98 protein-coding genes and 1 tRNA gene are annotated in these 115,343 nt (G+C 60.7%); 49 read left to right on the top strand and 50 right to left on the bottom strand.

Features of this window, described 5'->3' with window-relative positions; translation table 11 throughout:
- Positions 1-30 precede the first annotated feature (30 nt).
- Positions 31-453 carry an OsmC family protein gene (locus tag AAEZ10_RS22090; protein ID WP_016772921.1) on the bottom strand — a complete coding sequence of 141 codons (423 nt, stop codon included), beginning with the start codon at positions 451-453 and terminating at the stop codon, positions 31-33.
- Between the two features lie 235 nt (positions 454-688).
- Between AAEZ10_RS22090 and crp the strand changes: the two genes are divergently transcribed.
- The gene (gene crp / locus AAEZ10_RS22085) at positions 689-1,333 is read left to right on the top strand and encodes a cAMP-activated global transcriptional regulator CRP (protein WP_016772920.1); all 645 of its coding nucleotides are present in this window, start codon (positions 689-691) and stop codon (positions 1,331-1,333) included.
- On the opposite strand, the gene AAEZ10_RS22080 is transcribed toward crp, so the two are convergent.
- The 4 genes from AAEZ10_RS22080 to AAEZ10_RS22065 all read right to left on the bottom strand — a co-directional run bounded on the left by AAEZ10_RS22080 (position 1,330) and on the right by AAEZ10_RS22065 (position 4,644).
- Positions 1,330-2,028, bottom strand: a complete 699-nt coding sequence (locus AAEZ10_RS22080; RefSeq protein ID WP_350571000.1) for a lipoate--protein ligase family protein — start codon at positions 2,026-2,028, stop codon at positions 1,330-1,332. The genes crp and AAEZ10_RS22080 overlap by 4 nt on opposite strands.
- A 127-nt stretch (positions 2,029-2,155) precedes the next feature.
- The gene (trpC, locus tag AAEZ10_RS22075) at positions 2,156-2,995 is read right to left on the bottom strand and encodes an indole-3-glycerol phosphate synthase TrpC (protein WP_073476588.1); all 840 of its coding nucleotides are present in this window, start codon (positions 2,993-2,995) and stop codon (positions 2,156-2,158) included.
- On the bottom strand, positions 2,992-4,041 hold the full coding sequence (gene trpD, locus AAEZ10_RS22070; RefSeq protein ID WP_041476682.1) for an anthranilate phosphoribosyltransferase: 1,050 nt from the start codon (positions 4,039-4,041) through the stop codon (positions 2,992-2,994). Before trpD ends, trpC begins: the two co-directional genes overlap by 4 nt.
- Positions 4,042-4,050: 9 nt before the next feature.
- Positions 4,051-4,644, bottom strand: coding sequence for an aminodeoxychorismate/anthranilate synthase component II (locus AAEZ10_RS22065; protein ID WP_042610431.1), 594 nt, complete (start codon positions 4,642-4,644; stop codon positions 4,051-4,053).
- A gap of 407 nt (positions 4,645-5,051) precedes the next feature.
- Here AAEZ10_RS22065 and estP point away from each other — a divergent pair, with 407 nt between their 5' ends.
- Positions 5,052-6,959 carry an esterase EstP gene (gene estP / locus AAEZ10_RS22060; protein ID WP_350570997.1) on the top strand — a complete coding sequence of 636 codons (1,908 nt, stop codon included), beginning with the start codon at positions 5,052-5,054 and terminating at the stop codon, positions 6,957-6,959.
- 174 nt (positions 6,960-7,133) lie between these two features.
- On the opposite strand, the gene trpE is transcribed toward estP, so the two are convergent.
- From trpE to AAEZ10_RS22010, 10 genes are all read right to left on the bottom strand, one after another.
- A complete protein-coding gene (gene trpE, locus AAEZ10_RS22055) occupies positions 7,134-8,615 on the bottom strand; it encodes an anthranilate synthase component I (RefSeq protein WP_110646330.1) in 1,482 nt (493 codons plus the stop codon).
- 70 nt (positions 8,616-8,685) lie between these two features.
- Positions 8,686-9,504 carry a phosphoglycolate phosphatase gene (locus tag AAEZ10_RS22050; RefSeq protein WP_110646329.1) on the bottom strand — a complete coding sequence of 273 codons (819 nt, stop codon included), beginning with the start codon at positions 9,502-9,504 and terminating at the stop codon, positions 8,686-8,688.
- A complete protein-coding gene (rpe, locus tag AAEZ10_RS22045; protein ID WP_007918813.1) occupies positions 9,501-10,175 on the bottom strand; it encodes a ribulose-phosphate 3-epimerase in 675 nt (224 codons plus the stop codon). The genes AAEZ10_RS22050 and rpe overlap by 4 nt, the downstream gene beginning before the upstream one ends.
- Before the next feature lie 114 nt (positions 10,176-10,289).
- The gene (locus AAEZ10_RS22040) at positions 10,290-11,438 is read right to left on the bottom strand and encodes an iron-containing alcohol dehydrogenase (protein ID WP_016772910.1); all 1,149 of its coding nucleotides are present in this window, start codon (positions 11,436-11,438) and stop codon (positions 10,290-10,292) included.
- Positions 11,439-11,725: 287 nt separating this feature from the next.
- Complete coding sequence (locus AAEZ10_RS22035) at positions 11,726-12,550, bottom strand: ABC transporter permease (protein ID WP_122748123.1); 825 nt, start codon at positions 12,548-12,550, stop codon at positions 11,726-11,728.
- 11 nt (positions 12,551-12,561) lie between these two features.
- Positions 12,562-13,809, bottom strand: coding sequence for an ABC transporter permease (locus AAEZ10_RS22030; RefSeq protein ID WP_016772908.1), 1,248 nt, complete (start codon positions 13,807-13,809; stop codon positions 12,562-12,564).
- Between the two features lie 199 nt (positions 13,810-14,008).
- On the bottom strand, positions 14,009-15,052 hold the full coding sequence (locus AAEZ10_RS22025) for an ABC transporter substrate-binding protein (protein ID WP_016772907.1): 1,044 nt from the start codon (positions 15,050-15,052) through the stop codon (positions 14,009-14,011).
- 48 nt (positions 15,053-15,100) lie between these two features.
- Positions 15,101-16,225 (bottom strand): ABC transporter ATP-binding protein, encoded by a 1,125-nt coding sequence (locus AAEZ10_RS22020; RefSeq protein ID WP_024014536.1) that lies wholly within the window; start codon positions 16,223-16,225, stop codon positions 15,101-15,103.
- 335 nt (positions 16,226-16,560) lie between these two features.
- Positions 16,561-17,190: a response regulator gene (locus tag AAEZ10_RS22015; protein ID WP_003228820.1), complete on the bottom strand. Its 630-nt coding sequence runs from the start codon at positions 17,188-17,190 to the stop codon at positions 16,561-16,563.
- A gap of 84 nt (positions 17,191-17,274) precedes the next feature.
- The gene (locus tag AAEZ10_RS22010; protein WP_350570991.1) at positions 17,275-19,671 is read right to left on the bottom strand and encodes a PAS domain-containing sensor histidine kinase; all 2,397 of its coding nucleotides are present in this window, start codon (positions 19,669-19,671) and stop codon (positions 17,275-17,277) included.
- Positions 19,672-19,745: 74 nt separating this feature from the next.
- On the opposite strand from AAEZ10_RS22010, the gene AAEZ10_RS22005 reads away from it, so the two are divergent.
- Positions 19,746-20,732, top strand: a complete 987-nt coding sequence (locus tag AAEZ10_RS22005; RefSeq protein WP_350570989.1) for an alpha/beta hydrolase family protein — start codon at positions 19,746-19,748, stop codon at positions 20,730-20,732.
- 97 nt (positions 20,733-20,829) lie between these two features.
- On the opposite strand, the gene AAEZ10_RS22000 is transcribed toward AAEZ10_RS22005, so the two are convergent.
- The 3 genes from AAEZ10_RS22000 to AAEZ10_RS21990 are packed head-to-tail and all read right to left on the bottom strand — an operon-like array spanning position 20,830 to position 23,286.
- On the bottom strand, positions 20,830-21,597 hold the full coding sequence (locus AAEZ10_RS22000) for a TerB family tellurite resistance protein (RefSeq protein WP_016772902.1): 768 nt from the start codon (positions 21,595-21,597) through the stop codon (positions 20,830-20,832).
- Position 21,598: 1 nt separating this feature from the next.
- Positions 21,599-22,270 (bottom strand): N-acetylmuramate alpha-1-phosphate uridylyltransferase MurU, encoded by a 672-nt coding sequence (gene murU, locus AAEZ10_RS21995; protein WP_130928612.1) that lies wholly within the window; start codon positions 22,268-22,270, stop codon positions 21,599-21,601.
- Complete coding sequence (locus tag AAEZ10_RS21990) at positions 22,267-23,286, bottom strand: aminoglycoside phosphotransferase family protein (RefSeq protein ID WP_095181413.1); 1,020 nt, start codon at positions 23,284-23,286, stop codon at positions 22,267-22,269. The genes murU and AAEZ10_RS21990 overlap by 4 nt, the downstream gene beginning before the upstream one ends.
- 130 nt (positions 23,287-23,416) lie before the next feature.
- Here AAEZ10_RS21990 and AAEZ10_RS21985 point away from each other — a divergent pair, with 130 nt between their 5' ends.
- From AAEZ10_RS21985 to AAEZ10_RS21935, 11 genes are all read left to right on the top strand, one after another.
- A complete protein-coding gene (locus tag AAEZ10_RS21985) occupies positions 23,417-26,215 on the top strand; it encodes an LPS-assembly protein LptD (protein ID WP_350570986.1) in 2,799 nt (932 codons plus the stop codon).
- On the top strand, positions 26,190-27,512 hold the full coding sequence (surA, locus tag AAEZ10_RS21980; RefSeq protein ID WP_177433953.1) for a peptidylprolyl isomerase SurA: 1,323 nt from the start codon (positions 26,190-26,192) through the stop codon (positions 27,510-27,512). Before AAEZ10_RS21985 ends, surA begins: the two co-directional genes overlap by 26 nt.
- On the top strand, positions 27,509-28,498 hold the full coding sequence (pdxA, locus tag AAEZ10_RS21975; RefSeq protein WP_350570984.1) for a 4-hydroxythreonine-4-phosphate dehydrogenase PdxA: 990 nt from the start codon (positions 27,509-27,511) through the stop codon (positions 28,496-28,498). The genes surA and pdxA overlap by 4 nt, the downstream gene beginning before the upstream one ends.
- On the top strand, positions 28,495-29,313 hold the full coding sequence (gene rsmA / locus AAEZ10_RS21970; RefSeq protein WP_041476699.1) for a 16S rRNA (adenine(1518)-N(6)/adenine(1519)-N(6))-dimethyltransferase RsmA: 819 nt from the start codon (positions 28,495-28,497) through the stop codon (positions 29,311-29,313). The genes pdxA and rsmA overlap by 4 nt, the downstream gene beginning before the upstream one ends.
- A 113-nt stretch (positions 29,314-29,426) precedes the next feature.
- Complete coding sequence (gene apaG, locus AAEZ10_RS21965; RefSeq protein WP_073476562.1) at positions 29,427-29,807, top strand: Co2+/Mg2+ efflux facilitator ApaG/CorD; 381 nt, start codon at positions 29,427-29,429, stop codon at positions 29,805-29,807.
- The gene (locus tag AAEZ10_RS21960) at positions 29,807-30,688 is read left to right on the top strand and encodes a symmetrical bis(5'-nucleosyl)-tetraphosphatase (protein ID WP_350570981.1); all 882 of its coding nucleotides are present in this window, start codon (positions 29,807-29,809) and stop codon (positions 30,686-30,688) included. The genes apaG and AAEZ10_RS21960 overlap by 1 nt, the downstream gene beginning before the upstream one ends.
- Before the next feature lie 34 nt (positions 30,689-30,722).
- Positions 30,723-31,052 (top strand): thiosulfate sulfurtransferase GlpE, encoded by a 330-nt coding sequence (gene glpE / locus AAEZ10_RS21955; protein WP_056786663.1) that lies wholly within the window; start codon positions 30,723-30,725, stop codon positions 31,050-31,052.
- Positions 31,053-31,348: 296 nt separating this feature from the next.
- On the top strand, positions 31,349-33,271 hold the full coding sequence (locus AAEZ10_RS21950) for a PrkA family serine protein kinase (RefSeq protein WP_016772892.1): 1,923 nt from the start codon (positions 31,349-31,351) through the stop codon (positions 33,269-33,271).
- 119 nt (positions 33,272-33,390) lie between these two features.
- Entirely contained in the window at positions 33,391-34,662 is a 1,272-nt protein-coding gene (locus AAEZ10_RS21945; RefSeq protein WP_039757709.1) for a YeaH/YhbH family protein, read from the top strand.
- On the top strand, positions 34,659-36,221 hold the full coding sequence (locus AAEZ10_RS21940) for a SpoVR family protein (RefSeq protein ID WP_073476558.1): 1,563 nt from the start codon (positions 34,659-34,661) through the stop codon (positions 36,219-36,221). The genes AAEZ10_RS21945 and AAEZ10_RS21940 overlap by 4 nt, the downstream gene beginning before the upstream one ends.
- 63 nt (positions 36,222-36,284) lie before the next feature.
- Positions 36,285-37,514, top strand: coding sequence for a multifunctional CCA addition/repair protein (locus AAEZ10_RS21935; protein WP_073476556.1), 1,230 nt, complete (start codon positions 36,285-36,287; stop codon positions 37,512-37,514).
- An 85-nt stretch (positions 37,515-37,599) separates the two neighbouring features.
- Here the strand turns inward: AAEZ10_RS21935 and folK are convergent, their stop codons facing one another.
- Positions 37,600-38,118, bottom strand: a complete 519-nt coding sequence (gene folK, locus AAEZ10_RS21930; protein ID WP_110646318.1) for a 2-amino-4-hydroxy-6-hydroxymethyldihydropteridine diphosphokinase — start codon at positions 38,116-38,118, stop codon at positions 37,600-37,602.
- Positions 38,109-38,465 carry a dihydroneopterin aldolase gene (gene folB / locus AAEZ10_RS21925; protein ID WP_016772885.1) on the bottom strand — a complete coding sequence of 119 codons (357 nt, stop codon included), beginning with the start codon at positions 38,463-38,465 and terminating at the stop codon, positions 38,109-38,111. Before folB ends, folK begins: the two co-directional genes overlap by 10 nt.
- Before the next feature lie 74 nt (positions 38,466-38,539).
- Between folB and plsY the strand changes: the two genes are divergently transcribed.
- Positions 38,540-39,109 (top strand): glycerol-3-phosphate 1-O-acyltransferase PlsY, encoded by a 570-nt coding sequence (gene plsY / locus AAEZ10_RS21920; RefSeq protein WP_024014548.1) that lies wholly within the window; start codon positions 38,540-38,542, stop codon positions 39,107-39,109.
- A 23-nt stretch (positions 39,110-39,132) separates the two neighbouring features.
- Here plsY and tsaD read toward each other — a convergent pair whose 3' ends face one another.
- Positions 39,133-40,158: a tRNA (adenosine(37)-N6)-threonylcarbamoyltransferase complex transferase subunit TsaD gene (gene tsaD / locus AAEZ10_RS21915; RefSeq protein WP_016772883.1), complete on the bottom strand. Its 1,026-nt coding sequence runs from the start codon at positions 40,156-40,158 to the stop codon at positions 39,133-39,135.
- A gap of 199 nt (positions 40,159-40,357) precedes the next feature.
- On the opposite strand from tsaD, the gene rpsU reads away from it, so the two are divergent.
- From rpsU to AAEZ10_RS21835, 16 genes are all read left to right on the top strand, one after another.
- A complete protein-coding gene (gene rpsU / locus AAEZ10_RS21910) occupies positions 40,358-40,573 on the top strand; it encodes a 30S ribosomal protein S21 (RefSeq protein ID WP_002551877.1) in 216 nt (71 codons plus the stop codon).
- Positions 40,574-41,059: 486 nt separating this feature from the next.
- Entirely contained in the window at positions 41,060-43,030 is a 1,971-nt protein-coding gene (gene dnaG / locus AAEZ10_RS21905) for a DNA primase (protein WP_071173777.1), read from the top strand.
- 67 nt (positions 43,031-43,097) lie between these two features.
- A complete protein-coding gene (gene rpoD, locus AAEZ10_RS21900; protein WP_024014550.1) occupies positions 43,098-44,945 on the top strand; it encodes an RNA polymerase sigma factor RpoD in 1,848 nt (615 codons plus the stop codon).
- A gap of 125 nt (positions 44,946-45,070) precedes the next feature.
- Entirely contained in the window at positions 45,071-48,817 is a 3,747-nt protein-coding gene (locus tag AAEZ10_RS21895) for a bifunctional diguanylate cyclase/phosphodiesterase (RefSeq protein ID WP_350570975.1), read from the top strand.
- A 15-nt stretch (positions 48,818-48,832) separates the two neighbouring features.
- Positions 48,833-48,909 (top strand) — tRNA-Ile (locus AAEZ10_RS21890).
- A gap of 237 nt (positions 48,910-49,146) precedes the next feature.
- The gene (locus AAEZ10_RS21885) at positions 49,147-49,629 is read left to right on the top strand and encodes a YjaZ family protein (protein WP_231507545.1); all 483 of its coding nucleotides are present in this window, start codon (positions 49,147-49,149) and stop codon (positions 49,627-49,629) included.
- Positions 49,630-49,935: 306 nt separating this feature from the next.
- Complete coding sequence (locus tag AAEZ10_RS21880; protein WP_016772879.1) at positions 49,936-50,397, top strand: Lrp/AsnC family transcriptional regulator; 462 nt, start codon at positions 49,936-49,938, stop codon at positions 50,395-50,397.
- Between the two features lie 215 nt (positions 50,398-50,612).
- Positions 50,613-52,295, top strand: coding sequence for a flavin monoamine oxidase family protein (locus AAEZ10_RS21875; RefSeq protein WP_024014552.1), 1,683 nt, complete (start codon positions 50,613-50,615; stop codon positions 52,293-52,295).
- Positions 52,296-52,307: 12 nt separating this feature from the next.
- Positions 52,308-53,102 carry a carbon-nitrogen hydrolase family protein gene (locus tag AAEZ10_RS21870; RefSeq protein ID WP_348970243.1) on the top strand — a complete coding sequence of 265 codons (795 nt, stop codon included), beginning with the start codon at positions 52,308-52,310 and terminating at the stop codon, positions 53,100-53,102.
- Between the two features lie 38 nt (positions 53,103-53,140).
- Complete coding sequence (gene pqqF / locus AAEZ10_RS21865; protein ID WP_350570972.1) at positions 53,141-55,552, top strand: pyrroloquinoline quinone biosynthesis protein PqqF; 2,412 nt, start codon at positions 53,141-53,143, stop codon at positions 55,550-55,552.
- Positions 55,553-55,708: 156 nt separating this feature from the next.
- On the top strand, positions 55,709-55,783 hold the full coding sequence (gene pqqA, locus AAEZ10_RS21860) for a pyrroloquinoline quinone precursor peptide PqqA (protein WP_003444522.1): 75 nt from the start codon (positions 55,709-55,711) through the stop codon (positions 55,781-55,783).
- Positions 55,784-55,864: 81 nt separating this feature from the next.
- Positions 55,865-56,776, top strand: a complete 912-nt coding sequence (pqqB, locus tag AAEZ10_RS21855; RefSeq protein WP_073476540.1) for a pyrroloquinoline quinone biosynthesis protein PqqB — start codon at positions 55,865-55,867, stop codon at positions 56,774-56,776.
- Between the two features lie 139 nt (positions 56,777-56,915).
- The gene (pqqC, locus tag AAEZ10_RS21850) at positions 56,916-57,668 is read left to right on the top strand and encodes a pyrroloquinoline-quinone synthase PqqC (protein WP_003228879.1); all 753 of its coding nucleotides are present in this window, start codon (positions 56,916-56,918) and stop codon (positions 57,666-57,668) included.
- Entirely contained in the window at positions 57,665-57,940 is a 276-nt protein-coding gene (pqqD, locus tag AAEZ10_RS21845; RefSeq protein ID WP_071173824.1) for a pyrroloquinoline quinone biosynthesis peptide chaperone PqqD, read from the top strand. Before pqqC ends, pqqD begins: the two co-directional genes overlap by 4 nt.
- Positions 57,912-59,072: a pyrroloquinoline quinone biosynthesis protein PqqE gene (gene pqqE / locus AAEZ10_RS21840; protein WP_071173825.1), complete on the top strand. Its 1,161-nt coding sequence runs from the start codon at positions 57,912-57,914 to the stop codon at positions 59,070-59,072. The genes pqqD and pqqE overlap by 29 nt, the downstream gene beginning before the upstream one ends.
- Entirely contained in the window at positions 59,038-60,837 is a 1,800-nt protein-coding gene (locus tag AAEZ10_RS21835; RefSeq protein ID WP_350570969.1) for a S9 family peptidase, read from the top strand. The genes pqqE and AAEZ10_RS21835 overlap by 35 nt, the downstream gene beginning before the upstream one ends.
- Before the next feature lie 116 nt (positions 60,838-60,953).
- Here the strand turns inward: AAEZ10_RS21835 and AAEZ10_RS21830 are convergent, their stop codons facing one another.
- The 4 genes from AAEZ10_RS21830 to AAEZ10_RS21815 form a co-directional block, all read right to left on the bottom strand.
- Positions 60,954-61,112, bottom strand: coding sequence for a YqaE/Pmp3 family membrane protein (locus AAEZ10_RS21830; protein WP_003228885.1), 159 nt, complete (start codon positions 61,110-61,112; stop codon positions 60,954-60,956).
- A gap of 95 nt (positions 61,113-61,207) precedes the next feature.
- Entirely contained in the window at positions 61,208-61,528 is a 321-nt protein-coding gene (locus tag AAEZ10_RS21825; protein ID WP_039757682.1) for a helix-turn-helix domain-containing protein, read from the bottom strand.
- The gene (locus tag AAEZ10_RS21820; protein WP_039757680.1) at positions 61,521-61,877 is read right to left on the bottom strand and encodes a type II toxin-antitoxin system RelE/ParE family toxin; all 357 of its coding nucleotides are present in this window, start codon (positions 61,875-61,877) and stop codon (positions 61,521-61,523) included. The genes AAEZ10_RS21825 and AAEZ10_RS21820 overlap by 8 nt, the downstream gene beginning before the upstream one ends.
- Positions 61,878-62,128: 251 nt before the next feature.
- On the bottom strand, positions 62,129-63,355 hold the full coding sequence (locus AAEZ10_RS21815; protein WP_350570967.1) for an aspartate aminotransferase family protein: 1,227 nt from the start codon (positions 63,353-63,355) through the stop codon (positions 62,129-62,131).
- A 169-nt stretch (positions 63,356-63,524) separates the two neighbouring features.
- Here AAEZ10_RS21815 and AAEZ10_RS21810 point away from each other — a divergent pair, with 169 nt between their 5' ends.
- On the top strand, positions 63,525-64,439 hold the full coding sequence (locus AAEZ10_RS21810; protein ID WP_024014561.1) for a LysR family transcriptional regulator: 915 nt from the start codon (positions 63,525-63,527) through the stop codon (positions 64,437-64,439).
- A gap of 228 nt (positions 64,440-64,667) precedes the next feature.
- Here AAEZ10_RS21810 and AAEZ10_RS21805 read toward each other — a convergent pair whose 3' ends face one another.
- From AAEZ10_RS21805 to bioB, 10 genes are all read right to left on the bottom strand, one after another.
- Complete coding sequence (locus tag AAEZ10_RS21805) at positions 64,668-66,446, bottom strand: acyl-CoA dehydrogenase C-terminal domain-containing protein (protein WP_016772869.1); 1,779 nt, start codon at positions 66,444-66,446, stop codon at positions 64,668-64,670.
- A gap of 158 nt (positions 66,447-66,604) precedes the next feature.
- Complete coding sequence (locus AAEZ10_RS21800) at positions 66,605-68,401, bottom strand: acyl-CoA dehydrogenase C-terminal domain-containing protein (RefSeq protein WP_350570964.1); 1,797 nt, start codon at positions 68,399-68,401, stop codon at positions 66,605-66,607.
- A 90-nt stretch (positions 68,402-68,491) separates the two neighbouring features.
- Entirely contained in the window at positions 68,492-69,781 is a 1,290-nt protein-coding gene (locus AAEZ10_RS21795) for a GGDEF domain-containing protein (RefSeq protein WP_039757672.1), read from the bottom strand.
- Between the two features lie 191 nt (positions 69,782-69,972).
- Positions 69,973-71,778, bottom strand: coding sequence for a phenylacyl-CoA dehydrogenase (locus AAEZ10_RS21790; RefSeq protein WP_024014564.1), 1,806 nt, complete (start codon positions 71,776-71,778; stop codon positions 69,973-69,975).
- A 274-nt stretch (positions 71,779-72,052) separates the two neighbouring features.
- Positions 72,053-72,349 carry a hypothetical protein gene (locus AAEZ10_RS21785; protein WP_016772865.1) on the bottom strand — a complete coding sequence of 99 codons (297 nt, stop codon included), beginning with the start codon at positions 72,347-72,349 and terminating at the stop codon, positions 72,053-72,055.
- Between the two features lie 108 nt (positions 72,350-72,457).
- Positions 72,458-73,138, bottom strand: coding sequence for a dethiobiotin synthase (bioD, locus tag AAEZ10_RS21780; RefSeq protein WP_350570961.1), 681 nt, complete (start codon positions 73,136-73,138; stop codon positions 72,458-72,460).
- On the bottom strand, positions 73,135-73,944 hold the full coding sequence (gene bioC / locus AAEZ10_RS21775) for a malonyl-ACP O-methyltransferase BioC (protein ID WP_243242392.1): 810 nt from the start codon (positions 73,942-73,944) through the stop codon (positions 73,135-73,137). The genes bioD and bioC overlap by 4 nt, the downstream gene beginning before the upstream one ends.
- A complete protein-coding gene (locus AAEZ10_RS21770; RefSeq protein ID WP_122748142.1) occupies positions 73,937-74,668 on the bottom strand; it encodes an alpha/beta fold hydrolase in 732 nt (243 codons plus the stop codon). The genes bioC and AAEZ10_RS21770 overlap by 8 nt, the downstream gene beginning before the upstream one ends.
- On the bottom strand, positions 74,661-75,839 hold the full coding sequence (bioF, locus tag AAEZ10_RS21765) for an 8-amino-7-oxononanoate synthase (RefSeq protein ID WP_350570958.1): 1,179 nt from the start codon (positions 75,837-75,839) through the stop codon (positions 74,661-74,663). The genes AAEZ10_RS21770 and bioF overlap by 8 nt, the downstream gene beginning before the upstream one ends.
- Before the next feature lie 160 nt (positions 75,840-75,999).
- Positions 76,000-77,055 (bottom strand): biotin synthase BioB, encoded by a 1,056-nt coding sequence (gene bioB, locus AAEZ10_RS21760; RefSeq protein WP_016772860.1) that lies wholly within the window; start codon positions 77,053-77,055, stop codon positions 76,000-76,002.
- 91 nt (positions 77,056-77,146) lie between these two features.
- On the opposite strand from bioB, the gene AAEZ10_RS21755 reads away from it, so the two are divergent.
- From AAEZ10_RS21755 to rarD, 5 genes are all read left to right on the top strand, one after another.
- Positions 77,147-77,881, top strand: coding sequence for a ComFC family protein (locus tag AAEZ10_RS21755; RefSeq protein WP_350570956.1), 735 nt, complete (start codon positions 77,147-77,149; stop codon positions 77,879-77,881).
- Between the two features lie 186 nt (positions 77,882-78,067).
- A complete protein-coding gene (locus AAEZ10_RS21750) occupies positions 78,068-78,832 on the top strand; it encodes a TOBE domain-containing protein (RefSeq protein ID WP_350570954.1) in 765 nt (254 codons plus the stop codon).
- Positions 78,833-78,901: 69 nt separating this feature from the next.
- Positions 78,902-80,803 carry a PhoX family protein gene (locus AAEZ10_RS21745; RefSeq protein ID WP_350570952.1) on the top strand — a complete coding sequence of 634 codons (1,902 nt, stop codon included), beginning with the start codon at positions 78,902-78,904 and terminating at the stop codon, positions 80,801-80,803.
- Positions 80,804-80,966: 163 nt separating this feature from the next.
- Positions 80,967-81,941, top strand: a complete 975-nt coding sequence (locus tag AAEZ10_RS21740) for a serine/threonine protein kinase (RefSeq protein WP_073476508.1) — start codon at positions 80,967-80,969, stop codon at positions 81,939-81,941.
- Between the two features lie 194 nt (positions 81,942-82,135).
- Positions 82,136-83,023: an EamA family transporter RarD gene (rarD, locus tag AAEZ10_RS21735; RefSeq protein ID WP_122751572.1), complete on the top strand. Its 888-nt coding sequence runs from the start codon at positions 82,136-82,138 to the stop codon at positions 83,021-83,023.
- 223 nt (positions 83,024-83,246) lie between these two features.
- On the opposite strand, the gene AAEZ10_RS21730 is transcribed toward rarD, so the two are convergent.
- Complete coding sequence (locus AAEZ10_RS21730; protein WP_016772854.1) at positions 83,247-83,765, bottom strand: glycine cleavage system transcriptional repressor; 519 nt, start codon at positions 83,763-83,765, stop codon at positions 83,247-83,249.
- Between the two features lie 623 nt (positions 83,766-84,388).
- Here AAEZ10_RS21730 and AAEZ10_RS21725 point away from each other — a divergent pair.
- Complete coding sequence (locus AAEZ10_RS21725) at positions 84,389-86,566, top strand: malate synthase G (RefSeq protein ID WP_350570948.1); 2,178 nt, start codon at positions 84,389-84,391, stop codon at positions 86,564-86,566.
- Between the two features lie 204 nt (positions 86,567-86,770).
- Here the strand turns inward: AAEZ10_RS21725 and AAEZ10_RS21720 are convergent, their stop codons facing one another.
- A complete protein-coding gene (locus tag AAEZ10_RS21720; protein ID WP_016772851.1) occupies positions 86,771-87,217 on the bottom strand; it encodes a response regulator in 447 nt (148 codons plus the stop codon).
- A 255-nt stretch (positions 87,218-87,472) separates the two neighbouring features.
- Here AAEZ10_RS21720 and AAEZ10_RS21715 point away from each other — a divergent pair, with 255 nt between their 5' ends.
- The 8 genes from AAEZ10_RS21715 to AAEZ10_RS21680 all read left to right on the top strand — a co-directional run bounded on the left by AAEZ10_RS21715 (position 87,473) and on the right by AAEZ10_RS21680 (position 96,764).
- The gene (locus tag AAEZ10_RS21715) at positions 87,473-89,407 is read left to right on the top strand and encodes a putative nucleotidyltransferase substrate binding domain-containing protein (RefSeq protein ID WP_350570946.1); all 1,935 of its coding nucleotides are present in this window, start codon (positions 87,473-87,475) and stop codon (positions 89,405-89,407) included.
- Positions 89,404-90,111 carry a 3'-5' exonuclease gene (locus AAEZ10_RS21710; protein ID WP_350570944.1) on the top strand — a complete coding sequence of 236 codons (708 nt, stop codon included), beginning with the start codon at positions 89,404-89,406 and terminating at the stop codon, positions 90,109-90,111. The genes AAEZ10_RS21715 and AAEZ10_RS21710 overlap by 4 nt, the downstream gene beginning before the upstream one ends.
- A 346-nt stretch (positions 90,112-90,457) precedes the next feature.
- A complete protein-coding gene (locus tag AAEZ10_RS21705) occupies positions 90,458-90,934 on the top strand; it encodes an RNA polymerase sigma factor (RefSeq protein ID WP_241664653.1) in 477 nt (158 codons plus the stop codon).
- Positions 90,931-91,905 carry a FecR domain-containing protein gene (locus AAEZ10_RS21700; protein ID WP_350570943.1) on the top strand — a complete coding sequence of 325 codons (975 nt, stop codon included), beginning with the start codon at positions 90,931-90,933 and terminating at the stop codon, positions 91,903-91,905. Before AAEZ10_RS21705 ends, AAEZ10_RS21700 begins: the two co-directional genes overlap by 4 nt.
- 258 nt (positions 91,906-92,163) lie before the next feature.
- Positions 92,164-94,590, top strand: coding sequence for a TonB-dependent siderophore receptor (locus AAEZ10_RS21695; protein WP_350570941.1), 2,427 nt, complete (start codon positions 92,164-92,166; stop codon positions 94,588-94,590).
- Positions 94,591-94,664: 74 nt separating this feature from the next.
- Positions 94,665-95,795 (top strand): PepSY-associated TM helix domain-containing protein, encoded by a 1,131-nt coding sequence (locus AAEZ10_RS21690; RefSeq protein ID WP_313870752.1) that lies wholly within the window; start codon positions 94,665-94,667, stop codon positions 95,793-95,795.
- On the top strand, positions 95,792-95,971 hold the full coding sequence (locus tag AAEZ10_RS21685) for a hypothetical protein (RefSeq protein WP_110646298.1): 180 nt from the start codon (positions 95,792-95,794) through the stop codon (positions 95,969-95,971). Before AAEZ10_RS21690 ends, AAEZ10_RS21685 begins: the two co-directional genes overlap by 4 nt.
- A gap of 163 nt (positions 95,972-96,134) precedes the next feature.
- Positions 96,135-96,764 (top strand): glutathione S-transferase, encoded by a 630-nt coding sequence (locus tag AAEZ10_RS21680; protein WP_350570938.1) that lies wholly within the window; start codon positions 96,135-96,137, stop codon positions 96,762-96,764.
- 181 nt (positions 96,765-96,945) lie between these two features.
- Here AAEZ10_RS21680 and creD read toward each other — a convergent pair whose 3' ends face one another.
- The 4 genes from creD to rloA2 form a co-directional block, all read right to left on the bottom strand.
- Positions 96,946-98,313 carry a cell envelope integrity protein CreD gene (creD, locus tag AAEZ10_RS21675; RefSeq protein ID WP_350570936.1) on the bottom strand — a complete coding sequence of 456 codons (1,368 nt, stop codon included), beginning with the start codon at positions 98,311-98,313 and terminating at the stop codon, positions 96,946-96,948.
- 132 nt (positions 98,314-98,445) lie between these two features.
- Entirely contained in the window at positions 98,446-99,864 is a 1,419-nt protein-coding gene (gene creC, locus AAEZ10_RS21670) for a two-component system sensor histidine kinase CreC (protein ID WP_350570934.1), read from the bottom strand.
- Complete coding sequence (gene creB / locus AAEZ10_RS21665) at positions 99,864-100,544, bottom strand: two-component system response regulator CreB (RefSeq protein ID WP_024014583.1); 681 nt, start codon at positions 100,542-100,544, stop codon at positions 99,864-99,866. The genes creC and creB overlap by 1 nt, the downstream gene beginning before the upstream one ends.
- A gap of 69 nt (positions 100,545-100,613) precedes the next feature.
- Positions 100,614-101,120: a retropepsin-like aspartic peptidase RloA2 gene (gene rloA2, locus AAEZ10_RS21660; RefSeq protein WP_016772839.1), complete on the bottom strand. Its 507-nt coding sequence runs from the start codon at positions 101,118-101,120 to the stop codon at positions 100,614-100,616.
- Between the two features lie 258 nt (positions 101,121-101,378).
- On the opposite strand from rloA2, the gene yihG reads away from it, so the two are divergent.
- Positions 101,379-102,266: a 1-acylglycerol-3-phosphate O-acyltransferase, YihG family gene (gene yihG / locus AAEZ10_RS21655; RefSeq protein ID WP_071173847.1), complete on the top strand. Its 888-nt coding sequence runs from the start codon at positions 101,379-101,381 to the stop codon at positions 102,264-102,266.
- 1 nt (position 102,267) lies between these two features.
- On the opposite strand, the gene AAEZ10_RS21650 is transcribed toward yihG, so the two are convergent.
- A complete protein-coding gene (locus AAEZ10_RS21650) occupies positions 102,268-102,825 on the bottom strand; it encodes a DUF2780 domain-containing protein (RefSeq protein WP_041476745.1) in 558 nt (185 codons plus the stop codon).
- 279 nt (positions 102,826-103,104) lie between these two features.
- Between AAEZ10_RS21650 and AAEZ10_RS21645 the strand changes: the two genes are divergently transcribed.
- Complete coding sequence (locus tag AAEZ10_RS21645; protein WP_273528256.1) at positions 103,105-103,416, top strand: hypothetical protein; 312 nt, start codon at positions 103,105-103,107, stop codon at positions 103,414-103,416.
- A 62-nt stretch (positions 103,417-103,478) separates the two neighbouring features.
- On the opposite strand, the gene fdhA is transcribed toward AAEZ10_RS21645, so the two are convergent.
- The 8 genes from fdhA to AAEZ10_RS21605 all read right to left on the bottom strand — a co-directional run bounded on the left by fdhA (position 103,479) and on the right by AAEZ10_RS21605 (position 113,544).
- On the bottom strand, positions 103,479-104,678 hold the full coding sequence (gene fdhA, locus AAEZ10_RS21640) for a formaldehyde dehydrogenase, glutathione-independent (RefSeq protein WP_016772834.1): 1,200 nt from the start codon (positions 104,676-104,678) through the stop codon (positions 103,479-103,481).
- Between the two features lie 175 nt (positions 104,679-104,853).
- On the bottom strand, positions 104,854-105,711 hold the full coding sequence (gene purU / locus AAEZ10_RS21635) for a formyltetrahydrofolate deformylase (protein WP_016772833.1): 858 nt from the start codon (positions 105,709-105,711) through the stop codon (positions 104,854-104,856).
- Between the two features lie 189 nt (positions 105,712-105,900).
- Entirely contained in the window at positions 105,901-106,533 is a 633-nt protein-coding gene (locus tag AAEZ10_RS21630; RefSeq protein ID WP_016772832.1) for a sarcosine oxidase subunit gamma, read from the bottom strand.
- A 129-nt stretch (positions 106,534-106,662) separates the two neighbouring features.
- Positions 106,663-109,680, bottom strand: coding sequence for a sarcosine oxidase subunit alpha (locus tag AAEZ10_RS21625; RefSeq protein ID WP_310403544.1), 3,018 nt, complete (start codon positions 109,678-109,680; stop codon positions 106,663-106,665).
- On the bottom strand, positions 109,677-110,006 hold the full coding sequence (locus AAEZ10_RS21620; protein ID WP_016772830.1) for a sarcosine oxidase subunit delta: 330 nt from the start codon (positions 110,004-110,006) through the stop codon (positions 109,677-109,679). The genes AAEZ10_RS21625 and AAEZ10_RS21620 overlap by 4 nt, the downstream gene beginning before the upstream one ends.
- A gap of 14 nt (positions 110,007-110,020) precedes the next feature.
- Positions 110,021-111,271, bottom strand: coding sequence for a sarcosine oxidase subunit beta (locus AAEZ10_RS21615; protein ID WP_016772829.1), 1,251 nt, complete (start codon positions 111,269-111,271; stop codon positions 110,021-110,023).
- Positions 111,272-111,292: 21 nt separating this feature from the next.
- Positions 111,293-112,546, bottom strand: a complete 1,254-nt coding sequence (gene glyA / locus AAEZ10_RS21610) for a serine hydroxymethyltransferase (RefSeq protein ID WP_024014589.1) — start codon at positions 112,544-112,546, stop codon at positions 111,293-111,295.
- A 287-nt stretch (positions 112,547-112,833) separates the two neighbouring features.
- On the bottom strand, positions 112,834-113,544 hold the full coding sequence (locus AAEZ10_RS21605; RefSeq protein ID WP_350570928.1) for a TraX family protein: 711 nt from the start codon (positions 113,542-113,544) through the stop codon (positions 112,834-112,836).
- Between the two features lie 126 nt (positions 113,545-113,670).
- On the opposite strand from AAEZ10_RS21605, the gene AAEZ10_RS21600 reads away from it, so the two are divergent.
- Positions 113,671-114,711 (top strand): threonine aldolase family protein, encoded by a 1,041-nt coding sequence (locus AAEZ10_RS21600; RefSeq protein WP_016772826.1) that lies wholly within the window; start codon positions 113,671-113,673, stop codon positions 114,709-114,711.
- Positions 114,712-115,343: the final 632 nt, after the last annotated feature.

Below are 115,343 nucleotides of genomic sequence, written 5' to 3'. Positions count from 1 at the left end.
GCACTGCTTTTATGATAGTTGAATGTCGGTTCAGCCGAGTTCAACGATTTCATAATCGTGGGTGATTGCCACGCCAGCCGCGCCGAGCATGATCGACGCCGAGCAATATTTCTCGGCCGACAGTTCGATGGCGCGCTTGACCTGAGCTTCTTTCAAGCCCCGGCCCTTGACCACGAAGTGCATGTGGATCTTGGTAAACACCTTCGGATCTTCAGTCGCACGCTCGGCGTCGAGAAAGGCTTCGCAGCTTTCAACGGCCTGGCGCGACTTCTTCAGGATGCTGACCACGTCGAAGTTGCTGCAACCGCCGACACCCAGCAAGAGCATTTCCATCGGGCGAACCCCGAGGTTACGGCCACCGGCATCTGGCGGGCCGTCCATCACCACGACATGACCGCTGCCGGATTCGCCGAGGAACATGGCTTCGCCAGCCCATTGGATGCGTGCCTTCATCGCCCAGACTCCACTGTAAAAAAAGGGTCGCCAGCTTAGCACAGCGCTTTGTCCCGACAGGAACGACGTCCTAGGACGGATGCTTTTTGACTGTAGGTAATTTCTCGAATTCTCGACGAAGTGTCTGGTAAGCTGGCGCCAATTCGCTGGCGCCAATTCGTCAGCCCTGTAGCGACCGCCTTCAGCGCCTCATAAAAACTCAAACATCACCGTGCAGTCTTTTCGGGATACAACCATGGTTGCTATTACCCCCACACCCAAAATCAAGAACATCGACAAGCTGTTGATGCATTGCCAGCGCCGGCGTCATGCGGCCAAGAGCAATATAATCTGCGCCGGGGATCGCTCGGACACGCTGTACTTCATCATCAAGGGTTCGGTCACCATCCTCATCGAAGATGACGATGGCCGCGAGATGATCATCGCCTACCTCAACGCCGGGGATTTCTTCGGCGAACTGGGTCTGTTCGAGCAGGCAGGTCAGGAGCAGGAACGCAGCGCCTGGGTGCGGGCCAAGGTCGAATGCGAAACTGCGGAAATCAGTTACGCCAAGTTCCGCGAGTTATCGCAGCAGGATCCAGACATTCTTTACGCCCTCAGCGGACAAATCGCACAACGCCTGCGCAACACCACGCGCAAAGTCGGCGACCTGGCATTTTTTGACGTCACCGGCCGCGTCGCCCGCTGCCTGCTGGAGCTGTGCAAACAGCCGGACGCCATGACCCACCCGGACGGCATGCAGATCAAAGTCACCCGTCAGGAAATCGGTCGGATTGTCGGTTGTTCGCGAGAAATGGTCGGCCGCGTGCTCAAGGATCTGGAAGAACGCAATCTGGTCGACGTGAAGGGCAAGACCATGGTGGTCTTCGGCACGCGCTAGACGTAAATCTGCGCCAGCATCAAACGAAACAATTCATCGAGACGCGCCAACGCCTGTGGCGCGTTGAATTTCTCATGCAGGGCGATGTGGCTTTGCGCCCTCACCCGCTGCTCCAGGCCGCAGGCTTCATTGAAGCGATTGACCGCAGCAACCATCGCTTCGCGCTCGTCATCCATCAGCATCGCACCGTGCACCAAGCCCACCGGACGCTGGCCGCCCTGGCTCTGGCGCCAGCGCTGGGCGGTGCCGACCATCTTGCGACCGTCGAGATTGACGTTGAAACGTCCATCACAGAATGCGCCGTCGATTTCCCCGACCGACGAGGTGCCACCCAATTCATCCAGCAACTGACAGATCGGATCGCACAGGCGGCGGTAGCCGGTTTCGATGCGGTTCAGATCGCCTTCGCTGCGAGGCGGGGCATACACCAAGGCAATGTTGATGGTCGCAGCGGATTGCGGGACGGGCTCACCACCGGTTTCACGCAACAGCACCGGCCAGCCAGCGGCAGCGGAGACTTCGCAGGCGTGGTCGAATTGCGGGAGACGGTTGAGGCGGCGCGGCATGACTAGCGCGCGGTCGCTGGGTTGCCAGAACAGCAGGCCAAATTCGGCGTCGCCAGAGCAGACCGAGGCCAGCAAGTCCTGTTCGGCTTGCAGGCCGGATTCGATGGTCAGCGGGGTTGGCAGCGACATGGTGAGCTCCGGCAAGTTGAGTCTCTTTAGCGGATTCGAAGGCCCCTTCGCGAGCAGGCTCGCTCCCACAGGGGGAAATGCATTCCAAATGTGGGAGCGAGCCTGCTCGCGAATCAGGTCGACTCGGTCAGTCGAGGGTAGAACCGCTCACTACTGGACCACCACGCTCCGGAAAGAACAGGCGCTGCAATTCAATCCCCGGATTTTCCGCGCGCATGAACGCTTCGCCGACCAGGAACGAGTACACATCGCTGATTTCCATCAGCTCGACGTCGGCCCGATTGAGGATGCCGCTCTCGGTGATCACCAGGCGATCGCGCGGGATGCGCGGCAGCAGGTCGAGGGTGGTTTCCAGACTGACGTCGAATGTGTGCAGGTTGCGGTTGTTGACCCCGACCAGCGGCGTGTCGAGCGTCTTCAGCGCGCGCTCCAGCTCGTCACCGTCGTGCACTTCCACCAACACGTCGAGACCGACGCCTTTGGCCACGGCGGCCAGCTCGGCCATTTTAACGTCGTCCAGTGCGGAGACGATGAGCAGCACGCAATCGGCGCCCAGCGCGCGGGCTTCAACGATCTGGTACGGATCGATCATGAAGTCCTTGCGGATCACCGGCAGCTTGCAGGCGGCGCGCGCCTGTTGCAGATAGGCATCGGCGCCCTGGAAGTAGTCGATATCGGTCAGCACCGACAGACAGGTGGCCCCACCCTTTTCGTAGCTCTTGGCGATGTCGGCCGGCACGAAGTCTTCGCGGATCACGCCTTTGCTTGGTGAAGCCTTCTTGATTTCGGCAATCACGGCCGGTTGTTTCTTCTTCGCTTGCGCCAGCAACGCCTGGGCAAAACCACGGGGTGCATCGGCCGCCTTGGCCAGACTTTCCAGCTCGCTCAGGCTGACCCGGGCGCTGCGCTCGGCGACTTCCTCAACCTTGCGCGCCAGAATGTTTTCCAGAACCGTCGGTACACTCATCCTTCATTCTCCACTTTGAATACCGCGGTAAAGGCACCCAGCTCCTCGAGCTTTTCCCGAGCGAGGCCGGTGTGCAGCGCGTCGTGCGCCAGCTCCACACCTTGTTTCAGACTGCTTGCCAGGTCGGCGGCGTACAGCGCCGCACCGGCATTGAGCACAATCATCTCGGCAGCTTTCTGGCCGTTTTCGGTTTTGCGCTTGCCGAGGGCATCGCGGATCAGCGCCAGCGACGCTTCCGGGCCTTCAACCGAAAGACCGTGCAGGCTCTGGCTCTTCATGCCGAGGTCTTCCGGTTCGACCCAATACTCAGTGATTTCGTTGTTTTTCAATTCAGCGACAAAGGTCGGCGCGGCGAGGCTGAATTCATCCAGACCGTCCTTCGAATGCACGACCAGCACGTGTTTGCTGCCCAGTCGCTGCAAGACCTCGGCCAATGGCCGGCACAGCGCCTGAGTGAACACGCCGACCACCTGATGCTTCACACCGGCCGGATTCGTAAGCGGGCCGAGCATGTTGAACAGCGTGCGCAGGCCGAGTTCGCGGCGCGGGCCGGCGGCGTACTTCATCGCTTTGTGGTGAGTCTGGGCGAACATGAAACCGATGCCGACGTTGTCGATGCAGCGCGCGACCTGCACCGGGGTCAGGTTCAGATAAATGCCGGCAGCTTCCAGCAGATCGGCACTGCCGCTCTTGCCGGACACCGCGCGGTTGCCGTGCTTGGCGACGGTGCAACCGGCGGCTGCGACAACAAAGGAAGACGCGGTCGATACGTTGAAGATATTCGCACCGTCACCGCCGGTGCCTACCACATCGACGACGCCGTCGAGGGTTTTCAGCTCGACCTGATCGGCCAGCTCGCGCATCACCGACACCGCGCCGACGATTTCGTCGATGCTCTCGCTCTTCATGCGCATGGCCATCATGAACGCGCCGATCTGCGCTTCGGTGCACTGGCCGGTCATGATCTCGCGCATCACATCGCGCATTTCATCGGTGCTGAGGTCGAGGTGTTCGACGATACGGCTGAGGGCTGTCTTGATATTCATGGGAAGTCCTTAGCGCGTGCCGCCGGTTTGTTTGAGGAAATTGGCAAACAGTTCATGACCCTGCTCGGTGAGGATCGACTCGGGGTGGAACTGTACACCCTCGATGTTCAGGGTCTTGTGACGCAAGCCCATGATCTCGTCGACCGAGCCGTCGTCGTGCTGGGTCCATGCGGTCAGCTCGAGGCAATCGGGCAGGCTTTCGTGCTTGACGATCAGCGAGTGGTAACGGGTAACGGTGAGCGGATGATTGAGGCCGGCGAACACGCCCTTGTCCTCGTGGAATACCGGGCTAGTCTTACCGTGCATGACTTGGCGGGCACGCACCACATCACCGCCGAAGGCCTGGCCGATGGACTGGTGGCCGAGGCAGACGCCGAGGATCGGCAGTTTGCCGGCGAAGTGCTTGATCGCGTCGATGGAAACGCCCGCCTCGGTAGGCGTGCACGGCCCGGGGGAAACCACGATGCGCTCGGGATTCAGCGCTTCGATTTCGGCGATGGTCAGTTCGTCGTTGCGCACCACTTTGACCTCGGCACCCAGCTCGCCGAGGTATTGCACAACGTTGTAGGTAAAGGAGTCGTAGTTGTCGATCATCAGCAACATGGCGTTTCGAACCTCTTGAATTCTGACTTGATGACAGCCTTCAGATGACTTGCCCGCGGGTGGCTGCGCGATGTCGGACGCGCACAGGGCGCCAGCACAGCGGCATTTCAAACAGACAAGGAAGGCAAAGCGATACAGATCCGGCGGAGCCGGCAGAGAAGATTCAGGCGCGCCAACGCCAGCGGGCGTGTGCCTTGATGACTTGATCCAGAAGTTTGCTGGTGATCAACACGGGGAAGGTCTCGTTCATACGTTCCGGCACAGTAACTTAGCTGGGCGGAGCACGCAATATGGCGGGGCCTGCGGGTTATAAAACGGCAGAGGGATTCACGACCGATGGCAAAACGCCGAACGTTTTTGGTACTGTCGTTTCGTTCACCTACAACAATAAATAAACGGACTTGCTCATGATCAGACAGACGTTGTTTGTACCGCTGGCCAGCTGCTTGCTCGCACTCGCTTGCGCTCAGGCCAATGCAGCGCCCAATCCTTATTCCAGTTTCATTGTGTTCGGCGACAGCCTCAACGATGCCGGCACCTTCGCCGACACCGGCGGCCCGGCGGGCTCCACCGAGCGTTACACCAACCGCACCGGGCCGGTGTATCAGGATGGCAGCGGCGAAGTTTTTTCATTGAATTCCACCCAGTTGCTCGGCGGCCGCCTGGGCTTTTCGCCCGACCAGACAGCCTCTTCCAGCTCCGCAGTGCGCGCGGAAAACGGCCAGCCTGACGGCAACAACTGGGCGGTCGGTGGCTATCGCACCGACCAGATTCTCGACTCGATCACCACCCAATCGGCCACCGGTGAACGCACCCGCGCCGGATACCTGCCGTCGAACGGCTTCCGCGCCGACCCGAACGCACTGTATTACATTTCCGGTGGCGGCAACGACTTCCTCCAGGGCCGCATTCTCAGCCTGCCCCAGGCCAACGCCGCAGCCGATCGACTGGCCGACAGCGTGCAGACCCTGCAGACCGCTGGCGCCAAATACGTGATGGTCTGGCTGCTGCCCGACGTGGGCCTGACACCTGCTCTGAACGGCACGCCGCTGCAAGCGTTCAGCAGCACCCTCGCCAACCAGTTCAACAGTCAGTTGGTGACGCGCCTGCAAGGCATCGACGCCGAAGTGATTCCTTTGAACATTCCGGTGCTGCTCTCGGAAGTCTTCGCCGACCCGGGGCGCTTTGGCCTGGCTACCGACCAGAACCTCACCGCCACCTGCTTCAGTGGCAATAACTGCACGGAAAACGCCCGCTACGGGATCAACAGCGCCACGCCGGATCCGACCAAACTGATCTACAACGATGGCGTACACCCGACCGAATCCGGGCAAAAACTGATCGCCGATTACGCCTATTCGCTGTTGGCTGCACCGTGGGAATTGAGCCTGCTACCTGAAATGGCCCACGGCACCGTGCGTGCGCATCAGGATGAATTGCGCAACCAATGGCAGGCAGACTGGGAGAACTGGCAAGCGGTCGGCCAATGGCGCGCGATTGTCTCGACCGGCGGACAGCATCTGGATGTCGACAGCCAAAGCAGCGGCGCCAGTGCCGATGGCAGCGGTTACAACCTCAACGTCGGCGGCAGCTATCGCTTGAACGAGGCTTGGCGCGTGGGCGTGGCGGCCGGTTTGTACCGACAGAATCTCGAGGCTGGGCACAATGATTCCGACTACAAACTCAACAGCTACATGGCCACCGCGTTCGCCCAGTTCCAGCAGAACCGCTGGTGGGCCGACGCGGCGCTGACCGGCGGCAAACTCGACTACGACAACCTCAAGCGCAAGTTCGACCTCGGCGCCAGCGAGGGTGCGGAGAAAGGCGATACCGACGGCAGCCTGTGGGCGTTCAGCACGCGCCTGGGCTATGACATTGCGCAACCGGGCAGCCAATGGCATCTGTCGCCGTTTGTCAGCGCCGATTACGCCAGTGTCGATGTCGACGGTTACTCGGAAAAGAGCAACCGCGCCACCGCGCTGACCTTCGATGACCAGAGCCGCGATTCGAAACGCTTGGGCCTCGGCATCCAGGGCAAGTACAACTTCACCGCGCAAACCCAGGTGTATGGCGAATACGCTCACGAGCGTGAGTACGAAGATGACGTGCAGAAGGTCAACATCGCCCTCAATACCCTGCCGGCCAATGACTTCACCCTTGAAGGCTACACACCGGCAAGTCACCTGAACCGCTTGAGCCTGGGTGTCAGTCACAAGCTGACGGCGGATCTGGCGCTGCGTGGGGGGTATACGTTCCGCAAGGATGATGACTTCAAGCAGCAGGGCCTGAATGTCGGGGTTGTGCTGGATTTCTGAGTCGTAGATGCAAAAAAGCGGCGCCTGTCAGGGCGCCGCTTTTTTTTATGCCTCAACACAAAACCCAATGTGGGAGCGAGCCTGCTCGCGAAGGCGCTGGGTCAGTCAACATCAACGGTGACTGACACACCCTCTTCGCGAGCAGGCTCGCTCCCACATGGGAAATTGCGTGTCTCAGGCGTCCGGGGTCTGCTCGGCCAACGCCACGGCGCGGAACATCGCGCGGCGTTTGTTCAGGGTTTCTTCCCATTCCAGCGCCGGCACCGAGTCGGCGACGATGCCGCCGCCGGCCTGCACGTGCAGCTCGCCGTTCTTGATCACCGCCGTGCGAATGGCAATGGCGGTGTCCATGTTGCCGTTCCAGGCGAAGTAACCGACCGCACCGCCGTACACGCCACGCTTGACCGGCTCCAGCTCGTCGATGATTTCCATCGCGCGAATCTTCGGCGCGCCGGACAAAGTACCCGCCGGCAGAATTGCCCGCAGTGCGTCCATCGCGGTCAGGCCGGACTTCAACTGGCCGGTGACGTTGGAGACGATGTGCATAACATTGGAATAACGCTCGATGACCATTTTCTCGGTGAGCTTCACCGAGCCGATTTCCGAGACTCGCCCGGTATCGTTGCGGCCCAGATCGATCAGCATCAAGTGCTCGGCGATCTCCTTGTCATCCGAGAGCAGGTCCTGTTCCAGCGCCACATCGGCTTCTTCCGTGGCGCCGCGTGGGCGCGTGCCGGCGATCGGGCGCACGGTGATCAGGTTGTCTTCGACGCGCACCAGCACTTCCGGCGAGCTGCCGACGACGTGGAAATCGCCGAAGTTGAAGAAGTACATATACGGCGTCGGGTTGAAGCAACGCAGCGCGCGGTACAGATCGATCGGCGCAGCCTTGAAGTCGATCGACATGCGCTGCGACGGCACCACCTGCATGCAGTCGCCGGCGAGGATATATTCCTTGATGGTGTCGACGGCTTTTTCGTAATCGTCCTGGGTGAAACTGGAACGAAACACCGGATCGGCCGATTGCTGTTTGCTGAAATCCAGGCCACGACGCGGGGTGATCGGCTGACGCAGTTGCTCGAGCAGTTCCTGCAACCGCGCCTGGCCTTGCTCGAAAGCATCGGTCTGCGCAGGGTTGGCGAGGACGATCGCATGCATCTTGCCGGCCAGGTTGTCGAACACCACAACGGCGTCGGAAACCATCAGCAGAATGTCCGGCACGCCCAGCGGATCCGGGTTCGGGCATTTGCCCAGACGCTTCTCGACATAGCGCACACAGTCGTAACCGAAGTAACCGACCAGTCCACCGTTGAAGCGCGGCAGGCCGGCGATGGTCGGCACGTTGTAGCGCGCCTTGAAGGTTTCGACGAACGCCAGCGGGTCTTCAACCTCGTGGCTTTCGGTCTCGACGCCATCCACGGTGATGCTGACGTGATGGTCATGAACCCGCAGCACGGTGCGGCACGGCAGGCCGATGATCGAATAACGGCCCCATTTCTCGCCGCCCTGCACCGATTCGAGCAGGTAGGAGTTGGGCTGGTCGGCCAGTTTCAGGTAGATCGACAGCGGCGTGTCGAAGTCGGCCAGGGTTTCGCAGGCCAACGGGATGCGGTTATAGCCATCAGCGGCCAGACGCAGGAATTCTTCGCGATTCATAAGGTGCCTCGTGGTGTGAGGTGCAATCAGTCAGGTATGCAAACGCGCCGGCAGGGCCGGCCAGAATCAGTCAGGCGCGCCAACGCCAACGGGCCAGGGCCTTGATGACTTTCATCCAGAGTTTGCGGGTGACCACCACGATGGCGTTTCCAGAAGGGGGTTGAACAGCGTCGGGCAACGTTATCCCACCGGCCAGATCCAGGCAACCGGGAATTAGTTTGCGCAAATCGTCGATCACCAGAGCCGGCGATTCCTCGGCAATCGGCCGGCCATGGTTGTAGCCGTAACTCAGCGCCACACACTTGACCCCCGCTGCTTTCGCGGCCTGCACATCACTGCGCGAGTCGCCGACGAACAACGATTGCGAGGCCGGAATGTTGGCCATTTTCATTACGAAAAACAGCGCCGCCGGGTCAGGCTTCTTCTGGGGCAGGGTATCGCCGCCGATGATCCACTTGAAGTAGCGCCCGATCTTCATCTGATCGAGCAGAGGCGCGACGAAGCGCTCCGGCTTGTTGGTGATCAACGCCATGGCCACGCCTTGCTTGTGCAGCCACTTGAGCGTGTCGCGCACACCGGGATAGACCACAGTCAGTTCATGGCTGGCGCCGTACGCCTCCATGAAAATCTCCAGTGCGCGCTCGGCTTCAGCGTCGTCCACTGCCGCGTGATCGATGCCACCCGCCAAGGCCCGACGCACCAGCACCGGCGCGCCATTGCCGACCCATTCGCGCACCGCTTCGATACCCGCCGGCGGACGGCCGAGGGAGAGCAGCATGGTGTCCACCGCCGCTGCCAGGTCGGGAACCGAATCGATCAGCGTGCCATCCAGATCGAACATCACCAACCGTGGCAGTTGCCCCGGGAACAACTGCTCAAAACCGCTCATGGGCGTGCCAGTGCCAGTTCGGAACGCATCTTGTCGATGACTTCCTGATAGTTCGGCGCGTTGAAAATGGCCGAGCCGGCGACGAAGGTGTCAGCACCAGCAGCGGCAATTTCGCGGATGTTGTTGACGTTGACGCCGCCGTCGATTTCCAGGCGGATGTCGCGACCGGAAGCGTCGATGATCGCCCGCGCTTCACGCAATTTGTCGAGGGTGCCGGGAATGAACTTCTGCCCGCCGAAGCCCGGGTTGACGCTCATCAGCAGAACCATGTCGACCTTGTCGATCACGTACTTGAGCACGTCCAGCGGAGTCGCCGGATTGAACACCAGACCGGACTTGCAGCCGCCTTCTCGGATCAGCTGCAGCGAGCGATCGACGTGCAAAGTGGCTTCCGGGTGGAAGGTGATGTATGTCGCGCCGGCTTCAATGAAGTCGCCGACGATGCGGTCCACCGGGCTGACCATCAGGTGCGCGTCGATCGGCGCGGTGACGCCGTACTTGCGCAGCGCCGCGCAGACCATCGGACCGATCGTCAGGTTCGGTACGTAGTGGTTGTCCATGACATCGAAGTGGACGAAATCGGCGCCGGCGGCGAGAACGTTGTCCACTTCCTCGCCGAGGCGGGCGAAGTCGGCGGAGAGGATCGACGGAGCAATTACGAAGGGCTGCATGACGCACCTGTGCTGAGCTAAATCACGATGGCGCGCATTGTATACCTCAAGTTTCCACGCGCGCACCGGGACCGCGATGATTGGGTTGTGCCATGAGCCTTCAGCGATCGCGCCTCAGTAAGCCGCGCGGTAGATCTTCTCGATATCGCCGGCGCTGAGTTTGCGCGGGTTGTTGCGCATCAAGCGCTCGATGCCGGCGGCCTCCACCGCCATCGCCGGAATAGCTTCCTCAGGTACGCCGAAACTGCGCAGCCCGGCAGGGATTTCCACCGCCGCGCACAGGTCAGTCATGGCCTGCACGGCTTTGTCCGCAGCTTCGCTGGCGCTCAGATGAGCGGTCTTCACGCCCATGGCTTCGGCAATATCCTGCATGCGTTCGACGCAGGCCATTTTGTTCCAGGTCATCACATAGGGCAGCAGCAAGGCGTTGCTGACGCCGTGGGCAATGTTGAAGCGCCCGCCCAGCGGATACGCCAACGCATGCACCGCACCGACCCCGGCGTTACCGAACGCCATACCGGCCATGAGGCTGGCGGTGGCCATGTCTTCGCGCGCTTGCAGATTGGCGCCGTTGGCGTAGGCCTTGGGCAGAGCGCTGGCGATCAACTTGATTGCGCCTATGGCGAGGGAGTCGGTGATCGGCGAGGCATTCACCGACAGGTAGGATTCGATGGCGTGCACCAGTGCATCGACACCACTGGCGGCGGTGACGCTGCGCGGACAGGTCAGGGTCATTTGCGGACTGACCAGCGCCACGTCCGGCAGCAGATAGTCGCTGACGATGCCTTTCTTCAACTGCGCGACCTTGTCCGAGAGGATTGCCACGTTGGTGACTTCAGAACCAGTGCCGGCGGTGGTCGGAATGGCGATCAGCGGCGGGCCCTTGCGCGGCACCTGATCGACGCCGAACAGATCTTCCAGTGCGCCGTGATATCCGGCGTAGGCGGCGACACTTTTGGCAATATCGATGGCGCTGCCGCCCCCGAGGCCGATCAAACCGTCATGCCCGCCTTCGCGATAGGCGCGCATGCAGTCTTCGACGATGGCGATTTCCGGATCGGGCAGCACACGGTCGAAAATCTCGTACTCGCGCCCGCCGAGTTGCACCAGCGCCAGCTCGACGGTGCCGGATTTGACCAGCGCGGCGTCGGTGACGATCAACGGGTTGTCGATGTCGAGGCGGGTGAGTTCGGCGGCCAGTTGTTCGATGGCTGCGGCGCCGGTGATCAGTTTGTGAGCGATTTTGAACTGGGACAGACTCATGGTGCGCAGCCTCTTATAGATGTGGGAGCTGGGCACAAGATTAGCTGGGGATTTGGGGTTGTCTGCTATTCAGGGTGTGAATGGTTGATCGGATAGGAAGATCAAGAGCCCCTCACCCTAACCCTCTCCCGGAGGGAGAGGGGACTGACCGGGTTGTACTCTCGAAATACATCGACCTGAATTACCGAGTCGAACTTCGGCCGCGAAAGCCACGAAGATCTGCTCCCTTCCCCCTCGCCCCCTCGGGGAGAGGGCTGGGGTGAGGGGGTAAGCTTTTGATCTTGATTTTAGATCTGGGCAGTACGCAGCTTCTCGCTGCGCCCCCGCAACCATTCCAGCGTCAGCAGCAGGATGACGGAGAAGGCAATCAGCAACGTCGCCGCAGCCGCAATCGTCGGACTGAGGTTTTCGCGAATGCCGCTGAACATCTGCCGAGGCAATGTAGCCTGCTCAGGCCCGGCAAGGAACAGCGTCACCACCACTTCATCGAAAGAAGTGGCAAAGGCAAACAGCGCCCCGGAAATCACTCCCGGCGCAATCAGCGGCAAGGTGACCCGGCGGAATGCAGTCAGCGGCGATGCACCGAGACTCGCAGCAGCACGCACCAGGTTGTGATTAAAACCCTGCAATGTCGCCGACACGGTGATGATCACAAACGGCACACCCAATACCGCATGCACGACGATCAGCGAGAAGAAGCTGTTGCCCAGCCCCAGCGGCGCGAAGAACAGATAACTCGCCACGCCGATGATCACCACCGGCACCACCATCGGCGAAATCACCAGCGCCATCACCAGTGACTTGCCAGGGAAGTCGCCACGGGTCAGTCCGATCGCCGCCAGCGTGCCGAAGATCATCGCCAGCACCGTTGCCGCCGGGGCGACGATGATGCTGTTCTTCAGCGCGCGCATCCATTCCGCCGAGGCGAAGAAGTCGTGGTACCACTGCAGCGAGAAACCCTGCAGTGGATAGACCAGGAAACTCCCCGAGTTGAACGACAGCGGAATGATCACCAGTACCGGCAGGATCAGGAACAACAGGATCAAGCCGCAGAGGATCCGCAGGCTGTAGAACCACACCCGTTCGATGGGCGACATGTAAGGACTCAGCATCGCAATTCCCCTTAGCTCAGGCGCAGGCGACTGGCGCCGACCAGCCAGCTGTAGATCAGATAAAGCACCACGGTCGCCAGCAACAGCAGCCCGCCGAGCGCGGTGGCCATGCCCCAGTTGATGCTGGTGTTGGTGTAGAAGGCGACGAAGTAGCTGACCATTTGGTCGTTCGGGCTGCCGAGCAGCGCCGGGGTGATGTAGTAGCCGATGGCGAGGATGAACACCAACAGGCAGCCGGCGCCGACACCCGCGTAGGTCTGCGGGAAGTACACCCGCCAAAAGCTGGCGAACGGATGGCAACCGAGGGAAATTGCGGCACGCATGTAGGTTGGCGAGATGCCTTTCATCACGCTGTAGATCGGCAGAATCATGAACGGCAGCAGGATGTGCACCATCGAGATGTACACGCCGGTGCGGTTGAACACCAGTTCCAGCGGTTTATCGATGATGCCCATGGCCAACAGCGCACTGTTGATCAGACCGCCGGATTGCAGCAGCACGATCCAGGCGGCGACCCGCACCAGAATCGAGGTCCAGAACGGTAGCAACACCAGAATCATCAGCAGGTTGCTCTGCCGCGATGGCAGATTGGCCAGCAGGTAGGCCAGTGGATAGGCGAGCAGCAAGCAGATCACGGTGATGACCAGGCCCATCCAGAACGTGCGAGCGAAGATGTCGAGGTAGATCGCCTGATCCGGGGTGGCTGGAGCCAGTTCGCCGAGGTCATCGATGCGGTGATCGACCGCCGCCAGCAGGTAATACGGAGTGATGCTGCTGGTGTTGCGTTTCACCGCTTGCCAATAAGCCGGATCGCCCCAGCGTTCGTCGAGCGCTTCCAGCGCTTCTTTATAAGAGGCCGGTTCGCTGGCGAACGGCAGCGCGCGGGCGGTTTTGGTCAGCAGGCTGCGGTAGCCGGCCAACTCCATGTTCAAGCGCTTGGACAGATCGCCCAGCGTCTGGTTTTTGCGGGCTTCGGCGAGGTCTTCACTGGCAGCCTTGTACACCGGCTCGGCCGGCAGACCACGACCGTCCCAACTGGCGATGGCGGTGACAGTGCGCGGCATGCCGCCAACCACTTCCGGGTTGCCGACGCTTTTATAGAGAAGCGCCACGATCGGCACCAGAAACACCAGCAGCAGAAACAGCACCAGCGGCGCAATCAGTGCCTGGGCCTTCCAGCGGTTGACCCGCTCGGCGTGCTTGAGCTTCTGCTTCAAGGTGGGGCTGGCGCCCTCGTTCAGGGGAACGGCGATGGCCATGACGTACTCCGCAAATCTTTGATCGTTACAGAGGTGGCGAACCACCTCGAACTTTTGCCAGTGATCGTTCCCACGCTCTGCGTGGGAATGAATTCCAGTGACGCTCTGCGTCACACAGGGACGCGGAGCGTCCCGGGCGGCATTCCCACGCAGAGCGTGGGAACGATCATCCGGAAAGCCATCGGTCCGCATGCTTGGCTTATTTGGCAGCCCAAGAGTTGAAACGCTGTTCCAGTTGCTCGCCGTTGTCAGCCCAGAAGCTGACGTCGATCTGCACCTGGTTGGCGATGTTTTCCGGGGTGGTCGGCATGTCTTTCAGGACATCCTTGGCCAGCAGCGGTACGGCTTGGGTGTTGGCCGGGCCATAGGCGATGTTTTCCGAGTAGGTCTTCTGCTGCTGCGGCTGCACCGAGAAGGCAATGAACTTCTTCGCCGCTTCGGCGCGCTTGGCGTCCAGACCTTTCGGGATGGCCCAGGCGTCGAAGTCGTAGATGCCGCCGTTCCACACCACTTTCAGGTTGGATTCTTTTTGCACGGCAGCGATGCGACCGTTGTAGGCCGAACTCATCACCACGTCGCCGGAAGCGAGGTATTGCGGCGGTTGTGCGCCGGCTTCCCACCACTGAATGCTTGGCTTGAGCTCATCGAGCTTCTTGAAGGCGCGATCCTGGCCGCCCTTGCTCGCCAGCTCTTTGTAGACGTCTTTCGGCGCCACACCATCGGCCATCAGCGCGAATTCGAGGGTGTACTTGGCGCCTTTGCGCAGGCCGCGCTTGCCCGGGAATTTCTTCGTGTCCCAGAAATCCGCCCAACTGGTCGGTGCGGTTTTCAGCTTGTCGGCGTTGTAGGCCAGCACGGTAGACCACACAAAGAAACCTACGCCGCACGGCTGAATGGCGCCTTTGACGTAGTCTTCGGTCTTGCCGAACAGTGCCGGGTCGAGTTGTTCAAACATGTCTTCGTCGCAACCACGGGACAGCTCTGGCGATTCAACTTCGACCAGATCCCACGACACGCTCTTGGTATCGACCATGGCTTTGACCTTGGCCATCTCGCCGTTGTATTCGCCGGCAACGATCTTGCCGTTACCCGCCGCTTCCCACGGTGCATAGAAGGCTTTGACTTGCGCCGCCTTGTTCGCCCCGCCAAACGACACCACGGTCAAGTCCGGGCCGGCGGCCATTGCGCCGGTCGCACCCATCAGGCCCAGAGTCAGGGCGGTGAACTTCAGGGATCTCAACATTTATTGTTCTCTCCACGTGCAGGGTTGGTGTTGGTATTGCCGGGGCGCTTAGTGCGCCTCTAAAAGCGGATCGAGCGCACGAACGTGCTCGACCTGCCAGCCAAGCGGTACCACGTCGCCGACGCTGAGCGCAGGATCGAGCTCGGCAATCGGTTGTTTCACGAAGAAGTCGGTCTTGCCGCAGACTTCCAGGCGCACCCGGACGTGGTCGCCCAGATAGATGAATTCCGCCACCCTCCCTGAGAAGCGGTTGACGCATTGATCGCTCGAACCGTTGAGGCTGACGCGCTCCGGACGGATCGACAGGGTCACCGGTTCGCCGGTCTGGCCAACGTTGACGGCCAGCGCCTCGACCTTCTCTCCACGCCCCAATTCGACCACGCAGCGCTCGCCGCTCTGGCTGAGCAGGCGACCGTTGAGGCGGTTGTTCTCGCCAATGAAGTTGGCGACAAAGGTGTTTTTCGGCTCTTCGTAAAGCGTGCGCGGCGGGGCGATCTGCTGGATTTCGCCCTGATGGAACACCGCGACGCGGTCGGACATGGTCAGTGCTTCGCCCTGGTCGTGGGTCACGTAGACCACGGTCACGCCGAGGCGCTGGTGCAGGTGTTTGATCTCCATCTGCATGTGTTCACGGAGTTGCTTGTCGAGGGCGCCCAACGGTTCGTCCATCAGCACCAGTTGCGGCTCGAACACCAGCGCGCGGGCCAGTGCCACACGTTGCTGCTGACCACCGGACAACTGCGCCGGATAGCGCGAAGCGAAGGCATCGAGCTGAACCATGCTGAGGACTTTCTTCACCCGCTCGCTGACATCGCTTTTATTCAAGCCGCGTACGGTCAACGGGAAAGCAAGGTTCTCCGCGACAGTCATGTGCGGGAACAGCGCGTAGTTCTGGAACACCATGCCGATATCGCGCTTGTGCGGCGGCACGTTGTTGATCGAACGCCCGGACAGGAGGATTTCACCGGCGGTCGGCGTTTCGAACCCGGCGAGCATCATCAGGCTGGTGGTCTTGCCGGAACCGGACGGCCCGAGCAGGGTGAGGAATTCGCCCTTGCGAATGTCCAGGTTGAGGTCTTTGACGATCAGGTTCTCGCCGTCGTAGCTCTTCTGCACACCACGAAAGCTGACCAGCACATCACTGGCCCCTGCGCTTGTATCGACCTGGCTCATACCCACACCTTTGTTGTTGATGACTGCTTGTTCATCAAGCCTAGTGGCTGGCGGCGGCCACGCAAATCGGGGCGCAGGAGAGAATCGCTTAAGCGCAATGGAAGGTTGGGGGTAGGGATTGCCCTACAAGGATGGCGCGTTTGGGCAAGCGCAGCGGCAAGGGGCAAGCTGCAAGCCGCTAGCAAAGGCAAAAGCGTCTGTCGCTAATGGATATGCCAACTCCGAACCTGTGGGAGCGAGCCTGCTCGCGAATGCGGTGGGTCATCAAACTGAATGGCTGCCTGTTACGCCGCTTTCGCGAGCAGGCTCACTTCCACAGTTGATCGCGGTGATGGTCAGAGGAGTTTGTGCTCCATCGCGTATTTCACCAGCTCCGCCAGGGAGGTGATGTTGAGCTTCTGCATCAGCCGCGCCTTGTGCGTGCTGATGGTCTTGCTGCTCAGGGCCAGTTGCTGGGCGATGTCGTTGACGTTGGCGCCTTGGGCCAGGCGTTCGAACACCGAGAATTCGCGTTCTGACAACAGCGAATGCAGCGGCCGGGTATCGGTCAGGCCGACTTCGAAAACCATGCGGTCGGCCAGTTCCGGGTCGATGTAACGCCCGCCCGCCGCGACTTTGCGAATCGCCGTGAGCAGCAGCGCCGGATCGCTGTCCTTGGTCGCATACCCGGCCGCGCCGACCTTCAATGCGCGCGCGGCCATTTGCGCTTCGTCGTGCATCGACAGCACCAGAATCGCCGGCGGATTGTTCAGTGCACGGATGCGCGGGATTGCTTCCAGGCCATTGACCCCGGGCATGGAGATGTCCAGCAGCACCACCTCGCAAGGTACGCTGCGCAGGGTTTCGAGCAGTTGCTCGCCATTGCTCGCCTCCCCCACCACTTGCAGATCTTTGGCCAGGCCAATCAGTTGCTTGATGCCTTCACGGACGATGGTGTGGTCTTCGGCTACCAGTACACGGATCACGTTCTTCTCCAGATTTCAGGTACACACCAATCCCTGTGGGAGCGAGCCTGCTCGCGAAGGCGTCAGCACTCACGACACAAATCCTCAGACTTCGCTCACCGGCACTCGCACCACCAGACTGGTGCCCTCCCCCGGCTCACTCAGCAGCTCCAGCCGCCCGCCCATGATCAGCACCCGCTCACGCATGCCGACCAGGCCAAACGACGTCGGCCTACCCTCGGCCGCGACAAATCCTACGCCATCATCGCTGACGGTCAGACACAATTCATCGCCCGCAAGCTCCAGCGTCAGCTCCACCGTGTGCGCCTGAGCATGGCGCATCACATTGGTCAGCGCCTCCTGCAAAATCCGGAACAGCCCCACCGCTTTGGCATCGCTGAGTGCCGGCAGGTTGTCCGGCACCTGCACCAGACACGGTATCTGTGTGCGCGCCTCGAAACGCCGAGCCTGCCACTCGATGGCCGAGGCAATCCCGGCATCAAGGATCGGCGGACGCAACGCCGTCGCCACATCGCGTACCAGCTGAAACAACTGCGCGATCAGGCGTTTCATGCTGTTGAGCCGCTCGTTGAGTCCCGGATCGAGTTGCGCGTAGGCCAATTCGCACATCGATGTCTCCAGTTTCAGCACGGTGAGCATCTGTCCCAACTCATCATGGACTTCCCGGGCGATGCGCGCCTTCTCTTCTTCGCGCACGCTCTCCAGGTGCGCCGACAGTTCACGCAGTTGCTCGCGCGAGGCCGCCAGTTCCAGCTCGATGCGTTTGCTTTCGCTGATGTCCCAGACGATGCCGTCCCACACATAGGCGCCGTCCTCCAGCTGGCGGGTGATCGCCTTGATCTCGGCCCAGCGCTGCTCACCCTGGCGCGTGACGATGCGGCCCTGCCACGACCAGTCGCTGTCGGTATCCAGCGCCTGATCCTGGGTGCGGTGATAACTGGCCTTGTCGTCGGGGTGCACCAGACTGCGCAGGCCCATGTCGCGATGAGCGATGGCTGCCGGCGCATAACCGACCAGACTTTCGCTGCCCTCACTGATGTAGGCAAAGTCGATCTGCCCGGTAACCGGTGCCCGCTCCAGCCTGAACACCAGACCCGGGACGTTGGCCGCGATGCCTTGCAGGCGCGCCTCGCTTTCCTGCAAAGCGGCGAGCGCGCGGCGGCGGTCGGTGACGTCGGTGAGGTAGACCACCAGATATTCACTGTCGCGAAAACGCAGGAAACTCAAAGACACGTCGGCCGGCAACACGCTGCCATCGGCGCGCAGGCAGCTGGTTTCGAAGCTCAGCGGCCCTTCTTCGCTGGCCCGCGCACGCTTCCACAGATTGAGCCAGCGATCCATGTGCAGGCCGGGCTCGAAGTCGATCAGCGGCCGTTCGATCAGCCCGCCCGAGGGATAACCAAGCATGTTTTCCGCCGCGCGGTTGGCGTAACGCACATGGCTGTCCCAATTGACCCAGAGAATGCCGACGGTGCTTTGGTCGATGGAAAACTGTGTCAGCCGCAGCGCCTCTTCACTGGCCGCGCGCAGTGCAATGTCTTCGCGGGCGCTGAGCAAGCGTTGTTCGAGGCTGTGTTGTTGGCGCCGCTGCCAGACCACGATGGCCGCGCAACTGAGCAGCATCACCGCGAACAACAGGCTGAGGTTCTGCCAAAACCCCGGCGACTCGGTCAGCCGTGGGTATTTCGGCTGCAGCCATTGGTTGTGCAGTTGTTCCAGATCCTTGGCCGGGATCGCGCGCAAGGCGCTCTGGACGATGCCGGCCAGTTCCGGCCAATCGCGCCGCGAGGCCACACGCAGCAGTTGCGGCAGGCCGATATCGCCAACCACCACCAGTTCGGCAAACTCCGGCTCCACCGACAGCCGGCCCAACTGTGCTTCGTCGACCACCGCGTAGGAGGCTTGCTGACTCAACAGCAGTTGCAACGCTTGCCGTTCCAGCGGCACGCCTTGCAGATTCAAATGCGGATAGTTGCTGCGCAGGTAATCGGCGGTGCTGCTCGGCATGCGCACGGCGACGCGGGTCTGGCTGTCGAGCTTTTCCAGATCGACCGCGCCGCTGCTTTTCTGGTCGCTGACCACCAGTTGCGGCACGCGCATGTACGGGTCGGAAAACTGCCAGAGGCGCAGCGCGCTCGGGGTCTGGCTGAGGCCCGGAGCGATGTCGATCTCGCCCTCGCGCAAAGCGTTTTCCAATGCCCCCAGATCCTGAAAGTTGCGCCAGCTCAGTTCCACGCCGAGGGTGTTGGCCAGCAGTTTCATCAACTCGACATTGGCCCCGGACAATCGCTGCAGGCGCCGATCGTAGGTCGCGTAGGGCGCCTGCAACACCAGGCCGACGCGCAATTCGTTGTGCTGCGCCAGCCATTGCTGCTGCTCTGGCGACAATTGCGCGGCATGAGCCGGCGGCGCAGGCGCCGCCCAGCCCATCAAGGGAAACCACAAACAGCCGATAACCCACAGGCAGCAAGATCGCTTCATTGAAGTCTCATACACTGACAAATTCTGACCAACCCATTAGGCTGCCGGGATACTTTTCTGGCCTGGAATAACCGATGCCCTCTGTCTACCGCCTGGCACTGCCAGCATTGTGCCTGTCGCTGATCCTGCCTTGTGCGTTTTCCGTCGAAGCCGCCGACCCTGCGCCTGCCGCCACGGATAAACCCGCCGAAGAAAAACCGGCCGAGCGCCAGCCACTGCTTGAGCGTAGTCAGGAAGAGGCCGCCGCACTGCAACGTAAACTGCCAGCGCAAGAGCAGCAACAACTGCAGGCTGGCAGCGACACTTTCCTCGCCCTGTGGAAACCGGCCAACAGCGCCGAGCCCAAAGGCGCGGTGATCATCGTTCCCGGTGCCGGCGAAACCGCCGACTGGCCGCAGGCAATCGGCCCGTTGCGACGCAAATTGCCGGACGTCGAGTGGAGCAGCCTGAGTATCACCCTGCCGGATCTGCAAGGCGACGCCATTGCTCCGCGCGTGATCGAGCCGGGCGCGGCGCCGAAAGCCCCGGAAACCACAAGCAAGGATGCCACCACCGCGCAACCGATCGAGCAAGCCGCTGGTGGGGAAGCGGAAGTTGCCGAACAGGTGGTCGCCGAGACCAGCGAAGAACAAGCCAAGGCCGATGCCGATCGCATCTTCGGACGCATCGACGCGGCGATTGCCTACGCCGAACAGCAGAGCGCGCGCAGCATTGTCGTGCTCGGCCACGGCACCGGCGCTTATTGGGCGGCGCGTTTTCTCAGCGAGCGGCAGACGCCGCAGGTGGAAAAACTGGTGATGGTCGATGCGCAAGTCCCGACCAAAGCCCTGCCGCCACTCGCCGAACTGACGCCGACGCTGAAGCTGCCGACGGTGGATATTTTCTACATGGACAAAGCGCTGGATCGCAACGCGGCGCTGGAGCGCATGCAGGCGAGCAAGCGTCTGAAGACCTCGGCGTTCAGCCAGGTGGCGCTGAAGGTATTGCCGGACAAGAAGGCTGAGCAGGAACAACTGTTTCGGCGGGTGCGGGGCTGGTTGAATCCACAAAATACGGACTGATAAAAGCAAAAGATCGCAGCCTTCGGCAGCTCCTACAGGAAAAATGCATTCCAAAGGTAGGAGCTGCCGAAGGCTGCGATCTTTTGATCTTCAAGGGTCAGCGAAAATCCCGTCGCTCGCGAATCAACGTATAGGCGTTATGCAATTCCCGCGTCCGCTCGGTCGCCTCACGCACCTGTGCCGGGGTCGCGCCACTGCCGGCGATCTTGTCCGGGTGATGGCGACTGAGCAACCGTCGGTAAGCGCGCTTGATCTGTGCCGGCTCGCTGCTCGCCGACACCCCAAGCAATTTCATCGCCTCCTGATAGCTCACTGCGGCACTGACGATCGGCCGCTTGCCCGGCTCGTAATCGCTGGCCAATGCCTGCACCTGCTGCGCCGTCCAGCCGAGCCATTTGCCCCACTGCGCCAGCAACTCGCGTTCGCTGACCCCGGCGCGACCATCAGCCCAGACCATTCGCCAACAGGCACGCAACACGCCCTCAGCCGCATGCGGTTGCGAACTCAAACGACGCAGATAACCGCGCAGATTGTCGCTGCCGGACTTGCCGCGATTGAATGCAGCAATGGCCCGCCGTGTCGCCGGCTCGCTCATTTCCAGCGCGCGCATTTCATTGCGCGCCTGCTGGATATGCCCGTCAGTGACGCGCCCGTCGCTCTTGGCCAAACGCCCGAGCAACACGAACAGCAATTCATCGTTGCGCAGCATCGGCCGGCCGCCGAGCTTTTCGCGCAAGTGTCCCCAGCTCTGCAAGTGCAGGCGCCGATCCAGCGCCTGCCCCAACAACGCCCCAAGCATGGCCCCCGGAATGCTGGCAATCGCGTACCCCACTCCGGCTCCAATCAGAGTCCCTGGCCACAGCATCTCAGCGACTCGCTTCTATCAAGGCTTCGGCTTCGGCCAGACGCTCGTAGGTACCAACATCTACCCAATGCCCTTTCAACCGCTCGCCCGTAACTTCACCTTTGGCCATGGCGTTGCGTAGCAGCGGCGCGAGCTTGAACGCGCCATCGCTGCAACCATCGAACAACTGCGGATGCAGCACGGCGATGCCGCTGTAGGTCAGCGTCTGCGCATCAGGCTCGCCGTCCTGCACTTTGCCGTCGATGAGAGTGAAGTCGCCTTTCGGGTGATGCGGCGGATTGTCCGCCAGCACCAGATGCGCCAGGCCATTGATCGGCTGGTGCAGCACGCTGAAGTCGTAATCGGTCCAGATGTCGCCGTTGACCACCAGAAACGCATCGTCACCCAGTAACGGCAGCGCGCGGAAAATCCCGCCACCGGTCTCCAGCGGCTCGCCTTCCGGCGAGTACTGGATGCTCAGGCCGAAACGCGAACCGTCGCCGAGATGATCCTCGATCTGCTGACCGAGCCAGGCGTGGTTGATGACAATTTCGTTGAAGCCTGCGGCCGCGAGGGCGCGCAGGTGATACTCGATCAGCGGCACGCCAGCGGCACGCACCAGCGGTTTCGGCGTGGTCAGGGTCAGCGGGCGCATGCGCTCGCCTTTGCCTGCGGCCAGAATCATTGCCTTCATGCCGTCGCTCCAGCACGCAAGCTGCTGAACAGCGCTTGCAGCTCCGCCAGTTCAGGACGGCGCGCGATTACTGCTTCTATATAAGAGAAGAAGCGCGGCACATCGGCCAGATAGCGTGGCTTGCCATCGCGATGGCAGATACGCGCGAAGATGCCGATGACTTTCAGGTGACGCTGCACGCCCATCAGGTCGCTGGCGCGCAGGAAGTCTTCAAAATCAGCTTGCACCGGAATGTCCAGTGCCGAGGCCTGCTGCCAGTAACTTTCCAGCCAGCCGCGCACGCGTTCTTCCGGCCAGCTGAGGAAAGCATCCTTGAACAGGCAGGTCACGTCGTAGGTCACCGGGCCGTACACCGCGTCCTGGAAATCCAGCACGCCGGGGTTGGGCTCGCTGAGCATCAGGTTGCGCGGCATGTAGTCGCGGTGCACCAGCACTTTCGGCTGCGCCAGCGCGCTGTCGATCAGCAACTCGCTGATGTGCTGCCATTGTTGCTGCTGGGCCGCATCGAACTCGACGCCCAGCTCATGCTTGACGTACCACTCGGGGAACAACTCAAGCTCACGACGCAATAGGGCGACGTCGTAACTGGGCAACGGCGCAACCATCGGCAACTGTTGAAAAGCCAACAGCGCTTGCAGGGCATCGTGGAATAACGCGTCGGCATTTTCGCCATCGATGACGTCGAGATAGGTCTTGTTGCCCAGGTCATTGAGCAAAAGAAAACCGCGCTCGAGGTCTTCGGCGTAAATTTTCGGCACATTAATCCCGGATTTCGCCAGCAAAAAAGCGATATCCACGAACGGTTTGCAGTTTTCCTGGGGCGGCGGCGCGTCCATCACGACGAAGCTGCGACCATCGCCCTCCCAGCGGAAGTAGCGGCGGAAACTCGCGTCGCTGCTGGCCGCAGTCAACGTGGCCGGGGGCACGGTGCCCCAGCCCTGCTCGGCAAACAACTTTGCCAACTGCTCATCGAGCCAAACTTTCAGGTGTTGCAAGCGTACATCTTGGTCAGGCATTGCAAGGGTCTCCGACGGCGCTAGCCGTCAAGCGGGTCATGCTTTATTATCCAGCATCTTTTTCAGACCATCGAGAGGCGTGCGGCCCACACCGCGGGCAGATGGCACGCAGGAAGCCCGGACTAATAAGATGGCATTGAAATCCCCCGCGTTTCGTAAAAAATTTCCGTTGTTGGTAACCGGCAGTCTGCTGGCTATGCAACCTCTGGCCAGTCAATTCGTTGTTGCCGCCGAGCAGTATGACTGCTCCGTCTCGGCTACGGGTGGCTGGGACTGTGCGCCCAAGTCGCCCGCCGCGGCATTGCCGCCGCGCCCGGTGCATGACGGCAGTGCCGTCAGCTCTGCTGGCGAGGCCCCGGCCGACAACGGTTCCGACGCAGAGACCGGTGCAAAAACCGCACTGGTCACCGAGTCCAAGGGCCGCGGCCTGAAATCCCGTAGCGAAGACTACAGTCACCTCGACTGGGTTCCGCGCGAGAAGCTCACCGCCGCCCAATTGGCCGAGACTGGTCCTTACTGCTCTGGTTCCTATATCGAACCGATTCGTCCTGGCATGAATGACAAGACGAATAAAAGTGACGCGCCGACCTTCATCGGTGCCAAAGCGTCGCGTTATGAGCAGGACACACAAGTCGCCAGCCTCGCCGGTGACGTGGTCATGCGTCAGGGCAGCATGCAGGTCGAAGCCGACGAGGCCAACCTGTATCAGGCCGAGAGCCGTGGCGAACTGGCCGGCAACGTGCGCATCCGTGACAACGGCGCGCTGATCGTCGGCGACCACGCCGATGTGCAGCTCGACACCGGTGAAGCCAAGGTCGACAACGCCGAATACGTGATGCACAAATCGCGAATCCGCGGTAATGCGCTTTATGCCAAGCGCGCCGAAAATGCGATTATCCGCTTGAAGGACGGCACGTACACCACGTGCGAACCGAACAGCAACGCCTGGCAGCTCAAGGGCAACAACATCACCCTGAACCCGGCCACCGGTTTCGGTACCGCGACCAACGTGACGTTGCGCGTCAAAGACATCCCGATTCTGTACACCCCGTACATCTACTTCCCGATCGACGACCGCCGCCAGTCAGGTTTCCTGCCGCCGACCATCGGTTCGGGCAGCGACACCGGCTTCATGCTGGTCACTCCTTACTACTTCAACCTGGCGCCGAACTACGACGCCACGTTGTACCCGCGCTACATGAGCAAGCGCGGCATGTTGGTGGAAGGTGAATTCCGTTACCTGACCAAGTCGAGTGAAGGTCAGTTCGGTGCGGCGTATCTCAACGATGAGAACGACGATCGCAAGCTTCAGTCCGACTACAAAGACACCCGCTATATGTACAACTGGCAGCACAAGGGCGGTCTCGACTCCCGCGTGCTCACAGAAGTTGATTACACCAAGATCAGCGATCCGTATTACTTCCAGGATCTGCAGACCGATCAAATTGGTGTGAAGAGCGATGATTTCGTCAATCAGCAGGGTGCGGTCAGCTATCGTGGCGACAACTACACAGCACGCCTGAATGCTCAGCAATATCAGTTGGCTACCGTTTCCAACATCACACCGTATGGTCGTCTGCCGCAGATCACCTTCAATGGTCAGCTGCCGTACCATCCGGAAGGTCTGAATTTCGATTACGAGACCGAGCTGGTTCGTTTCGATCGCGATTTACGTGATGGCGACTTCATCAATGAAGATGGCTTTGCCGAACGTCGTCTGGACACAAACATCACCGGTCTGGCCCGCGCCAACGGTGATCGCCTGAATCTGAAGCCGGGCGTCAGCCTGCCGATGAACTGGACGTATGGCTTCCTCAAGCCATCGCTGAAGTACCAGTACACGCAGTATCAGCTTGATCTGGACAACACCGGCAAATCGCAGATCGATGCGATGACCGCAGAACAGAGAAAGCTCAACGGCGAGTTCGACAGCAACCAGAACCGTGGCGTACCGATCGCCAGCATCGATGGTGGCCTGTACTTCGACCGCAACACCTCGTATTTCGGCAAGAACTATCGTCAGACCCTGGAGCCGCGCCTGTTCTACCTCTATGTACCTGAGGTTGATCAGGAAGACATTCCGGTTTTCGACACCAGCGAATACACCTTCAACTACGCCTCGCTGTTCCGCGACAACCGCTTCTCCGGCGCCGACCGTGTCGGTGACGAGAACAAGCTGTCGCTGGGCGTGACCAGTCGCTGGATTGAAGACAACGGCTTCGAGCGTCAGCGCATCAGCGTCGGCCAGGCTCTGTACTTCAAGGATCGCAAGGTTCAACTGCCGGGTATCGCTTTCAACGATCGTGACGACGCGAAATCCGACGTTTCGCCATACGCGCTGGAATACGAATACCGCTGGAACCGTGACTGGCGCACCACTGCCGACTACAACTGGGACCCGGACAGCCGCAGCCCACGCTCCGGCAGTGCGATGTTCCACTATCAGCCGGAAGACAATCCGAACAAAGTCATCAACGTTGGTTATCGCTACCGTAATGACCAGGTCCGTTTTGACCAGAACACCGGTAAATGGTCTGTGGGCGGCGGTGACTACGGCACCCCGGGTCAACCTGGCTACGTGAAGGACTACTACAAGATCCAGCAGCATGACTTCTCGGTCATCTGGCCGATCGTTCCGCAGTGGAACGCCATCAGCCGCTGGCAGTACGACTACAACCGCAATCGCACGCTGGAAGCCTTCGGTGGTTTCGAATACGACAACTGCTGCTGGAAACTGCGCCTGATCAATCGTTACTGGGTCGCCTATGACGAAAACAGTCAGAACGCCCCGGAAAACGAAAAAGGCGACCATGGCATCTTCCTCCAAATTGTTCTGAAGGGACTCGGCGGCCTGACTGGCGCCAAGGTAGAGAGCTTCCTCGACAAAGGCATTCAAGGTTATCGTGAACGTGAAGACCAAGCTTTCTGATTGTCTGCGCCCGGTGCTGCTGGGCGCGCTGTTCCTGGGTACGGCGGCCAACGCCGCCGTACAGTCCATCGACAAAGTGGTGGCGATCGTCGACAACGACGTGGTCATGCAGAGCCAATTGGACCAGCGCGTTCACGAAGTTCAGCAGACCATCGCCAAGCGCGGTGGCGGCCTGCCGCCTCCCGGCGTGCTCGATCAGCAAGTGCTTGAGCGCCTGATCGTCGAAAACCTGCAACTGCAGATCGGCGAACGCTCGGGCATCCGCATTACTGACGAAGAGCTGAACCAGGCTGTCGGCACCATCGCCCAACGCAACAACATGACTGTTGATCAGTTCCGTGCTGCGCTGGCTCGCGATGGCCTGAACTATGACGACGCCCGTGATCAGATCAAGCGCGAGATGATCATCAGCCGGGTGCGTCAGCGTCGCGTGGCAGAACGCATTCAGGTGTCCGAGCAGGAAGTGAAGAACTTCCTCGCCTCTGACCTCGGCAAGATGCAGCTGTCCGAAGAACTGCACCTGGCCAACATCCTGATTCCGACCCCGGAAAGCGCCAACTCTGAAGCCATTCAGAGCGCTTATCGTCAGGCCATGGATGTATACCAGCAGCTCAAGCAAGGCGCCGACTTCGGTCAGATGGCCGTGGCCAAATCCGGTAGCGACAACGCGCTGGAAGGCGGCGAGATGGGCTGGCGTAAAGCCGCGCAACTGCCACCGCCGTTCGATCGTGAATTGAGCAGCATGGCCGTTGGCGACATTACTCAGCCTGCGCGTACACCGGGCGGCTTCATCATTCTGAAGCTGCTGGGCAAACGTGGCGGCGAAGCGCAGATGCGCGACGAAGTGCATGTGCGTCACATCCTGGTCAAGCCGAGCCCGATCCGCGACGAAGCCAAGACCAAGGCACTGGTGCAATCGTTGTATGACCGCATCACCGCCGGCGAAGACTTTGCCGAGCTGGCGAAAAACTACTCGGAAGACCCGGGTTCCGCCCTCAACGGCGGCGACCTGAACTGGATCGACCCGAACGTGCTGGTACCGGAATTCCGCGAAGTGATGGCTTCGACCCCACAAGGTCAGCTGTCCAAGCCATTCCAGACCCAATACGGCTGGCACGTGCTGGAAGTCCTTGGCCGTCGCGCCACTGACGGCACCGAACAGGCCCGTGAGCAGCAAGCGATGTCCGTACTGCGTAACCGCAAATACGATGAAGAGCTGCAAACCTGGCTGCGTCAGATCCGTGACGAAGCGTACGTAGAGATCAAACTTCCTGGTGCAGACCAGGCAGCGCAGTGAAACCCAAGCGTTTCGCGCTGACACCCGGCGAACCGGCCGGCATCGGTCCCGACCTGTGCCTGCTGCTCGCCGCGCAAGCCCAGCCACACCCCCTGATTGCCATCACCAGCCGCGACCTGCTCCTTGAGCGGGCCGCGCAGCTGGGGCTGGCCGTCAATCTGCTGGATGTCGCGCCGGGGCAGTGGCCAGATGTTTCAGCGCCGGCCAACAGCCTGTACGTCTGGGACACGCCGCTCAGCGCACCGGTAATCGCCGGGCAACTGGACAAGGCCAACGCTGCATTCGTCCTCGAAACCCTGACCCGCGCCGGCAACGGCTGCCTGAACGGCGATTTCGCAGGGATGATCACCGCGCCGGTGCACAAAGGTGTGATCAACGAGTCGGGCATCGCGTTCTCTGGACACACTGAATTTCTCGCCGAGCTGACGCACACCGCGCAAGTAGTGATGATGCTGGCCACTCGCGGTTTGCGCGTGGCGCTGGTCACCACGCATCTGCCTCTGCGCGAGATTGCCGACGCGATCACCCCGGAACGGCTGGAAAGAGTCACGCGAATCCTGCACGCCGACCTGCAAGACAAATTCGGCATCGCCCAGCCACGCATCCTGGTCTGCGGTCTCAACCCGCATGCCGGTGAAGGCGGCCACCTGGGCCATGAAGAAATCGACATCATCGAACCGACATTAGAGCGCCTGCGCGGCGAGGGCATGGACCTTCGTGGCCCGCTGCCTGCCGACACTCTGTTTACCCCCAAATATCTGGAGCACTGCGACGCAGTGCTGGCGATGTACCACGACCAGGGCTTGCCCGTGCTCAAGTACAAAGGCTTCGGCGCTGCCGTCAACGTGACGCTGGGCCTGCCGATCATCCGCACCTCGGTCGACCATGGCACCGCCCTGGATCTGGCTGGCAGCGGCAGGATCGACACCGGCAGCCTGCAAGTCGCCCTGGAAACCGCCTACCAGATGGCCGAGACCCGTTTATGAACGAGCAATACCAACACAAGGCGCGCAAACGCTTTGGTCAGAACTTCCTCCACGATGCCGGCGTTATCGACCGCATTCTGCGCTCCATTCACGCCAAGCCTGACGACCGCCTGCTGGAAATCGGCCCCGGTCAGGGTGCGCTGACCCAAGGTTTGCTGGGCTCCGGCGCGCAACTCGACGTAGTGGAGCTGGACAAGGATCTGATCCCGATCCTCAACCAGCAGTTTGCCGGCATGAGCAATTTCAACCTGCATCAGGGCGATGCGCTGAAGTTCGACTTCAATACGCTGAACGCCGCGCCAAACAGCCTGCGGGTGGTCGGCAACCTGCCGTACAACATCTCCACGCCATTGATTTTTCACCTGCTGAACAACGCAGGCATCATTCGCGACATGCACTTCATGTTGCAGAAAGAAGTGGTCGAGCGTCTGGCCGCAGGCCCGGGTGGCGGTGACTGGGGTCGCTTGTCGATCATGGTTCAGTACCATTGCCGCGTGGAACATCTGTTCAACGTCGGCCCGGGCGCATTCAATCCGCCGCCGAAAGTCGATTCGGCGATCGTTCGTCTCGTGCCCCACGCGGTACTGCCGCACCCGGCGAAGGATCACAAGTTGCTGGAGCGCGTGGTACGCGAAGCCTTCAATCAGCGCCGCAAAACCTTGCGCAATACCCTCAAGCAATTGCTCAGCAACGCCGAGATCGAAGCCGCTGGCGTTGATGGCAGCCTGCGTCCCGAGCAACTGGATCTGGCCGCATTCGTGCGTCTGGCCGACCAGCTCGCGATACAGGTCCCGGCAGCTCCCGCCGCCGACTGACCCGCGATGAACGCTATCGGGCAGCACACCACTCTGGTTTACTGCCCGATACTTGCCTAGACTGATTCCCCATCAGCTACGCCCCGCGTTCCGCTTCGTTAAGGCCCTCTTGCATGTCCGATTCCCGTTATCAGGTCGATGTCAGCGTCGTCACCCACTATCTGGCAGACCAATCGCAACCCGAACACGACCGTTTCGCCTTCGCCTACACCATCACTGTGGAGAACAATGGCGATCTTCCGGCCAAGCTTCTGTCCCGGCACTGGGTGATTACCGATGGTGACGGCCATGTTGAACAAGTGCGCGGTGAAGGCGTCGTCGGCCAGCAACCGTTGATCGATGCGGGCAAGAGCCACACGTATACCAGCGGCACGGTGATGACCACCAAGGTCGGCACCATGCAGGGCACTTATCAAATGCTCGCCGATGACGGCAAACATTTCGATGCCGTCATCAAACCGTTTCGCCTCGCCGTACCCGGAGCCCTGCACTGATGACGACTTACGCCGTCGGTGACCTGCAAGGCTGCCTCGAACCGCTCAAGTGCCTGCTCAAGCAAGTTGCCTTCGACCCGGTGCTGGATCGGCTATGGCTGGTCGGCGATCTGGTCAACCGCGGCCCGCAGTCGCTGGAAACCCTGCGCTTTCTCTACGAGATGCGCGAGTCGCTGGTCTGTGTGCTCGGCAATCACGACCTGCACCTGCTGGCCGCCGCGAAGAAGATCGAGCGCTTGAAGAAAAGCGACACACTGCGCGAAATCATCGAGGCCCCCGATGGCCCGCAATTGATGGAATGGCTGCGCCAGCAGAAGCTGATGCATTACGACGAAACACGCGATGTTGCGATGGTCCATGCCGGCATCCCGCCGCAATGGTCGCTGCGCCGCGCGTTGAAGTGCGCCGCCGAAGTCGAGACCGCCCTGTGTGACGACAACGTGTTCCCCGCCTACCTTGACGGCATGTACGGCAACGAACCGGCAAAATGGGACAACGATCTCAAAGGCATTGATCGCCTGCGGGTGATCACCAATTACTTCACGCGCATGCGCTTTTGCACCGCTGAGGGCAAGCTCGACCTCAAGAGCAAGGAAGGCCTCGACAGCGCCCCGCCCGGCTACAAGCCGTGGTTTCAGCACAAGGAGCGCAAGACCAAAGGCCTGCGCATCATCTTCGGTCACTGGGCTGCGCTCGAGGGCAATATCCACGAGCCGGGCATTTCCGCGCTGGACACCGGATGCGTCTGGGGCGGCAGCCTGACGCTGATGAACGTCGACAGCGGCGAACGCCTGTCATGCAAATGCGACGAGCACGGCGGACTTGCGCCATCAGTCGCCCCACTCACCCCCAACGATTCGCCCGTCAACGCCTCGCGTTAGACTGCGCCTTCAGTTGAGCAACAGGAACATTGTCATGACCGAATTCAAACGAATCCCGCCGGAACAGGCGCAGGCCTTGCGTGAACAGGGCGCAGTCGTAGTCGACGTACGCGATCCAGCGACCTTCGCCGCGCTGCACATCAGCGGTTCGAAGCATCTCGACAACCATTCGCTGCACGCTTTCATTCAAGGCGCCGATCTTGATGCACCGACCGTCGTGGTCTGCTATCACGGCAATTCCAGTCAGGGCGCAGCCGCCTATCTGGTCGGCCAGGGCTTCTCCGACGTCTACAGCATGGATGGCGGTTTCGAGCTATGGCGTACGACCTATCCTTCGGAAACCGCGCAAGGCACCGACGAATAATTTTTTTGCGCGGCGCAGGCCCCGGCTGCCGTGGGCCTGCGCGCGGCAGACGAACGGTCTGCCACAACTAATTACGTATCTCGCCTTTACCTCTCGAATTCCCAACTATCCTTAAGCGCAGGCCATCCAAAACAGGGGAGAGCCGGTACACCGGCGCGCGGGTCATCGGGAGTAGCTTTCGCGGTTTGTCGACCGTGGGAGAATTCTGGGGGGTAAACAGCAGCTGCCACAGCGACTGCTGCCAGCATCGACTGAGTGATCCGGCGTCGGCTCCACGTATCGAGCGAGGTGACGTCATGAGTATCTTTAGCCACTTCCAACAACGCTTCGAATCCACACGCCAGGAAGAACTCTCTCTGCAGGAGTACCTGGAGCTGTGCAAAAACGATCGCAGCGCCTACGTTTCCGCCGCCGAACGTCTGTTGATGGCGATCGGCGAACCGGAACTGCTCGACACTTCGACCAATTCGAGGCTGTCGCGCATCTTCTCCAACAAGGTGATCCGCCGCTATCCGGCCTTTGAAGACTTCCACGGGATGGAAGAATGCATCGACCAGATCGTCTCGTATTTCCGCCACGCCGCCCAAGGCCTGGAAGAGAAGAAACAGATTCTTTATCTGCTCGGCCCCGTTGGCGGCGGTAAATCGTCCCTGGCCGAGAAGCTGAAACAGCTGATGGAAAAAGTGCCTTTCTACGCCATCAAGGGCTCGCCGGTCTTCGAATCACCTCTGGGTCTGTTCAACGCCACTGAAGATGGCGCGATCCTTGAGGAAGACTTCGGTATCCCAAGGCGCTATCTGAACACCATCATGTCGCCCTGGGCGACCAAACGCCTGGCCGAATTCGGCGGCGACATCAGCCAGTTCCGCGTGGTCAAGCTGTACCCGTCGATCCTCAATCAGATTGCGGTGGCCAAGACCGAACCCGGTGACGAGAACAACCAGGACATCTCGGCGCTGGTCGGCAAGGTCGATATCCGCAAACTCGAAGAATTCCCACAGAACGACGCTGATGCCTATAGCTACTCCGGTGCGCTGTGCCGGGCCAACCAGGGCTTGATGGAATTCGTCGAAATGTTCAAGGCGCCGATCAAGGTGCTGCACCCATTGCTGACTGCTACCCAGGAGGGCAACTACAACAGTACCGAAGGCCTCGGCGCGATTCCGTTCACCGGGATCTTGCTGGCTCACTCCAACGAGTCGGAGTGGCACACCTTCCGCAACAACAAGAACAACGAGGCGTTCATCGACCGGATCTATATCGTCAAGGTGCCGTACTGCCTGCGCGTGAGCGATGAAGTGAAGATCTACGACAAACTCCTGTTCAACAGTTCCTTGTCCAAGGCGCACTGCGCACCGGACACCTTGAAAATGCTTGCGCAATTCACCGTGCTGTCACGCCTCAAGGAGCCGGAAAACTCCAACATCTACTCGAAGATGCGCGTCTACGACGGTGAAAACCTCAAGGACACCGATCCGAAGGCCAAGTCGATTCAGGAGTATCGCGATTCGGCCGGTGTCGACGAAGGCATGAACGGTCTGTCGACCCGCTTCGCCTTCAAGATCCTCTCCAAGGTGTTCAACTTCGATCCGCATGAAATCGCCGCCAACCCGGTGCACCTGCTCTATGTGCTGGAGCAGCAGATCGAACAGGAACAGTTCCAGGCCGAAACCCGCGAACGCTACCTGCGCTATCTGAAGGAATACCTGGCGCCGCGCTACATCGAATTCATCGGCAAGGAAATCCAGACCGCTTATCTGGAGTCCTACAGCGAATACGGTCAGAACATCTTCGACCGCTACGTGCTGTATGCGGATTTCTGGATTCAGGATCAGGAGTATCGCGACCCGGAAACCGGCGAGATTCTCAACCGCGTGGCGCTGAACGAAGAACTGGAGAAAATCGAAAAACCGGCCGGGATCAGCAATCCGAAGGATTTCCGCAACGAAATCGTCAACTTCGTCCTGCGCGCCCGGGCCAACAACAACGGCAAGAACCCGACGTGGCTCAGCTACGAAAAACTGCGGGTGGTCATCGAGAAGAAAATGTTCTCCAACACCGAAGACCTGCTGCCCGTCATCAGTTTCAACGCCAAGGCCAGCAAGGAGGATCAGCAGAAACACAACGACTTCGTTACGCGAATGGTTGAACGTGGCTACACCGATAAACAGGTACGCCTGCTGTCCGAATGGTACCTGCGGGTCCGCAAGTCGCAGTGAGGCAGCTGCAAGCTATAGGCCACAAGCTGCAAGAACTAAGCGCGTGAACCCGAAAACACGGACATTCGCTTCTACTTGCAGCTTGCAGCTCAAAACTTGAAGCTCCCCGGAGGGGCCTTATGAGCTATGTGATCGACCGACGCCTCAATGGCAAGAACAAGAGCACGGTGAACCGCCAGCGTTTTCTGCGGCGCTACCGTGACCACATCAAGAAGGCTGTCGAAGAGGCAGTCAGTCGCCGCTCCATCACGGATATGGAGCATGGCGAGCAGATCAGCATTCCCGGCCGCGATATCGACGAGCCGGTGCTTCATCATGGACGCGGCGGCAAGCAGACCGTGGTGCATCCCGGTAACAAAGAGTTCACGGCCGGTGAACATATCGCTCGTCCACCGGGAGGCGGCGGTGGACGCGGTCCGGGCAAGGCGGGGAATTCCGGCGAAGGCATGGACGAGTTCGTCTTCCAGATCACGCAGGAAGAGTTTCTCGAATTCATGTTCGAAGACCTGGAACTGCCGAACCTGGTCAAACGCAACCTGACCGGCACCGACACATTCAAAACCGTACGCGCCGGGATCAGCAACGAGGGCAATCCGTCGCGGATCAACATCATCCGCACCCTGCGCTCAGCGCATGCGCGTCGTATCGCCCTGTCTGGCAGCAGCCGCGCGAAATTGCGCGAAGCCAAGGAAGAGCTGGCACGGCTCAAGCGCGAAGAACCGGACAACTTCGGCGATATCCAGGAACTCGAGGCTGAAATCGAGAAACTCAGCGCACGCATTCACCGCGTGCCGTTCCTAGATACCTTCGACTTGAAATACAACCTGCTGGTCAAGCAACCCAACCCCAGTTCCAAAGCAGTGATGTTCTGCCTGATGGACGTTTCCGGTTCGATGACGCAGGCGACCAAGGACATCGCCAAGCGCTTTTTCATCTTGCTGTACCTGTTTCTCAAGCGTAACTACGACAAGATTGACGTGGTGTTCATCCGTCACCACACCAGCGCCCGAGAGGTGGATGAGGAGGAGTTTTTCTATTCTCGCGAGACCGGCGGCACCATCGTTTCCAGCGCCCTGAAGCTGATGCAGGAAATCATGGCCGAGCGCTATCCGAGCAACGAGTGGAACATCTACGCCGCTCAGGCCTCCGACGGCGACAACTGGAACGACGATTCGCCGATCTGCCGTGACATCCTGATCAACCAGATCATGCCGTTTGTGCAGTACTACACTTATGTGGAGATCACCCCGCGCGAACATCAGGCCCTGTGGTACGAATACGAACGCATCGCCGAAGCCTTCTCTGACACGTTTGCCCAGCAGCAACTGGTCTCGGCCGGAGATATCTATCCGGTCTTCCGTGAACTCTTCCAGCGCAGGTTAGTGACATGACCGCCAAAGAGCAGAAACGCCAACCCATTTCCACCGGCTCCGAATGGACATTCGAGCTGATCCAGACCTACGACCGCGAAATCGCCCGGATCGCGGCCCGCTATGCTCTGGACACCTATCCCAACCAGATCGAAGTGATCACCGCCGAGCAGATGATGGACGCCTATGCCTCGGTGGGCATGCCGCTGGGCTATCACCACTGGTCCTACGGCAAACACTTCCTCAGCACAGAGAAATCCTACAGTCGCGGACAGATGGGCCTGGCTTACGAGATCGTGATCAACTCGGATCCGTGCATCGCCTATCTGATGGAAGAAAACACCATCTGCATGCAGGCGCTGGTGGTGGCCCATGCCTGCTATGGCCACAACAGCTTCTTCAAGGGCAACTACCTGTTCCGCACCTGGACCGATGCCAGTTCGATCATTGATTACCTGGTGTTCGCCAAGCAGTACATCATGCAGTGCGAGGAACGCCACGGCATCGACGCCGTGGAAGATCTGCTCGATTCCTGCCATGCCTTGATGAATTACGGCGTCGACCGCTACAAGCGTCCGTATCCGATCTCCGCCGAAGAAGAGCGCCGGCGGCAAAAGGATCGTGAAGAGCACCTGCAAAAGCAGATCAATGATCTGTGGCGCACCATTCCCAAAGGCGCGGACAAATACAGCGACAAGGACAACGCCCGCTTCCCGGCCGAGCCGCAGGAAAACATCCTTTATTTCATTGAGAAACACGCACCGCTGCTGGAGCCGTGGCAGCGCGAGATCGTGCGCATCGTGCGCAAGATCGCCCAGTATTTCTATCCGCAGCGCCAGACCCAGGTCATGAACGAAGGCTGGGCAACGTTCTGGCATTACACGCTGATGAATGATTTGTACGACGAAGGCCTGGTCACCGACGGCTTCATGATGGAATTCCTCACCTCGCACACCAGCGTGGTATTCCAACCGGGTTTCGACAGTCCGTACTACAGCGGCATCAACCCGTATGCGTTGGGTTTCGCCATGTACCGCGACATTCGGCGCATGTGCGAAGAGCCTACCGAAGAGGATCGCCGCTGGTTCCCGGACATCGCCGGTTCCGACTGGCTGTCGACCATCAAGTTCGCCATGAGCAGTTTCAAGGACGAGAGCTTCATCCTGCAGTACCTGTCGCCGAAGGTGATCCGCGATCTGAAGCTGTTCAGCATTCTCGATGATGACCAGAAAGACGATCTGCTGGTGCCGGCCATTCATGATGAGGGCGGCTACCGCATCATCCGGGAAACCCTGGCAGCGCAGTACAACCTCGGCAATCGTGAGCCGAACGTGCAGATCTACAGCATCGACCGGCGCGGTGATCGCTCGCTGACCCTGCGCCATCAGCAGCACGACCGCAAACCATTGGGCGACTCCACCGAAGAAGTGCTCAAGCACCTGCACCGGCTCTGGGGCTTCGACATTCATCTGGAAACCCTGCAAGGCGACCAGATCATGAAAACCCATCACGTGCCGCCACGCAGTGAACACAGCGAGGGCGATTACGGCCGGCTCGATCTGGCCGTGATTCATCTTTGATCCGGTTCTGGCCTCCGAAAGTCTGACGCAAGGGTTATCCTGTCGGACTGACGGAGGTTTTTTATGCAGGTTTACAAGGTTGGCGGCGCGGTACGTGATCGCCTGTTAGGGTTGCCGGTCACTGATGTCGACCGGGTCGTGGTCGGTGCGACCACTGAAGAAATGCTCGCCCAGGGATTCCGCCCGGTCGGCGCGGATTTCCCGGTGTTTCTGCACCCGAAAACCGGTGAGGAATACGCCCTCGCCCGCACCGAGCGCAAAAGCGGTCGCGGTTACGGCGGTTTCACTTTCTACGCAAGTCCCGAAGTCACGCTCGAAGAAGACCTGATTCGACGCGACCTGACGATCAATGCCATGGCCGAGGACGATCAGCTCAACCTGACCGATCCATACCATGGCCAGCGCGATCTTGAAGCGCGAATCCTGCGCCACGTTTCGCCGGCATTCGCCGAAGATCCCTTGCGAGTACTGCGCGTTGCCCGCTTTGCTGCACGCTACGCAGGATTGGGCTTTACGGTCGCCGATGAGACCATGGACTTGATGCGCCAGCTCAGTGAGTCCGGCGAACTACAAGCGCTGACTGCCGAACGTAGCTGGAAGGAGATTTCTCGAGCATTGATGGAAGACCACCCGCAGGTGTTCATCCAGGTCTTGCGCGACTGTGGCGCACTCAAAGAGCTAATGCCGGAAGTCGACGCCTTGTTCGGCGTGCCGCAGCCAGAGACCCATCACCCGGAAATCGACACCGGCCTGCACACTCTGAGCGTGCTGGAGCAATCATCCCTGCACAAACAACCACTGACAGTGCGCTGGGCCTGCCTGCTGCACGACTTGGGCAAAGGCCTGACGCCGGAAGAAGAATGGCCCAGGCATATCGCCCATGAGCACACCGGGCTGAAGCTGATCAAAGCGGTCAACGAGCGCTTCAAAGTCCCCAAAGACTGTCAGGAACTGGCGCTGCTGGTCGGGCAATACCACACCCATGGGCACCGGGCGCTGGAGCTGAAAGCCTCGACGCTGCTGGAGTTGCTGCAGAGTTTCGATATCTATCGCCGGCCGCAACGATTCGAAGAGTTTATCGCCGCGTGCGAGATGGATGCCCGTGGCCGCAAGGGCCTGGAGCAGCGCAGTTATCCACAGGCAGATTATTTGCGCGGAGCGGCGAAAGCTGCACGAGAAGTGGCCGTGCAGCCGTTGCTGGAGCAGGGATTCAAGGGGCCTGAACTGGGCGAAGCGCTGAAGCGAGAACGACTGAAGGCGTTGAAAGCCTACAAAGAGGCGGCGACAGCCTGATAAAAAACTTTGCGAGCAGGCTCGCTCCCACCGGAGACCTCGATCCAATGTGGGAGCGAGCCTGCTCGCGAAAGCGAATTTGATATCACCGCAAATCCGAAGGCGTGAGCTGCTCCCCCCGCCATTCGAACGCAACCGGCGCCAACACCTGATCAATCTGCGCCTCAGCCCACAACATCGCAAAGCTCTTGCCCACCCCCGGATGCACCCGCTCCGGCGCAATCAACGACAACGGCCACAGCACAAAGGCATTTTTCAGAATTTCCGCACGCGGCAGTACCAATCCGTCGAAGTTACCGACCAGATCGCCATACAGCAGCACGTCGATATCCAGCGGCAAGCCCTTGCGATCCGGTGCATAGCGACCGTTGTCTGCCTCGATGAATTTCAAGCGGCGATCAAGCTCCATTAACGGCAGATCGGTGTAGGCCGAGACCACGAAATTGAAGAACGGCCCGCTCTTGATGCCCACCGGCTGGCTCTCGAACACCGCCGAACAACGGATATCCACCAGGAACGTGGCCAGCGCATCGAGACCTGCGCGCAAATGGGTTTCGCGCTCGATATTGCTACCGAGCCCGAGATAGACCTGAGTCAGCGACATCCGCGCTCGATCTCCACACCCACACCACCCTTGGCCGCCGGCACCGCGCCCGGCTTGGTCAGTTTCAGTCGCACCCAAGTGATCTTGAATTCGGCCATCAGCACTTCAACCAGACGCTCGGCAAAGGTTTCGACCAGTTGGAACTGCGCCTGCTCGGCAAAGGCCTGAATGCGCGTGGAAACACTGGCGTAATCGAGCGCCAGGGTCAGGTCGTCACCGGCGGCGGCCGGGCGATTGTCCCAGGCGAAGCTCAGATCAAGACGCAGGCACTGACGGATGCCCCGCTCCCAGTCGTAGGCACCGATCACGGTGTCAACTTCCAGGCCCTCGATAAACACTCTGTCCAAGCACTTCTCTCCGCTGCACGACAAGGGCGCGATGCGCCGTTAGAATCAGGGCGTCCTCGCCCGGAATAGTTAGCATGTTTTGGTTACTGGCGATTCTCGCCTACCTGCTCGGCTCGCTGTCCTTCGCCATTTTGCTCAGCCGCCTGACCGGAAATCCGGATCCGCGAATGAGTGGCTCGGGTAATGCCGGCGCCACCAACATGCTGCGCCTGGCCGGTCGCAAACTGGCGATCCTGACCCTGCTCGGTGATCTGTGCAAAGGCCTGCTGCCGGTGCTGATCGCCTCGAGCGCGGGTCTTTCACTGCAGGATCAGGCCTGGATTGGCGTGTGCGCCGTGATCGGTCACCTGTTCCCTTTGTACTTTCGCTTCCGCGGCGGCAAAGGCGTTGCCACTGCCGCCGGCATGCTGCTCGGCCTGTATCCACCCGCCGCACTGCTGGCCGTATGTGCCTGGCTACTGACGTTCTACCTGACCCGCACCAGCTCGCTGGCGGCGCTGATTGCCACGCCACTGACCCTGCCGTTGCTGGCCTGGCAAGAGCCGGAAGCCTTGCTGCCAATGAGCGCGCTGACCTTGCTGATTGTCTGGCGCCATCGCGGCAATCTACGCGACCTGTTTGCCGGGCGCGAACGGCATTTCTGACTGCCGTTCATGAGCGCCGCTCATTACAGCGCCGACAACTGCTCCATTGGCCAGCGTGCCTGCACGGTGATTGCCAGACTTTCCTGCTGACCAGCCTTCAGGCGCTGACAACCGGCAAACGCGATCATCGCGCCATTGTCGGTGCAGAACTCCGGGCGCGCATAGAACACATCGCCCTTCATATCGCCGAGCATCTTTTCCAGCGAAACCCGCAACGCCTTGTTGGCGCTGACGCCGCCGGCAATCACCAGCCGCTTCATGCCTGCCTGTTTCAGGGCGCGCTTGCACTTGATGGTCAAAGTCTCCACCACGGCCTGCTGGAATGCCAGCGCGATGTCGCAACGGGCTTGCTCGCCGTCGTCCCCGGCGCTGACGCATTGCTGCCACGTGTTGAGGGCGAAGGTTTTCAAGCCGCTGAAGCTGAAGTCCAGACCTGGGCGATCACACATCGGACGCGGAAAAGTGAAACGTCCTGCGACGCCCTTCTCGGCCAGTTTGGCGATTTCCGGCCCACCGGGGTAATTGAGGCCCATCATCTTTGCGGTTTTGTCGAAGGCTTCACCGGCCGCATCGTCGAGCGTCTCGCCGAGCAGGCTGTATTGGCCAATGCCGTCGACCTGAACCAACTGCGTATGGCCACCGGAAACCAACAAAGCGACGAACGGGAATTGCGGCGGTTTCGGCTCCAGCATCGGTGCCAGCAAGTGGCCTTCCATGTGGTGCACGCCAAGCGCCGGAATGCCCCAGGCAAACGCCAGCGCCTGCGCGCAGGAGGCACCGACCAGCAGCGCGCCGACCAGGCCAGGACCTGCGGTGTAGGCGATTGCGTCGATCTCGGTCGGCACACAGTCGGCCTCGGCCAACACCTGACGGATCAAGGGCAGCATGCGTTTGACGTGGTCACGCGAGGCCAGCTCCGGCACTACACCGCCATAGACTCGGTGCAGGTCGATCTGACTGAACAGCGCGTCGGCCAGCAGACCGCGTTCACTGTCATACAATGCGACGCCGGTTTCGTCGCAGGAGGTTTCTAATCCCAGTACTAGCATGGGTTTGCGCCTTGTTTAGGCTGAATTCGAAGGCGCGCATAATAGTCGCCACGTGATGCCCCGACCAGCGGTTTTCGATCAGAGGCTTTGCATTCCGAGCGATGAGGGGTTAACATCCGCAACCCTTAAAAACCGACGTCTTCAAGTGCTCTTTTGCCGCGAGGATGTTGACCCCGGTAATGAATGAAGGTAGCTCTGGATGCCAGCCGTCAAAGTAAAAGAGAACGAACCCTTCGACGTAGCTCTGCGTCGTTTCAAGCGCTCCTGCGAAAAAGCCGGTGTACTGGCTGAAGTTCGTAGCCGCGAATTTTACGAGAAGCCAACTTCTGAGCGTAAGCGCAAAGCAGCAGCCGCTGTTAAGCGTCACGCCAAGAAAGTTCAGCGCGAACAGCGCCGCGCCGTTCGTCTGTACTAATCCACAGACGTTCGTAGCAAGCTTCTTGCCTAAGCCCGGCCCTCAGCCGGGCTAATGGCATTTGCGTAAAACGCTTGATGCTTCACCGTCGACGCCGCCGATGCGACCGAGACAAATCTGCTTCACCGCGTCAGGCCTGGCTCTTTTGCCAGCGGTGCACGTCTTTTCTGACGAGCCTTTCAAGGCTACTGACGAGCACACCCACTGATTCCTCTTACGACGATCAGCCCAAGGCACCTGCATGCGTGCCCGCTTTATTGAGCTATCCGAGGCCGACAACCGGCCGTCAGCGGATTCAGCGCAACACTTTCAAATAGTCGAAGACTGATAGGTACTAACGTCAGTGGATTTTCGGCAGATACACTTCCCGACAGCGATCACGCAGACGACACCGGTCGAGCCGCACTTTTTGTGCGTTTCCAGCAATGGCCCGCGTCCGACAGCCTGTCGCAACGGATTTATTGCAGCGCAGACAACGAGAACGCCATGGCCGGGCTGATTCCCCAGAGCTTCATTGACGACCTGCTGAACCGCACCGACATCGTCGACGTGGTCAGCTCGCGCGTGCAATTGAAGAAGGCCGGCAAGAACTACACCGCCTGCTGCCCGTTCCACAAAGAGAAAACCCCGTCGTTCAGCGTCAGCCCCGACAAGCAGTTCTATTACTGCTTCGGTTGCGGCGCCGGCGGCAACGCCCTCGGCTTTCTCATGGATCACGACAACCTGGACTTCCCCCAGGCCGTCGAAGATCTGGCCAAAGCCGCCGGCATGGAAATCCCCCGCGAAGAAAGCGGCCGCGAGCGTAAGCCGCGTCAGCCGACCGATTCGCCGCTGTACCCGCTGCTCACCGCCGCCGCTGATTTTTACCGGCAGGCACTCAAGAGTCATCCGTCGCGCAAGGCTGCGGTGGATTACCTCAAGGGCCGCGGCCTGACCGGCGAGATCGCTCGGGATTTCGGCCTCGGCTTTGCGCCGCCAGGCTGGGACAACCTGCTCAAGCATCTGAGCAGCGACACGCTGCAACAGAAGGCCATGATCGAAGCCGGCCTGCTGATCGAGAACGCCGAAACCGGCAAGCGCTATGATCGCTTCCGCGATCGCGTGATGTTCCCGATCCGCGACACCCGTGGACGGATCATCGCCTTCGGCGGTCGCGTACTGGGCGACGACAAGCCCAAGTACCTGAACTCACCGGAAACCCCGGTATTCCATAAAGGCCAGGAACTCTACGGCCTTTATGAAGCACGCAAGAACAATCGCAACCTCGACGAAATCATCGTCGTCGAGGGTTATATGGACGTCATCGCCCTCGCCCAGCAAGGCTTGCGCAATGCCGTCGCCACACTGGGTACCGCGACCAGCGAAGAACATTTGAAACGCCTGTTCCGCGTCGTGCCGAACGTATTGTTCTGCTTCGACGGCGACCAGGCCGGCCGCAACGCAGCCTGGCGTGCACTGGAAGCGACCCTGCCGTGCCTGCAGGACGGTCGTCGCGCGCGGTTCCTGTTTTTGCCCGAAGGCGAAGACCCGGACACCCTGGTTCGCGCCGAAGGCACCGACGCATTCAAGGCGCGCATCAATCAGCATGCGCAGCCGCTGGCCGATTATTTTTTCCAGCAACTGACCGAAGAATCCGACCCGCGCTCACTTGAGGGCAAGGCGCACATGGCCACCCTCGCCGCACCATTGATCGACAAGGTGCCGGGAGCGAACCTGCGCATCCTCATGCGTCAGCGCCTGACCGAGATTACCGGCCTGAGCAGCGAAACCGTCAGCCAATTGGTTCAGAGTGCGCCGCAGGAAGCACCGCCCGCCTACGATCCGGGCTTCGATTACGACGCCATGCCGGACTACAGCGACTACCATCAGCCGCAGGCACAGGCACAGGACATGTACGCGCCGCAGCAGGAATGGACGCCGAAGAAACCCGGCGCCGGCGGCAAGAAGTGGGACAAGAAACCGTGGGACAAGAACGGCAAGCGTGGTGGCGATCGCGAACAGCAGCGCCCGCGCACGCCGATTGGCGTTGAATCGCCAACCCTGACGGCATTGAGAACATTGCTCCATCATCCGCAACTGGCCAAGCGCGTCGAGGACGCCGGGCATATTGCCGATGAAAATCAGACCAACGCCCAGTTGCTTGTGGCGCTGCTCGAAGCCGTACAGAAGAATCCCAAGCTAAACTCATTTCAGTTGATCGCGCGATGGCACGGCACTGAACAGGGTCGCTTGCTCAAGGCACTGGCAGAAAAGGAATGGTTGATTGACGGAGATAACCTTGAACAACAGTTTTTCGACACCATTACTAGCTTGTCCGCCCGCCAACGCGAGCGAAATCTCGAACAGTTACTCAGGAAAGCGCGGCAAAGCGAACTGAGCGTCGAAGAGAAAAATCAACTGCGCGACCTTTTAAGTCGCAATGTTTCCGCATCAAACCCGACCTCAACTGGCGCGTGAGGTCATAGCTCAGGTATAATCCTCGGCTTGTTTTTTGCCCGCCAAGACCTTCAGTGGATAGGGTGTTATGTCCGGAAAAGCGCAACAGCAGTCTCGTATTATTGAGTTGATCAAACTGGGTCGTGAGCAGAAGTATCTGACTTACGCCGAGGTCAACGACCACCTGCCCGAGGATATTTCAGATCCGGAGCAGGTGGAAGACATCATCCGCATGATTAACGACATGGGGATCCCCGTACACGAGAGTGCTCCGGATGCGGACGCCCTTATGTTGGCCGACGCCGATACCGACGAGGCCGCTGCGGAAGAAGCAGCCGCTGCGTTGGCGGCGGTGGAGACCGATATCGGTCGCACCACTGACCCGGTGCGCATGTACATGCGTGAAATGGGTACGGTCGAGCTTCTGACCCGTGAAGGCGAAATCGAAATCGCCAAGCGGATCGAAGAAGGCATTCGTGAAGTGATGAGCGCAATTGCGCACTTCCCTGGCACGGTTGACCACATTCTCTCCGAGTACACCCGCGTCACCACCGAAGGTGGTCGCCTGTCCGACGTCCTGAGCGGTTATATCGACCCGGACGACGGCATTGCGCCGCCTGCGGCAGAAGTGCCGCCGCCGGTTGACCCGAAAGCCGTCAAGGCCGACGACGATACCGATGACGATGATGCCGAATCTTCCGATGACGAAGAAGAAGCCGAAAGCGGTCCGGATCCGGTCATCGCTGCGCAGCGCTTCGGCGCCGTCGCCGACCAGATGGAAATCACCCGCAAGGCCCTGAAAAAGCACGGTCGTCACAATAAGGCAGCGGTTGCCGAGTTGCTGGCCCTGGCCGAGCTGTTCATGCCGATCAAACTGGTGCCGAAGCAATTCGAAGCCCTGGTCGAGCGTGTACGTAGTGCTTTGGATCGTCTGCGTCAGCAAGAGCGCGCGATCATGCAGCTGTGCGTACGTGATGCACGTATGCCACGCGCCGATTTCCTGCGTCAGTTCCCGGGCAACGAAGTCGACGAAAGCTGGTCCGACGCCCTGGCCAAAGGCAAGAGCAAGTACGCCGAAGCCATCGGTCGCGTGCAGCCGGACATCATCCGTTGCCAGCAGAAGCTGATTGCGCTGGAAACCGAGACCGGCCTGACCATCGCAGAAATCAAGGACATCAACCGTCGCATGTCGATCGGGGAGGCCAAGGCCCGCCGCGCGAAGAAAGAGATGGTTGAAGCCAACCTGCGTCTGGTGATCTCGATCGCCAAGAAGTACACCAACCGCGGCCTGCAATTCCTCGATCTGATCCAGGAAGGCAACATCGGTCTGATGAAGGCGGTGGACAAGTTCGAATACCGTCGTGGTTACAAGTTCTCGACTTATGCCACCTGGTGGATCCGTCAGGCGATCACTCGCTCGATCGCCGACCAGGCCCGCACCATCCGTATTCCGGTGCACATGATCGAGACGATCAACAAGCTCAACCGTATTTCCCGGCAGATGCTGCAGGAAATGGGTCGCGAACCGACTCCGGAAGAGCTGGGCGAACGCATGGAAATGCCTGAGGACAAGATCCGCAAGGTACTGAAGATCGCCAAAGAGCCGATCTCCATGGAAACCCCGATCGGTGATGACGAAGACTCCCATCTGGGCGACTTCATCGAAGACTCGACCATGCAGTCGCCAATCGATGTCGCCACGGTGGAAAGCCTGAAGGAAGCGACTCGCGAAGTGCTGTCCGGCCTCACTGCCCGTGAAGCCAAGGTACTGCGCATGCGTTTCGGTATCGACATGAACACCGACCATACGCTCGAAGAAGTGGGCAAGCAGTTTGACGTAACGCGTGAGCGGATCCGTCAGATCGAAGCCAAGGCGCTGCGCAAGCTGCGCCACCCGACGCGAAGCGAGCATCTGCGCTCCTTCCTCGACGAGTGATACCAGAACCCCCGGCCCAGGCCGGGGGTTTTGTTTTATGGCAGATTAAATTCCCCGCTCCGCCCTCCCCGCCGCGTACCCCGTCTACACTCGAAACAATCACTCCAAGCCCTGACGAGAGCGTTATGCCCAGACTGGCGCCCGTGCTGTTTCTGCTGTCATTGATGATCTGCACCGCCACGGCTGACGCGCTGACTCTCACCGATGAGGAACGCAGCTGGCTGGCGGCTCACCCTGACTTGCGCCTGGGTGTCGACGCGTCGTGGCCGCCCTTCGAATTTCGTGACGATCAGAACCGCTATCAGGGTCTCGCCGCTGACTATATCGACGTGATTCGCCAGCGCCTGGCGATCAAGCTGACGCCCATCGAACCAGCAAGCTGGACGGTGGTGCTGGAGCAGGTGAAAAAAGGCAAGATCGATTTGCTGCCGGGAATCATGTCCACGCCGGAGCGCCAGAATTACCTGGCATTTACCCGGCCGTACCTGGACTTCCCGATCGTCATCCTTGCCCATGTCGGCGGTGCCCAGCCGCGCAAACTCGACGACCTCTACGGTCTGAAAATCGCCGTGGTGGAAAACTACGCCCCCCACGAACTGCTGCGCACTCACCACCCCGATCTGAATCTGGTCGCCATGCCCAATGTCAGCTCGGCGCTGCAAGCTCTGGCGACCGATGAAGTGGACGCGGTAGTTGGCGATCTCGCTTCCAGCGTGTGGAGCCTGCGCCAGCTCAAGCTCGACGGACTTTACGTCAGTGGCGAGACACCGTATCGCTATCAACTGGCGATGGCCGTGCCCCGCGACAACAAGATGTTGGTGGGCATTCTCGATAAAGTTCTTGCCGACATGACGCCGGCGGAAATCAGCAGCATCCAGGAACATTGGGTCGGTAATGTGCTCGACCACCGCACGTTCTGGTCGGACCTGCTGATGTACGGTCTGCCCGGTCTGGTGCTGCTGATGACGATCCTCGCCGTGGTGATTCGCATCAACCGCCGCCTGAGCTCGGAAATCAGCCGGCGCATCGACCTTGAGCAGGAATTGCGCAGCAGCGAATATCACTACCGCGGCCTGGTGGAGAGCTTGTCAGCCATCGCCTGGGAAGCGCGGATGAGCGACTTCACCTACAGCTATGTTTCGCCCCATGCTGAAGACTTGCTCGGGTATCCACAGTCTCACTGGCTGATTCCGGGTTTCTGGCACAACATCATTCACCCGGCCGACCTGACCCGCACGCAGAACTATTGCAGGGAAGCGCTGCGCCAGGGCCGCGATCACATCGTCGACTATCGCGTAATCACCGCCGACGGCCGCTGCCTGTGGGTACGCGACATTGTCAGCCTGATCGAGCATGGCCACGAACCGGTGATGCGCGGGTTGATGATCGATATCAGCGAAATCAAACGCACCGAAGAAGCGCTACGGCTGTCCGAGCAGAAGTTCGCTTCGGTGTTCGAGCAATGCCCGGACATTCTGGTGATTGCACGCCTGTCCGACGGCTGCCTGCTGGAGGTCAACGAGGCCTTCGAGGAGCAGATCGGCCTCAGGGCCGAGGACGTGATCGGCCAGACCGCCACCAACCTCAATATCTGGGGCATCCCCGGCGTCGGGCCGGGCCTCTTGCAGCGTTTGCAGGCCGGCAGTATCCGTAATCTGGAAATGCCCTTTCGCCGCAACAACGGCCAGTTGTTCACCGGGCTGATTTCCGCCGAGCCTTTCGACCTCGATACCACGCCGGCGCTGGTAGTCGTGGTGCGCGACATCAGCCAGCTCAAGGAAACCCAACAGCAACTGCAAACTTCTGAAGAAAAATTCGCCAAGGCTTTCCATGCGTCGCCCGACGGCCTGCTGCTGTCACGCCAGAGCGACGGCCTGCTGCTGGAGGTCAACGAAGGTTTCAGCCGCATCACCGGTTTCAACAGCGCCATGTCGGTGGATCGTTCGACGCTGGATCTGGGTATATGGGTCAACCTCAACGAACGCAAACAGATGCTCGACCTGCTGCAACGCGACGGTTTCGTCCGCGACTTCACTTGCCACATCCGTCGCAGCGACGGGCAGATTCGCCTGTGCGAAGTGTCCAGTCGACCGCTGCCGATTGGCGACGAGGATTGCATGCTGACCATCGCCCGCGACATCACCGAACGCCATCTCATGCAGGAAAAACTGCAGCAGGCCGCCACCGTTTTCGAGAGCACCGCCGAGGGCGTATTGATCACCGATACTCAACAACACATCAGCGCCGTCAATCGTGCTTTCACCGAAATCACCGGTTACAGCGAAAGTGAAGCGCTGGGCCACACGCCACGCTTGCTGGCGTCAGGGCTGCATGACAGCGCTTTCTACGCAGCGATGTGGCATCAATTGACCGATGAGGGCCACTGGCAAGGCGAGATTTCCAACCGGCGCAAGAACGGCGAGCTGTACCCGAGCTGGCTGACGATCAGCGCGGTGCGCAATCGCGACAAGTTCATCACTCACTTCGTCGCGGTGTTCGCCGATATTTCCAGCCTCAAGCACGCCCAGGCCAAACTCGATTATCAGGCCCACCACGACCCGCTCACCGGTTTGCCAAACCGCACCTTGTTCGAGAGCCGCCTGCAGATGGCCCTGACCAGCCAGCAGGAAAATGGCGGCCAGGGCGCGGTGCTGTTTCTCGATCTCGACCGCTTCAAACATATCAACGACAGCCTCGGCCACCCGGTCGGCGACCTGTTGCTCAAGGGCATCGCCGTGCGCTTGAAAGAGCAACTGCGCGATATCGACACGGTCGCACGGTTGGGCGGCGACGAGTTCATCATCCTGTTGCCGGGCTTGCAGCAAGCCAGCGACGCCGACAACATCGCGACGAAACTGCTCAACTGCTTCGGCGCGCCGTTCCAGGCCGGCGAACACGAGTTCTTTATCAGCGCCAGCATCGGCACCAGCCTCTATCCCCGCGACGGTTGCGACGTGGCCACGCTGGTGAAAAACGCCGACGCGGCGATGTACCGCTCCAAAGCCAAAGGACGCAACCGCGTCGAAAGCTACACCCGCGACCTCACCGCCCAGGCCAGCGAGCGCATAGCGCTGGAACACGAACTGCGCCGCGCCATCGAGCGCGATGAGCTGTTTCTCTATTACCAACCGAAAATCAGCCTGGTCGATCACAGTCTGGTCGGCGCAGAGGCGCTGATTCGCTGGCGCCACCCGACCTTCGGCGACGTTCCGCCCGAGCATTTCATTCCGTTGGCGGAAGAAAACGGCATGATCCTGCAGATCGGTGACTGGGTGCTGGAGACTGCTTGCCGGCAGATGTTCGAGTGGAACGAGATCTACCAACCGTTGGGGCCGCTTTCGGTAAACCTCGCCGGTGCGCAATTGCGTCAGCCCAACCTGTTGGTGCGCATCGAACAACTGCTCAAGGACAACCGCCTCAGGCCGGATTTACTGCAACTGGAAATTACCGAGAATTTCATCATGAGTCAGGCCGAAGAGGCGCTGGCGGTGCTGCACCAACTCAAACACCTCGGCGTGCAACTGGCGATCGACGACTTCGGCACCGGCTACTCCTCGCTCAGCTACCTCAAACGCCTGCCGCTGGACATCCTCAAGATTGATCAATCCTTCGTCCGCGGACTGCCTGACGACCCCCACGACGCAGCGATCGTACGCGCCATCATCGCGCTCGGTCGCAGCATGCAATTCACCGTGATTGCCGAAGGCGTGGAAACACAGGCGCAACAACAATTCCTCGCCGCAGAAGGTTGTGAACAGATCCAGGGCTACATCGTCAGCCTGCCGCTGCCCCCGGAGGAATTCGCCGCGACGTTTCTGCATGTAACCGTATCGGATTTTTCGGATAGCACAGCCGCGAAACCGTCGCTATAATCCGCGGCCTACTGAGGGCCTATAGCTCAGTTGGTTAGAGCAGAGGACTCATAATCCTTTGGTCCACGGTTCGAGTCCGTGTGGGCCCACCAAATTGAAAAGCCGCGCTGAATGCGCGGCTTTTTTGTGGGCGAGTGGCTGGGTTTCGTCTCGACGGGCGCAATGTTCGGAAGACCTAACCAGAGCTGTAGGAAAGATCCTAAGCTGCGGTTTTGAGCGGTTAGACATCTGTTGATGATGTCTTCGCAGGGATACTCTCGAGACGTCGCTGCTTATCAGCGACCGGGCTTGGAAATCCCTAGAAATCAATACGTCCGGCGACAGTAACAATGGAATGGAAAGACCTGATTATTGGCGGACGCAGATATTGCATGGCGCATCTACAGCCTTTTGAACAGACATTTGAAGTGGCGGAGCAGCAGCTTGTCGTCAGGTTTGAATTCGGGTTCCACTGTTTTACCGATGACAAAGGTCACGGCCTGCCACTAAGACACAGAGGAGAAGTCCGGTATTTTTGTGCAGACCGCCACTACTACAGCAGCCAGATCACGGACTACCTGCAAAAACGCTTTTTTAAAGGCTTGGCTGTGCCCTTCTACGTCGAAAACAGTCAGCGCTATTACTGCCTTGATTTGCATGACTACGCGGTCTTTTTTTCGATCAGCAAGCCGCAAAATACAACGAACTTTCTCAAACTCCGGATTATTTCCGCCTACGAGGTCGCTGAATGGGGACGCTCGAAGCTGCCGAAAGGAAAACCACATAACGTCCGCTACATTCTGGAAATGCGTAACGCGGGGAAATCCGTGTGAGAGAAAGCAAAAAGCCCCGATGCTTGCGCAACGGGGCTTTCTGTAAATCTGAAATATCGGCCTGTCCTTTTACGGTTTCCCGCTTATCCCGCTCACTGGCTAGGAGTGGCTTGCGCCACCGAAATCAACACCCTTTGCTTGCAAAGTTCCGGTCTGTGCTGACGTACCGATCATAGCCCTTGAACCTGACAAGAGCAACCGTCACAGCCGTTATCCCTCCCTTCGAGCGATAGGTTCCAAATATGCCCCAATGCGCTTGACCCTGTACCATCGGCAATCTCATCGCCCATGCCACCGGAGTCCCCCTTGCCAGACACCCGCCAACCCATCCTCGACGAAATCGACCGCCAGCTAATCGCCGCGCTGCAAATCAACGCCCGCGAAAGCGTGGCCATGCTCGCCCGTCAACTGGGCATTGCTCGCACGACGGTGACGTCGCGTCTGGCACGCCTGGAAAAGGCCAAGGTAATCACCGGTTATGGTGTGCGCTTGGGTCAGCGTGTGGTCGATGGTGGCTTGCAAGCCTACGTCGGGATCAAGGTGCAGCCGCGTTCCGGCAAGGACGTGCTGCGGCGCTTGAGTGCGATGGCGCAGGTGCAGCAGCTGTGTGCGGTGAGTGGCGAGTTTGATTATGTGGCGTGGTTGCGCACCGATTCGCCGGAGCAGTTGGATCAGTTGCTGGATCAGATTGGCAGCGTCGATGGGGTGGAGAAAACTACGACTTCGATCATTCTGAGCAGCAAGATTGATCGCGGGCAGCCGGTCTGAGCATTGGCCGGGCATTCTGGCTGAGCCGCTTCACGAGCGGGCTCGCTCCCACTTTTTTGGTCGGTATGCAGCCCGCAATCGTCAGTCTGCACAACAATCAGGCAAAACGACGACACATTGCTTCTTATTAACGCGCTCCACGCTCCCTAGAATGGCTGGCATCTTTTCCTATACTCAGACGCGAATCCTGCGTCGGGTCGCCAATAAGGTCAGCCATGAACAAGAACAATCGCCATCCTGCAGACGGAAAAAAACCAGTCACCATTTTCGGTCCGGACTTTCCGTTCGCGTTTGACGACTGGATCGAGCATCCCGCCGGCCTGGGGAGCATTCCCGAGCAGCACCATGGCGCTGAGGTGGCGATTGTCGGCGCGGGTATTGCCGGTCTGGTGGCTGCGTATGAACTGATGAAACTCGGTTTGAAGCCGGTGGTGTACGAGGCGTCGAAACTCGGTGGTCGTCTGCGCTCGCAGGCCTTCAACGGCACCGATGCCATCGTCGCCGAGCTCGGTGGCATGCGCTTTCCGGTGTCCTCCACAGCGTTCTACCACTACGTCGACAAGCTCGGCCTCGAAACCAAGCCTTTTCCCAACCCGTTGACCGGCGCTTCTGGCAGCACCGTGATCGATCTGGAAGGCGAAACCTATTACGCCGAAAGCCTGAAGGATCTTCCTGCATTGTTTCAGGAAGTGGCTGACGCCTGGGCAGATGCGCTGGAAGCCGGTTCGCAGTTCTCCGACATCCAGCAAGCCATCCGTGATCGCGATGTGCCGCGCCTGAAAGAGCTGTGGAACAAATTGGTGCCGCTGTGGGACGACCGGACTTTTTACGACTTCGTCGCCACCTCGAAAGCCTTCGCCAAATTGTCGTTCCAGCACCGTGAAGTATTCGGCCAGGTCGGTTTCGGCACCGGCGGCTGGGATTCGGACTTTCCCAATTCAATGCTGGAAATCTTCCGCGTGGTAATGACCAATTGCGACGATCACCAGCACCTGGTGGTCGGTGGCGTCGAGCAGGTGCCGCAGGGCATCTGGCGCCATGTGCCGGAGCGCTGCGTGCACTGGCCGGCCGGCACCAGCCTGAAATCCCTGCACCGTGGCGCGCCGCGTTCCGGTGTGAAGAAAATTGCTCATGCACCGGAGGGCCGTTTCGCCGTTACCGACAACAACGGTGACACCCGCGAATACGCCGCCGTCCTGACAACCTGCCAGAGCTGGCTGCTGACCACTCAGATCGAATGCGATGAAACCTTGTTCTCGCAGAAGATGTGGATGGCCCTCGACCGCACGCGCTACATGCAGTCGTCGAAAACCTTCGTGATGGTCGACCGGCCATTCTGGAAAGACAAGGATCCGGAGACCGGCCGCGACGTGATGAGCATGACCCTCACCGATCGCCTGACCCGTGGCACCTATCTGTTCGACAACGGCGACGACAAGCCGGGGGTGATCTGCCTGTCTTACTCGTGGATGAGCGACGCGTTGAAAATGCTCCCGCATCCGGTGGAAAAACGCGTTGAGCTGGCGTTGAACGCGCTGAAAAAGATCTACCCGAAAGTAGACATCGCCGCGCGGATCATCGGCGACCCGATCACCGTGTCGTGGGAAGCCGATCCGTATTTCCTCGGTGCCTTCAAAGGCGCCCTGCCCGGCCATTACCGCTACAACCAGCGCATGTACGCGCACTTCATGCAGGACGACATGCCGGCCGAGCAGCGCGGGATTTTCATCGCCGGCGACGACGTGTCGTGGACACCGGCGTGGGTCGAAGGCGCAGTGCAGACTTCGCTCAACGCGGTGTGGGGCATCATGAAACATTTCGGCGGCTCCACACATAAAGAGAACCCGGGACCGGGTGATGTGTTCAAAGACATCGGCCCTATCGCCCTGCCCGAGTAAGAGGATTCCCCGATGCGCGTAGCCGTTTACCAATGTCCACCGCTGCCACTGAACCCCGCCGCCAACCTGCATCGCCTGCATCAAGTAGCGATGGAGGCCAAGGGCGCCGACCTGCTGGTGCTGCCGGAGATGTTCATGACCGGTTACAACATCGGCGCCGAAGCGGTGAGCACGCTGGCCGAGGTCTACAACGGTGAATGGGCGCAGCAGATCGGCCGGATTGCCAAGGCTGCGGGTCTGGCGATCGTTTACGGTTATCCGGAGCGCACCGCCGACGGTCAGATCTACAACGCCGTGCAACTGATCGACGCCCACGGCGAGCGCCTGTGCAATTACCGCAAGTCACATCTGTTCGGCGACCTCGACCGATCGATGTTCAGCCCCGGTGACTCCGACTTGCCGGTGGTTGAATTGAACGGCTGGAAGCTCGGCTTCCTGATCTGCTACGACCTGGAGTTTCCGGAAAACGCGCGGCGCCTGGCCTTGGCCGGCGCCGAGCTGATCGTGGTGCCTACGGCCAACATGATTCCGTTCGACTTCGTCGCCGATGTCACCGTGCGTGCCCGCGCCTTCGAAAACCAGTGCTACGTGGCTTATGCCAATTACTGCGGCCATGAAGGCGATATTCAGTACTGTGGGCAAAGCAGCATTGCCGCGCCGGACGGCAGCCGCATCGCCCTGGCAGGTCTGGACGAAGCGTTGATCGTCGGTGAACTGGACCGCCAATTGATGAACGACTCACGTCAGGCCAATCGCTATCTCAGCGATCGCCGCCCGGAGCTTTACGGCGCGCTCAACCGCCGCTAATCCGCTAGCATGGGCACTTCACTGTTCTGGAAGTGCCCATGCCTGCGCCGACTCATCCCCGCCCCCACTCTGAAACCCTGGCCAACGGCCTGCGCGTGACCCTGCGCCACGTGCCCGGTCTCAAGCGCAGCGCTGCCGCGTTGCGCGTGGCGGCCGGCAGCCATGACGTGCCGTTGGCATGGCCGGGGCTGGCGCATTTTCTCGAGCACTTGCTGTTTCTCGGCACCGAGCGTTTTCCCACAGACGAAGGGCTGATGGCCTACGTGCAACGTCACGGCGGCCAAGTGAATGCCAGCACCCGTGAGCGCACCACGGACTTTTTCTTCGAGCTGCCCGTGCCGTCCTTCAGCGCGGGGCTCGAGCGTCTGTCAGACATGCTCGCCCGGCCACGTATGAATCTGGACGATCAACTGCGCGAACGGGAAGTGCTGCAGGCCGAATTCGTCGCCTGGTCGCAGGATCCGACAGCGCAGCAGCATTTTGCCTTGTATGAAGGTTTGCCAGCGGAGCATCCGTTGCGCGGTTTTCATGCGGGCAATCGGGACAGCTTGCAGGTCGAATCGCCTGGGTTTCAGTCGGCGCTGCAAGACTTCTATCAGCGCTTTTATCGAACCGGGCAAATGACCCTCAGTCTGGTCGGGCCGCAAAGTATCGATGAGCTTCGGGAGCTGGCGCAGCAATTCGCAGCGGTGTTGCCGGTTGGGGATAAAGTTGCCCAGGCCGCACCGCCACCGTTGGCAGTGAAAAGTTATCAACAGGTCGGCGCTCACACGAACCTGTTATTTGCTTTCGACGCGTTGCCCGAGTCATCCGCCGAGGCGATGGCTTTTCTCTGTCATTGGTTGAAAAGCGCAAAACCTGGTGGATTGCTCGCATACCTGCATCAACAGAATCTGGCTGACAGCCTGAAAGCCACGCCGCTTTACCAGTTCGCCGGCCAAGCGCTGCTGCATCTTCAATTCAATGCTGGCGGCGACCGCCTGGATACCATTCGCGAACACCTGCTGGATTGGCTGAGCTTCTTCGCCCGTCAGGACTGGAAGCCGTTGCGCGAGGAATACGCCGCCCTGCTTCAGCGCCAGCAGCAAGTCAGCGGCGCTTTGCAACTGGCACGGCTCGATCTCGAGCAGCAAGCATTCGGCCTGTCCGAATCCGGCGCTACCGCACTTGAGCACATCCTTTGCGAGATCGGCGTTGTGGATAACTTCAGCGATCATTGGCATCTGCCCGCCGCCAACCCTTTCTTGCGCGCCAGTGAACCGCTGGCCAACGCCGGGCTGATTCGCGGCCAGACCAGCGCCCACCGTGGCCTGCGCACCTTCGCCCAGGATCGCTCGCGCAGTCGTCGCGAGCGATCGCCGATGCAGTTCAGCCTGGCCCTGCCGGACAACAGCGATGAGGGCGCGATTTACCTGCGCTGGCAGGTCGAGACGGCGGCCAGCGCCGATCTGCGCGCAAGATTGCAGCGAAGTCTGCGCCAGACCCGACAGGATGCGTCCGAAGCCGGAGTGGACTTGTCTTTCAGCGCCGCAGGTAACCAATGCCTGCTGAAAATGACCGGACTACAGGAACCGATGCCCAGCATCCTCGAGCATGCGCTGAAATGTCTGACGATGATCGACGCCGATTCGCCGCGCGACGCGGTGCAGATACCGTCGATGCCGATCCGCCAACTACTCGAAGCGTTGCCAGAGAAATGCCTGCCCACGATTGAAACCAGCGATGACGCCAATCAGCTGTGGAAAACTTCGCGCTGGGACGGCCTCGCTCTAGGCCTTAACCAACAAACGCAATCAGCCTTGGGCCTGGCGCTGAGCCGCATTCCCGGCACACCGGACACTCAGCTACCGGTCATGCCAACCACACAAGGCCAGTATCAATGGAGCCAGATCAACACAGCCTCCAGCGAACACGCCTTGCTGCTGGTCTGCCCGACTGCCAGCCGCGACATCGCTGATGAAGCTGCATGGCGCCTTCTGGCTCAGGTGTGCCAGACGCCTTTTTACCAGCGCCTGCGTGTCGAATTGCAATTGGGGTACGCCGTGTTCAGCGCGCTGCGTCAATTGCACGGCAGGACCGCGATTGTCTTTGGCGTGCAATCGCCGACGACTTCGGCCGCCGAGTTGCTCGAATACATTCAAGAGTTCCTCAAAAACATCCCCGCGTTGATCGAAACGCTCGATGACGCAAGCCTCAAGCAACAGCGCCAAAGCCTCGCCGATCAGTTCGACGACGCCACGCTGTCCACGAAGGATGCTGCCGAGCTGCTGTGGCAGGGCAAACTCGCTGGCCATTCGTCGGATTATCGTGAGCAGTTGGTCGCGGCGATCCAGCAGCTGAATCGCGAGGCTTTACTCGATGCTGCACAGCGTCTGATCAACGCCGAGGGCGGCTGGCATTGCCTGGCCAATGAATCGATGCCGGACGCGCCGTGGCAAGCGACAAACTGATCATTACCGAGGCTGCAAGGAGCTTTCTCAAAGATTCACGGGTCACGCCGTTGAAATTTTGAGTAACATAGCCGCCTAACTAATTGGAACATCACCGCGCTGCCGTGGACTATACCTATGGATAGCGCTATCCCAACCCTCAGAAGGAGACATCTCATGGCCTGGACCAAACCTGCTTACACCGACCTGCGTATCGGCTTCGAAGTCACCATGTACTTCGCCAGCCGCTGAGTTCTGCTTACGCAGAATCGCAGTGCAACGCCTCGGCTCGCCGAGGCGTTTTATTTTCCGCGTTGAAATGATGGAGCGTTCATGTTCGTCCAGATTCTGGGTTCGGCCGCCGGTGGCGGTTTTCCGCAGTGGAACTGCAACTGCGTCAACTGCGCAGGCTTTCGCGACGGCAGCCTGAACGCCAAGGCCCGCACCCAATCGTCCATCGCCATTTCCGATGACGGCGTGAACTGGGTGCTGTGCAATGCCTCGCCGGACATCCGCGCGCAACTGCAAAGCTTCGCCCCGATGCAACCAGGCCGCGCCCTGCGCGACACCGGCATCAGCGCGATCATCCTGATGGACAGCCAGATCGACCACACCACCGGCCTGCTCAGCCTGCGCGAAGGCTGCCCGCATCAGGTCTGGTGCACGGACATGGTTCACGAAGACCTGAGCACCGGTTTTCCCCTGTTCAAGATGCTCACCCACTGGAACGGCGGGCTGGACTGGAACCGTATCGAGCTCGACCAGAGCTTCACCGTAGCGGCCTGCCCTAACCTGCGTTTCACACCGTTGCCGTTGCGCAGCGCCGCGCCGCCGTATTCGCCGCACCGTTTCGATCCGCATCCGGGCGACAACATCGGTTTGATCGTTGAAGACCTCAACACGGGCGGCAAGCTGTTCTACGCGCCAGGGCTGGGCAAGGTCGATGCGCCGCTGCTGGAAATCATGGCGGGCAGTGATTGCCTGCTGGTCGACGGCACGCTGTGGGATGACGATGAAATGCAGCGCCGTGGCGTCGGCACCCGCACCGGTCGCGAGATGGGCCACCTGGCGCAGAACGGCCCCGGCGGCATGCTGGAAGTGCTGGAGCAGTTGCCCGAGCAGCGCAAGGTACTTATCCACATCAACAACACCAACCCGATCCTCGACGAGGATTCCCCGGAGCGTGCGGAGCTGGTGCGGCGTAATGTTGAAGTGGCGTTTGATGGCATGAGTATCGTGCTTTAAGCAATCGAGACCGCTGCGCGGTCTATCGCGAGCAGGCTCGCTCCCACATTGGAATGCGATCAACTGTGGGAGCGAGCCTGCTCGCGAAGAGGCCAGCACAGACACCAGAGATTTCCAGGGTTGTTCCCGGAGAACAGACATGACCGACACCCCGCTGTCCCCCACCGAATTCGAAGCGGCCCTGCGCGCCAAAGGCGCCTATTACCACATCTACCACCCGTACCACGTGGCGATGTACGAAGGCCGCGCGACCCGCGAGCAGATTCAGGGCTGGGTCGCCAACCGCTTCTACTATCAGGTGAACATTCCCCTGAAGGACGCAGCGATCCTCGCCAATTGCCCGGATCGGGAAATCCGCCGCGAGTGGATTCAGCGCCTGCTCGACCACGACGGCGCACCCGGTGAAGATGGCGGCATCGAAGCCTGGCTGCGTCTGGGACAGGCTGTTGGCCTCGACCCGGACCAATTGCGTTCTCAGGAGCTGGTGCTGCCCGGCGTGCGTTTCGCCGTCGATGCCTACGTCAACTTCGCCCGTCGCGCCAGTTGGCAGGAAGCCGCCAGCAGTTCGCTGACCGAATTGTTCGCGCCGCAGATTCACCAGTCGCGCCTCGACAGCTGGCCGCAGCATTACCCGTGGATCGACCCGGCCGGCTACGAGTACTTCCGCACCCGTCTCGGTCAGGCGCGGCGTGACGTCGAGCATGGGCTGGCGATCACTCTTGAGCATTACAAGACCCGCGAAGGCCAGGAGCGCATGCTGGAAATTCTCCAGTTCAAACTGGACATTCTTTGGAGCATGCTCGATGCCATGAGCATGGCCTATGAACTGAACCGTCCGCCGTATCACAGCGTGACCGAACAACGGGTCTGGCATAAAGGAATCACCTTATGAATTTCGACCGCAGCAAAGTGCCGAGCTGGCGCCCGGGCTATCGCTTCCAGTACGAACCGGCGCAGAAGGGCCATGTCTTGCTGTACCCGGAAGGCATGATCAAGCTCAACGAAACGGCCGCGCTGATCGGCGGCCTGATTGATGGCGAACGCGATGTCGCGGCAATCATTGCCGAACTCGACAAGCAGTTCCCCGGCGTGCCCGAGCTCGGTGACGACGTCGAGCAATTCATGGAGGTTGCCCGTGAGCAACACTGGCTCACCCTTGGCTGATCTGCCGGCCAAACCGCAAGTCGGCCTGCCGCTGTGGCTGCTCGCCGAGCTGACCTACCGCTGCCCGCTGCAATGCCCGTACTGCTCCAATCCGCTGGATTTCGCCGAGCAGGGCAAAGAGCTGACCACCGAGCAATGGATCAAGGTGTTCCGCGAAGCGCGGGAGATGGGCGCGGCGCAATTGGGCTTTTCCGGCGGCGAACCGCTGGTGCGTCAGGACTTGGCCGAACTTATCCGTGAAGCGCGGCAGTTGGGTTTCTACACCAACCTGATCACCTCCGGCATTGGCCTGACCGAGCAGAAAATCAGCGACTTCAAAAAGGCCGGGCTCGACCACATCCAGATCAGTTTTCAGGCCAGCGACGAGCAAGTGAACAACCTGCTCGCCGGCTCGAAAAAGGCCTTTGCGCAGAAGCTGGAAATGGCTCGTGCGGTGAAGGCCCACGGCTATCCGATGGTGCTGAACTTCGTCACCCATCGGCACAACATCGACAAGATCGACCGCATCATCGAGTTGTGCATTGCGCTGGAGGCCGACTTCGTCGAACTCGCCACTTGCCAGTTCTACGGCTGGGCGCAGCTCAACCGTGTTGGCCTGCTGCCCACCAAGGAGCAACTGGTGCGCGCCGAACGCATCACCAACGAATACCGGGCCAGGCTGGAAGCCGAAGGGCATCCGTGCAAGCTGATCTTTGTCACCCCGGACTACTACGAAGAACGCCCGAAAGCCTGCATGAACGGCTGGGGCAGCATCTTCCTGACCGTCACGCCGGACGGCACCGCCCTGCCCTGCCATGGTGCCCGCCAGATGCCTGTGCAGTTTCCCAACGTGCGCGATCACAGCATGCAACACATCTGGTATGACTCGTTCGGCTTCAACCGTTTTCGCGGTTACGACTGGATGCCCGAGCCCTGCCGCTCTTGCGACGAGAAAGAAAAAGACTTCGGCGGCTGCCGCTGCCAGGCGTTCATGCTCACCGGCGACGCCAGTAATGCCGACCCGGTGTGCAGCAAGTCCGAACATCACGGCGTGATCCTCAAGGCCCGCGAAGAAGCCGAGAGCGCCACTCAAACCATCGAACAATTGGCCTTTCGCAATGAACGAAACTCACGCCTCATCGCCAAGGGCTGAGCCTTTCAGCGCCGCCCAGGCCGTCGCCGCCGGGACCGACTTCGCCGAACTGCAGCTCGGCGCCGATGGTTTGTTCTGGAATGAATACCGCCCCGAGGATGCCGCATGCCGGATCTGGCATTGGCGCGATGGCGCAGCGAAACGTCTGACGCCGGACGGCTTCAGCGTGCGTAGCCGCGTGTACGAATATGGCGGTGGTGCGTTTTGTCTGACGCCTGACGGGGTGGTTTTCGTCAATGAAGCGGATCAGCAGATGTATCGGCAGGCGCTGGATGGCGAGCCGGTCGCGCTGACGTCGACTGACTGCCGCTACGGCGATCTGCAATTCGCCGCTGGCCGGGTATTGGCGGTTGAAGAGCAGCAGGATCGGCATCGCCTGGTGGCAATTGATCTGGCGACCGGTACGCGACAGGTGCTGGCCGAGGGTGCGGATTTTTATGCGTCACCAACGCTCAGCCCCGATGGCCAGCGGCTGGCGTGGATCGAGTGGAGTCGCCCGCATCAGCCGTGGACCTCGACGCGCTTGATGGTCGCGCAAGGCGATTTTTCTGCGCCTCGCTGTGTTGCCGGTGAGCAGATCGAGGAGTCGATCCAACAGCCGCGATTCGACGCTGATGGGCGGCTCTGTTGCCTGACGGACCGTGGCGGCTACTGGCAGCCGTGGGGCGAAACGTCTGATGGCTTGCACGCGCTACCGAGTGCCGAGGCCGATCACGCGCCCGCGCCCTGGCAACTGGGCGGCTGCACTTGGCTGCCTGTCGGTGATCAATTTTTAGCCAGCTGGAGCGAGGATGGTTTCGGGCGCCTGGCCCTGGGAAATGAAGATTTCAGCGGTGACTACAGCCGCTTCCGCCACTTGGCGATGGATCAAAAATTCATCCATTGCATCGCTGCATCGCCGACCAGCCCGTCGGCAGTGATCGCCATTGATCGTGTCTCGCATGCCGTGAAAATCCTCGCTGGCGGCGTGGCTCCATTGCCTGCCGAACGCATCAGCCGTCCGCAGACCTTGCGTTATCCGAGCGGCTCCGGCGAGGCGCATGGTTTCTTCTACCCGGCCATGAGCGGTGAAGCGAAACCGCCGCTGGTGGTGTTTATCCACGGCGGCCCGACTTCGGCGTGCTATCCGATCCTCGATCCGCGCATCCAGTACTGGACGCAGCGCGGTTTCGCCGTCGCCGACCTCAACTATCGCGGCAGCAGTGGCTATGGTCGCGAATATCGCCAAGCGCTGCATCTGCGCTGGGGCGAGGTGGATGTCGAGGATGCCTGCGCGGTGGTCAGCTATCTCGCTGGCCAAGGTTTGATCGATGGTGACCGCGCGTTCATTCGCGGTGGCAGTGCAGGTGGTTACACCACATTGTGTGCACTGGCGTTCAGGCAGGTTTTCCGCGCAGGCGCCAGCCTCTACGGCGTCAGCGACCCGGTCGCGCTGGCCCGGGCCACGCACAAGTTCGAGGGCGATTATCTGGATTGGCTGATCGGCGATCCCGAGCGAGATGCCGAACGCTATGCCGCCCGCACTCCATTGCTGCACGCAGACAATATTCGCGTGCCGGTGATTTTCTTCCAGGGTGAACTGGACGCGGTGGTCGTGCCGCAACAGACCCGCGACATGGTCGCGGCGCTGGAGCACAACGGCATCCCGGTCGAGGCGCATTACTACCCTGACGAACGCCACGGCTTCCGTCGCGCGGCTAACCAGGCGCATGCGCTGGAGCGGGAGTGGACGTTTTATCGGCGGGTGATGAGGCTGGTTGACTGAAAACCGTGTCGTCCCATTCGCGAGCAGGCTCGCTCCCACAGAGGACTTGTGTACACCACAGATCCAGTGTGGGAGCGAGCCTGCTCGCGAAAGCTATCTAATAGACGCTACCGGACTCAACGCTTGGCGATGATATACACCGCATGCACGATCCCCGGAATGTAGCCGCACAACGTCAGCAGAATGTTCAGCCAGAACGCCCCGCCAAACCCGACCTGCAGAAACACGCCCAGTGGCGGCAACAGAATAGCGATGATGATACGAATGAAATCCATGGGGCAGCTCCTGAATGGGGGTTGGCTCACTTGAGCCATACAAGCTAATCGACCTGCGCCGTTCGTCAGGGTTCAGTGCAATAGCTGCGTCAGGCTCAAGCGAGAATTTTCAACCCATGTTTTTGTACGATGCTCAGTAGTTTGAGCGCCATACCGCTGGGATGTTTGTCACCCGATTCCCATTGCTTGACCGTGGATGCACTGGTGTTGAGATAGCGTGCAAACACCGGCTGGCTGACCTTGTTACGCTCGCGTAGCGCCTTGATCTCCTCAGCCGGGATCGCTAAGGGAACCGATGCCAGACAGGAGTCATCGAATTCTCGCATCGTTGCTTTGTTGATTGCTCCGACAGCAAGCAAGGCCCCGGCTGATTCGTGTATCGATTCAAAGACTTCACTTTTGAATTTCTTACTCATGACATATCTCCACAAACTCCTTCATCGCCAACAAGTCGCTGATCTGCTCTTCGGTCAGTTGCGCATAAACCTTTGCCAATTTACGTAAATCCTTCAATTCTGTTGGCGTGATATTGCTTTGATCCTGCTTGGCGAAAAGCACTTGGTAGATCCAGTAATGTCCACCTTTTGCCAAAACAATCGAACGGTGGCGGTTCGCCTTCAAGCGCTTCTTCCACACGCCTCCGCCAAGATCGTCCGCCTGTCCCTGAAGCATCTGGTGAAACGCCTCCTGCAACTCTTCATCAGTGATCCACGCCCTGCTGGCCTGGAGGGCGAAGCGTTTGGTCTTGAACAACCTCAATGGCATAGGTATCCCTTCCAAAAACATACCACCCAGTGGTACAGATCGCAAAACGGCTTTTTCGGTGATACCGATCAGGCCGTGGCCGCATCCCTTGCTGGCAGTCTCTAAAAGACCATCCACGGTACGATCCCTCAAGCTCTAAATCACGTCTGTAAAACCCGGCCACAAAAAAAACGCCCCACGCCAAAAGAATCAGGCGTGGGGCGTGCGTTATACCGCGAGACGGTTCGGGTAATCGGTTGGGGCTGCTCTGCTCACACGGCAATGCCCTTGCGGCATTGCACTTGGGCGGTGCGCACTCGCGAGAAGGCGCGGCCCAGGCGCAGGAGCATTTCGTCGATGTTGGCTTTGCTGACAGTGAGGGCCGGGGTGAAGCGCAGGCAGTCAGGCTGCGCGGCGTTCAATATCAGGCCTTCGTGAAGTGCGGCATGGACGACGGCGTCGGCGCATTCGTCGGACAGCGTCAACCCGTAAAACAGGCCTTGGCCGCGCAACTCGCCGTGACCGTAGCGGTGCGCCAGTCGCGCCAGGCCTTCGCGCAGGTGCTGGCCGTTGTCGTTGACCTGCTGAAGGAAGCTTCGGTCATGGATGCTGTCGAGCACTACCAGACCGGCCGCCGTGATCAAGGCGTTGCCGTGATGGGTGCCGCTCAGCTCGCCGGTGGCGAAGCAGCAGGCCCTGCCTCGCGCCAGCAAGGCCGCCAGCGGCAAGCCGCCGCCAAGACCTTTGCCGAGCACGACGATATCGGCGCGAATGCCGTAGGACTGTTCGGCAAGCAAGCTGCCGCAGCGGCCCATACCCGTCTGCACTTCGTCGAGAATCAGCAGAATGCCCAGGTCACGGCACAGTCGCTCGACGCCTTTGAGATAGTGCTCGGTCGCAGGAATGACCCCGGCATCGCTCTGGATCGGCTCCAGCATGATCGCCACGGTCTGCGCATCAACCGCCGCATGCAGGGCCGGCAGGTCGTTGAATGGCACTCGATCGACCGTCGCCAGACTGCGGCCATGGCAACCCTGCTCCGCCAAGATAATCCGCGAGGCGCCGCTGCGATGCAGTTGCCCCCATTTGCGCGCCAGTTTGATCGCCGCCTCACAAGCCTCGCTGCCACTGTTGAGCAGATACGCCTGTTCGCTGGACGTGCTGGCGCACAGACGCTCGGCGAGGCTGAGCATGCCGCGATTGTGCAGATTGCAGCCTGGATTGATCAGCGCCTGGGCCTGATTGGCGATGGCTTTGACCAGCGCCGTGGGGCTGTGGCCAAGGCTGTTGGCGCCGCCTGCCTGGGAAAAGTCGAGGTAGGCGCGATCATTGCTGTCCCACAGCCAGGAACCCTGGCCGCGAACGAACACTTGTTGCGGCCGATCGACGCTGGGCATCAGGCGTTGAGCATGGAGGTGGTCGCTCAAGGCGGATGGCCCCGCCTCGAAGGTGAGGTCATCCAGACTCGGCGTCTGGCGCCGCAAACTGAATAGATTCATGCGGAAAAACCTCGCTGGAGGTTTTTTGAACTGCCTATGTAATCACGAACGAAGCAAATGGAATTCGTCACGCTTTCTGGCCCTGCAAGCCTTGTGAATGCGGTTAGACTAGGCGCGCAAACGGCTCCAGGCCATTTCGATTTCACAGCCATTTCGATAAGCGCTACTTATGGATTTCAAACAACTGCGTTATTTCGTCGCGGTCTACGAAGAAGGCCATGTCGGCCGTGCGGCTGAGCGCTTGTCGATCTCGCAACCGGCGCTGTCGCAACAGATCCGTCAGCTGGAGCAGAATCTCGACGTCACCCTGTTCGAACGCAGCAGTAAACGCCTGCTGCCGACCCTCGCTGCGCATACGCTGTACAACCACGCGTTGCCATTGCTTGATGGCTTGCAGCGGGCGCGCGAGGCGTTGGGTAATTTCAAGGGGCAGGCGTTGCGCACGCTGGCCATTGGTGTGCTGCAAACCGTGCACACCAGCCTTGTGCCGCAGATGCTCGAGCGTGTGCGCAAGGCGCAGCCGCATCTTGTGGTGCAGATCTATGAACTGACCGGGCTGGAAATCGAGCGGCGTCTGCTCAATGGTTCGCTGGACATCGGCATCAGCTATCTGCCGCCGCGCCAACCCGGTCTGCACGGGGTGTTGCTGTATGAAGACGAACTGACGCTGGTGATCCCGGCAGACCATCCATTGCGCGAGTTCAAGAAAGTCTCGATGCGCCAGGCTGCTGAGCTGCCCATGTTGCTGCTCGGTGAGGAGTTTCAGATTCGGCAGATCTGGCAGGCACAACTGACCAGCCTCGGTCGACGCCCGCAGGTGCAGGCCGAGCTGAACAATATGTTGGGAATTCTCGACAGCCTGCCGCACACCAGGCTGGCAACGGTGCTACCGGGACGTTCGCAAAAGGAATACGACGATGAAGATCTGCTGTGGAAACCGCTGAGCGAGCCACGGGTGCCGTTGCAAGTTGGCCTGGTGTGCCGTGATGTACAACGCCAGCAGGCCTCGTTGGCATTGCTGCGGACATTGCTTGAAGAGGTGATCGATCGCGAAGTGAAGCCGCCCCTCGATCCGCTTGCCTGAAACTTTTCTTCAGGCAAAAGAAAACCCCGCCGAAGCGGGGCTTTGCAGACTGTTTCCCTGACATCCATTTCACTCCGCCACCCTGGCAGAATCCTACGTGTCCGTGTTGTTTACTTTGCGCTTCCTGCGCGACGTCCATGAAATGTAGATTAGCCGTGGATCCAATATACGGATATGGGAGAACAGCAGCACGTCACGTAAGCAAATGCTTACATGACGTCTGCAGGATCAAAACTGCGCCGCATCCAGCAGGAACAGCGATTCGCTACCGGCCTTGACCGACGCGCTCAACGAGTGGATACGCGGCAGCAAACGGGCGAAATAGAAACGTGCGGTGCCCAGCTTGCTCGCATAGAAATCATCTTGCGCTTCCTTGCCCAGCGAGGCTTTGGCCATCAACGCCCACATGTAGGCGTAAGCGGTGTATCCGAATGCTTGCAAATATTCGACCGAGGCCGCGCCGATTTCGTTCGGATTGTTTTTCGCCCGGTCCAGCAGCCACGCGGTCAGCTCGTCGAGGGTGTCGACGGCATCGTTCAGCGGTTTGGTGAACTCGCCCAGATCGGCGCTGGCGGTTGCGGTGAAATGACGGATCTCGTCAGCGAACAACTGGTAGAACGCGCCGCCACTGCCAACGATCTTGCGCCCGACCAGATCCAGCGCCTGAATGCCGTTGGTGCCTTCGTAGATCTGGGTGATGCGCACGTCACGCACCAGTTGCTCTTGGCCCCACTCGCGGATGTAGCCGTGGCCGCCGAAAATCTGCTGGCCGTGGACGGTGGTTTCCAGACCCAGGTCGGTCAGGAAGGCTTTCGCCACCGGCGTCAGCAACGCCACCAGATCTTCCGCGCGCTTGCGGGTGGTCGCATCTTCGCTGAACTTGGCGGTGTCCAGTTGCATCGCCACGTACGTGGAGAACGCACGGCCGCCTTCGTTCGAGGCTTTCATGGTCAGCAGCATGCGTCGCACGTCCGGGTGGACGATGATCGGGTCAGCGACTTTGTCCTTGTTCTGCGCACCGGTCGGCGAACGGCTCTGCAGACGATCGCGCGCATATTCAACAGCGTTCTGATAAGAGCGCTCGCCGGTGGCCAGGCCTTGAATACCAACACCCAGGCGCTCGTAGTTCATCATGGTGAACATCGCGGCCAGGCCTTTGTTCGGCTCGCCGACCAGATAGCCGACGGCTTCGTCGAAGTTCATCACGCAGGTCGCCGAAGCCTGGATGCCCATCTTGTGCTCGATCGAACCGCAGTTGGCCGGGTTACGCGCACCGAGGCTGCCGTCGGCATTGACCATGAACTTTGGCACCAGGAACAGCGAAATGCCTTTTGGACCGGCCGGCGCGTCCGGCAGCTTGGCCAGTACCAGATGAATGATGTTCTCGGTGAGGTCGTGCTCGCCGCCAGTGATGAAGATCTTGGTGCCGCTGACCTTGTAGGAACCGTCGGCCTGAGGTTCGGCTTTGGTGCGAATGATCCCCAGATCGGTGCCGGCGTGCGGCTCGGTCAGGCACATGGAACCGGCCCAGATGCCGGCGTACATGTTCGGCAGGTACGCAGCTTTGAGTTCTTCGCTGGCATGCGCATTGATCGACAGGCAGGCGCCGGCGGTCAGCATCGGATACAGACCGAACGCCAGGCTGGCGGAGTTGACCATTTCTTCGACCTGCGCCGACACGGCTTTGGGCATGCCCATGCCGCCGTAGGCCGGATCACCGCCGACGCCGACCCAACCGCCTTCAGCATAAGTCTGATAGGCCTGTGGGAAACCGGCCGGCGTGGTGACGGCACCGTCCGCCCAATGGCAACCTTCCTCGTCAGCGGCACGGCTCAGCGGCGCGATGCTTTTGCTGGTGACCTTGCCGGCCTCTTCGAGAATCGCTTCCACGGTTTCGGCATCGACGGTCTCGGCCAGCGCCGGCAGCTCGGCCCAGAGTTTGGCGACTTCGAACACTTCATTGAGGACGAAGCGCATATCGCGCAGCGGCGCTTTGTAGTCAGCCATGGCAAACCTCGCAAGATCTATACAGGTGGTTCGTGGAATGATGTTTTCGTTGAGCCTGAGTGTACCTCAACAACTTTTGCGACACATAGGGTCAGCCGGTGACTGATTTGTTATTTTTGGTCACCGGAAAAAGATCGTAGCGATCTTTCGTTCTGCCTCTACAAAGCAAACGCCTGCGCCGGCAAATTCATCAAACAATCACTGCCTGCCTCGATCGCTGCCTGATGCGCAGCCGTACGCGGCAACAAGCGCTTGAAGTAGAACTCGCACGTCGCCAGTTTGCCCTTGAGGAAATCAGCCTCACCCTCGCCCGCCTCCAGCTGTGCCTGCGCAACCAACGCCATGCGCAGCCACAGGTAGCCCAGGATGATGTAGCCGCTGTACATCAGGTAATCCACCGATGCGGCGCCGACTTCGTCCGGGTTCTTCATGGCGGCCATGCCGACCTTCATGGTCAGGTCGCCCCACTGTTGATTGAGCCCGTTGAGTTGCGCGACGAAGCGGCCCAATTGCGCATGGTCGGCGTTCGCTGCGCAGAACTTGTGGACAATTTTGGTAAAGCCCCGCAGCAGCTTGCCCTGACTGCCCAGCACCTTGCGCCCGAGCAGGTCCAGCGCCTGAATGCCGTTGGTGCCCTCATAGATCGGCGCAATCCGGCAATCGCGCACCAGTTGCTCCATGCCCCACTCGCGAATGAAACCGTGGCCGCCAAACACCTGCATACCGTGGTTGGTCACTTCCAGCCCGGTGTCGGTCATGAACGCCTTGCAGATCGGCGTGAGGAACGCCAACAGGTCTTCGGCCTCCTGACGCGCGTCGGCGTCGCTGCTCAGGTGCGCGACATCGAGCATCTGCGCGGTGAAATAGGTCAGCGCGCGGTTGCCTTCGTTGAAGGCTTTCATGGTCAGCAACATGCGCCGCACATCGGGGTGGACGATGATCGGATCGGCAGGTTTTTCCGGGGCCTTGGCGCCGGTCAGCGCGCGCATCTGCAGGCGGTCATTGGCGTACTTGATCGCACCCTGAAAACTCGCCTCGCCCAGACAAAGCCCTTGCATGCCGGTGCCGAGCCGCGCGTGGTTCATCATGGTGAACATGCAGTTGAGGCCCTTGTTCGGCTCGCCGATCAAGTAACCCGTGGCGGCATCGAAGTTCAGCACGCAGGTGGCTGAAGCCTTGATGCCCATCTTGTGCTCGATCGAGCCGCAGGAAACGCCATTGCGCTCTCCCGCTTCGCCTGCTGCATCGGGCAGGAACTTGGGCACGATAAACAGGGAAATGCCCTTGGTTCCGGCCGGTGCGTCCGGCAGCTTGGCCAGGACCAGATGGATGATGTTGTCGCTCAGGTCATGCTCGCCGGCGGAAATGAAAATCTTGCTGCCGGTGATCGCGTAGCTGCCGTCGGCCCGTGGCACCGCGCGGGTCTTGATGATGCCCAGATCGGTGCCGCAGTGGGCTTCGGTCAGGCACATGGTGCCGGTCCACTGGCCAGCGGTGAGTTTGCTCAGGTAGGTGTCTTTCTGCTCGGCGGTACCGTGGGCGTGGATCGCCGACATCGCGCCGTGGGTCAGGCCGGGGTACATGCCCCAGGACGTGTTGCTGGAGCCGACCATCTCGCTGATCACCAGCCCCAGCGAACTCGGCAACCCCTGGCCACCGTAAGCCGGATCGGCCGCCAATCCATGCCAGCCGCCCTCGACATATTGTGCGAAGGCCTGCTTGAAGCCTGTAGGCGTTGTCACCACGCCGTTGTCGAAATGGCAGCCCTCTTCGTCGCCGCTGCGATTGAGCGGTGCCAGAACGTTCTCGCAGAACTTCGCGCCTTCTTCGAGGATCGCGCTGATCATGTCCGGGCTGGCGTCATGCGCGCCGAGAGCGGCGTAGTTGGTATGGAAGTCGAAGACGTGATCGATCAGAAAGCGCATGTCGCGCAGGGGAGCTTTGTACTCGGGCATGGTGGCTTCTCCGTCAGCAGATTCCTCCAACCTACTGCTGGCCACCACGCGCGGCAATCATCGTGCAGGCGCTGAATGCGCCGTCATCACTCAACCCGCAGCAGCGTCCATGCGCACCGCGCCACGGCGGTTCTGCCCGAATGCCATGACGCAGTTACGTCCGGCGCCCTTGGCGCTGTACAACGCCTGGTCGGCGGACTTGAGCACTTCTTCAGGGGTGCGCTGCTCGACACGTTCGGCGACGCCGATACTCACCGTCACCGACACCGCCGAAGCCCCGGAACCGCTACGGCGCTGGCGACCTTGCTGATCATCCTGCGGGCGGTTTTCCTGGTTGCGTAGCTGAATGCTGTAGGAGGCGATCGATTCGCGGATTACTTCCAGGTGCGGCATGCACTCCTCAAGGGTCTTGCCTGCGAACACCAAGGCAAATTCCTCACCGCCGTAGCGATACGCCCTACCGCCACCGCTGATTTTCGACAGTTTGCTGGCGACCAGCCGCAGCACCTGATCACCGACATCGTGGCCGTGGGTGTCGTTGAATTTCTTGAAGTGATCGACGTCGCTCATCGCCAGCACATAGTTGCGCCCCAGGCGCTGCATACGTTCGTTGAGCGCACGTCGTCCCGGCAGACCGGTGAGCTCGTCGCGGAAGGCCATTTGATAGGCCTCATGCGCAACCGCCGCGGCGATCATCAGCATCACCTGGCTGCACATGATGTTCAGGGTGAACGGCAGAATGAAGGTCTTCGGCAGCATCCAGAACACCCCGAGCAAGCCGACCAGTTGCGCCGCGTGCAACGGACGCGGGTTGCGCCAGTATTGCCAGGCCAGGAGCAGGAAGGCCGAGATGAACACCGGATAGGACAACTGGATCAGACTCATCCACGCGCCGTGCAGCGCCGGCCAGCGGATCTCCGACAACCACAGCAGCAGCGCCTGTGGGTAACTTTGCTCCAGTCCCAGCGCCACGCTGCCAAATGCCAGCAGCACGGCAAAGCGCGCGACCATGTCCTGAAACAGATGGGTACGTTCCTGCCATGCGGCGAATAATCCGAACAACAACGGCAGCAGCAGGCAGACCAGATGAAACACCACCGCAGCGTCTTCGCGGACCTTGCCGTTGTCGCGGTAAAAGTCGGTCTGGGTGTCCAGCAGAAAGTAGGCGATGTACACCGTGAGCATCAGAAACAGTTCGCGCTGACGTCGGTACACCGCGCAATACGCGCCACCGAGGAGCAGAACCAATGTCGGCAGGACGTTGAACAGCGATGTGAAGAATACGCTGAGGTCTTTGACGTACGCAGCCGCCAGCCCCGCAAGCAATAACAGCAGTGATGGCAGGAAATGGCTGAAACGCACAGCGGAAGAACGCGGCAAGGGTAAGCTCCGACCCGTCATAGCAAAGAGATGGCATTGTGCCTGCAAAGTGCGGCCAAGCCCATACAATGTGATCCACATCACACACGGTCTCTGTAACGGCCGGAAGCTCGACTATCTGAGCGATCCGCAAACAAAAAAACCGCTGCCCCCTAACGGGAGCAGCGGTTTTCGTCAGACTGCGTTAAGGCTTAGTAGCCCAGCGCGAAGTCTTCTTCCTTCATGTCCATCAGGTTGCCAGCACCCGACAGCATAGTGGCCACGTGCGTACGGGTACGCGGCAGGATGCGCTGGAAGTAGAAGCGCGCGGTTTGCAGCTTGGCGGTGTAGAACGCCTCGTCGCTAGTGCCGGCAGCCAGTTTTTCCGCAGCCAGACGCGCCATGTCCGCCCAGAAGTAGGCCAGGCAGGCATAACCGGAGTACATCAGGTAGTCCACGGAGGCCGCGCCGACTTCTTCGCGATCTTTCATGGCGGCCATACCGACCTTCATGGTCAGCTCGCCCCATTCCTTGTTCAGTGCAGCCAGCGGCGCGACGAATTCCTGGACGGCTTCGTTGCCTTCGTTGGTCTGGCAGAACTTGTGGACGATCTTGGTGAAGCCTTTCAAAGCTTCGCCTTGAGTCATCAGCACTTTGCGGCCGAGCAGGTCGAGGGCCTGGATGCCGGTGGTGCCTTCGTACAGCATCGAAATGCGGCTGTCGCGAACGTTCTGCTCCATGCCCCACTCGGCGATGAAGCCGTGGCCGCCGTAGATCTGCACGCCGTGGTTGGCGGCTTCGAAACCGACTTCGGTCATGAACGCTTTGGCGATCGGGGTCATGAACGCCAGCAGTGCGTCGGCCTTCTTCTTCTCTTCTTCATCGACGCCGTATTTGACGATGTCGACTTGCTTGGCGGTGAAGTAGACCATCGCGCGGTTGCCTTCGGCGAACGCCTTCATGGTCAACAGCATGCGGCGCACGTCAGGGTGGACGATGATCGGGTCAGCGGCTTTGTCCGGCGCTTTCGGGCCAGTCAGCGAGCGCATTTGCAGGCGATCACGAGCGTATTTCAGACCGCCCTGGAAGCCGATTTCGGCGTGAGCCAGACCTTGCAGTGCGGTACCGAGGCGAGCGGTGTTCATAAAGGTGAACATGCAGTTCAGACCTTTGTTCGCCGGGCCGATCAGGTAACCGGTGGCGCCGTCGAAGTTCATCACGCAAGTGGCGTTGCCGTGGATGCCCATCTTGTGTTCCAGCGAACCGCAGCTCACTGCGTTGCGCGCGCCAATGGTGCCATCGGCGTTTGGCAGGAACTTTGGAACGATGAACAGCGAGATGCCTTTGGTGCCAGCCGGTGCATCGGGCAGACGCGCCAGTACGATGTGGACGATGTTGTCGGCCATGTCGTGCTCGCCGGCCGAGATGAAGATCTTGGTGCCGGAGACTTTGTAGGAACCGTCGGCCTGAGGCTCGGCCTTGGTACGCAGCATGCCCAGGTCGGTGCCGCAGTGCGGTTCGGTCAGGCACATGGTGCCGGTCCATTCGCCGGAGACCAGTTTGGTCAGATAGGCTTCCTGCTGCTCAGGGGTGCCGTGCTCGGAGATGGTGTTCATCGCACCGTGCGACAGGCCTGGGTACATGCCCCACGACCAGTTGGCTTCGCCGACCATTTCGCTTACCGCCAGGCCAAGCGACTCAGGCAGACCCTGACCGCCGTGCTCAACGTCGTGGGCCAGGCTTGGCCAGCCGCCTTCGACGAATTGCTTGTACGCCTCTTTGAAGCCAGTCGGGGTTTTCACGCCGGACTCGCTCCAGGTGCAGCCTTCGATGTCGCCCACGCGGTTCAGCGGCGCCAGTACCTGCTCACAAAACTTGGCGCCTTCCTCGAGGATGGCGTCAACCATGTCCGGCGTGGCGTCTGCGCACGCTGGCAGGCTCTGATAGTGCGCTTCGTAGCCGAGCAGTTCGTCACGAACGAAGCGAATATCACGCAAGGGGGCCTTGTAGTCAGGCATAGCGATAAACCTCTGCTGATGTAACCGGGAATGAACGACCGTGTTGAGTTGTTGTGACGGTCAAACAGTTGTTTGAAACATACGTTTACGCCGAAATCTTGTCAAGCGTCGATCTTTTGCCGTTCGTCATCACGTTCTCCAAATGCCGGAAACGAGAAATCGCCGCGACTTCACGCAAGCCTCGGGCGTTGTAAAAAGATTAGTTGAGCAAGAAGGACTTAAACGAAAAACGCCGCGACAAGGCGCGGCGTTTCGGGGTCTACAACAAATTCGATCAGGCGAAGGTATCGATGATCGTCCCGAGCACTTCGTCGGACGCCTTGGCCACCTTCACACCCAGCTCTGCCTGGATCTTGCCCTGCGACAGCTCGACGATATTGCTCGCCAGATCCGATTCTTGTGCGCGATCCACGCCGCGCAGGCGATTGACCTGCACTTCGGACGACTGGCTGGTCACCGAACGTTCGATAGTGTTGTTGGCGATCTGGCTGGCGGCCTGATCGACGCGGTTCTGCCCGGACTGAATCGAGCTCAGTCCCGCATAAAAAGCTGTGTTGCCGGAGATTTCCATAGTCACTCTCATCCCTGCAAAGGATCAATGCTCGCCATTGAAGCAGACGCGCCAGCAAAACACCCGTCAAAAACACTAATGGCACAGTGCCTGTTCATAGCGAGAAACTTAATCGAGCAAATCCAGTTGCAAATGCTCGGCCACCGCTTCGGCGCTCAACGCCTTGAGTTTCGGCACCCGGCCCAGGCACGGCGCGGGAATGCGCTCGGCCAGGGTCGCAAGGTTTTCCTCCAGCCGCGAAGTTTTCGGATCGATAATATTGGCCACCCATCCCGCCAATTGCAGACCGTCGCGGGCAATCGCCTCGGCGGTCAGCAACGCATGACTGATGCACCCCAGCCTCACGCCCACCACCAGAATCACCGGCAGCTTCAGCGCAATCGCCAGGTCCGAGAGATTGTCCTGATCCGCCAACGGCACCCGCCAGCCGCCCGCGCCTTCGATCAGGGTGAAATCGGCGTTCAACGCCAGAATCCCGCGCATCGGCGCCAGCAGCGATTGCACCGTCAACGCCACACCCGCTTCGCGCGCCGCGAGATGGGGAGCTATCGCTGGCTCGAACGCCACCGGGTTGACCTGTTGATAAGTCAGCGGCAACGAACATTCGGCCAGCAGCGCCAGGGCGTCGGAATTACGCAAGCCCTTGGGCGTGACGTCGCACCCGGAAGCCACCGGTTTGCCCGCCGCCGTGCTCAAGCCTGCCGACCGCGCCGCATGGAGCAATCCGGCAGCAACCGTGGTCTTGCCGACATCGGTGTCGGTACCGGTGATGAAATAGGCTGCGCTCATAGAGGTTTCTCCAACACGGCGTACACCACCTGATACGTTGCCGGCAGCCCCGACGCCTGACGGAACCGCTCATACGCGTCGATCAGCCCGAGAATCCGCGCCCGTCCGGTCAAACCGCCCGGCCGGCCCGGATTCAGATTGTGTGCGCCCAATGCCTTCAGCTCATGGGTCAGGCTGCGCACATCCGGGTAATGCAACACGTGCGGCTGATTCTGCAGCGCCAAAATGCGCATGCCACTGCCGGCACATAACTGTTCATAGCGGGCGAACTCGCGGAAGCGATTGACGTGCACCAGCCCGTCGACCTGCTGCCAACTCTCACGCAACTCGAACAACGTTCCTGTACATAGACTAGCAAAGGCAAAAATCCCGCCCGGTTTAAGCACGCGCAAGGCTTCGCTGAGCACCGCCTCGAAGTCGGCGCACCACTGCACCGCGAGACTGGAGAAAATCAGATCGACGCTCGCATCCTGCAACGGCAGCCGTTCGGCATCGCCAGCAATGAAATGCTCAGCGCCACCCAACGGCCGTGCGTGATTGAGCATGCCCTCGGCGATATCCAGCGCAACACCGCTGCCCTGGGTGAAACGCGAGGCCAGCGCCCGGGTGAAATAGCCGGTGCCGCAACCGAGATCGAGCCACCGCGACGGCATGAAACTCCCAGGCAAACGCTCAAGCAACTGCGTGCCGACGTCACGCTGAAACTCGGCGACGCTGTCGTAACTGGCCGCAGCACGGGAAAAAGACGCCGCCACCTGGCGCTTGTCGGGCAAGCCCCCAGGCAGCACAAGGGACAGATCAGTCATCAGCGCACTCATGTAGAAACGCCTGGATCGCGCCCGCGACTCCGTGCGGGTCTTCCAGCAGAAAAGCATGGCTGGCCTGTTCGATCAGACCAATTTCGATATCCGGCAATAGCGCGAACAATGCGCCGGCTGCTTCCGCCGGGACCAGAGCGTCCTGACCGCCGAACAGATGCAACTGCGGGCCGCGAAACCCCTGCAACGCCTGGCGCGTATCCAGTTGCGCAAGCAGCTCCAGACCCGCCATCAGCGCAGTCGGCGCGGCTGCCGGCGCACCACCGAGCAGCAACCGCGACAAGCCACGCGGGTCTGGCGAACCTTGCGCACATAACAAAGCGAAGCGCTTGAGCGTGACACGCGGATCGGCCTGGCAACCGGCAAGAAATGCATCGAACGTCTCGCCGGGCATCGCGCTCGGCCACTGTTCATGAGCAACAAACGCAGGGTTGCTTGCCAGCGTGAGCAGCCCGCAGCACGCCTCACCGCGTCGTGCCGCCAACTCAGAGGCGAGCATGCCGCCCAGCGACCAGCCACCGAGCCACACTTCCTGTGGAATGCGCGCATCGAGTTCGTCGAGCCAGTCTTCAAGGTCAGCGGAGTCCAGCTCCGGCAGGGGCTCGATTTCGACCTGCAGATGTTCGTTGAGGCCACGCAATGCTGCGGCCAGCGGTTCCAGCGGCGACACGCCGAGGCCCCAGCCGGGCAGCAGGATCAGACGATTACGCATGGCCTGGCTCCAATGACAATCGGGCGAAACAATCTGCCAATCCTTCCAGCAACTGTTGCACTTGAGCTTCGCTGTGGGCGGCGGTCAGCGTGACGCGCAGTCGCGCGCTGCCGGCCGGCACGGTCGGTGGACGGATCGCGGTCACCATCAAGCAGCGCTCGCGCAGCATTTGCGACAACCGCACGGCGCGCCCGGCATCGCCGATCATGATCGGCTGGATCGGCGTAAAGCTGTCCATCAGCTTCAGCCCGATCTGCTCGGCGCCGTGGCGGAACTGGCGAATCAGCGTCTGCAAGTGTTCACGGCGCCAGTGTTCGCTGCGCAGCAGCTCGAGGCTTTTCAGCGTCGCGCAGGCCAGCGCCGGTGGTTGGCTGGTGGTGTAGATATACGGGCGGGCGAACTGGATCAGGCTTTCGATCAACTCCTCGCTGCCGGCGACAAAGGCCCCGGCGGTGCCGAAGGCTTTACCGAGAGTGCCGACCAGCACCGGCACATCGTCCTGGCTCAAGCCGAAATGCTCGACGATGCCGCCACCGTTGGCGCCCAACGGACCGAAGCCGTGGGCATCGTCGACCATCAGCCACGCGCCTTTGGCCTTGGCCGCGCGGGCCAGCGCCGGCAGGTCGGCGATGTCACCGTCCATGCTGAATACGCCATCGGTCACCACCAGTGTGTTGCCAGTGGCTTTCTCCAGGCGCTTTGCCAGACTCTCGGCGTCGTTGTGCAGATAGCGGTTGAAACGCGCGCCGGACAACAGGCCCGCGTCCAGCAACGAGGCATGATTGAGCCGGTCTTCGAGCACCGTATCGCCCTGCCCGACCAGCGCGGTGACCGCGCCGAGGTTGGCCATGTAGCCGGTGGTGAACAGCAGTGCACGTGGGCGCCCGGTCAGATCGGCGAGTGCTTCTTCCAGCGCGTGATGCGGGCTGCTGTGGCCGATCACCAGATGCGACGCACCACCGCCGACACCCCAGCGCTCGGCACCGGCGCGCCAGGCTTCGATCACCTGCGGATGATTGGCCAGGCCCAGATAGTCGTTGTTGCAGAAAGCGAGCAGCGGTTGGCCGTCGACCACGACTTGCGGGCCTTGCGGCGAGTCGAGCAGCGGACGCTGCCGGTAGAGGTGGTCGGCACGGCGGGCAACAAGGCGTGCGGCGAGATCGAATGACATGCAGGCCTCGATTTTCAAATGACACAGATCCCCTGTGGGAGCGAGCCTGCTCGCGAATGGGCGTCACATCCAACAGGGATGTTGGCGGCCAAACCGCTTTTGCGAGCAGGCCCGCTCCCACAGGGGTTTTGCATTCCTTCAGGGCAATCCGCGCGGTTTATTACACCGCAGCGTTGTAGAACTGCTCGCTACTCTTCTGCTCCACCAGTGCCTGCTCAATCGCAGCTTGATGAACCTCATCGGAATGCTCTTCGCGAGCTTCCGGCTGGATACCGAGGCGCGCGAACAATTGCATGTCCTTGTCTGCCTGCGGGTTGGCGGTGGTGAGCAATTTGTCGCCGTAGAAAATCGAGTTGGCGCCGGCGAAAAATGCCAGGGCCTGCATCTGCTCGTTCATCGCTTCGCGACCGGCGGACAGACGTACGTGAGATTGCGGCATGAGGATGCGCGCCACGGCGAGCATGCGGATGAAGTCGAACGGGTCGATGTCTTCGGCGTTTTCCAGCGGCGTGCCGGCGACTTTTACCAGCATGTTGATTGGCACCGACTCCGGGTGCTCCGGCAGGTTGGCCAGCTGGATCAGCAGATTGGCGCGATCGTCCAGCGATTCGCCCATGCCGAGAATGCCGCCGGAGCAGATTTTCATCCCCGACTCACGCACGTAAGCCAGCGTCTGCAGACGTTCGCTGTAAGTGCGGGTGGTGATGATGCTGCCGTAGAACTCCGGCGAGGTGTCGAGGTTGTGGTTGTAGTAATCGAGACCGGCCTTGGCCAGCGCCTCGGTCTGCTCCTGATCGAGACGTCCGAGGGTCATGCAGGTTTCCAGGCCCAAGGCTTTCACCCCTTCAACCATCTTCAACACATACGGCATGTCTTTGGCCGACGGATGTTTCCACGCCGCGCCCATGCAGAATCGCGTCGAACCAATGGCTTTGGCGCGGGCCGCCTCTTCGAGGACTTTCTGCACTTCCATCAGCTTTTCTTTTTCCAGACCGGTGTTGTAGTGCCCGGACTGCGGGCAGTACTTGCAGTCTTCTGGGCAGGCGCCGGTCTTGATCGACAGCAGTGTCGAGACCTGCACGCGGTTGGCGTTGAAATGTGCGCGGTGCACCGTTTGCGCCTGGAACAGCAAGTCGTTGAATGGCTGTACGAAGAGTGCTTTGACTTCGGCCAGAGACCAATCGTGACGCAGGGTGGCAGTGGTGCTCGCGCTCATGGGCAATTCCTTGGTTATGCTTGGCTGGCGCCGGGGAAAATGGAATATCCACAGGCGCTACACGGATGTTCGGCATATTTAAGGAAGAGCGATGCGCTGTCAACCGCAACACCACGGACAGGTTTACATCTGTTTAAAAAACATACAGACCTGTTTGCTGTGCGATGAGCCCGCAGAAGCACAAATGCCAATGTGCGAGGCCTGCGAAACCGAATTGCCCTGGCTCGGCAGTCATTGTCAGAGCTGCGCTTTGCCGCTGGCGGCGGATGGCCTGACCTGCGGCGAGTGCCTGCTAGAGCCTCCGGCCTTCGAGCAGGTCGCCGTGCCCTGGGTTTATGGCTTCCCCGTGGACAGTCTGATTACACGGTTTAAACACAACGCGAAATGGCCGTTTGGTCACCTGCTCGCCGACGTTCTCGGCCAATACCTGCAGCATCGCTTCGCCGAGGACTTGCCGCGACCCGATGTGCTGCTACCGGTGCCGCTGGCCAATAAACGCCTGCGTCGGCGAGGATTCAATCAGGCGGCGATGCTCGCGCGCTGGTTGAGCGTGTCGCTGGATTTGCCCTGTGAAGAACAGCTGCTGCGGCGAGTCATGGACACCGACGCCCAACAGGATCTCGACGCCAAGGCGCGCAAACGCAATTTGCGCAATGCCTTTGCGCTGGCGCCTGATGCAGAGGTAAGCGGCCGCCATTTCGCGCTGGTGGATGATGTTCTGACCACGGGCGCGACCGCTCAGACACTGGCGCGGTTGTTGATGAATGCAGGTGCGGCGCGGGTTGATGTGTATTGCCTGGCTCGGACGCCGAAGCCCGGTACCTGAAGCGAATACAGTTCTCATGTGCGAGCGAGCCTGCTGGCGAATGGGCGCCACATTCAACAAAGCTGTTGTTGGTCAAACCGCTTTCGCGAGCAGGCTCGCTCCCACAGGGGGCTTTGCGTCAGGCTTGACTCATGCGTTGCAAGTGGCCAACGTCCCTCTCATCGCCCGAGCCAGAAGCGTTCTGCCATGTCCCTGCCCACCCTGCTCTCCCAACACATCGTCCGCCGTCCGCAGCGCATTGCCCTGCTGCAACACATCGCCGAGCAGGGCTCGATCACCCGTGCGGCGAAAAGCGCGGGGCTCAGTTACAAGGCGGCATGGGATGCGATCGATGAGTTGAACAACCTGGCGCAGAAACCCTTGGTCGAGCGCGTGGTGGGTGGCAAGGGTGGTGGCGGCGCCAGACTGTCCAGCGAGGGCGAGCGGGTGCTGCGCCTGTATCAGAAATTGCAGGCGTTGCAGGCGCAGGTGCTGGAAGCGGCGGAAGACGCCAGTGATCTCGACCTGCTTGGGCGGCTGATGCTCAGGACCAGCGCGCGCAATCAGTTGCATGGCACGGTCGCGGCCATTCAGGCGCAGGGGCGCAACGATCTGATCCGCCTCGAACTGGCAGAAGGCATTGCTCTGGAGGCACAGATCACCCACGACAGCACCGTGCATCTGGAATTGCAGGTCGGTACCGAAGTCATGGCGCTGATCAAGGCTGGCTGGCTTGATTTGCTCGGTGCCGATCAGCCGGCCACGCCCGGACACAATGTCCTGCGCGGCACCATCGAAGCCATCCTCGATGCTGAGGACGGTCCCAGCGAGGTGCGCATTTCCCTGCCCAACGGCCAGACACTTTGTGCCTTGGCCGAACCGCTGCACTTGCGCAACCAGCAAATCGCCGTGGGGTCTGCGGTGCAGGTGCAATGTGCGCCGTCCAACGTGCTGATCGGCACGCCGCTCTGATTTGTCTTGCCACAAAAGCGTCATCGACCCGCATTAAGGTGTTGCCCATAACCAAGCAGGGAGCCTGATGTGAGCCTATTAGAAGAAAACCAATCCACTGATCTGGAAAAAATGGTCGGCCTCAGCCGTCGCGGTTTCATCAGCGCCGGTGCCTTGTGCGGCGCGGCGATGTTCCTCGGCGGCAACCTGCTGAGCCGCAGCGTCATGGCCGCCAGCGTCAGCGCCGGCAACAGCCGCCTGCTCGGTTTCGAGAGCATTCCTGCGGCGACCACCGACGCCATCAGCCTGCCCAAGGGCTACAAGTCTTCGGTGCTGATCAGTTGGGGCAAGCCGTTGCACAAGAACGGCCCGGCCTTCGATCCGAGCGGTAACGGCACCGCTGCCGCACAGGAAGTGCAGTTCGGCGACAACAATGACGGCATGAGCCTGTTCGCCTTCCCGGACGACAAGAACCGCGCGCTGATGGCGATCAACAACGAATACACCAACTATCGCTACCTGTATCCGCATGGCGGCATGCCGCAGTCGGCTGAAGACGTGCGCAAGGCATTGGCCTGCGAAGGCGTGTCGGTGATCGAAGTGCAGCGCAAGAACGGCCAGTGGCAATTCGTCCAGGGCTCGCGCTACAACCGCCGCATCCACGGTAACTCGCCGCTGCGCATCAGCGGTCCGGCCCGCGGCCACGACTTGATGAAAACCGCTGCCGACAAGCACGGTAAGAAAGTCCTCGGCACCTTCCAGAACTGCGCCAACGGCAAGACACCGTGGGGTACCTACCTGACCTGCGAAGAAAACTTCACCGACTGCTTCGGCAGCAGCAACGCCCAGCAGCAGTTCGATGCCGCGCAAAAGCGCTACGGCGTTGTCGCCAGCAGCAAAGACATCAACTGGCACCCGCACGACCCGCGCTTCGACATGGCCAAGAACCCCAACGAGCTCAACCGCCACGGCTGGGTGGTCGAGATCGACCCATTCGATCCGCAATCGACTCCGGTCAAACGCACCGCGCTGGGCCGCTTCAAGCATGAAAACGCCGCACTGGCCGAGACCGACGATGGTCGCGCGGTGGTGTACATGGGCGACGACGAGCGTGGCGAGTTCATTTACAAATTCGTCAGCCGTGATCGCATCAACCATCGCAATCAGAAAGCCAACCGCGACATCCTCGATCACGGCACGTTGTATGTGGCCAAATTCGATGCCGGCGACGGCAACCCTGATCACCCGAAAGGCCAGGGCCAGTGGATCGAACTGACCCACGGCAAGAACGGCATCGACGCCAGCAGCGGATTTGCCGATCAGGCCGAAGTGCTGATCCACGCGCGCCTTGCCGCCAGCGTGGTTGGCGCAACGCGCATGGACCGCCCGGAGTGGATCGTCGTCAGTCCCAAGGACGGCCAGGTTTATTGCACCCTGACCAACAACGCCAAGCGCGGTGAAGACGGGCAACCGGTGGGCGGGCCAAACCCGCGCGAGAAGAACGTTTACGGGCAGATTCTGCGCTGGCGTACCGACCGCAACGATCACGCCTCGAAGACGTTTGCCTGGGATCTGTTTGTGGTCGCCGGCAACCCGGGCGTGCATGCCGGGACGCCGAAGGGTGGCTCATCCAACATCACCCCGCAGAACATGTTCAACAGCCCCGACGGTCTGGGTTTCGACAAGGCCGGACGCCTGTGGATTCTCACCGACGGCGACTCGAGCAACGCTGGCGACTTCGCCGGGATGGGCAACAACCAGATGCTCTGCGCCGATCCTGCGACCGGTGAGATTCGCCGTTTCATGGTCGGGCCGGTGGGTTGCGAAGTGACCGGGATCAGCTTCTCGCCGGATCAGAAAACCCTGTTTGTCGGGATTCAGCATCCCGGCGAGAACGGCGGTTCGACCTTCCCCGAGCATCTGCCCAATGGCAAGCCAAGGTCTTCGGTGATGGCGATTACTCGCGAAGACGGCGGGATTGTCGGCGCCTGATAAACCGCTCTCGCGAGCAGGCTCGCTCCCACAGGGAATCGCATTCCAAGGTGGGGCGAGCCTGCTCGCGAAGAGGCCCGGGCAGACACCAACACCCTTCGCGCCGCCATCTGCGCTACCATGCCGAGCCGGACGCAGCAGCCTGCTGCGCGCAGGAGTCAGCATGGCCCACCCGTTTGAAACCCTCACCCCCGATCTCGTCCTGGATGCCGTTGAAAGCATCGGTTTCCTCAGCGACGCGCGCATTCTGGCGCTCAACAGCTACGAAAACCGTGTGTATCAGGTCGGTATCGAAGACTCCGAGCCGCTGATTGCCAAGTTCTATCGTCCGCAGCGCTGGACCAACGAGGCCATAATCGAAGAGCACCAGTTCACTTTCGAACTGGCCGACATCGACATCCCGGTGGTAGCGCCACTGATCCACAACGGCGAAACCCTGCATGAGCACGCCGGCTTCCGCTTCACCCTGTTCCCGCGTCGTGGTGGCCGGGCGCCGGAGCCGGGCAATCTTGATCAACTGTATCGCCTCGGCCAGTTGCTCGGGCGCATGCATGCGGTGGGCGGCACCAAGCCGTTCGAGCACCGCGAAGCCCTCGCCGTGCAGAACTTCGGCCATGCCTCGCTGAACACTTTGCTCGAAGGCAATTTCATTCCCAAGAGCCTGCTGCCGGCTTACGAGTCGGTTGCCCGCGACCTGCTCAAACGCGTCGAAGACGTCTACGCTGCCACGCCGCACCAGAACATCCGCATGCACGGCGACTGCCACCCCGGCAACATGATGTGCCGCGACGAGATGTTCCACATCGTCGACCTCGACGACTGCCGCATGGGCCCGGCGGTGCAGGATATCTGGATGATGCTCGCCGGCGATCGCCAGGAATGTCTCGGGCAGTTGTCGGAATTGATGGACGGCTACAACGAATTCCATGATTTCGACCCGCGCGAGCTGGCGCTGATCGAACCGTTGCGCGCCTTGCGCCTGATGCACTACAGCGCCTGGCTGGCGCGGCGCTGGGACGACCCGGCGTTCCCGCACAGTTTTCCGTGGTTCGGCACGGAGCGGTATTGGGGCGACCAGGTGCTGGCGTTGCGTGAACAGTTGGCGGCACTGAATGAAGAACCGCTGAAACTCTTCTGATTCAAACCTGAAACCTGTGGGAGCGAGCCTGCTCGCGATAGCGGACGGACATTCAACTTTGATGTTGGCTGACCCGACGCTATCGCGAGCAGGCTCACTCCTACATTTGTCCGGTGTTCACAAATTCACAACTCACTTGCAGACAAATCTCCTTACAATCCCTCCTTTGTCAGCTGCCTGAGCAAGGATTCTGCATGCAAGCCGCCAACCCGCGTCGCGGGTACATTCTGGGCCTGAGCGCCTACATCATCTGGGGCCTGTTCCCGATCTATTTCAAAGCCATTGCCGAAGTCCCGGCCGTCGAGATCATCATCCACCGGGTGCTGTGGTCGGCGCTGTTCGGTGCGTTGCTGCTGATGGTGTGGAAACACCCGGGCTGGCTGCGCGAGCTGCTCGACAATCCCAAGCGCCTGGCGATTCTGGCTCTGAGCGGCACGCTGATCGCGGCCAACTGGCTGACCTACGTGTGGTCGGTGAACAACGGCCGCATGCTCGAGGCGAGTCTGGGTTACTACATCAATCCGCTGGTCAACGTGCTGTTGGGCATGGTGATCCTTGGCGAACGGCTGCGGCGCATGCAGTGGGTCGCGGTCGGTCTCGCGGCCATCGGCGTAGCGCAGCAGGTGTGGCAGGTCGGCAGCTTGCCGTGGGTGTCGCTGGCGCTGGCGCTGACCTTCGGTTTCTATGGCCTGATCCGCAAGCAGGCGCCGGTCAAGGCGCTGCCGGGGCTGGTAGTGGAAACCTGGATGCTGGTGCCGATCGCAATTGCGTGGTTGCTGTTCAATCAGACTGCGACGAGTGTGCAGCCGGCTTTCTGGACCACCTCCGAAGCCTGGTGGCTGGTGGCTGCCGGTCCGGTGACGCTGGTGCCGCTGGTGTGTTTCAACGCCGCCACCCGCCACTTGCCCTACACCACCATCGGCTTCCTGCAATACATCGCGCCGACGCTGGTGTTGCTGCAAGCCGTGCTGCTGTTTGGCGAGCATTTGTCGTCCAGCACGCTGGTCGCGTTCATGTTTATCTGGGCCGGTCTGGCGGTCTATAGCATTGATGCGTGGATAAGTTTGCGCCGGCGCGCCTGATCAAAAAACGCACAAACCTCTACAGGCCACGGTTCTCGTGGCCTGCATCGTTCCTTCCCAAGCTTATCCACAGCCTGATCCCCGCCGTTTGTGCGCAAGTCGCTGAATATTGGCGGTTTTTTGATCAACCTGCGCAAAGCCACGGCCGGCGTGGCGTGGCGGTCTGTCTCTACAGGTTATCCACAGGCAGGTGCACGTTAAACCTGAATAACCCTGTCTGCGCTTAAACCTCTGTGCGTAACACCAATTCGACCATCAGATCATCGGCCAGGGTTTCCAGGCGCGCCTGCAAAACGTCGAGCGACAAGGTGAGTGGTACCGCCAGAATCGCCTCAGCGTGAAACAGCGGCTCGCTGCTCATCGGCGCCGGGCGCACCTCAGTTACCAGTCGCTCCAGGTTTACGCCCTGCTCGCTCAAGAGCCGAGTGATATCGCGGACGATACCCGGCCGGTCATTGCCGACCAGTTCCATGGCGATCGGTTTCCACGTGCAGGACTGCTCCACTCCGCTTTCGGCAATCAATACCCGAATGCCATGGGCCGACAGCGCTTGCAGGGCATCGACCAGTTCGTCGTAAGCCTCCGCCGGCACGCCCACGCGCAGAATTCCGGCGAACTGCCCGGCCATGCGTGACATGCGGCTTTCCAGCCAGTTGCCGCCGTGCTCGGCAATGCATTGGGCGATGCGCTCGACCTGCCCGGGCTTGTCCGGGGCGAAAACGGTGAGTACGAGATGGTCCATGGCGCAGCCCTCTTGTCATGACTTTTGTTATCGAAGGGCAAGTATAGGCAAGCGGATTGATTCAGCCTGACCCAGTGTTGGCAGATGATGACCTGTGGCGAGGGGATTTATCCCCGTCCGGCTGCGCAGCAGTCGTGAGTCCTGCCAATTGGGTCTGCCAGCCGGACCGCAGGGGGCGGCTTCGCCACCCAACGGGGATAAATCCCCTCGCCACAAATCGTTACACCCAAATTGCTCCTTAGCAGGCCCACAGTAATTATGTGTACAACTTTTGATATTTAGCTGGAACAATCCAATGCTTTTTTGAGAACATCCGGTTCCGCGACGTGACCGCAATGCGTCATGAGGTCGCAGAACGACGTAATTAGTCTGATTTTCACAAGCGCAACTCATCATGTAGTATGCCGCAGCGCGCACTACATAACGCTGGATCGATGTCTGCCCAAGGCCCTTCGCAACCCTGAAAGCCCCGTCAGCAAGGCCTCCAAGCCGTTGATTGGTCCTAGCCCAGCCGCCAGTAATGGCATGTACTGGTCCGCAGGTTTGTGGTTTAAATGGCCGGAAGCTTCATTGTTAAATTGACGAGCTGAAAAGCGAAATAGCTGAGCAGAGTGAGGCAAGCAATGACTGAACACGTTCAAGTCGGTGGCCTGCAGGTCGCCAAAGTCCTGTTCGACTTCGTGAACAACGAAGCCATTCCCGGTACCGGCCTCACCGCCGAACAATTCTGGGAAGGTGCCGACAAGGTCATTCACGACCTGGCGCCGAAGAACAAAGCCCTACTCGCCAAACGCGATGATTTCCAGGCGCGCATCGATGCCTGGCATCAGCAGCATGCCGGCCAGGCGCACGATGCCGTGGCCTACAAAGCTTTCCTGCAAGAGATCGGTTATCTACTGCCAGAAGCGGCTGATTTCCAGGCGACGACGCAAAACGTCGACGATGAAATCGCCCGCACCGCCGGCCCGCAACTGGTCGTGCCGGTGATGAATGCGCGCTTCGCGCTCAATGCTTCGAACGCCCGCTGGGGTTCGCTGTACGACGCCCTCTACGGCACCGACGCGATCAGCGAAGACGGCGGCGCGGAAAAAGGCAAAGGCTACAACAAGGTGCGTGGCGACAAAGTCATCGCTTTCGCCCGTGCTTTCCTCGACGAAGCCGCACCACTGGCCGCCGGCTCCCACGTCGATTCGACCGGCTACAAAATCGCTGACGGCAAACTGGTCGTCACTCTGAAGGGCGGCAGCAACAGCGGCCTGCGCGATGACGCTCAGTTGATCGGTTTCCAGGGCGACGCCAACGCGCCGATCGCGGTGCTGCTCAAGCACAACGGCCTGCACTTCGAAATCCAGATCGACGCCAGCACCCCTGTCGGCCAGACCGACGCCGCCGGCGTCAAAGACATCCTCATGGAAGCGGCGCTGACCACGATCATGGACTGCGAAGACTCCGTGGCCGCAGTTGATGCCGACGACAAAGTGGTGATCTACCGCAACTGGCTCGGCCTGATGAAGGGCGACCTCGCGGAATCCGTGTCCAAGGGCGGCCAGACCTTCACCCGCACCATGAACCCGGATCGCACCTACACCGCGCCCAATGGCGGAGAAGTGACCCTGCACGGTCGTTCGCTGTTGTTCGTGCGCAACGTCGGCCATCTGATGACCATCGATGCGATCCTCGACAGTCAAGGCAACGAAGTACCGGAAGGCATCCTCGATGGTCTGGTGACTTGCCTGGCAGCAATGCACAACCTCAACGGCAACACCTCGCGGCGCAATACCCGCACCGGTTCGGTGTACATCGTCAAACCGAAAATGCACGGCCCGGAAGAAGCGGCGTTCACCAACGAGCTGTTCGGGCGCATCGAAGATGTTCTGCGCTTGCCGCGTAACACCCTGAAAGTCGGGATCATGGACGAGGAGCGCCGCACCACGGTCAACCTCAAGGCTTGCATCAAGGCGGCCAGCGAGCGCGTGGTGTTCATCAACACCGGTTTCCTCGACCGTACCGGCGACGAAATCCACACCTCCATGGAGGCCGGCCCTGTCGTACGCAAGGCTGACATGAAGGCCGAGAAGTGGATCGGCGCCTACGAGAACTGGAACGTCGATATCGGTCTGAGCACTGGCCTGCAAGGTCGTGCGCAAATCGGTAAAGGCATGTGGGCCATGCCGGATCTGATGGCAGCGATGCTCGAGCAGAAAATCGCTCACCCCCTCGCCGGCGCCAACACTGCCTGGGTGCCATCGCCGACCGCCGCTGCGCTGCACGCGCTGCACTACCACAAGGTTGACGTGTTTGCGCGTCAGGCCGAACTGGCCAAACGTGCCCGTGCCTCGGTGGATGACATCCTGACCATCCCGCTGGCGGTCAACCCGAACTGGACACCAGAGCAGATCAAGAACGAACTGGACAACAATGCCCAGGGCATTCTCGGTTACGTGGTGCGCTGGATCGACCAGGGTGTCGGTTGCTCGAAAGTGCCGGACATCAACGACGTCGGCCTGATGGAAGACCGTGCGACGCTGCGTATCTCCAGCCAGCACATCGCCAACTGGCTGCGCCACGGTATCGTCAGCCAAGAGCAAGTGATGGAAAGCCTCAAGCGCATGGCGCCAGTGGTTGACCGCCAGAACGCCAACGACCCGCTGTATCGCCCGCTGGCACCGAACTTCGACAGCAACATCGCCTTCCAGGCGGCGGTCGAACTGGTGATCGAAGGCACCAAGCAGCCGAATGGCTACACCGAGCCGGTGCTGCACCGTCGTCGTCGCGAGTTCAAGGCCAAGAATGGTCTGTGACTTGAGTTGATGGTTGGAATGAAAAAGGCCCTGATCGAGAGATCAGGGCCTTTTTGTTTTTGAGGTGGATTGATCGTTCCCACGCTCTGCGTGGGAATGCAGCCCGGGACGCTCCGCGTCCCACAACTGCGGACGCGGAGCGTCCATTGATGCATTCCCACGCAGAGCGTGGGAACGATCATCTGCTGGGCGGCGAAATATGTCTTAAGGTTCTATGCCCAATTCGTGTTTCACCAACTCAAGCAACTTCCCCGTATCAATCGGCTTGAGCAGAAAATCCACCACGCTCAAGTGCATCGCTTCGATCGCATCTTTCACATCGGCATCGCCGGAGACGATGATGATCGGCATCGCTGCCCGTACCGATTCACGCACCTGGCGAATCAGCTCGAGGCCATCGACATTGCCCATGCGCAGGTCGGTAATCACCAGGCCGATCGAAGGCTTTTCATCGAGCATTTTCAGCGCGGTTTCACCGCTGGCTGCGGTCATGCAGCGAATGCCGTCCAGCGCGAGAATCTCCGACAACAGCTCGCGGGCGTCCTTGTCGTCGTCGACGATCAGGACACGCTGCGGCGGCAGATCAGGTTCGAGCATCACTGCGCTGAGCGCTTCCCGCTCGGCGTCGCTCAAAATATCGTGGTCGGACATGGCGCTCTCTAAATGTTCAAACAATCCCTGGCAAGTCGTCAGACATCACCGGACAGCGCTTCAATGTGCACTTCGTCGGAATTTTTTCCAAGTGCCCAAGGCAAGCTTTTCCGAGCTTTTGCGTAGGTTATTTCCGAAAATCGGCCAATGGTGGCAAAACCTAGACTTACGTCCAATGGGCACCCTGCCCGCCGGGGTCGACCATGGTCGCAACGATCCGACAACAACAATTCGAAAAAGACTGCGGTAATGGTTATGAGCAAAGCGGACGCCTTCACCCAGGCAGGGAAAACCGCGGTGTTGCAGAACATTCAGGGCACCCTGCAATTCCTCCAGCGCTTCCCGCCCTTCAATCAGATGGAACACGCCCACCTCGCCTATCTGGTGGAGCAATGTCAGCTGCGTTTTTTCGCCCAGGGCGAGAGCATCATCAAACCGGCCGACGGCCCGGTGGAACACTTTCATATCGTCAAACAGGGTCGGGTAGTCGGCGAACGCCAGCACATCACCAAGCCCGGCACAGAGACCACGTTCGAAATCACCACCGGCGAATGCTTTCCGCTGGCGGCGCTGCTCGGTGAACGCGCCACACGCACCGAGCACCTGGCGGGCGAAGACACCTTCTGCCTGCAACTGAACAAACTGGCGTTCATCAAACTGTTCGCCCTCTCCAGCGCCTTCCGCGATTTCGCCTTGCGTGGGGTGAGCAGCCTGCTCGATCAGGTCAACCAGCAAGTCCAGCAAAAAGCCGTGGAGACCCTCGGCACCCAATACTCGCTGAACACTCGTCTCGGTGAACTTGCGATGCGCCATCCGGTGACTTGCAGCGCCGATACGCCACTGCGTGAAGCGGTGAAGCTGATGCACGAGCAACAGGTCGGCAGCATCGTCGCGGTGGATGAGCACAAGACGCCGCTGGGGATTTTCACCCTGCGCGATTTGCGCCATGTGGTCGCCGAAGGTGTCGGTGATTTCAGCGACGCCATCGAACAGCACATGACTCGATCACCGTTTTATCTGTCGCCGGATCACAGTGCCTTCGATGCGGCGATCGCCATGACCGAGCGGCACATTGCTCACGTCTGCCTGGTCAAGGATCAACGCTTGTGTGGCGTGGTGTCCGAGCGTGACCTGTTCTCCCTGCAACGGGTCGATCTGGTGCACCTGGCCCGAACCATCCGCAGCGCGCAACGGGTCGAACAACTGGTGACCTTGCGCGGTGAGATCGGCCAACTGGTCGAGCGCATGCTCGCCCACGGCGCGTCGTCGACGCAGATCACTCACATCATCACCCTGCTCAACGATCATACGGTGTGTCGGGTCATTGAACTGACCCTCGCCGAAAAGGGCGACCCGGGTGTGCCGTTCAGTTGGCTGTGTTTCGGCAGCGAGGGTCGACGCGAGCAGACGCTGCACACCGACCAAGACAACGGCATCCTGTTCGATGCTCGCGATGCGGCGCACGCAGCAGAAATACGCGGCAAGCTGCTGCCGATTGCCCAGCAGATCAACCAGAGCCTGGCGCAGTGCGGTTTCACTCTGTGCAAGGGCAACATCATGGCCGGCAATCCCGAGCTGTGTCTGTCGCGGGCCGAATGGGCACGACGCTTCGCGGCGTTCATCCGCGAAGCCACGCCGGAGAACCTGCTGGGCTCGAGCATTTATTTCGACCTGCGCGTGGTCTGGGGCGATGAGCAAGGCTGCGAGCAATTGCGCCGGGGCATCCTCGATCAGGTCGCCGACAACCGTTTGTTCCAGCGCATGCTGGCCGAGAACGCGCTGCGCAATCGCCCTCCCGTTGGGCGCTTCCGTGAATTCGTGCTGGCCCGCAAGAACGGCGAGAAAGCCACGCTGGATCTGAAGATCCAGGGCCTGACGCCGTTCGTGGACGGCGCCCGTCTGCTGGCGCTGGCCAATGGCATTGACGCCAACAACACCCTCGAACGCTTTCGCCAACTGGTCGATAAAGAGGTCATCGAGCCGCTCGACGGCGCGGCGTATGAAGAGGCCTATCACTTCATTCAACAAACGCGGATGCAGCAGCATCAGTTGCAAACCCGGGAAAATCAGCCGTACTCCAACCGCGTGGATCCCGACAGCCTCAATCATCTCGACCGGCGCATCCTGCGCGAATCCCTGCGCCAGGCGCAGCGCCTGCAAAGCAGCCTGACCTTGCGGTATCAGCTATGAGCCTGTTCTCCTGGCTACGCCCGGCCAGCCCCGTGGTGTCGGCGGACTTGCAGCAGCGGCTGGCAAAGCTGCCGGCGCTTGCCGAGCTGAGCGAATGCAGCCTGCGCGAGCAGCGCTGGGTGGTGCTGGACCTGGAAACCACCGGCCTGAATATGAGCAAGGATCGGGTCCTGTCGATCGGCGCGGTGGTGATCGAGGACGGCGCGATCGATTTCAGCCAACAGTTCGAGCGCACACTGCAATGTCGCGAACTGAAGCTCAGCCCCAGCGTACTGATTCATGGCTTGGGGCCGAATGCGATTGCCGCAGGCAGCGACCCGGCGGAAGCGTTGCTGGAGTTGCTGGAGTTCATCGGCGACAGCCCGGTGCTGGCGTTTCATGCGCCGTTCGATCAGCACATGCTCGGGCGCGCAGTGAAGGAGCACTTGGGGCATAAGCTGCAGCATGTGTTTCTGGATGTGGCGGACATCGCGCCGCTGTTATGTCCGCAGGCGCAGATTCGCGAGGCCGGGCTGGATGAGTGGATCGAATGGTTCCGGCTTGAAGTGTTCGAGCGGCATAACGCGAGTGCCGATGCGCTGGCCACGGCGGAGTTGGCATTGATTCTGTTCAGCCGGGCGCGGGCGCAGCAGATTTACAGTCCGTTGCAGTTGCAGCAGCGGTTGAGCCAGTGGAAGCGCAGGCAGCAGGCGCCGTCCTTTTAGAATCATTCAGATCAAAAGCCCCTCACCCCAGCCCTCTCCCGGAGGGAGAGGGAGCCGATCGTGGTGTCTGAAGCCTTATATCGACCTGAAAGACCGAGTCGATTGAGGAATCGCTGAAAATCGTTCAGGTCGGTGTACCTCCAGAATATCCCCCGATCAGTCCCCTCTCCCTCCGGGAGAGGGCTAGGGTGAGGGGCTGCCCTTGATTCATCACCTGACCAGTGGCCAATTGCTAACCATTCCCACCTCTGCCAGAATCGCGAACTATTCTCGTTAGTTAACATTTCCCAATCGGTGATGTCCGGTGTCGTCAGTGCCCAACCCCCACAGTGAGCTCGTCGGTGCGATGTATCGCGACCATCGCGGTTGGCTGCTGGCGTGGTTGCGGCGCAATGTGGCGTGTCCGCAGCGTGCCGAAGACCTGAGCCAGGACACGTTCGTGCGCCTGCTCAACCGCGACGAACTGCTGACGCCGCGCGAACCTCGGGCGTTTCTGGTGGCGATCGCCAAAGGCCTGTTGTTCGACTACTTCCGCCGCGCCGCGCTGGAACAGGCCTACCTCACCGAACTGATGCTGATGCCCGAAAACGAACAGCCGTCGGTGGAAGAACAGCAAATGATCCTCGACGACCTAAAGGCCATCGACCGTCTGCTCGGCAAGCTGTCGACCAAGGCTCGTGCGGCCTTCCTGTATAACCGCCTCGACGGCCTCAGCCACGGCGAAATCGCCGCCAGACTCGGCGTCTCGGTGCCGCGCGTGCGGCAGTATCTGGCCCAAGGCCTGCGCCAGTGTTACATCGCCCTTTACGGTGAGCCGACATGACCGCGGCCAGTTCGCGGCCCGTGCCGGCGCATGTGCTGGACGCGGCGATTGCCTGGCAATTGACCCTCGATTCGAGCACCGCACTGGAGCGCGAGGAATTCGCCAAGTGGCACGCGGCACATGAAGAACATGCCCGCGCCTGGCGCCAGTTGGGCATGCTCGATCAGCGCTTCAGCGTCGCCAAGGGCCCGGCCCGAAGTGCGTTGCTGCAATCGCGCGAAGGCATCCGTCGTCGCATGCGCAAACTCGGCAGTGGGCTGGCCAGTGTCGTGGTGATCCTCGGGCTCGGGCTGTTTGTCAGTGAGCGCTACCTGCCGCTGGATTACTGGCTCGCCGATCAGCGCACCGCCACCGGTGAACAGCGCACCGTGCGCCTGTCCGACGGCACTCTGCTCAACCTCAATACCCACAGCGCGGTCGACGTACGCTTCGATGACGAACGCCGCTTGATCGTGTTGCAGGAAGGCGAAGTTCTCGTCGAGACCGGGCATGGCGACGCGCGGCCGTTTATCGTCGAAACCCGCGAGGGCAGCATGCGTGCGCTGGGCACGCGGTTTCTGGTCAAGCGCGAGAACGATGGCACACGGCTGAGCGTGTTGCAGTCAGCGGTGGCGGCACGTGCCCAGGCCAACCCGCAAGAACAGATTCTGCGCGAAGGCCAGCAGGTGTTGCTGCGCAGTGACGGGCTGGGCTCGATTGCCGCCCTCGCCCCCGGCGCCGATGCCTGGACGCGCGGCATGCTGGTGGTGGACAACGCCCGGCTGGGCGATCTGGTGCACGAGTTGGGGCGCTATCGTCGCGGGCATCTGGGCGTGGCGCCGGAAGTGGCCGATCTGCGCATTACCGGCAGCTTTCCGTTGCATGACACCGACAAGGCACTGAGTGCATTGCTGCCGACTCTGCCAGTGCAGATCGAGCGGCATACGCCGTATTGGGTCACCGTGGCGAAGGCGGAGCCCTCCGCCCCTTGACATGATCGTTCCCACGCTCTGCGTGGGAATGCAGCCCGGGACGCTCTGCGTCCCTGCCGAAGCGGACGCAGAGCGTCCATTGAGGCATTCCCACGCGGAGCGTGGGAACGATCAATGTGGGAGCGAGCCTGCTCGCGAAGGCGCCATCAGCCGCACAACCATTTCCTGCAAAAAAGAATTTCCACCCAGCCCTATCACTTTTCCAATCTCGTCCGGCACACAGGCAATTGAGAAATATTTCCATTCAGGAGCCGCCGTATGTCCCGTTCGCCAGACACCTTGTTGCGCCCCAGTCTGCTGGCTTTTGCCATCGCTTTCGGCACGCCGCTGATCAGCAGCCCGTTGCTAGCCGCTGAGCAAGCGTCCAGCGTGCGCGCCTACAACCTGCCGGCGGCGCCGCTGTCGACCACCCTGAACCAGATCGCCAGCCAGGGCGGCCTCGCCCTGTCGCTCAATCCTGCGCTGGCCGCCGGCAAAACCTCGGCCCCGGTCAACGGCCAGTACGACGCCGCCGGTGCCCTGCGCGCGGCTTTGCGCGGCACCGGTCTGCAATTGGAACAGAGCAGCGCCGGCACTTACACCCTGGTGGCCGTGCCGGAAGGCACGCTGGCCCTGCCGGAAACTTCGGTCATCGGTGTGGAAACCTTCGAAAGCGCCTGGGGCCCGGTCGAAGGCTACACCGCGACTCGCACCGCCGCCGGTACCAAGACCGACACCGCCCTGGTCGAAGCACCGCGTTCGATTTCGGTGGCGACCCGCCAGCAAATGGACGACCGCAGCGTGCACAGCCTCGATGACGCCGTGCGCTACATGCCGGGCATCACCGCCAGCAGCTACGGCAGCGACACCCGTGCCGACTGGCTGCGCGTACGCGGTTTCGAGCCGACCCAGTTCCTCGATGGCCTGCCGCTGCCCAAAGGCGTGTACGCCAACCCGAAACAGGAAACCTGGAACCTCGACCGCCTCGCCCTGCTGCGTGGCCCGGCCTCGTCGGTGTACGGCCAGACCCCGCCGGGTGGTTTGCTCGACATGGTCAGCCGCCGCCCGAGCGCTGAAGCCAGCAGTGAAATCCAGCTGCAATACGGCAGCGATAACCACCGCCAGATCAACTTCGCCAGCACCGGCAAGATCGATGACGCCGGGCAGTTTCTCTATGGCCTCAGCGGCGTGGTGCGCGACAGCGGCACGCAGGTCGACCACGTCGACAACAAGCGCTACAACATCGCACCGAGCCTGACCTGGAACATCGATGACGACACCAAACTCACTCTGCTGAGCCAGTTCACCCGCGACGACACCGGCATCACCAGCCAGTTTCTGCCCATTCAGGGCACCAAAATCAAATCGCCGCTCGGTGATATTTCCCATCACAAGAATCTCGGCGATCCGGATTGGGAATACTACGACCGCACCTACTACGCGCTGGGTTATGCCTTCGAACATCGATTGAACGATGTCTGGCAGTTCAAACAGAACTTGCGCTACACCAAGTCGGACCTGTCTTTCCAGTCGCTGACACCCGGTTCCTACCCGTTCACCACCGTGGATGCAGAGGGCAACGTCGGCCGCACCAGCACCAGCGTCGACGAAGACATCAGCCAGTTTGCCGTGGACAACAACTTCCAGGCCGACTTCGCCACGGGTGAGGTTCGCCACACCTTGCTGCTGGGTCTGGATCACCAGCGCAGCAACACCAACTACACCTCGATCTTTGGCGATGGTCTGCAAACCAACGTCATCAACCCGATCTACGGCCAGCCGATCGTACGTCCAGCGCGCTCCACGGCGTTTTACGACTACAACCAGAAGACCTACCAGACCGGCCTCTACGTGCAGGACCAAATGGCTCTCGACCAGTGGCGCCTGACCTTCGGCGGCCGTGAAGACTGGGTGCACACCAGCACTGAATTCTTCAACAAGGGCGATGCGACCAACACCCAGCGTGACAAGAAATTCAGCGGCAACGCGGCGCTCAGCTACGTCTTCGATAACGGCTTCGTGCCGTACCTGTCCTACGCCGAATCCTTCCAGCCGACCACCGGCGCCGATGCCACCTCGACCGGCTCGCTCAAGCCAACCGAAGGCAAGCAGTGGGAACTGGGCATCAAATACCAGCCTCCGGGCAGCAAGACCCTGCTGACCGCCGCCGTGTATGACCTGACCCAGAAGAACGTCGCGGTGAACACCTTCGTCAACAACGTCTCGGTGACCAGCCAGACTGGCGAAGTGAAGGTCAAAGGCCTGGAGCTCGAAGCGGTGTCGGATGTGACCGACAACCTCAAAGTCATCGCCGCCTACACCCTGGCCAAGTCCGAAGTGCAGAAAGGCGTCGACAAGGGCAACCGCCTGCAACTGATGCCCAACCAACAAGCCTCGCTGTGGACCGACTACACCTGGCACGCCGGCGTGCTCGACGGTTTCGGTATCGGTGCCGGCGTGCGCTACACCGGCAACACCTACGGCGACAAGGCCAACACCTGGCTGGGCAAGGCCGATGCCTATACCGTGTTCGACGCCAGCGTGCATTATGATCTCGGCCGTCTGGACAACAGCCTCAAAGGTGCATCGCTTGCGGTGAACGCGACCAACCTGTTCGACAAGGACTACATTTCCACCTGCGACAGCTTCTACTGCTACTACGGCGACCAGCGCAGTGTCGTCGCCAGCGCCACTTACAAGTGGTAAGCCAGTGAGCTGAAACAGGCCCTGTTCCCAGGCCGTCCGTACCGGACGGCTTTGGTGTTTTTGAAGGTCATGCAATGAAAAGTAAAACCATCCGCCGCTGGTCGTTCATCCACACCTGGACCAGCCTGATCTGCACGGTGTTTCTGCTGATGCTGGCGCTGACCGGTCTGCCGCTGATTTTCAGCCACGAGATTGATCACGCGCTGGGCAACGCCCCGGAACTGCGCGAGATGCCGGCCGACACGCCGCAACTTGACCTGCAGCAACTGGTCGATGCCGCGCAGAAACATCGCCCGGGCGAAGTCATGCAGTACTTCGGTTATGACGACGAAGAGCCGAACGCGGCGTTCGCGATCATGGCCAGGACGGCCGACACCGAGCCGAACTCTTCGCACACCTTCATGCTCGATGCGCGCACTGGCGAAGCGCTGGAAACCCCTTCGGCCAACGGTGGCTTGATGCTGTTCATCCTGCGCCTGCACGTCGACATGTTCGCCGGGCTGCCGGGCAAGCTGCTGCTGGCGTTCATGGGTCTGTTGTTTGTCGTGGCGATCATCTCCGGCACGGTGCTGTACCTGCCGTTCATGCGCCGCTTGAAATTCGGCACCGTGCGCCAGGACAAATCGACAAGACTGCGCTGGCTCGACCTGCACAATTTGATCGGCGTTGTCACTTTGACCTGGTGCCTGGTGGTGGGCGTGACCGGAGTGATCAGCGCCTGCGCCGACCTGCTCATCGCCGCCTGGCGCAACGACGCGTTGACCACGCTGATCGCGCCGTATCGCGATGCGCCGCCGCTGACCCAACTGGCGCCGGCTACGCGGTTGCTCGACATCGCCGAAGAAGTCGCACCGGGGATGAAGCCGGATTTCATCGCCTTCCCCGGCACACGCTTTTCCAGCGAGCACCATTACGCGGTGTTCATGAAGGGCGGCACGCACCTGACCTCGCACCTGCTGACGCCGGTGCTGATCGACGCCACGTCCTTGCAGGTCACCGCCGTGGCGGAACGGCCGTGGTACATGGACGCCATGGGCATGTCGCAGCCGCTGCACTTTGGTGACTACGGCGGCATGCCGATGAAGATTCTCTGGGCAACCCTGGATGTGCTGACAATCATTGTGTTGGCCAGTGGCGTTTATCTTTGGGTAGTGCGGCGCAAGGCGGCCAAGCCTGTTCTGGAACCGGCGGAGGCCTCGGCATGAAGCCGCGTCAGTCGAGTTTCTGGAAGGTCTTCAGCACACCGATCGTGATCGCCCTGCTCAGTGCGGCGGGGCTGTTTGCGGCGTTGCTGGGGGATGGAATCTGGGATGCCTTGAGCTGGGTCGGGCTTGGCGTGCCGGCATTTCTGGCGATGAGAGGTTTTCTGCCGCGAAGCTGAGAATCCCTTGTGGGAGCGAGCCTGCTCGCGAAAGCGCCCAGACATTCAACATCAAAGTCGACTGTCACGACGCCTTCGCGAGCAGGCTCGCTCCCACATGGGTTCTGCGCCGGACTCGAGCAGGCTATGCTGCCCGATCATTGTCCTGATCGAGACCTTGCCCATGTCCGCCCCCAGCATGACCCTGTACCACAACACCCTGTCGCCCTTCGTCCGCAAGGTCATGGTGCTGCTGCACGAAACCGGTCAGCAGGATCGTGTCGCGCTGCAGGACTGTGTGCTCAGCCCGGTCAGCCCGGACCCGGCGCTGATCGCCGACAACCCGTTGAGCAAGATCCCCGCCCTGCGCCTGGCCGATGGCAATGTCATCCATGACAGCCGCGTCATCCTCGAATACCTCGATCAGCAGCACGTCGGCAATCCGCTGATCCCCCGTGAAGGTGCGGCGCGCTGGCGACGCCTGACCCTGGCGTCGATGGCTGACGGGATCATGGATGCCTCGGTGATGGTGCGTTATGAAACTGTGCTGCGCCCGGTGGAAAAACACTGGGACGAATGGCTCGATGCCCAGCGCGACAAGATCCGCCGCGCCCTCGCTGTACTGGAAAACGAAGCGATTGCCGAGCTGACCAGCCATTTCGACGTCGCGGCGATCAGCGTGGCCTGCGCTTTGGGCTATCTGGATCTGCGCTTCCCGGACATGGAATGGCGTGCAGCCAATCCGCAACTGGCCAACTGGTATTTCGAGGTGAGTCAGCGACCGTCCATGGTGGCGACGATGCCCAAGCCTTAGATCTGGGCTGCCTGTTCCGGCCTCTTCGCGAGCAGGCTCGCTCCCACAGTTGACCACATTCCAATGTGGGAGCGAGCTTGCTCGCGAATGCACCAACTCGGTTTCGGAGGTAGTGACGCAATAAGCAGCGTCACCAAAACCTCCGCTTCCCGCTGTTCCTCGCGTAACCCAAGCCACCCGCTCATTGCATCGCCTCCACGTCAAACTCCAGCGGCCTGGCCGGCTTCAAACCAATCCCGTACCAGTCCAGTTTGCGCGTGAGCACCATGAACACACCGAGCAGACCGAACAGCATCAACGAGCCCATCAGCAGCGCGTAGTCCTCGGCACTGAGCAAGCCGTACAGCAGGCCATACAGCGCCGCCAGCCCGGCCGAGAAACTCAAGCCATGCCGCGCGCTGCGCAGGACGTGGCTGACATAGAAGCCGATCAGCAACACGCAGCCACTCGCCGACAACAGATACGCCAGCGCAAAACCGATGTGTTCCGACAGCGACAACAGCAGCAGGTAAAAGAACGCCAGCGCAACACCGACCAGGGCATATTGCACCGGGTGCACCGCCAGGCTCTTGAGCACTTCGAAGAGGAAGAAACCGGCGAAGGTGAGGACGATGAACAGCAGCGCGTATTTGATCGCCCGGTCGCTCTTCAGGTACTGATCCACCGGGTCGATGAAGCTGACGCCGAAGCTGCGGCCGTTGAGTGCATCACAGTCGCCAGCGACGCAGCGCTCCATCGCCTCTTGCAGGTTGGTGGAGAAAAACGAGGTTTGCCAGTCGGCGCTGAAACCCTGATCGTTGATCTCGCGCTTGGCCGGCAGGAAGTTGCCGACGAAGCTGGGGTGCGGCCAGTTGGCGGCGAGGTTGACGCTGCTGGTCTTGCCCACCGGCACCACCCGCAGCGAGCCGGTGCCTTGCAGGCGCAGGTCGAAACCGATGGTCAATTGCGTGGCTTTGCTGGCGTCGAGCGCCGGCAGGGTCACGTGTACGCCCTCGCCGATCCAGGCCACTTCGCTGCCGGGCACGAAGTCCAGTTGCTGGTTGCCTAGCTCGAGTTTCAGCGCGTTTTCGATGCCGCGAATATCGCTGATACCGACGGCAAGGAACGGCGCGTCGAATTGGTAATCGGCAAAATTCTCCTTGATGCCCAACTGCGCCGGCAGGGAAAAATGCCCATCGATGCGGTTGTCGGCGTGGAACAGTCGCGCCTCGTAAATGCCGCGTTTGCGCAGTTCGGTTTGTACTTGCCCGTCGAGCTCGAAACGCTCCGGCAGAAAGTACAGACGCCCGCGCGCTTCGCTGACTTCTTCGTAGCGCTTGTTGGTTTTCTCGTTGGTTTTCCAGGTGCGCACCACCTTGCGATACGGCACTACCATCACCGGCCCGGTCAGTTGCTGGCTGTAACTGGAGCTGCGCGCGATGTCTTCGAGCACACCGTCGCGCAGTTGCTGACGCTCATCGATGATGCCGTCGATCATCAGCAAGGGGATCAGCAACAGCAGGATCAGCAAGGCGATCGCGCCGAGTTTGATGGTCAGATTCTTGTTCATGGGACTCTCCCTGTTTGGATGGGGGGAGTCTGCTGATGCGGTGTGGTGGCAGTGTGGTGGGAATATGGAGATTGTGTGGAGAATGCACTCCCCTGTGGGAGCGAGCCTGCTCGCGAAGGCCGCGACTGGGTTTCAAGGCAAGCGCAATACCACTTCAACCCCGCGCTCGACATTGCCAATGCGCATCACCCCGCCATGCAACTTGACCACTTCTTCAACGAAGTTCAGCCCCAGTCCGGTGCTCTTGCGTCCGCTGTCCGGGCGCGGCAGCGAGTAGAAGCGCTCGGTCAGGCGCGGCAAGGCGTAATCGGGAATCGGCGTGGTCTGGTTGAACAGGCGGAACTCGATCTGCTCGCCAACCCGCTCGGCGCTCAAGCGCAACAGCCCCGACGTCGGGGTGAAATCGAGTGCGTTTTCCAGCAGATTACCCAACGCCTGGCGCAGCAGAAACGGCTCGCCAATCGTCAGCAGATCCTCGCCGATTGCTTGCTCGACGCGCAGTTGTTTGCCCTCGATCCGCGCGGCCTGCGCCTTGAGCAGTTCTGCGACCAACGCCGCCAGCGGCACTGCCACCTGTTCTTCCAGCCCTTGGCGTTGCTCGACCTGAGCTAGGTTGAGCAGGCGCTCGATCAACTGCTGCATCCGCGCGCTTTCGCTGTCGATGTTGCTGACAAAGCGCAAACGCTGGACGGCCGGCATCTCGCTTTGCAGCAACTCCGCCGCGCCCCGAATCGCCGCCAGCGGACTTTTCAATTCATGGGTCAGGGTGTGCACGTAGCGCTCGACGTAGGCCTTGCCTTCGAGCTGCGTGCGCATCTGCTCGACCGCTGTGGCCAGTTGCTCCAGTTCGCCGCCGCGATAGTGCGGCACTTCCACGCGCCGGCCTTCGCTGACCGCCTGGGCATAACCGGTCAAACGGTGCAGCGCGCGGCTCAGCCACCATGAGAGCAAGGCGCCGAAGAGCAGACCGAGGCCGATCAGTCCGGCGCCGTAAAACAGCAAGCGCCGCTCGGTGCGATCAACGTAGGGTTGCAGCGAACTGTTGGGCTTGGCCACGGTGACCACGCCGATGATCTTGCCGTTGTCGCGGATCGGCGCGCCGACATGCATCACTGAAGAGCTCGGATCGTCAGGATCACTGCGGCTGGAGCGCGCGCCGTACTCGCCGCGCAGGGTCAGGTAGACGTCGTTCCAGCGCGAATAATCCTGGCCGACTGCGACGCCGCTGGAGTCGAGCACGACGATGCCCTTGGCGTCGGTGACGTAGATGCGGTGGTTGACCTGGTTTTTCGGCAAGCCCCAGATGGTCGCTTGCGGCTGCCGCTCGCCATAGGCGCGGAGCAATTGCGGCCAGCGGTTCTCGCTGAGGGTGCCGGCCTTGAAATCGTCGCGCAGGATTTCAGCCATCAGGTTGGCGGTGTCGACCAGCGTCTCTTCGGTGGACTGACGCACGCCGGGGCGGATTTCCTCCATCACCGTGTTGAGGACGAAATAACCGGTGAGGCCGACAAACAGCACGTACACCATAAAGATTCGCAGCCCCAACGACATCAGCTGTGCCCCGGGCTGTAGCTGTAACCGAGGCCGCGATGGGTCTGGATCGGCTCGGCCTCGGCGCGCACCAGGCGCAACTTGGCGCGCAGGCTTTTGATGTGACTGTCGATGCTGCGCTCGTAACCGGCATCAGCGGCAACGCCCAGCGCATCGAGCAATTGCTCGCGGCTGAACACCCGCTCAGGTTGTTCGAGCAGGCATTGCAACAAGCGGAATTCATGGCGGGTCAGGCTCAGCGGCTGGCCGCGATAGCTGATCTGCACGCGCTCGGCATCGATGCGAAACAGCGTTGAGCCTGCTTCCAGGGTTGCGCGCGGCGCCATGCGCTTGAGGATGGCTTTGACCCGCGCCGCCACTTCACGCGGGCTGAACGGCTTGACCACGTAATCGTCGGCACCGATCTCCAGGCCAACCACGCGGTCGATCTCGGCGTCGCGGGCGCTGAGAAACAGCACCGGCACTTCCGTGAAGCGCCGCAATTGCTTGCAGGTTTCGAAGCCACTGATGTCCGGCAAACCGATATCGAGAATGATCAGGTCGGCCGGGGTTTGCCGCTGATGCTCCAGCGCCGCCGCGCCGAGGTTCAGCCACGTGGTGCTGAACCCCTCGCCCTGCAAGGCAAAAATCAGTGTGTCGGCAATCGCCGCTTCGTCTTCGACAATCAGGATGTGCGGCATGGCGTCCGAGCCCGTGGCAGTTAGTGCGCGAACGGTGCCCCAAGCCCGGGGTTACGTCAATCAGACCACTTAGCAGTCAGGCTTGTCGGCGGTGTAACGCCGTGCCGGGTTGACCGCCGCGCCGAACTCGCGCAAGGCCTTGGCGCCGATCAGCAGCGGATAGTTGAAGTGGCTGCGGTCGGTCAGGTTGACCTCGACGGTGCGCTTGACGTTGCCCAGGCACAGCTCCAGATCGACCACCGGGCGCTTGGCGACATCGCTGCTGTCGCGCTCTTCATCGTCCTCGTCGGAACGGCTTTTGATCTTGCTGATGCGCGCGACCTTATGCTCGAAAACCTTGTTGCTGGCGTCTTTGGTGGCGAGGCGGAAACGCACCCAGTCTTCGCCATCACGGGTGAAGGTCTCGATGTCCTTGGCCGACAGCGAGGCGGTCAGCGCGCCAGTGTCCATCTTGGCCTTGAGCACTTCGCCACCGATTTCCGGCAGCGCGATGTATTCGTAGCGACCGTACAGCGTCGGCTCGGCGGCCATGACCGGCAGCGCGACGAGAGCAAACAGAGCAAGGAGGGATTTCACGTAAGGGGCTTCCTTGGGAGGTTAGGCAACGGCATTTTAGACCGTCGCGCGGTTGATCGTTCCCACGCTCTGCGTGGGAATGCATCCAGTGACGCTCTGCGTCACAGGGGACGCGGAGCGTCCCGGGCGGCGTTACCACGCAGAGCGGGGGAACGATCAGGTTAACGGGACTGAAGTGAAACATTCGTCAGCACCGATTTGGCCTGTCGCGTGAAGCTGCTTATCATGGCTCGCCCCTGCCACTTCATAGAGTTGCTTATGCGCCGCCTGCTCACCGGCTGTTTCGTCACCCTGCTGCTGTTGCTCAACACCCTGATCCTGATCGGGCCGTTGATGGTGTTTGCCCTGCTCAAACTGGTCGCACCCGGGCGCTGGCGGGATTACGCGTCGGGGGCGGTGATGTGGATCGCCGAGACCTGGGCCGAAATCGACAAGCTGATCTTCCAGCTGTGCATCCCGACGCAGTGGGACATTCGCGGCGGCGACGATCTGCGCCGCGACACGTCCTATCTGGTGGTCAGCAACCATCAATCGTGGGTCGACATTCCGGCACTGATCCAGACCCTCAACCGGCGCACGCCGTTCTTCAAGTTCTTTCTGAAGAAAGAGCTGATCTGGGTGCCGTTCCTCGGCTTGGCGTGGTGGGCGCTGGATTACCCGTTCATGAAGCGCTACACCAAAGCCTTTCTGGCAAAGAACCCCGAGCTGGCGGGCAAGGATCTGGAAATCACCAAAGCGGCGTGCGAGCTGTTCAAGCGCCAGCCGGTGACGGTGGTGAATTATCTGGAAGGCACGCGCTACACCCTGGCGAAAAGCACCCAGCAGGAATCACCGTTCAACCACTTGCTCAAACCCAAGGCCGGCGGCGTGGCGTTCGTGCTGGCGGCGATGGGTGAACAACTCGATGCGATGCTCGATGTGACGGTGGTGTATCCACAGGAAAAAATCCCGGGCTTCTGGGACCTGATCAGCGGCAACGTGCCGCGAGTGATCATCGACATCAGGACCCGCGAACTCGACCCGGCGCTGTGGCAGGGCGATTACGAGAAAGATCCGGCGTTTCGCCAGCGCGTCCAGAACTGGGTCAACCAGCTCTGGACCGAGAAGGATCAGCGCATCGTCGAGCTGCGCAACGAGCGCCGCTGACTCAGGTGCCCGTGCCGACACCCCAAATGCTGCCCAGGCTGCTCAACAGCGAACCGCCGACGCCCTGCTGACCGAGGTATTGCAGCAGCACCGGGGCAAACTGGCCGATCATGCCGCTGTCCATGCCCAGCGCGCTGAACGCGTTGTTCAGGTCGTTGCTGTCTTTGACATTGCCCAGCGCATTTTCAAGCCCGGCGGACTTGCCGGACGAACCGAGCAACGCGCCCAGCGCCGCCAGATTGCCGCTGCCACCGGACAACTTGTCGATACCCGGCACTTCCTTGGCCAGTTGCGAATAGTCGGTGCTGCTCAACTGATTCTTCGCCAGCCCGAGCATCGCACTGGTACCGCCAACGGCCTGCTCCGGCGTGACGTCCAGCGCACTCAGAGCACTCAACAAACCAGCGGTCTCCGAGGTCGGCGCCGCAGCAGCCGCCTTGTCACCACCCTGCATCCCCGCTACCGCACCGGCCACGTCGTTCAAACTGAAACCGGCAAACACCGGCCCGGCGGCCAGAGTCAGGAGCGATGCCAGGGCAAAACCGCGTGAAATCTTCATTCAGACATCCTCTTGGGAAAAAGCTGCCACCGGACAACGGCGACGAAACTGCCGGTTTGACCGGGTATTGGGCGGCATGTTCCTCGCGGCGTATTCCCTTCTCTACGCACTCACCTAAATGAATTGTTCAATCGTTGAATAGCTACTTCACTATTCGACTTCAAGCTGAAAACCCAACTATTTATTTCGATTAGAACTAACCAACTGTCAGATCTGACAGTTGGCAGTCATAACGATGCAAGTGAATATCTCCACTCCAATTACGTAACGGAGTACGAAATGATGAAGTTGAAAATTGTCACTGGCGCCGTGCTTGTTCTGACCATGATGAGTACTGCCTATGCTGCAACCTGCCCAACGATATCAGTGACTCATGCGCAAGGCGCCGAAGATGTCACCTTCACTTCTGCCCGACTTAAAGATAAAGACACTGCCAATTCGGTTGTCATCTGCCGATACGAAGGTGAGGCAGACCTTGGCGTCTCGGCTGGCTACAGAAACGACACTCCGGTTCAAGCCACCGGTAGCAATTGGAACGGTGATGAGTGTGCAACCAAGGATGGTGACGCCCGCAAATGCGCCTTTAAATAACTGGTCGAACACAGAACGAAAAAGGGCAGCCCGATCGGCTGCCCTTTTTACATGGGTAGAACTTACGCCGCGCTGAACAACTTATGCGGATCAATCACAAACTTCTTCGGCACGCCCGCATCGAACTCGCCGTAACCTTCCGGCGCCTGATCGAGGCTGATCACTTGCACGCCCACCACTTCAGCGATGTTGATGCGGTCCCACATGATCGCCTGCATCAACTGGCGGTTGTACTTCATCACTGGCGTCTGCCCAGTGTGGAAGCTGTGGGATTTGGCCCAGCCCAGGCCGAAGCGGATGCTCAGGCTGCCCATTTTCGCGGCAGCGTCGACGGCGCCCGGATCTTCGGTGACGTACAGGCCCGGGATACCGATCTTGCCGGCAACGCGCACCACGCCCATCAGTGAGTTGAGCACCGTGGCCGGGGCTTCGGCCTTGACGCCGTCGTGGCCGTGGCCGCGTGCTTCGAAACCGACGCAGTCCACTGCGCAGTCGACTTCCGGCTCGCCCAGCAGCGCGGCGATCTGTTCGTGCAGCGGGGTATCCTTGGACAGGTCGACGACTTCAAAGCCCTGCGCCTTGGCATGGGCCAGGCGGATGGTGTTGACGTCGCCGACGATCACCACCGCAGCACCGAGCAAGCGTGCGGAAGCGGCAGCGGCCAGACCGACCGGACCGGCGCCGGCAATGTACACGGAGCTGCCCGGGCCAACGCCGGCAGTAACCGCGCCGTGGTAACCGGTCGGGAGGATGTCGGAGAGGCAGGTCAGGTCGCGGATTTTCTCCATGGCCTTGTCGCGATCCGGCAGTTTCAGCAGGTTGAAGTCGGCGTACGGCACCAGCACGTATTCGGCCTGGCCACCGGTCCAGTCGCCCATGTCGACGTAACCGTATGCGCCGCCGGCACGGGCCGGGTTGACGGTCAGGCAGACGCCGGTGTGTTGCTCCTTGCAGGAACGGCAGCGCCCGCAAGCCACGTTGAACGGAACAGAGACCAGATCGCCGATCTTCAGGTTTTCGACGTCGGAGCCCTTTTCAATCACCTCACCGGTGATCTCGTGACCCAGCACCAGACCGGTCTGCGCCGTGGTCCGGCCGCGCACCATGTGCTGGTCGGAGCCGCAGATGTTGGTGGAAACCACTTTGAGAATGACCCCGTGCTCGATCTTGCGACCACGCGGGTCCTGCATTTTCGGATAGTCGATTTTCTGTACTTCGACCTTGCCAGCGCCGAGATACACCACACCACGATTGCCAGACATGCTTTCACCTCGCTGTTGTTTTTATGGAACTGCGTTGCCCCGGTTGGGCAGCGCGTTGAGTGCTCGGGTATTGCTTGTTGGTCTTGCGTTGTTTGTTTTGGCCCCTTCGCGAGCAGGCTCGCTCCCACATTGGAATGCATACCCCTGTGGGAGCGAGCCTGCTCGCGAAAGCGATCTAGAGAACGACGGTTCTGTTGGCGTTCAGGAACACCCGTCTTTCGATGTGATACCCGACCGCCCGCGCCAAGGTCAGGCCTTCGATATCCCGGCCCTTGGCAATCAGGTCCTCGGGGTAATGACTGTGATCCACCGCCTCGACGCCCTGGGCGATGATCGGCCCTTCATCGAGATCGTTGTTGATGTAATGCGCCGTCGCGCCCACCAGTTTCACGCCCTTGTTGTAGGCCTGGTGATACGGCTTGGCGCCCTTGAAGCCCGGCAGCAGGGAGTGATGAATGTTGATCGCCTTGCCGTCGAGCTTGCGGCACAGCTCCGGCGACAGCACCTGCATGTAGCGGGCGAGGATCACCAGTTCGGCACCGGCCTCTTCGATCACCTGCCAGACCTGACGCTCCTGCGCCGGTTTGTCGTTGGGGTCGAGAGGGAAATGGTAGTAGGGAATCTGGTGCCAGTCGGCCAACGGCTTGAGATCCGGATGGTTGGACACCACCGCCGCGACGTCCATCGACAACTGACCGATGCGCTGGCGATAGAGCAAGTCGTTGAGGCAGTGATCGGCCTTGGACACCATGATCACCACTTTCGGCCGGTAGTTCGGCGCGGTCAGCTCGAAGAGCATGCCGAACGCTTCTCCGCGCTCGGCCAAACCTGCGCGGAAAGATTGTTCGTCGAAACCATCAGGCTGACGGAATTCCACGCGAATGAAAAAACGCCCGGAGAGGCGGTCATCGAACGAGTGGTGCTCGGTGACATAACAGCCCTGCTCGAACAGAAAACGCGTGACCGCGTCCACCGTGCCGAGGACGCTGGGGCAGTCGGCGGTCAGAATCCATGTGTCTGGGGCGCGGCTCATATTTTTTCCTCTGATCGTTCCTACGCTCTGCGTGGGAATGCCGCCATGGACGCTCTGCGTCCGCTCTTGGGACGCGGAGCGTCCCGGGATACATTCCCACGCGGAGCGTGGGAACGATCATCTATCTGCTCCCTTTCCCCTCTCCCCCTTGGGGGAGAGGGCTGGGGTGAGGGGGTAGCTTTTGATCTTTCAGGCCTGAACGCTGAGGCCGTACTCGGCCGAAGCATCCTGCAACCACAACCACCAGTAATCCGAGAAGCTGCGCCGGATCAGCAGTTCCCAGGTGTCTTCGGCGGTATGACGAATCATCAGCTGCGATTTGGCGAACACCGTGCCCACCGCTTTGCCGACCGGGAAGTTGTTCGGGTGCACGTCATAGCTGGTGGATTTCATCAGCACCTGGCGCACGTTCGGCCCGCTCAGTTCGAGGATCTGCTGGCCGCCGCTGACGTTGACGATGGCAATGTGCAGATCACCCAGCGCTTCGCGCAGTTTCTGCTCGGCGGCGAATTCTTCGCCGCTTGGCACGATCAGCAGCCACTCGTCCGGGCCCATCCATTGCAGGCTGGTTTCGCCTTTGACGATCACGCTCAGCGCGCCGGGCAATTCAATGCCCAACGCTTTGTGCACACCGGCCGCGAAGGCTGCATCGTGGCCATCGCCACGAATGGTCAGGTGGCCGAGGAGTTTTTTCTCACGCACGATCACGCCGGCGTTCTTGCGGCCCTTGCCGACCAGGCTGGCGAGGTCGGCATGGTGCAGCGACGACTCGGCACGGGCGCCGGTGGTCGGGCGTTGCTGGTAAACATTGGCTGTGGTCATAAAGCACCTTCTTGTATTGATCGTTCCCACGCTCTGCGTGGGCATGCCGCCATGGACGCTCTGTGTCCGCTCTTGGGACGCGGAGCGTCCCGGGATGCATTCCCACGCAGAGCGTGGGAACGATCAGTGTCAGATGTTCTGCCGCTCACCCTTCGGATCGAAGAACACCGAAGAAACGATTTCCGCCTCGATCACGCTGCCATCGGCCAGCGGTGCGAACACCCGCTCGCCCATGCGCTTGAGACCGCCCTTGACCACACCCATGGCAAACGAATAACCGAGAGAGTTGTGCGCGTAGCTGGAGGTCACGTGGCCGACCATGGTCATCGGGATCGCCTGCTTGGTGTTGAACACCAGCTGCGCACCTTCCGGCAGCCACTTGGTCGGGTCGATCGGCTTGAGGCCCACCAGTTGCTTGCGCTGGTCTTTCACGCAATCTTCGCGGTTCATGCCGCGCTGGCCGATCCACGAGAACGGTTTGGTGCGACCGACACACCAGCCCATGTTCAGGTCGTCCGGGGTCATCGAGCCGTCGGTGTCCTGGCCGACGATGATGAAACCCTTCTCGGCCCGCAGCACGTGCATGGTTTCGGTGCCGTACGGGGTCAGGTTGTACTGCTTGCCGGCCTCGACGATTTTCTCCAGCACGCCCATCGCGTAGTCGGCTTGCACGTTGACTTCGTACGACAGCTCACCGGTGAACGAGATACGGAACACCCGCGCCGGCACATCGCCGACCAGACCTTCTTTCCAGGTCATGAACGGGAACGCTTCGTTGCTCAGATCGATGTCAGTCACGGCGCTGAGCAGCTTGCGGCTGTTCGGCCCGGACAGGGTCATGGTCGCCCAGTGGTCGGTGACGGACGTGAAGTACACCTTCAGCTCCGGCCATTCGGTCTGGTGGTACAGCTCCAGCCACTGCAGTACGCGCGCGGCGCCGCCGGTGGTGGTGGTCATGACGAAATGATTGTCGGCCAGACACGCGGTCACACCGTCGTCGAAGACCATGCCGTCTTCCTTGCACATCAGACCGTAGCGCGCCTTGCCCACGTCGAGCTTGGTCCAGGCGTTGGTGTACACGCGGTTGAGGAATTCGCGGGCATCCGGGCCTTGAATGTCGATCTTGCCGAGGGTCGAGGCGTCGAGCAGGCCGACGCTATCGCGCACGGCTTGGCATTCGCGCTTGACCGCCGCGTGCAGGTCTTCACCGTTTTTCGGGAAGTACCAGGGACGCTTCCACTGACCGACGTCTTCAAACTCGGCGCCGTTCTTCACATGCCAGGCATGCAGCGCGGTGTAGCGCACCGGTTCGAAGATGTGCCCGCAATGCCGACCGGCCACGGCGCCGAAGGTCACCGGCGTGTAGTTCGGACGGAACATGGTGGTGCCCATCTGCGGGATGGTCACGTTCAGCGAACGGGCGGCAATGGCCAGACCGTTGACGTTGCCGAGCTTGCCCTGATCGGTGCCGAAGCCCAGCGCGGTGTAGCGTTTGACGTGCTCGACCGACTCGAAACCTTCACGGGTCGCCAATTCGATGCCACCGGCGGTGACATCGTTCTGGAAGTCGACGAATTGCTTCGGTGCACGCGCCGAGTTCTTCTCGTGCGGCACCTGGAACAACGCCAGGGTCGGCTCTTCGAGACGGCTCAGGGCTTTCGGCAACACGCCTTCGACGGTCTGGAAACCGGCTTCGGCAGCAGCGCGCACGCCACCTTCAAAACCGTCGGCCAGCGAATCGCCGAGCGCGTAGACGCCATTGATGCCACCGACGCACACGCGTTTCTGCGGTGCTTCGCCCGGTACGAAACCGAGAATGTCTTCACGCCAGACCGGTTTTCCACCGAGGTGCGAAGCCAGGTGAACCACCGGGCTGTAACCGCCGGAGCTGGCCACCAGATCGCAGTCGAGCCATTCGCCCGGACTGGTTACGGCGTGTGCTTTGACGTCAATCGCAGCGACGCGGGCAGCGGTCACTCGCTTGCTGCCACGCACTTCGATGACGGCGCTGCCGGTGAGGATGCGAATGCCTTTGGCGCGCGCTTCTTCGACCAATGCACCGCGCGGATTGCTGCGGGCATCGGCGATCGCGACCACTTGCAGACTGGCATCGAGCCAATCCAGAGCAACGCGATAGGCGTGATCGTTGTTGGTCGACAGCACCAGTTTTTTGCCTGGCGCCACGCCATAGCGACGCACGTAGGTCGACACCGCACCAGCGAGCATGTTGCCCGGCACGTCGTTGTTGCCGTAGACCAGTGGACGCTCGTGGGCGCCGGTCGCCAGCACCACGCGCTTGGCGCGGACACGGTGGATGCGCTGACGCACCTGACCGATCGGCGCGCGGTCACCGAGGTGATCGGTGAGGCGTTCGTGAATGGTCAGGAAGTTGTGGTCGTGGTAGCCGTTGACCGTGGCGCGCGGCAACAGCAGCACGTCCGGAGTGTTCTTCAATTCAGCGATGACACTGGCGACCCATTCCATCGCCGGTTTGCCGTCGAGGCTTTCGCGGGAATCAAGCAGGCTGCCGCCGAACTCTTCCTGCTCATCGGCCAGAATCACGCGGGCACCGCTGCGCGCAGCCGCCAGGGCAGCGGCGAGACCGGCCGGGCCGGCACCGACGATCAGCACGTCGCAGTGCTGGTTCATGTAGTCGTAGGTGTCCGGATCGTTCTCGGTCGGCGAACGGCCGAGGCCGGCAGCCTTGCGGATGTACTTCTCGTAAGTCATCCAGAACGATTGCGGGTACATGAAGGTTTTGTAGTAGAAACCCGGCGGCATCAGCTTGCCGCCGACCTTGCCGAGAATCCCCATCATGTCGTTGTTGACGCTCGGCCAGCCGTTGGTGCTGGTGGCGACCAGACCCTGATACAACGCCTGTTGCGTGGCGCGCACGTTGGGGATCTGGGTGGCTTCGGTGGCACCGATCTGCAGCACCGCGTTCGGCTCTTCGGAACCGGCGGCGAAGATGCCGCGAGGGCGCGAATACTTGAAGCTGCGACCAATGATGTCGACGCCGTTGGCGATCAGTGCGGCGGCCAGCGAGTCGCCTTCGTAGCCTTTGTAGGTCTGGCCGTTGAAGGTGAAGCTCAGCACTTTGTTGCGGTCGATCCGTCCACCGTTGGACAGGCGATTGGTCTGGCTCATACCTTCTCTCCCAGCGCCGTCGTGGCTGTTTTCGCAGTGCCAGCCTTGTCGGTGAATTGCGGCTTCTCGCCGATCTTGTAGCTCTCGAGAATCTCGTAGGTCACGGTATCGCGAGTGACGTTGAAGTACTGGCGGCAACCGGCAACGTGGTCCCACAACTCGTGGTGCAGACCGCGCGGGTTGTCGCGGAAGAACATGTAGTCGCCCCACTCCTCATCGGTGCAGGCGTTCGGATCCAGCGGACGCGGGATGTGCGCCTGACCGGATGCGTGGAATTCCTCTTCAGAGCGCAGTTCGCCGCAGTGAGGACAGAAGATATGCAACATGGGGATTTCTCCTGTTAGTGGGCAACCGCAGCAGCGCCGTGTTCATCGATCAACGCACCGTTGTGGAAACGGTCGATGGAGAAAGGTGCAGCCAATGGGTGCATTTCACCCTTGGCCAGACTCGCGGCAAACACGTTGCCCGAGCCGGGTGTAGCCTTGAAGCCACCGGTGCCCCAACCGCAGTTGAAGAACATGTTCGGTACCGGCGTCTTGGAAATGATCGGACAGGCATCCGGAGTGGTGTCGACGATGCCGCCCCATTGGCGGTTCATGCGTACCCGGGAGAGCACTGGGAACATCTCGACGATGGCCTGGATGGTGTGTTCGATCACCGGGTACGAACCACGCTGGCCGTAGCCGTTGTAGCCGTCGATACCGGCGCCGATCACCAGGTCGCCCTTGTCGGACTGGCTGATGTAACCGTGTACGGCGTTGGACATGATCACGCTGTCGATAATCGGTTTGATCGGCTCGGACACCAGCGCTTGCAGCGGGTGGGATTCGATCGGCAGGCGGAAACCGGCAAGCTTGGCCATGTGCCCGGAGTTACCGGCAGTGACCACGCCGACGCGCTTGGCGCCGATGAAACCCTTGTTGGTTTCGACGCCGATGCACACGCCATTTTCCTTGCGGAAACCGATCACTTCGGTCTGCTGGATCAAGTCCACGCCCAAGGCATCGGCGGCACGCGCGAATCCCCACGCCACGGCATCGTGACGGGCGACACCGCCGCGACGCTGCACGGTGGCGCCCATGATCGGATAGCGGGTGTTTTTCGAGCAGTCCAGGTACGGAATCTCGTCCGCAACCTGCTTGGCGTCGAGCAGTTCGCCGTCGACGCCGTTGAGGCGGTTGGCACTGACCCGACGCTCGGAATCACGGATGTCCTGCAGGGTGTGGCACAGGTTGTAGACGCCACGCTGGGAGAACATCACGTTGTAGTTGAGATCCTGCGACAGGCCTTCCCACAATTTCATCGCGTGTTCGTAGAGGTGCGCCGACTCGTCCCACAGGTAGTTGGAGCGCACGATGGTGGTGTTGCGCGCGGTGTTACCGCCGCCCAGCCAGCCTTTCTCGACCACGGCGACATTGGTGATGCCGTGCTCCTTGGCCAGATAGTAGGCCGTCGCCAGGCCGTGCCCGCCGCCGCCGACGATGACCACGTCGTAGACTTTTTTCGGGGTGGGCGTGCGCCACATGCGCTGCCAGTTTTCGTGGTGGCTGAGCGAGTGTTTGAACAGGCCGAAGCCGGAATAGCGTTGCATAGTCATTACTCCAAAACCGACTCAGCGATAAACCGGGAAGTCTGCGCACAGGGCCGAGACCTGCTGGGCGACATTGGCCTCGACATCGGCGTCGCCGAGGTTGTCGAGGATGTCGCAGATCCAGCCGGCGAGGGTTTCGCACTGGCTGACCTTGAAGCCGCGCGTGGTCACCGCCGGGGTGCCGATGCGCAGGCCCGAGGTCACGAACGGCGACTGCGGGTCGTTCGGCACGGCATTCTTGTTCACCGTGATGTGCGCACGGCCCAGCGCGGCATCGGCGTCCTTGCCGGTCAGGCCCTGACGGATCAGGCTGACCAGGAACAGATGGTTGTCGGTGCCGCCGGAGACCACATCGTAGCCACGCTTGATGAACACGCTGGCCATCGCCTGGGCGTTGTCGATCACTTGTTGCTGATAAGCCTTGAAGCCAGGCTCCAGCGCTTCCTTGAAGCACACCGCTTTACCGGCGATGACGTGCATCAGCGGGCCGCCCTGGGCGCCGGGGAAAACGGCGGCGTTGAGCTTTTTCTCGATCTCTTCGTTGGACTTGGCCAGGATCAACCCACCACGCGGACCGCGCAGGGTCTTGTGCGTGGTGGTGGTGACCACATCGGCGTACGGCAGCGGGTTCGGGTACAGGCCGGCAGCGACCAGACCGGCGACGTGCGCCATGTCGACAAACAGCAGCGCACCGACCTTGTCGGCGATCTGACGGAAGCGCGGGAAGTCCAGAGTCTTCGAGTAAGCGGAGAAACCGGCAACGATCATTTTCGGTTTGCACTCGACCGCCAGACGCTCGACTTCGTCGTAGTCGATCAGTCCGGTGTCGGTGTTGATGCCGTACTGCACAGCGTTGTACAGCTTGCCCGAGGACGACACTTTCGCGCCGTGGGTCAGGTGCCCGCCGTGGGCCAGGCTCATGCCGAGGATGGTGTCACCCGGCTGGATCAACGCCAGGTACACGGCGCTGTTGGCCGAGGAGCCGGAGTGCGGCTGGACGTTGGCGTAGTCAGCGCCGAACAGTTGCTTGGCGCGTTCGATGGCCAGTGCTTCGACTTTGTCCACATGCTCGCAGCCACCGTAATAGCGCTTGCCCGGATAGCCTTCGGCGTATTTGTTGGTCAGGCCGCTGCCCTGCGCCTGCATGACGCGCTTGCTGGTGTAGTTCTCCGACGCGATCAGCTCGATGTGATCTTCCTGACGTTGCTCCTCGGCATTCATCGCCGCCAGCAGTGCATCGTCGTAACCCTGGATCTGGTCTTGCTTGCTGAACATCGCGTCTCTCCCAGCGGCATCTGTGCGCCATTCGTCTCGGTAAGGCACTGGCAATGATGGCAGTGCCCTTTGATGCGATGGTATGACCGGCACAGACAGCTCAAATGCCTGCGGACGCCACGCAAAGGTGCGTTTACGACATGGCTGGAAATGACCTCTTCGAAACGCCGCAGATCCCGTGTGGGAGCGAGCCTGCTCGCGAAGAGGCCGGCACATCCGACATAGAAGTTGGCTGGCAGACCGCTTTCGTCGGAACGCCGCCCGGAGCCGGCTCGCTCCCACAGGGGTCAGGAGATGATTTGGCGGATGGCAAGCAGCAGGAGGAAATGCGCGGGATACAGCGCATATGCCCAGCGCCGCATCGGTGGAGGCCGGACATGTCGCCCATGTCGCAACAAGAACATTCCGAGCATCGGCGCAAACAGACATGTCGCCAGGCCGAGAATCGCCACGCTGTTGCCGAACCGCGCCGATTCGAGCAACACCTGCCATTGGTTCGCCGCCAGACACACCAGCCCCGGCAACAGGCTGAAATACCAGGGTCGGCGGAACACCAGCAGCATCGCCAATGGCAACAATACGCCGAAGAAACCGAACATCAGTCGTTCTGAAAAAACCGCCGCAACCACCAGCGCGGCCAGCGCGAGCAACCGTGGCACCGACGCTGAGTCCTGCCAGCCGCGCGCCACCAGCAAGCCCAGCGCCAGCGTCGGCATCACGTTGAACGTGTCAGGGTCGGGGATATAAAAGCGATAAGGGACTTCGCTGATTGCACTGAACAGCAACAGCCAGCCCAGATAGCGCCATTCCATCTTGCGCGAACCCTCCCGAGCCAGATTCGCCGCCATCGCCAGGCAAAACCATGGAAACGCCAGGCGACCTGGCACATACAACCAATCGGCGGAGAAGCCGACATATCGCAGGTGATCGAGCAACATGCTCTGCAACGCCAGCCACTTGAGCAGATCCAGGGCGCCGTCGCGTTGGCTCAGGTGCATAATCGGCACATAAACTGGTAATTTTCCCCACCCGACATCGCATGTGCTCCCCGGAAGATCTTCGGTAAAGTGCGCATCCTCATTGACCACGAGCCTTCACAAGAGTCTCGATTACGGAAGCCGGCCATGACCGACAAGAGCCAACAATTCGCCAGCGACAACTATTCCGGGATCTGCCCTGAAGCCTGGGCTGCCATGGAACAGGCCAACCACGGCCACCAGCGCGCTTACGGCGACGATGAATGGACCGCCCGCGCGGCGGATCATTTCCGCAAACTGTTCGAAACCGACTGCGAAGTGTTCTTCGCCTTCAACGGCACCGCCGCCAACTCGCTGGCCCTGTCGTCGCTGTGCCAGAGTTACCACAGCGTGATCTGCTCGGAAACCGCCCACGTCGAAACCGACGAATGCGGCGCTCCGGAATTCTTCTCCAACGGCTCGAAGCTGCTGATCGCCGGCACTGAAAACGGCAAGATCACCCCGCAATCGATCCGCGAAGTCGCGCTCAAGCGTCAGGACATCCACTACCCGAAACCGCGCGTGGTGACCCTGACTCAAGCCACTGAAGTCGGCAGCGTCTATACCCCAGAAGAAGTCCGCGCCATCAGCGCAACCTGCAAAGAGCTGGGCCTGCACCTGCACATGGACGGCGCGCGGTTCTCCAACGCTTGCGCATTCCTCGGCTGCTCGCCCGCCGACCTGACCTGGAAGGCCGGCGTTGATGTGCTGTGCTTCGGCGGCACCAAGAACGGCATGGCGGTGGGTGAAGCGATCCTGTTCTTCAACCACAAACTGGCCGAAGACTTCGATTACCGCTGCAAGCAGGCCGGGCAACTGGCGTCGAAGATGCGCTTTTTGTCGGCACCGTGGGTCGGCATTCTGGAAAACGACGCCTGGCTCAAATACGCCCGTCACGCCAACCACTGCGCGCAACTGCTAGCAGAACTGGTCAGCGACATTCCCGGCGTCGAACTGATGTTCCCGGTGCAGGCCAACGGCGTGTTCCTGCAACTGTCCGAGCCGGCCATCGCTGCGTTGACTGCAAAGAACTGGCGCTTCTACACCTTCATCGGCAAGGGCGGCGCACGTTTCATGTGCTCCTGGGACACCGAAGAAGAGCGCGTGCGCGAACTGGCGCGCGATATTCGCGAGGTCATGTCGGCCTGATCCCGCCCATGATCATTCCCACGCTCCGCGTGGGAATGCCTCCAGGGACGCTCCGCGTTTCAGCTTCACCATTATCGACAAGGTCAAGACCGCTATGACGCAGAGCGTGGGAACGATCTTTATCTCCACATCTGCCCACCATGATCGTTCCCACGCTCCGCGTGGTAACGCCTCCAGGGACGCTCCGCGTTCCAGCTTCATCATTATCGACAAGGTCAAGACCGCTATGACGCGGAGCGTCAGTGGCTGCATTCCCACGCAGAGCGTGGTAACGATCTTTATCTCCACATCTGCCCCCCCCTGATCATTCCCACGCTCCGCGTGGGAATGCCTCCAGGGACGCTCCGCGTTCCAGCCTCACCCTTGGCGACAGGCTGAAAACCGCTATGACGCAAAGCGTCAGTGGCTGCATTCCCACGCAGAGCGTGGGAACGATCTTTATCTCCACATCTGCCCCACCCTGATCGTTCCCACGCTCCGCGTGGTAACGCCTCCAGGGACGCTCCGCGTTCCAGCTTCACCCTTGGCGACAGGCTGAAAACCGCTATGACGCGGAGCGTCAGTGGCTGCATTCCCACGCAGAGCGTGGGAACGATCTTTATCTCCACATCTGCCCCACCCTGATCGTTCCC

This window comes from Pseudomonas sp. H26/SER47-MNA-CIBAN-0231 (assembly GCF_040310465.1).
Taxonomy (GTDB): domain Bacteria; phylum Pseudomonadota; class Gammaproteobacteria; order Pseudomonadales; family Pseudomonadaceae; genus Aquipseudomonas; species Aquipseudomonas atacamensis.
Note: the sequence above shows the minus strand (reverse complement) of the source record. Positions and strands in the feature narration are given on the sequence as shown.

What these genes read in the sequence shown, in the direction of transcription:
- AAEZ10_RS21625 (WP_310403544.1), bottom strand. Translation starts at nt 109,680, where the DNA reads ATGAGCCAGACCAATCGCCTGTCCAACGGTGGACGGATCGACCGCAAC.
- AAEZ10_RS21835 (WP_350570969.1), top strand. Translation starts at nt 59,038, where the DNA reads ATGAACGAAACTCACGCCTCATCGCCAAGGGCTGAGCCTTTCAGCGCC.
- bioF (WP_350570958.1), bottom strand. Translation starts at nt 75,839, where the DNA reads ATGTCATTCGATCTCGCCGCACGCCTTGTTGCCCGCCGTGCCGACCAC.
- bioB (WP_016772860.1), bottom strand. Translation starts at nt 77,055, where the DNA reads ATGAGCGCGAGCACCACTGCCACCCTGCGTCACGATTGGTCTCTGGCC.
- AAEZ10_RS22050 (WP_110646329.1), bottom strand. Translation starts at nt 9,504, where the DNA reads ATGAGCGGTTTTGAGCAGTTGTTCCCGGGGCAACTGCCACGGTTGGTG.
- AAEZ10_RS21600 (WP_016772826.1), top strand. Translation starts at nt 113,671, where the DNA reads ATGACCGACAAGAGCCAACAATTCGCCAGCGACAACTATTCCGGGATC.
- fdhA (WP_016772834.1), bottom strand. Translation starts at nt 104,678, where the DNA reads ATGTCTGGCAATCGTGGTGTGGTGTATCTCGGCGCTGGCAAGGTCGAA.
- AAEZ10_RS21755 (WP_350570956.1), top strand. Translation starts at nt 77,147, where the DNA reads ATGCGCTGTCAACCGCAACACCACGGACAGGTTTACATCTGTTTAAAA.
- AAEZ10_RS21700 (WP_350570943.1), top strand. Translation starts at nt 90,931, where the DNA reads ATGACCGCGGCCAGTTCGCGGCCCGTGCCGGCGCATGTGCTGGACGCG.
- AAEZ10_RS21810 (WP_024014561.1), top strand. Translation starts at nt 63,525, where the DNA reads ATGGATTTCAAACAACTGCGTTATTTCGTCGCGGTCTACGAAGAAGGC.
- rpe (WP_007918813.1), bottom strand. Translation starts at nt 10,175, where the DNA reads ATGCAGCCCTTCGTAATTGCTCCGTCGATCCTCTCCGCCGACTTCGCC.
- estP (WP_350570997.1), top strand. Translation starts at nt 5,052, where the DNA reads ATGATCAGACAGACGTTGTTTGTACCGCTGGCCAGCTGCTTGCTCGCA.
- crp (WP_016772920.1), top strand. Translation starts at nt 689, where the DNA reads ATGGTTGCTATTACCCCCACACCCAAAATCAAGAACATCGACAAGCTG.
- AAEZ10_RS21685 (WP_110646298.1), top strand. Translation starts at nt 95,792, where the DNA reads ATGAAGCCGCGTCAGTCGAGTTTCTGGAAGGTCTTCAGCACACCGATC.
- AAEZ10_RS22080 (WP_350571000.1), bottom strand. Translation starts at nt 2,028, where the DNA reads ATGTCGCTGCCAACCCCGCTGACCATCGAATCCGGCCTGCAAGCCGAA.
- AAEZ10_RS22025 (WP_016772907.1), bottom strand. Translation starts at nt 15,052, where the DNA reads ATGTTGAGATCCCTGAAGTTCACCGCCCTGACTCTGGGCCTGATGGGT.
- rpsU (WP_002551877.1), top strand. Translation starts at nt 40,358, where the DNA reads ATGCCAGCCGTCAAAGTAAAAGAGAACGAACCCTTCGACGTAGCTCTG.
- glyA (WP_024014589.1), bottom strand. Translation starts at nt 112,546, where the DNA reads ATGTTCAGCAAGCAAGACCAGATCCAGGGTTACGACGATGCACTGCTG.
- AAEZ10_RS22010 (WP_350570991.1), bottom strand. Translation starts at nt 19,671, where the DNA reads ATGAAGCGATCTTGCTGCCTGTGGGTTATCGGCTGTTTGTGGTTTCCC.
- AAEZ10_RS21645 (WP_273528256.1), top strand. Translation starts at nt 103,105, where the DNA reads ATGATGAAGTTGAAAATTGTCACTGGCGCCGTGCTTGTTCTGACCATG.
- trpD (WP_041476682.1), bottom strand. Translation starts at nt 4,041, where the DNA reads ATGAATATCAAGACAGCCCTCAGCCGTATCGTCGAACACCTCGACCTC.
- murU (WP_130928612.1), bottom strand. Translation starts at nt 22,270, where the DNA reads ATGAAGGCAATGATTCTGGCCGCAGGCAAAGGCGAGCGCATGCGCCCG.
- AAEZ10_RS21885 (WP_231507545.1), top strand. Translation starts at nt 49,147, where the DNA reads ATGGAATGGAAAGACCTGATTATTGGCGGACGCAGATATTGCATGGCG.
- AAEZ10_RS21820 (WP_039757680.1), bottom strand. Translation starts at nt 61,877, where the DNA reads ATGCCATTGAGGTTGTTCAAGACCAAACGCTTCGCCCTCCAGGCCAGC.
- trpE (WP_110646330.1), bottom strand. Translation starts at nt 8,615, where the DNA reads ATGAATCGCGAAGAATTCCTGCGTCTGGCCGCTGATGGCTATAACCGC.
- AAEZ10_RS21770 (WP_122748142.1), bottom strand. Translation starts at nt 74,668, where the DNA reads ATGCGTAATCGTCTGATCCTGCTGCCCGGCTGGGGCCTCGGCGTGTCG.
- AAEZ10_RS21710 (WP_350570944.1), top strand. Translation starts at nt 89,404, where the DNA reads ATGAGCCTGTTCTCCTGGCTACGCCCGGCCAGCCCCGTGGTGTCGGCG.
- rarD (WP_122751572.1), top strand. Translation starts at nt 82,136, where the DNA reads ATGCAAGCCGCCAACCCGCGTCGCGGGTACATTCTGGGCCTGAGCGCC.
- AAEZ10_RS21940 (WP_073476558.1), top strand. Translation starts at nt 34,659, where the DNA reads ATGACCGCCAAAGAGCAGAAACGCCAACCCATTTCCACCGGCTCCGAA.
- AAEZ10_RS21960 (WP_350570981.1), top strand. Translation starts at nt 29,807, where the DNA reads ATGACGACTTACGCCGTCGGTGACCTGCAAGGCTGCCTCGAACCGCTC.
- AAEZ10_RS21650 (WP_041476745.1), bottom strand. Translation starts at nt 102,825, where the DNA reads ATGAAGATTTCACGCGGTTTTGCCCTGGCATCGCTCCTGACTCTGGCC.
- AAEZ10_RS22040 (WP_016772910.1), bottom strand. Translation starts at nt 11,438, where the DNA reads ATGAGTCTGTCCCAGTTCAAAATCGCTCACAAACTGATCACCGGCGCC.
- bioD (WP_350570961.1), bottom strand. Translation starts at nt 73,138, where the DNA reads ATGAGCGCAGCCTATTTCATCACCGGTACCGACACCGATGTCGGCAAG.
- AAEZ10_RS21935 (WP_073476556.1), top strand. Translation starts at nt 36,285, where the DNA reads ATGCAGGTTTACAAGGTTGGCGGCGCGGTACGTGATCGCCTGTTAGGG.
- AAEZ10_RS21620 (WP_016772830.1), bottom strand. Translation starts at nt 110,006, where the DNA reads ATGTTGCATATCTTCTGTCCTCACTGCGGCGAACTGCGCTCTGAAGAG.
- pqqF (WP_350570972.1), top strand. Translation starts at nt 53,141, where the DNA reads ATGCCTGCGCCGACTCATCCCCGCCCCCACTCTGAAACCCTGGCCAAC.
- AAEZ10_RS21725 (WP_350570948.1), top strand. Translation starts at nt 84,389, where the DNA reads ATGACTGAACACGTTCAAGTCGGTGGCCTGCAGGTCGCCAAAGTCCTG.
- AAEZ10_RS21785 (WP_016772865.1), bottom strand. Translation starts at nt 72,349, where the DNA reads ATGGAAATCTCCGGCAACACAGCTTTTTATGCGGGACTGAGCTCGATT.
- AAEZ10_RS21875 (WP_024014552.1), top strand. Translation starts at nt 50,613, where the DNA reads ATGAACAAGAACAATCGCCATCCTGCAGACGGAAAAAAACCAGTCACC.
- bioC (WP_243242392.1), bottom strand. Translation starts at nt 73,944, where the DNA reads ATGACTGATCTGTCCCTTGTGCTGCCTGGGGGCTTGCCCGACAAGCGC.
- AAEZ10_RS22020 (WP_024014536.1), bottom strand. Translation starts at nt 16,225, where the DNA reads ATGAGCCAGGTCGATACAAGCGCAGGGGCCAGTGATGTGCTGGTCAGC.
- AAEZ10_RS21830 (WP_003228885.1), bottom strand. Translation starts at nt 61,112, where the DNA reads ATGGATTTCATTCGTATCATCATCGCTATTCTGTTGCCGCCACTGGGC.
- pqqB (WP_073476540.1), top strand. Translation starts at nt 55,865, where the DNA reads ATGTTCGTCCAGATTCTGGGTTCGGCCGCCGGTGGCGGTTTTCCGCAG.
- AAEZ10_RS22000 (WP_016772902.1), bottom strand. Translation starts at nt 21,597, where the DNA reads ATGCTGTGGCCAGGGACTCTGATTGGAGCCGGAGTGGGGTACGCGATT.
- AAEZ10_RS21715 (WP_350570946.1), top strand. Translation starts at nt 87,473, where the DNA reads ATGAGCAAAGCGGACGCCTTCACCCAGGCAGGGAAAACCGCGGTGTTG.
- AAEZ10_RS21730 (WP_016772854.1), bottom strand. Translation starts at nt 83,765, where the DNA reads ATGGACCATCTCGTACTCACCGTTTTCGCCCCGGACAAGCCCGGGCAG.
- AAEZ10_RS21750 (WP_350570954.1), top strand. Translation starts at nt 78,068, where the DNA reads ATGTCCCTGCCCACCCTGCTCTCCCAACACATCGTCCGCCGTCCGCAG.
- AAEZ10_RS21740 (WP_073476508.1), top strand. Translation starts at nt 80,967, where the DNA reads ATGGCCCACCCGTTTGAAACCCTCACCCCCGATCTCGTCCTGGATGCC.
- pqqD (WP_071173824.1), top strand. Translation starts at nt 57,665, where the DNA reads ATGAATTTCGACCGCAGCAAAGTGCCGAGCTGGCGCCCGGGCTATCGC.
- rsmA (WP_041476699.1), top strand. Translation starts at nt 28,495, where the DNA reads ATGAACGAGCAATACCAACACAAGGCGCGCAAACGCTTTGGTCAGAAC.
- AAEZ10_RS21630 (WP_016772832.1), bottom strand. Translation starts at nt 106,533, where the DNA reads ATGACCACAGCCAATGTTTACCAGCAACGCCCGACCACCGGCGCCCGT.
- AAEZ10_RS21695 (WP_350570941.1), top strand. Translation starts at nt 92,164, where the DNA reads ATGTCCCGTTCGCCAGACACCTTGTTGCGCCCCAGTCTGCTGGCTTTT.
- trpC (WP_073476588.1), bottom strand. Translation starts at nt 2,995, where the DNA reads ATGAGTGTACCGACGGTTCTGGAAAACATTCTGGCGCGCAAGGTTGAG.
- AAEZ10_RS22065 (WP_042610431.1), bottom strand. Translation starts at nt 4,644, where the DNA reads ATGTTGCTGATGATCGACAACTACGACTCCTTTACCTACAACGTTGTG.
- plsY (WP_024014548.1), top strand. Translation starts at nt 38,540, where the DNA reads ATGTTTTGGTTACTGGCGATTCTCGCCTACCTGCTCGGCTCGCTGTCC.
- AAEZ10_RS21790 (WP_024014564.1), bottom strand. Translation starts at nt 71,778, where the DNA reads ATGCCTGACTACAAGGCCCCCTTGCGTGATATTCGCTTCGTTCGTGAC.
- AAEZ10_RS21985 (WP_350570986.1), top strand. Translation starts at nt 23,417, where the DNA reads ATGGCATTGAAATCCCCCGCGTTTCGTAAAAAATTTCCGTTGTTGGTA.
- creD (WP_350570936.1), bottom strand. Translation starts at nt 98,313, where the DNA reads ATGAACAAGAATCTGACCATCAAACTCGGCGCGATCGCCTTGCTGATC.
- pqqC (WP_003228879.1), top strand. Translation starts at nt 56,916, where the DNA reads ATGACCGACACCCCGCTGTCCCCCACCGAATTCGAAGCGGCCCTGCGC.
- yihG (WP_071173847.1), top strand. Translation starts at nt 101,379, where the DNA reads ATGCGCCGCCTGCTCACCGGCTGTTTCGTCACCCTGCTGCTGTTGCTC.
- AAEZ10_RS21870 (WP_348970243.1), top strand. Translation starts at nt 52,308, where the DNA reads ATGCGCGTAGCCGTTTACCAATGTCCACCGCTGCCACTGAACCCCGCC.
- AAEZ10_RS21990 (WP_095181413.1), bottom strand. Translation starts at nt 23,286, where the DNA reads ATGCCTGACCAAGATGTACGCTTGCAACACCTGAAAGTTTGGCTCGAT.
- creB (WP_024014583.1), bottom strand. Translation starts at nt 100,544, where the DNA reads ATGCCGCACATCCTGATTGTCGAAGACGAAGCGGCGATTGCCGACACA.
- apaG (WP_073476562.1), top strand. Translation starts at nt 29,427, where the DNA reads ATGTCCGATTCCCGTTATCAGGTCGATGTCAGCGTCGTCACCCACTAT.
- AAEZ10_RS21705 (WP_241664653.1), top strand. Translation starts at nt 90,458, where the DNA reads ATGTATCGCGACCATCGCGGTTGGCTGCTGGCGTGGTTGCGGCGCAAT.
- AAEZ10_RS21720 (WP_016772851.1), bottom strand. Translation starts at nt 87,217, where the DNA reads ATGTCCGACCACGATATTTTGAGCGACGCCGAGCGGGAAGCGCTCAGC.
- AAEZ10_RS21680 (WP_350570938.1), top strand. Translation starts at nt 96,135, where the DNA reads ATGTCCGCCCCCAGCATGACCCTGTACCACAACACCCTGTCGCCCTTC.
- dnaG (WP_071173777.1), top strand. Translation starts at nt 41,060, where the DNA reads ATGGCCGGGCTGATTCCCCAGAGCTTCATTGACGACCTGCTGAACCGC.
- AAEZ10_RS21825 (WP_039757682.1), bottom strand. Translation starts at nt 61,528, where the DNA reads ATGAGTAAGAAATTCAAAAGTGAAGTCTTTGAATCGATACACGAATCA.
- AAEZ10_RS21615 (WP_016772829.1), bottom strand. Translation starts at nt 111,271, where the DNA reads ATGCAACGCTATTCCGGCTTCGGCCTGTTCAAACACTCGCTCAGCCAC.
- rpoD (WP_024014550.1), top strand. Translation starts at nt 43,098, where the DNA reads ATGTCCGGAAAAGCGCAACAGCAGTCTCGTATTATTGAGTTGATCAAA.
- tsaD (WP_016772883.1), bottom strand. Translation starts at nt 40,158, where the DNA reads ATGCTAGTACTGGGATTAGAAACCTCCTGCGACGAAACCGGCGTCGCA.
- AAEZ10_RS21895 (WP_350570975.1), top strand. Translation starts at nt 45,071, where the DNA reads ATGCCCAGACTGGCGCCCGTGCTGTTTCTGCTGTCATTGATGATCTGC.
- glpE (WP_056786663.1), top strand. Translation starts at nt 30,723, where the DNA reads ATGACCGAATTCAAACGAATCCCGCCGGAACAGGCGCAGGCCTTGCGT.
- AAEZ10_RS21800 (WP_350570964.1), bottom strand. Translation starts at nt 68,401, where the DNA reads ATGCCCGAGTACAAAGCTCCCCTGCGCGACATGCGCTTTCTGATCGAT.
- AAEZ10_RS21605 (WP_350570928.1), bottom strand. Translation starts at nt 113,544, where the DNA reads ATGCACCTGAGCCAACGCGACGGCGCCCTGGATCTGCTCAAGTGGCTG.
- AAEZ10_RS22005 (WP_350570989.1), top strand. Translation starts at nt 19,746, where the DNA reads ATGCCCTCTGTCTACCGCCTGGCACTGCCAGCATTGTGCCTGTCGCTG.
- AAEZ10_RS21690 (WP_313870752.1), top strand. Translation starts at nt 94,665, where the DNA reads ATGAAAAGTAAAACCATCCGCCGCTGGTCGTTCATCCACACCTGGACC.
- creC (WP_350570934.1), bottom strand. Translation starts at nt 99,864, where the DNA reads ATGTCGTTGGGGCTGCGAATCTTTATGGTGTACGTGCTGTTTGTCGGC.
- AAEZ10_RS21945 (WP_039757709.1), top strand. Translation starts at nt 33,391, where the DNA reads ATGAGCTATGTGATCGACCGACGCCTCAATGGCAAGAACAAGAGCACG.
- AAEZ10_RS22030 (WP_016772908.1), bottom strand. Translation starts at nt 13,809, where the DNA reads ATGGCCATCGCCGTTCCCCTGAACGAGGGCGCCAGCCCCACCTTGAAG.
- AAEZ10_RS21950 (WP_016772892.1), top strand. Translation starts at nt 31,349, where the DNA reads ATGAGTATCTTTAGCCACTTCCAACAACGCTTCGAATCCACACGCCAG.
- AAEZ10_RS22090 (WP_016772921.1), bottom strand. Translation starts at nt 453, where the DNA reads ATGAAGGCACGCATCCAATGGGCTGGCGAAGCCATGTTCCTCGGCGAA.
- purU (WP_016772833.1), bottom strand. Translation starts at nt 105,711, where the DNA reads ATGAGCCGCGCCCCAGACACATGGATTCTGACCGCCGACTGCCCCAGC.
- AAEZ10_RS21805 (WP_016772869.1), bottom strand. Translation starts at nt 66,446, where the DNA reads ATGGCTGACTACAAAGCGCCGCTGCGCGATATGCGCTTCGTCCTCAAT.
- AAEZ10_RS22035 (WP_122748123.1), bottom strand. Translation starts at nt 12,550, where the DNA reads ATGCTGAGTCCTTACATGTCGCCCATCGAACGGGTGTGGTTCTACAGC.
- AAEZ10_RS21815 (WP_350570967.1), bottom strand. Translation starts at nt 63,355, where the DNA reads ATGAATCTATTCAGTTTGCGGCGCCAGACGCCGAGTCTGGATGACCTC.
- folK (WP_110646318.1), bottom strand. Translation starts at nt 38,118, where the DNA reads ATGTCGCTGACTCAGGTCTATCTCGGGCTCGGTAGCAATATCGAGCGC.